General features: G+C 62.7%; 108 protein-coding genes, 2 tRNA genes and 1 pseudogene (2 of these 111 only partly in view). 56 read left to right on the top strand and 55 right to left on the bottom strand.

Translation table 11 applies throughout. From position 1 onward, the window contains the following. Positions 1–688: the 5' portion of a hypothetical protein gene (locus ACN9MO_RS14490; protein WP_057254713.1), read on the bottom strand. Its footprint begins 482 nt before the window's first position; the window shows 688 of its 1,170 coding nt (coding positions 1–688); it begins with the start codon at positions 686–688; its stop codon lies beyond the left edge, outside the window. Between the two features lie 264 nt (positions 689–952). Next, positions 953–1,543, bottom strand: a complete 591-nt coding sequence (locus ACN9MO_RS14485; protein ID WP_057254714.1) for a DUF1134 domain-containing protein — start codon at positions 1,541–1,543, stop codon at positions 953–955. 276 nt (positions 1,544–1,819) lie between these two features. Between ACN9MO_RS14485 and chpT the strand changes: the two genes are divergently transcribed. Further along, the gene (chpT, locus tag ACN9MO_RS14480; protein WP_057254715.1) at positions 1,820–2,464 is read left to right on the top strand and encodes a histidine phosphotransferase ChpT; all 645 of its coding nucleotides are present in this window, start codon (positions 1,820–1,822) and stop codon (positions 2,462–2,464) included. A gap of 259 nt (positions 2,465–2,723) precedes the next feature. After that, positions 2,724–3,086: a response regulator gene (locus tag ACN9MO_RS14475; protein ID WP_057254716.1), complete on the top strand. Its 363-nt coding sequence runs from the start codon at positions 2,724–2,726 to the stop codon at positions 3,084–3,086. Positions 3,087–3,409: 323 nt separating this feature from the next. On the opposite strand, the gene ctrA is transcribed toward ACN9MO_RS14475, so the two are convergent. Further along, a complete protein-coding gene (ctrA, locus tag ACN9MO_RS14470) occupies positions 3,410–4,111 on the bottom strand; it encodes a response regulator transcription factor CtrA (protein WP_025424706.1) in 702 nt (233 codons plus the stop codon). A gap of 441 nt (positions 4,112–4,552) precedes the next feature. On the opposite strand from ctrA, the gene ACN9MO_RS14465 reads away from it, so the two are divergent. Continuing rightward, a complete protein-coding gene (locus ACN9MO_RS14465) occupies positions 4,553–4,903 on the top strand; it encodes a flagellar export protein FliJ (protein ID WP_057254717.1) in 351 nt (116 codons plus the stop codon). Positions 4,904–5,204: 301 nt separating this feature from the next. Here the strand turns inward: ACN9MO_RS14465 and ACN9MO_RS14460 are convergent, their stop codons facing one another. Together ACN9MO_RS14460 and ACN9MO_RS14455 are read right to left on the bottom strand one after the other, a co-directional pair. Then, on the bottom strand, positions 5,205–5,486 hold the full coding sequence (locus ACN9MO_RS14460; RefSeq protein WP_057254718.1) for a GNAT family N-acetyltransferase: 282 nt from the start codon (positions 5,484–5,486) through the stop codon (positions 5,205–5,207). 204 nt (positions 5,487–5,690) lie between these two features. Next, positions 5,691–5,966 carry a DUF1153 domain-containing protein gene (locus tag ACN9MO_RS14455; RefSeq protein ID WP_003527546.1) on the bottom strand — a complete coding sequence of 92 codons (276 nt, stop codon included), beginning with the start codon at positions 5,964–5,966 and terminating at the stop codon, positions 5,691–5,693. Positions 5,967–6,446: 480 nt separating this feature from the next. On the opposite strand from ACN9MO_RS14455, the gene ACN9MO_RS14450 reads away from it, so the two are divergent. The 3 genes from ACN9MO_RS14450 to ACN9MO_RS14440 all read left to right on the top strand — a co-directional run bounded on the left by ACN9MO_RS14450 (position 6,447) and on the right by ACN9MO_RS14440 (position 8,957). After that, positions 6,447–7,196 carry a helix-turn-helix transcriptional regulator gene (locus ACN9MO_RS14450; RefSeq protein WP_057254719.1) on the top strand — a complete coding sequence of 250 codons (750 nt, stop codon included), beginning with the start codon at positions 6,447–6,449 and terminating at the stop codon, positions 7,194–7,196. Positions 7,197–7,515: 319 nt separating this feature from the next. Continuing rightward, entirely contained in the window at positions 7,516–8,745 is a 1,230-nt protein-coding gene (gene mnmA / locus ACN9MO_RS14445; protein ID WP_057254720.1) for a tRNA 2-thiouridine(34) synthase MnmA, read from the top strand. A 135-nt stretch (positions 8,746–8,880) separates the two neighbouring features. Continuing rightward, positions 8,881–8,957: transfer RNA gene (locus ACN9MO_RS14440), tRNA-Met, on the top strand. Positions 8,958–9,167: 210 nt separating this feature from the next. Here the strand turns inward: ACN9MO_RS14440 and ACN9MO_RS14435 are convergent. Then, positions 9,168–9,533 (bottom strand): hypothetical protein, encoded by a 366-nt coding sequence (locus ACN9MO_RS14435; protein ID WP_112997132.1) that lies wholly within the window; start codon positions 9,531–9,533, stop codon positions 9,168–9,170. 233 nt (positions 9,534–9,766) lie between these two features. Next, the gene (locus tag ACN9MO_RS14430; RefSeq protein ID WP_156414732.1) at positions 9,767–9,925 is read right to left on the bottom strand and encodes a hypothetical protein; all 159 of its coding nucleotides are present in this window, start codon (positions 9,923–9,925) and stop codon (positions 9,767–9,769) included. A 315-nt stretch (positions 9,926–10,240) separates the two neighbouring features. On the opposite strand from ACN9MO_RS14430, the gene ACN9MO_RS14425 reads away from it, so the two are divergent. Continuing rightward, the gene (locus ACN9MO_RS14425; RefSeq protein WP_057254722.1) at positions 10,241–10,681 is read left to right on the top strand and encodes an acetyltransferase; all 441 of its coding nucleotides are present in this window, start codon (positions 10,241–10,243) and stop codon (positions 10,679–10,681) included. Between the two features lie 21 nt (positions 10,682–10,702). On the opposite strand, the gene ACN9MO_RS14420 is transcribed toward ACN9MO_RS14425, so the two are convergent. From ACN9MO_RS14420 to hutF, 6 genes are all read right to left on the bottom strand, one after another. After that, complete coding sequence (locus tag ACN9MO_RS14420) at positions 10,703–11,284, bottom strand: HutD/Ves family protein (protein ID WP_057254723.1); 582 nt, start codon at positions 11,282–11,284, stop codon at positions 10,703–10,705. Continuing rightward, positions 11,281–12,762 (bottom strand): HAL/PAL/TAL family ammonia-lyase, encoded by a 1,482-nt coding sequence (locus ACN9MO_RS14415; protein WP_057254724.1) that lies wholly within the window; start codon positions 12,760–12,762, stop codon positions 11,281–11,283. The genes ACN9MO_RS14420 and ACN9MO_RS14415 overlap by 4 nt, the downstream gene beginning before the upstream one ends. Continuing rightward, a complete protein-coding gene (locus ACN9MO_RS14410) occupies positions 12,755–13,582 on the bottom strand; it encodes a quaternary amine ABC transporter ATP-binding protein (protein WP_093233927.1) in 828 nt (275 codons plus the stop codon). The genes ACN9MO_RS14415 and ACN9MO_RS14410 overlap by 8 nt, the downstream gene beginning before the upstream one ends. Beyond that, positions 13,575–14,432, bottom strand: coding sequence for an ABC transporter permease (locus ACN9MO_RS14405; RefSeq protein ID WP_057254726.1), 858 nt, complete (start codon positions 14,430–14,432; stop codon positions 13,575–13,577). Before ACN9MO_RS14405 ends, ACN9MO_RS14410 begins: the two co-directional genes overlap by 8 nt. A 141-nt stretch (positions 14,433–14,573) precedes the next feature. Next, positions 14,574–15,608, bottom strand: a complete 1,035-nt coding sequence (locus tag ACN9MO_RS14400; RefSeq protein ID WP_057254727.1) for an ABC transporter substrate-binding protein — start codon at positions 15,606–15,608, stop codon at positions 14,574–14,576. A 35-nt stretch (positions 15,609–15,643) separates the two neighbouring features. Further along, positions 15,644–17,020 (bottom strand): formimidoylglutamate deiminase, encoded by a 1,377-nt coding sequence (gene hutF / locus ACN9MO_RS14395; RefSeq protein WP_057254728.1) that lies wholly within the window; start codon positions 17,018–17,020, stop codon positions 15,644–15,646. A 138-nt stretch (positions 17,021–17,158) separates the two neighbouring features. On the opposite strand from hutF, the gene hutC reads away from it, so the two are divergent. Together hutC and ACN9MO_RS14385 are read left to right on the top strand one after the other, a co-directional pair. Further along, a complete protein-coding gene (gene hutC / locus ACN9MO_RS14390) occupies positions 17,159–17,902 on the top strand; it encodes a histidine utilization repressor (protein WP_057254729.1) in 744 nt (247 codons plus the stop codon). Between the two features lie 115 nt (positions 17,903–18,017). After that, the gene (locus ACN9MO_RS14385) at positions 18,018–20,942 is read left to right on the top strand and encodes an aminotransferase (protein ID WP_057254730.1); all 2,925 of its coding nucleotides are present in this window, start codon (positions 18,018–18,020) and stop codon (positions 20,940–20,942) included. A gap of 118 nt (positions 20,943–21,060) precedes the next feature. On the opposite strand, the gene ACN9MO_RS14380 is transcribed toward ACN9MO_RS14385, so the two are convergent. Next, positions 21,061–22,071: an amino acid ABC transporter substrate-binding protein gene (locus tag ACN9MO_RS14380; RefSeq protein WP_057254731.1), complete on the bottom strand. Its 1,011-nt coding sequence runs from the start codon at positions 22,069–22,071 to the stop codon at positions 21,061–21,063. Positions 22,072–22,178: 107 nt separating this feature from the next. After that, positions 22,179–25,235, bottom strand: a complete 3,057-nt coding sequence (locus ACN9MO_RS14375; protein WP_113132293.1) for an aminotransferase class III-fold pyridoxal phosphate-dependent enzyme — start codon at positions 25,233–25,235, stop codon at positions 22,179–22,181. A gap of 78 nt (positions 25,236–25,313) precedes the next feature. On the opposite strand from ACN9MO_RS14375, the gene ACN9MO_RS14370 reads away from it, so the two are divergent. Continuing rightward, positions 25,314–25,796 carry an Lrp/AsnC family transcriptional regulator gene (locus ACN9MO_RS14370; protein WP_057254733.1) on the top strand — a complete coding sequence of 161 codons (483 nt, stop codon included), beginning with the start codon at positions 25,314–25,316 and terminating at the stop codon, positions 25,794–25,796. A 10-nt stretch (positions 25,797–25,806) separates the two neighbouring features. Here the strand turns inward: ACN9MO_RS14370 and ACN9MO_RS14365 are convergent, their stop codons facing one another. Next, positions 25,807–26,745, bottom strand: coding sequence for an AraC family transcriptional regulator (locus ACN9MO_RS14365; protein WP_057254734.1), 939 nt, complete (start codon positions 26,743–26,745; stop codon positions 25,807–25,809). A 218-nt stretch (positions 26,746–26,963) separates the two neighbouring features. Here ACN9MO_RS14365 and ACN9MO_RS14360 point away from each other — a divergent pair, with 218 nt between their 5' ends. Then, positions 26,964–28,016, top strand: coding sequence for an NAD(P)-dependent alcohol dehydrogenase (locus ACN9MO_RS14360; RefSeq protein ID WP_057254735.1), 1,053 nt, complete (start codon positions 26,964–26,966; stop codon positions 28,014–28,016). Positions 28,017–28,075: 59 nt separating this feature from the next. Here the strand turns inward: ACN9MO_RS14360 and ACN9MO_RS14355 are convergent, their stop codons facing one another. Both ACN9MO_RS14355 and ACN9MO_RS14350 read right to left on the bottom strand, forming a co-directional pair. Further along, on the bottom strand, positions 28,076–28,540 hold the full coding sequence (locus ACN9MO_RS14355) for an Lrp/AsnC ligand binding domain-containing protein (protein ID WP_057254736.1): 465 nt from the start codon (positions 28,538–28,540) through the stop codon (positions 28,076–28,078). A gap of 19 nt (positions 28,541–28,559) precedes the next feature. After that, the gene (locus ACN9MO_RS14350; RefSeq protein WP_057254737.1) at positions 28,560–29,723 is read right to left on the bottom strand and encodes a M20 aminoacylase family protein; all 1,164 of its coding nucleotides are present in this window, start codon (positions 29,721–29,723) and stop codon (positions 28,560–28,562) included. 177 nt (positions 29,724–29,900) lie between these two features. Here ACN9MO_RS14350 and ACN9MO_RS14345 point away from each other — a divergent pair, with 177 nt between their 5' ends. Further along, entirely contained in the window at positions 29,901–30,986 is a 1,086-nt protein-coding gene (locus tag ACN9MO_RS14345) for a D-alanyl-D-alanine carboxypeptidase family protein (RefSeq protein WP_057254738.1), read from the top strand. Positions 30,987–30,998: 12 nt separating this feature from the next. Continuing rightward, complete coding sequence (locus tag ACN9MO_RS14340; protein ID WP_057254739.1) at positions 30,999–32,150, top strand: CobW family GTP-binding protein; 1,152 nt, start codon at positions 30,999–31,001, stop codon at positions 32,148–32,150. A gap of 45 nt (positions 32,151–32,195) precedes the next feature. Here ACN9MO_RS14340 and ACN9MO_RS14335 read toward each other — a convergent pair whose 3' ends face one another. The 5 genes from ACN9MO_RS14335 to ACN9MO_RS14315 form a co-directional block, all read right to left on the bottom strand. Continuing rightward, positions 32,196–32,432 carry a sulfurtransferase TusA family protein gene (locus ACN9MO_RS14335; RefSeq protein WP_057254740.1) on the bottom strand — a complete coding sequence of 79 codons (237 nt, stop codon included), beginning with the start codon at positions 32,430–32,432 and terminating at the stop codon, positions 32,196–32,198. Next, positions 32,432–33,871 carry a L,D-transpeptidase family protein gene (locus ACN9MO_RS14330; protein ID WP_057254741.1) on the bottom strand — a complete coding sequence of 480 codons (1,440 nt, stop codon included), beginning with the start codon at positions 33,869–33,871 and terminating at the stop codon, positions 32,432–32,434. The genes ACN9MO_RS14335 and ACN9MO_RS14330 overlap by 1 nt, the downstream gene beginning before the upstream one ends. A gap of 267 nt (positions 33,872–34,138) precedes the next feature. Continuing rightward, positions 34,139–35,092, bottom strand: coding sequence for an acetyl-CoA carboxylase carboxyltransferase subunit alpha (locus ACN9MO_RS14325; protein ID WP_057254742.1), 954 nt, complete (start codon positions 35,090–35,092; stop codon positions 34,139–34,141). 64 nt (positions 35,093–35,156) lie between these two features. Further along, positions 35,157–36,113 carry a site-specific tyrosine recombinase XerD gene (gene xerD, locus ACN9MO_RS14320; RefSeq protein ID WP_057254743.1) on the bottom strand — a complete coding sequence of 319 codons (957 nt, stop codon included), beginning with the start codon at positions 36,111–36,113 and terminating at the stop codon, positions 35,157–35,159. Next, a complete protein-coding gene (locus ACN9MO_RS14315) occupies positions 36,110–36,259 on the bottom strand; it encodes a hypothetical protein (protein WP_093233937.1) in 150 nt (49 codons plus the stop codon). Before ACN9MO_RS14315 ends, xerD begins: the two co-directional genes overlap by 4 nt. Positions 36,260–36,494: 235 nt before the next feature. Between ACN9MO_RS14315 and ACN9MO_RS14310 the strand changes: the two genes are divergently transcribed. The 3 genes from ACN9MO_RS14310 to ACN9MO_RS14300 are packed head-to-tail and all read left to right on the top strand — an operon-like array spanning position 36,495 to position 39,518. Further along, complete coding sequence (locus ACN9MO_RS14310; protein ID WP_057254744.1) at positions 36,495–37,085, top strand: shikimate kinase; 591 nt, start codon at positions 36,495–36,497, stop codon at positions 37,083–37,085. Next, entirely contained in the window at positions 37,078–38,211 is a 1,134-nt protein-coding gene (aroB, locus tag ACN9MO_RS14305) for a 3-dehydroquinate synthase (protein ID WP_057254745.1), read from the top strand. Before ACN9MO_RS14310 ends, aroB begins: the two co-directional genes overlap by 8 nt. Further along, a complete protein-coding gene (locus ACN9MO_RS14300; protein ID WP_057254746.1) occupies positions 38,208–39,518 on the top strand; it encodes an HlyC/CorC family transporter in 1,311 nt (436 codons plus the stop codon). Before aroB ends, ACN9MO_RS14300 begins: the two co-directional genes overlap by 4 nt. Positions 39,519–39,521: 3 nt before the next feature. Here ACN9MO_RS14300 and ACN9MO_RS14295 read toward each other — a convergent pair whose 3' ends face one another. After that, on the bottom strand, positions 39,522–39,803 hold the full coding sequence (locus tag ACN9MO_RS14295) for a BolA family protein (protein ID WP_057254747.1): 282 nt from the start codon (positions 39,801–39,803) through the stop codon (positions 39,522–39,524). 148 nt (positions 39,804–39,951) lie between these two features. Between ACN9MO_RS14295 and ACN9MO_RS14290 the strand changes: the two genes are divergently transcribed. From ACN9MO_RS14290 to ACN9MO_RS14270, 5 genes are all read left to right on the top strand, one after another. Beyond that, the gene (locus ACN9MO_RS14290; RefSeq protein WP_057254748.1) at positions 39,952–40,581 is read left to right on the top strand and encodes a J domain-containing protein; all 630 of its coding nucleotides are present in this window, start codon (positions 39,952–39,954) and stop codon (positions 40,579–40,581) included. A gap of 74 nt (positions 40,582–40,655) precedes the next feature. Then, positions 40,656–41,651, top strand: a complete 996-nt coding sequence (gene cobS, locus ACN9MO_RS14285) for a cobaltochelatase subunit CobS (protein WP_057254839.1) — start codon at positions 40,656–40,658, stop codon at positions 41,649–41,651. 3 nt (positions 41,652–41,654) lie between these two features. Further along, the gene (locus ACN9MO_RS14280; RefSeq protein WP_057254749.1) at positions 41,655–42,095 is read left to right on the top strand and encodes a GNAT family N-acetyltransferase; all 441 of its coding nucleotides are present in this window, start codon (positions 41,655–41,657) and stop codon (positions 42,093–42,095) included. Beyond that, entirely contained in the window at positions 42,092–43,987 is a 1,896-nt protein-coding gene (gene cobT, locus ACN9MO_RS14275; protein WP_057254750.1) for a cobaltochelatase subunit CobT, read from the top strand. Before ACN9MO_RS14280 ends, cobT begins: the two co-directional genes overlap by 4 nt. 202 nt (positions 43,988–44,189) lie before the next feature. Then, positions 44,190–45,194, top strand: coding sequence for an esterase-like activity of phytase family protein (locus ACN9MO_RS14270; protein WP_113132294.1), 1,005 nt, complete (start codon positions 44,190–44,192; stop codon positions 45,192–45,194). Between the two features lie 214 nt (positions 45,195–45,408). Here ACN9MO_RS14270 and ACN9MO_RS14265 read toward each other — a convergent pair whose 3' ends face one another. Both ACN9MO_RS14265 and rpmB read right to left on the bottom strand, forming a co-directional pair. After that, positions 45,409–46,053 carry a queuosine precursor transporter gene (locus tag ACN9MO_RS14265; protein ID WP_057254752.1) on the bottom strand — a complete coding sequence of 215 codons (645 nt, stop codon included), beginning with the start codon at positions 46,051–46,053 and terminating at the stop codon, positions 45,409–45,411. A 153-nt stretch (positions 46,054–46,206) separates the two neighbouring features. Beyond that, the gene (rpmB, locus tag ACN9MO_RS14260; protein WP_034806568.1) at positions 46,207–46,497 is read right to left on the bottom strand and encodes a 50S ribosomal protein L28; all 291 of its coding nucleotides are present in this window, start codon (positions 46,495–46,497) and stop codon (positions 46,207–46,209) included. A 379-nt stretch (positions 46,498–46,876) separates the two neighbouring features. On the opposite strand from rpmB, the gene ACN9MO_RS14255 reads away from it, so the two are divergent. Further along, positions 46,877–47,653, top strand: coding sequence for a DUF3108 domain-containing protein (locus ACN9MO_RS14255; RefSeq protein ID WP_065375323.1), 777 nt, complete (start codon positions 46,877–46,879; stop codon positions 47,651–47,653). Positions 47,654–47,749: 96 nt separating this feature from the next. Next, entirely contained in the window at positions 47,750–48,640 is an 891-nt protein-coding gene (locus ACN9MO_RS14250; RefSeq protein WP_112997130.1) for an aromatic amino acid exporter YddG, read from the top strand. Positions 48,641–48,649: 9 nt separating this feature from the next. Here ACN9MO_RS14250 and ACN9MO_RS14245 read toward each other — a convergent pair whose 3' ends face one another. Beyond that, positions 48,650–49,087: a cupin domain-containing protein gene (locus ACN9MO_RS14245; protein WP_058321081.1), complete on the bottom strand. Its 438-nt coding sequence runs from the start codon at positions 49,085–49,087 to the stop codon at positions 48,650–48,652. Next, the gene (gene gloB / locus ACN9MO_RS14240) at positions 49,087–49,857 is read right to left on the bottom strand and encodes a hydroxyacylglutathione hydrolase (RefSeq protein WP_057254755.1); all 771 of its coding nucleotides are present in this window, start codon (positions 49,855–49,857) and stop codon (positions 49,087–49,089) included. Before gloB ends, ACN9MO_RS14245 begins: the two co-directional genes overlap by 1 nt. 81 nt (positions 49,858–49,938) lie before the next feature. Between gloB and ACN9MO_RS14235 the strand changes: the two genes are divergently transcribed. The 3 genes from ACN9MO_RS14235 to ACN9MO_RS14225 all read left to right on the top strand — a co-directional run bounded on the left by ACN9MO_RS14235 (position 49,939) and on the right by ACN9MO_RS14225 (position 52,878). Beyond that, the gene (locus tag ACN9MO_RS14235) at positions 49,939–50,703 is read left to right on the top strand and encodes a class I SAM-dependent methyltransferase (RefSeq protein ID WP_093233941.1); all 765 of its coding nucleotides are present in this window, start codon (positions 49,939–49,941) and stop codon (positions 50,701–50,703) included. Between the two features lie 145 nt (positions 50,704–50,848). Continuing rightward, positions 50,849–51,955, top strand: coding sequence for a histidinol-phosphate transaminase (hisC, locus tag ACN9MO_RS14230; protein WP_057254757.1), 1,107 nt, complete (start codon positions 50,849–50,851; stop codon positions 51,953–51,955). Next, on the top strand, positions 51,955–52,878 hold the full coding sequence (locus ACN9MO_RS14225; RefSeq protein WP_057254758.1) for a prephenate/arogenate dehydrogenase family protein: 924 nt from the start codon (positions 51,955–51,957) through the stop codon (positions 52,876–52,878). Before hisC ends, ACN9MO_RS14225 begins: the two co-directional genes overlap by 1 nt. Before the next feature lie 61 nt (positions 52,879–52,939). On the opposite strand, the gene ACN9MO_RS14220 is transcribed toward ACN9MO_RS14225, so the two are convergent. Beyond that, complete coding sequence (locus ACN9MO_RS14220; RefSeq protein ID WP_057254759.1) at positions 52,940–53,950, bottom strand: DUF2125 domain-containing protein; 1,011 nt, start codon at positions 53,948–53,950, stop codon at positions 52,940–52,942. Between the two features lie 202 nt (positions 53,951–54,152). On the opposite strand from ACN9MO_RS14220, the gene ACN9MO_RS14215 reads away from it, so the two are divergent. Beyond that, the gene (locus ACN9MO_RS14215) at positions 54,153–54,704 is read left to right on the top strand and encodes a gamma-glutamylcyclotransferase (RefSeq protein ID WP_057254760.1); all 552 of its coding nucleotides are present in this window, start codon (positions 54,153–54,155) and stop codon (positions 54,702–54,704) included. A gap of 4 nt (positions 54,705–54,708) precedes the next feature. On the opposite strand, the gene ACN9MO_RS14210 is transcribed toward ACN9MO_RS14215, so the two are convergent. The 4 genes from ACN9MO_RS14210 to ftsE form a co-directional block, all read right to left on the bottom strand. After that, a complete protein-coding gene (locus tag ACN9MO_RS14210) occupies positions 54,709–55,500 on the bottom strand; it encodes a lysophospholipid acyltransferase family protein (RefSeq protein WP_057254761.1) in 792 nt (263 codons plus the stop codon). Between the two features lie 128 nt (positions 55,501–55,628). Continuing rightward, positions 55,629–56,327: a YdcF family protein gene (locus ACN9MO_RS14205; protein ID WP_057254762.1), complete on the bottom strand. Its 699-nt coding sequence runs from the start codon at positions 56,325–56,327 to the stop codon at positions 55,629–55,631. 97 nt (positions 56,328–56,424) lie between these two features. Next, positions 56,425–57,447: a cell division protein FtsX gene (locus tag ACN9MO_RS14200; RefSeq protein WP_057254763.1), complete on the bottom strand. Its 1,023-nt coding sequence runs from the start codon at positions 57,445–57,447 to the stop codon at positions 56,425–56,427. Continuing rightward, positions 57,440–58,099 carry a cell division ATP-binding protein FtsE gene (gene ftsE / locus ACN9MO_RS14195; RefSeq protein WP_057254764.1) on the bottom strand — a complete coding sequence of 220 codons (660 nt, stop codon included), beginning with the start codon at positions 58,097–58,099 and terminating at the stop codon, positions 57,440–57,442. Before ftsE ends, ACN9MO_RS14200 begins: the two co-directional genes overlap by 8 nt. 313 nt (positions 58,100–58,412) lie before the next feature. Between ftsE and ACN9MO_RS14190 the strand changes: the two genes are divergently transcribed. The 3 genes from ACN9MO_RS14190 to ACN9MO_RS14180 all read left to right on the top strand — a co-directional run bounded on the left by ACN9MO_RS14190 (position 58,413) and on the right by ACN9MO_RS14180 (position 60,266). Further along, on the top strand, positions 58,413–59,075 hold the full coding sequence (locus ACN9MO_RS14190) for a hypothetical protein (RefSeq protein ID WP_057254765.1): 663 nt from the start codon (positions 58,413–58,415) through the stop codon (positions 59,073–59,075). Between the two features lie 63 nt (positions 59,076–59,138). Further along, positions 59,139–59,684, top strand: coding sequence for a hypoxanthine phosphoribosyltransferase (hpt, locus tag ACN9MO_RS14185; RefSeq protein WP_057254766.1), 546 nt, complete (start codon positions 59,139–59,141; stop codon positions 59,682–59,684). A gap of 222 nt (positions 59,685–59,906) precedes the next feature. Then, positions 59,907–60,266, top strand: coding sequence for a response regulator (locus ACN9MO_RS14180; protein WP_057254840.1), 360 nt, complete (start codon positions 59,907–59,909; stop codon positions 60,264–60,266). Positions 60,267–60,486: 220 nt separating this feature from the next. On the opposite strand, the gene ACN9MO_RS14175 is transcribed toward ACN9MO_RS14180, so the two are convergent. From ACN9MO_RS14175 to argH, 4 genes are all read right to left on the bottom strand, one after another. Continuing rightward, entirely contained in the window at positions 60,487–63,141 is a 2,655-nt protein-coding gene (locus tag ACN9MO_RS14175) for a TIGR02302 family protein (RefSeq protein ID WP_112997127.1), read from the bottom strand. A 203-nt stretch (positions 63,142–63,344) separates the two neighbouring features. Next, positions 63,345–64,613 carry a diaminopimelate decarboxylase gene (lysA, locus tag ACN9MO_RS14170; RefSeq protein WP_057254768.1) on the bottom strand — a complete coding sequence of 423 codons (1,269 nt, stop codon included), beginning with the start codon at positions 64,611–64,613 and terminating at the stop codon, positions 63,345–63,347. 118 nt (positions 64,614–64,731) lie between these two features. Continuing rightward, positions 64,732–64,926, bottom strand: a complete 195-nt coding sequence (gene lptM / locus ACN9MO_RS14165) for an LPS translocon maturation chaperone LptM (RefSeq protein ID WP_057254769.1) — start codon at positions 64,924–64,926, stop codon at positions 64,732–64,734. Between the two features lie 109 nt (positions 64,927–65,035). Continuing rightward, positions 65,036–66,439 carry an argininosuccinate lyase gene (argH, locus tag ACN9MO_RS14160; RefSeq protein WP_057254770.1) on the bottom strand — a complete coding sequence of 468 codons (1,404 nt, stop codon included), beginning with the start codon at positions 66,437–66,439 and terminating at the stop codon, positions 65,036–65,038. A gap of 26 nt (positions 66,440–66,465) precedes the next feature. Between argH and tlpA the strand changes: the two genes are divergently transcribed. After that, entirely contained in the window at positions 66,466–67,137 is a 672-nt protein-coding gene (gene tlpA, locus ACN9MO_RS14155) for a thiol:disulfide interchange protein TlpA (RefSeq protein ID WP_113132296.1), read from the top strand. Between the two features lie 71 nt (positions 67,138–67,208). Here tlpA and ACN9MO_RS14150 read toward each other — a convergent pair whose 3' ends face one another. From ACN9MO_RS14150 to ACN9MO_RS14120, 7 genes are all read right to left on the bottom strand, one after another. Continuing rightward, a complete protein-coding gene (locus tag ACN9MO_RS14150) occupies positions 67,209–68,081 on the bottom strand; it encodes a 3-hydroxybutyryl-CoA dehydrogenase (RefSeq protein ID WP_057254841.1) in 873 nt (290 codons plus the stop codon). Positions 68,082–68,233: 152 nt separating this feature from the next. Further along, a complete protein-coding gene (locus ACN9MO_RS14145; protein ID WP_057254772.1) occupies positions 68,234–69,163 on the bottom strand; it encodes an electron transfer flavoprotein subunit alpha/FixB family protein in 930 nt (309 codons plus the stop codon). 22 nt (positions 69,164–69,185) lie between these two features. After that, the gene (locus ACN9MO_RS14140) at positions 69,186–69,935 is read right to left on the bottom strand and encodes an electron transfer flavoprotein subunit beta/FixA family protein (protein ID WP_112997124.1); all 750 of its coding nucleotides are present in this window, start codon (positions 69,933–69,935) and stop codon (positions 69,186–69,188) included. Positions 69,936–70,226: 291 nt separating this feature from the next. Further along, positions 70,227–71,018: a rhomboid family intramembrane serine protease gene (locus ACN9MO_RS14135; RefSeq protein ID WP_057254774.1), complete on the bottom strand. Its 792-nt coding sequence runs from the start codon at positions 71,016–71,018 to the stop codon at positions 70,227–70,229. 76 nt (positions 71,019–71,094) lie between these two features. After that, positions 71,095–71,673: a cob(I)yrinic acid a,c-diamide adenosyltransferase gene (locus ACN9MO_RS14130; protein ID WP_058323911.1), complete on the bottom strand. Its 579-nt coding sequence runs from the start codon at positions 71,671–71,673 to the stop codon at positions 71,095–71,097. A gap of 186 nt (positions 71,674–71,859) precedes the next feature. Continuing rightward, positions 71,860–72,063, bottom strand: a complete 204-nt coding sequence (locus tag ACN9MO_RS14125; protein WP_057254776.1) for a twin transmembrane helix small protein — start codon at positions 72,061–72,063, stop codon at positions 71,860–71,862. A gap of 23 nt (positions 72,064–72,086) precedes the next feature. Beyond that, entirely contained in the window at positions 72,087–72,920 is an 834-nt protein-coding gene (locus ACN9MO_RS14120; protein ID WP_112997122.1) for an SDR family oxidoreductase, read from the bottom strand. Positions 72,921–73,102: 182 nt separating this feature from the next. On the opposite strand from ACN9MO_RS14120, the gene ACN9MO_RS14115 reads away from it, so the two are divergent. After that, on the top strand, positions 73,103–74,011 hold the full coding sequence (locus ACN9MO_RS14115) for a YihY/virulence factor BrkB family protein (protein WP_057254778.1): 909 nt from the start codon (positions 73,103–73,105) through the stop codon (positions 74,009–74,011). On the opposite strand, the gene gluQRS is transcribed toward ACN9MO_RS14115, so the two are convergent. Continuing rightward, the gene (gene gluQRS, locus ACN9MO_RS14110) at positions 74,000–74,881 is read right to left on the bottom strand and encodes a tRNA glutamyl-Q(34) synthetase GluQRS (protein ID WP_425985340.1); all 882 of its coding nucleotides are present in this window, start codon (positions 74,879–74,881) and stop codon (positions 74,000–74,002) included. The two genes, ACN9MO_RS14115 and gluQRS, sit on opposite strands and share 12 nt — an antisense overlap. Positions 74,882–74,935: 54 nt before the next feature. Here gluQRS and ACN9MO_RS14105 point away from each other — a divergent pair, with 54 nt between their 5' ends. Further along, on the top strand, positions 74,936–75,583 hold the full coding sequence (locus ACN9MO_RS14105) for a DNA-3-methyladenine glycosylase family protein (RefSeq protein WP_065377258.1): 648 nt from the start codon (positions 74,936–74,938) through the stop codon (positions 75,581–75,583). A gap of 107 nt (positions 75,584–75,690) precedes the next feature. Further along, positions 75,691–76,248 carry an HNH endonuclease gene (locus tag ACN9MO_RS14100; protein ID WP_034797858.1) on the top strand — a complete coding sequence of 186 codons (558 nt, stop codon included), beginning with the start codon at positions 75,691–75,693 and terminating at the stop codon, positions 76,246–76,248. Between the two features lie 126 nt (positions 76,249–76,374). On the opposite strand, the gene ACN9MO_RS14095 is transcribed toward ACN9MO_RS14100, so the two are convergent. After that, complete coding sequence (locus ACN9MO_RS14095; protein WP_058323913.1) at positions 76,375–76,887, bottom strand: disulfide bond formation protein B; 513 nt, start codon at positions 76,885–76,887, stop codon at positions 76,375–76,377. 212 nt (positions 76,888–77,099) lie between these two features. Here ACN9MO_RS14095 and ACN9MO_RS14090 point away from each other — a divergent pair. Both ACN9MO_RS14090 and ACN9MO_RS14085 read left to right on the top strand, forming a co-directional pair. Then, a tRNA-Leu gene (locus ACN9MO_RS14090) sits at positions 77,100–77,184 on the top strand. A gap of 146 nt (positions 77,185–77,330) precedes the next feature. Continuing rightward, positions 77,331–78,971: an AMP-binding protein gene (locus tag ACN9MO_RS14085; protein WP_112997120.1), complete on the top strand. Its 1,641-nt coding sequence runs from the start codon at positions 77,331–77,333 to the stop codon at positions 78,969–78,971. A 36-nt stretch (positions 78,972–79,007) separates the two neighbouring features. Here ACN9MO_RS14085 and ACN9MO_RS14080 read toward each other — a convergent pair whose 3' ends face one another. Both ACN9MO_RS14080 and ACN9MO_RS14075 read right to left on the bottom strand, forming a co-directional pair. After that, positions 79,008–80,282: a GNAT family N-acetyltransferase gene (locus tag ACN9MO_RS14080; protein WP_057254783.1), complete on the bottom strand. Its 1,275-nt coding sequence runs from the start codon at positions 80,280–80,282 to the stop codon at positions 79,008–79,010. Beyond that, positions 80,279–81,670, bottom strand: a complete 1,392-nt coding sequence (locus ACN9MO_RS14075; protein WP_057254784.1) for an oligosaccharide flippase family protein — start codon at positions 81,668–81,670, stop codon at positions 80,279–80,281. The genes ACN9MO_RS14080 and ACN9MO_RS14075 overlap by 4 nt, the downstream gene beginning before the upstream one ends. A gap of 127 nt (positions 81,671–81,797) precedes the next feature. On the opposite strand from ACN9MO_RS14075, the gene ACN9MO_RS14070 reads away from it, so the two are divergent. Further along, positions 81,798–82,031 carry a hypothetical protein gene (locus ACN9MO_RS14070; protein ID WP_112997119.1) on the top strand — a complete coding sequence of 78 codons (234 nt, stop codon included), beginning with the start codon at positions 81,798–81,800 and terminating at the stop codon, positions 82,029–82,031. Positions 82,032–82,145: 114 nt separating this feature from the next. Here ACN9MO_RS14070 and secA read toward each other — a convergent pair whose 3' ends face one another. After that, complete coding sequence (gene secA / locus ACN9MO_RS14065; protein WP_058323917.1) at positions 82,146–84,860, bottom strand: preprotein translocase subunit SecA; 2,715 nt, start codon at positions 84,858–84,860, stop codon at positions 82,146–82,148. A gap of 243 nt (positions 84,861–85,103) precedes the next feature. On the opposite strand from secA, the gene ACN9MO_RS14060 reads away from it, so the two are divergent. The 6 genes from ACN9MO_RS14060 to ACN9MO_RS14035 all read left to right on the top strand — a co-directional run bounded on the left by ACN9MO_RS14060 (position 85,104) and on the right by ACN9MO_RS14035 (position 89,450). Continuing rightward, complete coding sequence (locus tag ACN9MO_RS14060) at positions 85,104–85,961, top strand: peptidylprolyl isomerase (RefSeq protein WP_112997118.1); 858 nt, start codon at positions 85,104–85,106, stop codon at positions 85,959–85,961. A gap of 219 nt (positions 85,962–86,180) precedes the next feature. Continuing rightward, on the top strand, positions 86,181–87,422 hold the full coding sequence (gene argJ, locus ACN9MO_RS14055) for a bifunctional glutamate N-acetyltransferase/amino-acid acetyltransferase ArgJ (RefSeq protein WP_058323919.1): 1,242 nt from the start codon (positions 86,181–86,183) through the stop codon (positions 87,420–87,422). Between the two features lie 58 nt (positions 87,423–87,480). Beyond that, a complete protein-coding gene (locus ACN9MO_RS14050; RefSeq protein ID WP_057254789.1) occupies positions 87,481–88,296 on the top strand; it encodes a GNAT family N-acetyltransferase in 816 nt (271 codons plus the stop codon). 4 nt (positions 88,297–88,300) lie between these two features. Continuing rightward, complete coding sequence (mutT, locus tag ACN9MO_RS14045; protein ID WP_057254790.1) at positions 88,301–88,714, top strand: 8-oxo-dGTP diphosphatase MutT; 414 nt, start codon at positions 88,301–88,303, stop codon at positions 88,712–88,714. A 179-nt stretch (positions 88,715–88,893) separates the two neighbouring features. Further along, positions 88,894–89,214, top strand: coding sequence for a hypothetical protein (locus tag ACN9MO_RS14040; RefSeq protein ID WP_057254791.1), 321 nt, complete (start codon positions 88,894–88,896; stop codon positions 89,212–89,214). A gap of 68 nt (positions 89,215–89,282) precedes the next feature. Beyond that, entirely contained in the window at positions 89,283–89,450 is a 168-nt protein-coding gene (locus ACN9MO_RS14035) for a Flp family type IVb pilin (RefSeq protein ID WP_082616149.1), read from the top strand. A gap of 26 nt (positions 89,451–89,476) precedes the next feature. Here ACN9MO_RS14035 and ACN9MO_RS14030 read toward each other — a convergent pair whose 3' ends face one another. Then, positions 89,477–90,355: a methyltransferase domain-containing protein gene (locus ACN9MO_RS14030; RefSeq protein ID WP_112997116.1), complete on the bottom strand. Its 879-nt coding sequence runs from the start codon at positions 90,353–90,355 to the stop codon at positions 89,477–89,479. 143 nt (positions 90,356–90,498) lie between these two features. Between ACN9MO_RS14030 and ACN9MO_RS14025 the strand changes: the two are divergent. The 5 genes and pseudogenes from ACN9MO_RS14025 to ACN9MO_RS14005 all read left to right on the top strand — a co-directional run. After that, a pseudogene (locus ACN9MO_RS14025) lies at positions 90,499–90,846 on the top strand (ComF family protein); the annotation flags it as partial. A 47-nt stretch (positions 90,847–90,893) separates the two neighbouring features. Continuing rightward, complete coding sequence (grxC, locus tag ACN9MO_RS14020; RefSeq protein WP_057254794.1) at positions 90,894–91,151, top strand: glutaredoxin 3; 258 nt, start codon at positions 90,894–90,896, stop codon at positions 91,149–91,151. A 71-nt stretch (positions 91,152–91,222) separates the two neighbouring features. Then, positions 91,223–92,080, top strand: coding sequence for a carbon-nitrogen hydrolase family protein (locus tag ACN9MO_RS14015; RefSeq protein ID WP_058325821.1), 858 nt, complete (start codon positions 91,223–91,225; stop codon positions 92,078–92,080). Then, a complete protein-coding gene (locus ACN9MO_RS14010; protein ID WP_058325820.1) occupies positions 92,077–92,505 on the top strand; it encodes a DUF1178 family protein in 429 nt (142 codons plus the stop codon). Before ACN9MO_RS14015 ends, ACN9MO_RS14010 begins: the two co-directional genes overlap by 4 nt. 106 nt (positions 92,506–92,611) lie before the next feature. Beyond that, positions 92,612–93,178 carry a GNAT family N-acetyltransferase gene (locus tag ACN9MO_RS14005; protein ID WP_113133764.1) on the top strand — a complete coding sequence of 189 codons (567 nt, stop codon included), beginning with the start codon at positions 92,612–92,614 and terminating at the stop codon, positions 93,176–93,178. A 26-nt stretch (positions 93,179–93,204) separates the two neighbouring features. Here ACN9MO_RS14005 and ubiG read toward each other — a convergent pair whose 3' ends face one another. Next, positions 93,205–93,951, bottom strand: a complete 747-nt coding sequence (gene ubiG / locus ACN9MO_RS14000; protein ID WP_093236124.1) for a bifunctional 2-polyprenyl-6-hydroxyphenol methylase/3-demethylubiquinol 3-O-methyltransferase UbiG — start codon at positions 93,949–93,951, stop codon at positions 93,205–93,207. Positions 93,952–94,064: 113 nt separating this feature from the next. Then, positions 94,065–94,616, bottom strand: a complete 552-nt coding sequence (locus ACN9MO_RS13995) for a dihydrofolate reductase family protein (protein ID WP_112996730.1) — start codon at positions 94,614–94,616, stop codon at positions 94,065–94,067. Positions 94,617–94,757: 141 nt separating this feature from the next. Here ACN9MO_RS13995 and ACN9MO_RS13990 point away from each other — a divergent pair, with 141 nt between their 5' ends. After that, the gene (locus ACN9MO_RS13990; protein ID WP_112996731.1) at positions 94,758–95,285 is read left to right on the top strand and encodes a class I SAM-dependent methyltransferase; all 528 of its coding nucleotides are present in this window, start codon (positions 94,758–94,760) and stop codon (positions 95,283–95,285) included. 70 nt (positions 95,286–95,355) lie between these two features. On the opposite strand, the gene ACN9MO_RS13985 is transcribed toward ACN9MO_RS13990, so the two are convergent. Further along, the gene (locus ACN9MO_RS13985; RefSeq protein WP_113133763.1) at positions 95,356–96,888 is read right to left on the bottom strand and encodes an ABC-F family ATP-binding cassette domain-containing protein; all 1,533 of its coding nucleotides are present in this window, start codon (positions 96,886–96,888) and stop codon (positions 95,356–95,358) included. 644 nt (positions 96,889–97,532) lie between these two features. On the opposite strand from ACN9MO_RS13985, the gene ACN9MO_RS13980 reads away from it, so the two are divergent. The 5 genes from ACN9MO_RS13980 (at position 97,533) to ACN9MO_RS13960 (ending at position 104,185) form a co-directional block, all read left to right on the top strand. Further along, complete coding sequence (locus ACN9MO_RS13980; protein WP_057254802.1) at positions 97,533–98,807, top strand: aspartate kinase; 1,275 nt, start codon at positions 97,533–97,535, stop codon at positions 98,805–98,807. A gap of 87 nt (positions 98,808–98,894) precedes the next feature. Next, entirely contained in the window at positions 98,895–101,162 is a 2,268-nt protein-coding gene (ptsP, locus tag ACN9MO_RS13975) for a phosphoenolpyruvate--protein phosphotransferase (RefSeq protein WP_057254803.1), read from the top strand. Between the two features lie 71 nt (positions 101,163–101,233). Continuing rightward, on the top strand, positions 101,234–102,316 hold the full coding sequence (gene prfA, locus ACN9MO_RS13970; protein ID WP_057254804.1) for a peptide chain release factor 1: 1,083 nt from the start codon (positions 101,234–101,236) through the stop codon (positions 102,314–102,316). Positions 102,317–102,319: 3 nt separating this feature from the next. Continuing rightward, complete coding sequence (gene prmC, locus ACN9MO_RS13965; protein WP_058323928.1) at positions 102,320–103,189, top strand: peptide chain release factor N(5)-glutamine methyltransferase; 870 nt, start codon at positions 102,320–102,322, stop codon at positions 103,187–103,189. Between the two features lie 333 nt (positions 103,190–103,522). Continuing rightward, positions 103,523–104,185, top strand: a complete 663-nt coding sequence (locus tag ACN9MO_RS13960) for a DUF4167 domain-containing protein (RefSeq protein ID WP_112997155.1) — start codon at positions 103,523–103,525, stop codon at positions 104,183–104,185. Between the two features lie 89 nt (positions 104,186–104,274). On the opposite strand, the gene ACN9MO_RS13955 is transcribed toward ACN9MO_RS13960, so the two are convergent. After that, a complete protein-coding gene (locus tag ACN9MO_RS13955) occupies positions 104,275–104,859 on the bottom strand; it encodes a TetR/AcrR family transcriptional regulator (RefSeq protein ID WP_112997154.1) in 585 nt (194 codons plus the stop codon). Positions 104,860–104,988: 129 nt separating this feature from the next. Here ACN9MO_RS13955 and ACN9MO_RS13950 point away from each other — a divergent pair, with 129 nt between their 5' ends. Further along, on the top strand, positions 104,989–106,011 hold the full coding sequence (locus ACN9MO_RS13950) for a hypothetical protein (protein ID WP_057254808.1): 1,023 nt from the start codon (positions 104,989–104,991) through the stop codon (positions 106,009–106,011). 270 nt (positions 106,012–106,281) lie between these two features. Beyond that, on the top strand, positions 106,282–108,888 hold the full coding sequence (gene clpB / locus ACN9MO_RS13945; RefSeq protein ID WP_057254809.1) for an ATP-dependent chaperone ClpB: 2,607 nt from the start codon (positions 106,282–106,284) through the stop codon (positions 108,886–108,888). Between the two features lie 77 nt (positions 108,889–108,965). On the opposite strand, the gene ACN9MO_RS13940 is transcribed toward clpB, so the two are convergent. Continuing rightward, a protein-coding gene (locus tag ACN9MO_RS13940) for a M23 family metallopeptidase (protein ID WP_057254810.1) crosses the window boundary here: on the bottom strand, positions 108,966–110,679 show its 3' portion. 248 nt of this gene lie beyond the right edge of the window; only the last 1,714 of its 1,962 coding nucleotides appear in the window; its start codon lies off the right edge, out of view — the gene reads right to left on this strand; its stop codon occupies positions 108,966–108,968.

Here is a 110,679-nt window from a genome sequence, read left to right as displayed (position 1 = left end):
CCATCTCGCGCGCCAGCTTGTCTTCCAGCCGGTGTAGCCGCGTTTCGTCGCGAGAGAGGCGAATCTCCATTTCCTTGGCATGGGTCGTCTCGGCCTTGAGATCGCCACGCAGGGCTTCGCGCTCGTCGCGCAGCGTGGCTATCCGGCTCTTCAGATGCTCGACCTCGGTCTCGCGCGCCACCAGGGTGATCCTGAGATTGTCGATTTCGGCGGCATGCTGGGCGAGGTGGACGCCGAGCTTCTGTATCTCGTCGGATTTTCCGGCATTGTCGCGCTCGACGCTGTCGAGCGTTGCCTTCATCCGTTCCAGGCGCTGCTCGAATTGCCGGATGGCAGAGCGCATGTCCGCCGCTTCGACGTTCATGTCGGCAAGCTGCGCATGCAGGTCGGCATTCTCGCCGCCAAGGCGCCGCGCCTCGTGCAAACTCTTCTCGTTGGCAAGCATCAGCGACACGCCCTTGTCGCGTTCGCGCTTCAGGGCTTGCTGCGTGCGGGCGTTTTCAGCGGCGTAAGCGGCCCGGGCAGCGTCCTTCTGTGCGCGCACCTCCTGCGGGCTGAGCGGCATGGTCGCCTTCAGTCGGTCTTCGGCAAAGCGCACGATGCGGCGGTGGATCGCCGGTGCGACCAGCAGACCGATGATGATCGCCGTCAGAAAGCCCAGGGCAAAGAGAAGCGCGAATTGGATCACGAGCTGGCCGTTTCAAAACTGTACCGGAACCGGAGTGGCTGCCGGACCTCGCGGTGCGGCAGGCACTCCTTAATTCCGCATTCTTGCACTAAACATGACGTTTCGTGCGCTGCAAGTCTCCGGCGCGGGATTTTGCCGGCGCCGACCCGACTACAGCGACCTTCGCGCGCTCTTTAGACGCGCGAAGGTCGCTGTAGCATTTTAGATCTGCTGCATAATTTTGCCCTTATATCGATGCCGATTTAAGGAATAATGCAGCTGACCTCAGAAGGGGTTCCAGGTGGGTGTTTGGGTCATCTTGAGGTAGCCGACATTGACGCCGAGCCGCGCGCCGATGCCGGTGCGGATCGGAACGACGACGATCTGTTCGTCGGTCAGCACCGTCATGCCGACGCCAGCGACGACGTAGGCCGAACCGGAGACGCCGCCGAAGCGCTTGTAGAGTGCCGGCACGCTCGGCAGATTGTAGACGAGCATCATGGCGCGGCTGCCCTGGCCGCCCCAGTCGATGCCGAGTGACGGACCCTGCCAGAAGACGCTGTGCTGGCCGGCGTTCTTGGTGTTGAGTTCGCCTTCGCCATAGGTGAGACCGGCGATGAATGCGCCGGAGCCTTCCTGGCCGAGAATGTAGCCGTTCGGCAGGCCGTAGCGCTCGAAGGCGCGTTCGACGACCTTCGCCAAGCCGCCCGAAGTTTCGCCGAAGAAACCGTGACCGGCATCGACGATTTCCTGCATCGTGTATTGGCTGTTGTTCGCAGACTGGGCATGCGCCGTCGTTTGGGCAGCAGCGACCAGGAACAGCGTGGCCAGGACAACACGGCAGGCCTGTGTGGCTGCCTTCATGATCTGATGCATCGTTTCCTCCGTCAGGCGCGAAAATTGCTCGCTTGCGGGTTTGCAGCGGCCGCCAGTCAGACCACTGTGCGACCAGTGAGGGGGCTGGACCATTTCCATGCAATTTGAACCGATGGTCTTAACAATCGGTTTACCAAATGTGGTGTCATTATGATCCACTGATGAACGGCTGCGCCGGGCAGCCCATGACTTGCGTCTTTTCGCGTGAGGCTTTACCGGCGTCACGATGGCGCGTGCCCCCAAGCGGCGGGCCGGCGGAACCAACAAGGATACACGATGGCAACGAATCCGAACCTGACACTGACGGGACCCGATCTGGCCGCGCTTCTGTGCAGCCGGGTTTGCCACGACATCATCTCGCCGGTCGGTGCCATCAACAACGGCCTGGAACTGCTGGATGAGGGCGGCGCCGACGCCGATGCGATGGACCTGATCCGGACGAGCGCGCTCAACGCCTCGGTCCGCCTGAAATTCGCCCGCCTCGCATTCGGCGCATCCGGCTCGGTCGGTGCCTCGATCGACACCGGTGAAGCGGAGAAGGCGGCCAAGGATTTCGCGGCTGCCGAAAAGAAGACCGAGGTCAACTGGCACGGCCCGCGCGCGATCATCGCCAAGAACCGGGTCAAGCTGCTCCTGAACCTCTTCCTCATCGCCTATGGGGCGATCCCGCGCGGCGGTTCGATCGACGTCACGCTGGAGAACCCGGAATTCGACGCCGTCTTCACCCTGGTCGCGAAGGGCCGCATGATGCGCGTACCGCCGAGGCTGACGGAATTGCTGTCCGGTACGCCGGAGGAAGCGGTCGACGCGCATTCGATCCAGCCTTACTACACTGTGCTGCTCGGCGAGGAAGCCGGCATGACGATCGAGGTTGCATCGACCGGTGAAGAGATCATCTTCACCACCCGCGTTGCAGCCTGAGGTTTCATTTCCCGCCTGCAATCATTCTATTCAAAGTCCTTAAAACGTGCGGTCCCGCGCTTCGGCGTGGGGCCGCACATGTGCGTCATGTTTCTTTCTGCTTGCGTCCATTTCTGGAAAACTTAATGTTTTCAGATGGTTGATGCGGCGAAGAAAGGCGCTATTAAGCAAACTCCGTAACGAATTCTTTCCCAAATTTGTATAGAGTTGTTTCAAGCCTGCGAGTACGCGTATAGGTAAGTTGCGAAGGGAGTTGGACATGCGGCGCTTGATGATTGCCGACGGCTCGGATGTCGTCCGGAAAGTTGGGAAACGTATCCTGTCCGGCATGGGCTTCATGGTTTACGAGGCATCGAACAGCCTCGAGGCGCTTGTCCGCTGCGAAGCTGAACTCCCGAACATCCTGGTCATCGACGCCGGGCTGGAAGGCGCGCTCGAACTCATCGGCAACATCCGGCGGCTCCCGAACGGCCCTTCGGTGCGGATCTATTACTGCGTCGTCGAGGCGGATCTGAAGAAGATGATGGCCGGCAAGCGGGCCGGCGCCGACGACTTCCTGCTGAAGCCTTTCGACCGCAAGATCCTGACCAGTGTTTTCGCAAGCCAGTCGATGGCGGCCTGAGCACTCACGCGCACATATTCCGGATGAGATGAAAGCCGTGGCCACTGCCGCGGCTTTTGCGTGTTTGCCGCCGGCCGTTGGTTCTTCATGCGCGCGAAGGGGCTGCGCCTTTTGAGGGGGAGCGGCGTGAGATATGGCTACTTGCATCTTTCCTTTAATCGTAGCCGATTAAAGGAAAGATGCAGTGAATTAAATTGCTACAGCGACCTTTGCGCGCCTGATAAGACGCGCGGCGCTGTAGAAGCGACAAAACCCGCTCGTGGCGGGTTTTGTGAACACTCTGGGCCCGCATCATGCGGGGGGCATGCAGGCCCTTGCGGGTATCAGGCGGTTTCGGCGTACTCGGCGCCATCCGGCTCGCGCAGCACGTAGCCGCGGCCCCAGACGGTCTCGATGTAGTTGGCGCCGCCGGCAGCGTTTGCAAGCTTCTTGCGCAGCTTGCAGATGAAGACGTCGATGATCTTCAGTTCCGGCTCGTCCATGCCGCCATAAAGGTGGTTCAGGAACATTTCCTTGGTCAGCGTCGTGCCCTTGCGCAGCGAAAGCAGCTCGAGCATCTGGTATTCCTTGCCGGTCAGGTGGACGCGCTGTCCGCCGACTTCGACCGTCTTGGCATCCAGGTTGACGATCAGCTCGCCGGTGGAGATGACCGACTGGGCATGACCCTTGGAACGACGGACGATGGCGTGAATACGGGCGACCAGCTCATCCTTGTGGAAGGGCTTGGTCATGTAGTCGTCGGCGCCGAAGCCCAGGCCGCGGACCTTGTCTTCGATGCCGGCCATGCCCGAGAGAATCAGGATCGGGGTCTTCACCTTGGAAAGGCGCAGCGTTCTCAAGACTTCATAGCCGGACATATCCGGCAGGTTGAGGTCGAGAAGGATGATGTCATAGTCATAAAGTTTGCCGAGATCGACGCCTTCTTCACCGAGGTCGGTGGTGTAGACATTGAAACTCTCGGACTTGAGCATCAGCTCAATGCTCTGAGCCGTTGCACTATCGTCTTCGATTAATAGAACCCGCATATTCTTCCCCTTTTCCGCCGCCCAAGGTCGTCGTGGCACCCTTACGCGATACGGATCCAGTCGTTGCCTGATTTGGAGGCTGCCACCAAATGGTTAACAAATTCTGATTCCCTCTGGCAAGGTGTATCGAGTTTGTTAAATATTTTTACCAGTCTCCTGATTTCCAACGTGAATCCAGAACGGCTAATCTCATGTGAAACATGAGGAAATGCCACTATCTGACTCTTCCGACTCGTTAATGCCAGGGCGGTCACATTTCGTGCCTCAGCATTTACGGAGCCTTAAATCATCACGCCTATGATTAACGATGCCCGTAAACGAAAGGTTACCAGCGGTAGGCTTTTGTTAATATCGCTGAAGATTTTTCGTTTCCGGCCCCGTTCGGGCCGGCTCGCGGGCAAATCAGTAACCGGGGTCTCGTTATCCACGGGAGTATTGCGTATGAAAGCACGTGAGAGCCTTGTCCGCCTGAAGGAATTTCAGGTCCGCGAGAAGCAGCGTCAACTGAACCAGCTTCAGATGATGATGGCTGAGTTCGAACGGATGACCAAGGATCTGGAAAATCAGATTATTTTCGAGGAAAAGAAGTCGGGCATCTCCGATCCCCAGCACTTCGCCTATCCCACCTTCGCCAAGGCCGCACGTCAGAGAGCCGACAATCTTCAGGTTTCCATTCGCGAACTGAAGGCGCAGCAGGATGCTGCCGAGCTCGCGCTCGAAGAAGTGCAGGCTGAATACGCGAAGGCGGCGGCCCTCGAAGAGCGGGACACATCGACCCGCCTGCGGGCATAAGCTGCGGCTCTTGCGCCCCGATCGGGCGCAGCCGAACCGCAAGCCTTTGATCTAGCGGACGATTTGATCTCCAGGTCGATTCCGGTCCGGGGAATTTGTGCGCTGGTCAGGCGGGTAGCCCGTTTCGGGGCAGATATTTCCAGCCTTGTCGGGGCATGCGTCTGGCATGACCCGATCCGGCACGATCGTGACAAGACGAAGAGACCCGCCCGATGCCTTGGCGTTCGGGCGGGTCTTCTCATTTTGAGATCAGCGCAAGTCTGTTGAGATCAGGAGAGGCTTGCCGGCGCGCAGCCGTGTCTCATGCCTGGATGACATCCTGCCATTCGGGGTGCCGCATCGTCTGCGCCTTCATGAAAGGGCAGAGCGGAATGATCTTCCAGCCGCCTTTGCGGGCTTCCTCGATAGCGTGTTTGGCGAGCGCCTGGCCGACGCCCTTGCCGCGCAAGGCATCCGGAACAAGGGTGTGATCGACGATGATCAATTGCGGCGACGTGCGCGAATAGGTCATTTCCCCGGTATGCCCCTCGACAACGGTCGAGTAGCGGCCGTGCGATCCAGTTTCCTCGTGTAAGATTTCCATGACAGCCTTCCTTGGCGAACCGGGTTTCCTTGTCCGAAAGCTAGCGCAGAAATCCGGAAATCGAAATCCACCAAACCCGTGCCGCGGTACACAGACTGTTCCCGAAACAGCACCAATCCGCCTTTCACCGCGAGGCTGAAACGACGGCGGCGGCTCCGGGGAACCCGAAGCCGCCGCTCGACCTATGGCCCTGTAATGGGCGAACTAGTGGCGATACTGCTGGATGCGAGTGGTGCGCAGGCCGGCAAGACCATGATCGTTGATCGAGGACTGCCAGGACAGGAATTCTTCGACCGTGAGGGTATAGCGTTCGCACGCCTCCTCAAGGCTCAAAAGGCCACCGCGCACGGCGGCAACAACCTCTGCCTTGCGGCGTATCACCCAGCGCCGGGTATTCGCCGGCGGCAGATCCGCAATCGTCAGAGGGCTGCCATCGGGGCCGATGACATATTTTACACGTGGTCGCATCATTTCGGTCATGGGACTCTCTACACAAACTCAAGACCATATGACCGTGACCTTAGCCTGCCACATTTAACATTTGCCTAAGCAGGAAGTAACAATTTACTCATAATTTGAGACACTTCGGCGGGGCGCCATTTCGACCGCCCGCCCCACTCAATTCATGGGGCTGCGCGCCCTATGCTTGTGAATTGCTTTGAGAAGAGCCTGGATTATCCCGGAATTGTCATGGGAGCCATGCAATTACCACATTTCACTTTAACTAAAATTCTTGGTAACGAGGCGCCGAAATAAGGATGAGCGTCGTATGCGCGCTCCCGCAATCATTCTTGGTGCATCGTCATAGTTTTCACAACCGGACGCGTTTCTTGCGCGGACAGGCCGGTAGCGGCGGCTGTATTTGTTCGCCGGGGTGAACTTCATGCCTCAGGTGATCTGAGGCGTTTTTTGTATTCTCTCGACCGGGCGCGGTGGCGCCTGGGGATGTGGTGATCGCAGATGAAGGAATCGAATGAACCGGCCTTGCTGCGCGAGGCTGAAGCGGCGGATATTTTTTCGGACGTCGATACGGCTGCCGTCCGCACCGAATACGAACTTCTGCATCTCATGCGGCGACTGATCGCCCGCTATGGTTTTGGCCATTTCATGATCGCGCGCATGCCGCTCGCCGAACAGCAGCGCTTCTCCGAGCGGCTGGTGCTCAGCAACTGGCCGTCGGAGCTCGTCCGCCAATACGACGCCTGCGAAAGCTTCCAGTCGAGCACATTGGTCGAGCGGCTGCGGTTTACGAAGCTGCCGGTAACCGGCGGACCCGAGCTCCTCGATATCGCCGCAAAGCCGGTGGACGAGGCCATGGTGCACCGGCTGCTCGCTCACCCGGAGATGGCCCGCCATTTCGCCGTGCTCCTTCACACGAGCAATGGTGATCCCTTCATCGCCATGCTGTCCGGCCGCCGCGAGGCACCGGTCGGCGTCGAATGCGCGACACTCTATCTGACGCTGGTCCAGCTTTTCGAATGCCTCGAGCGTACCTTCGACACCGGCAATTCGGCGCGCGAGAAGCTCTCGAGCCGCGAGGTGGAATGCCTGCGCTGGGCGGCTGCGGGCAAAAGCAGCGACGAGATCGCCATCATCTTGGGCATCTCGACCTACACCGTCAGCAGCTACTTCAAGAGCGCGACCCGCAAGCTCGACGCCGTCAACCGCATGCAGGCGATCGCCCGCGCCATGCGGCTGAAGCTGATCTGAGCTGGCATGACGCGTCCCAATGGACGCGCGGTGCTGTCGGGTATGGCGGCCGGCCTTGCCGCCGGACGGACAAGTTTCTATATGTCGCGGAAATGAAAGTGCTGCGGCGACCTTTGCGCGTCTCATTGGACGCGCGGCGCCTACCGCATGTTTCCTTTAATCGTAGCCGATTAAAGGACAAAAACATGCAGCAACAAAGTGCTACAGCGACCCTTGCGCGTCTGATCAGACGCGCAAGGGTCGCTGTAGAAGCCGAGCATACCGTGAGCCGAGAGTTCCTCGGCCAAGCATCGCATGAAGCGTGAAACAGGGCCGGCGCATGGATTGCCGCCCGAAGGCCGGATTGGATCCCGTGAACAGTCTCGATTTTGACCGCAAGCCCGAAGATACGCGTGTCGTCGTCGCCATGTCCGGCGGCGTCGACAGTTCCGTCGTTGCTGGCCTGCTCAAACGCGAGGGCTACGACGTTCTCGGCATCACGCTGCAGCTTTACGATCACGGCGCTGCCGTGCACCGCGCCGGCTCTTGCTGCGCCGGCCAGGACATCGACGATGCCCGCCGCGTCTGCGAAACCCTCGGCATTCCGCACTATGTGCTCGACTACGAAGCGCGCTTCCGTGAAACGGTGATCAATCCGTTTGCCGAAAGCTATATCGCCGGCGAGACGCCGATCCCCTGCGTTGCCTGCAACCAGACGGTCAAGTTCGCCGACCTGCTTGCGACCGCCAAGGAGCTCGGCGCCGATGCGCTGGCGACCGGCCACTATATCCGCTCGCGCCCGAGCCCAAGCCCGCGCTATGCCGGCCAGCGGGCGCTTTACCGGCCGACCGATGCCGAGCGCGACCAGAGCTACTTCCTGTTTGCCACGACCCAGGAACAGATCGACTATCTGCGCTTTCCGCTCGGCGGCTATTCCAAGGCCGAAACGCGCAAGTTCGCCGAGGAGATGGGCCTCGTCGTCGCCCAGAAGGCCGACAGCCAGGACATCTGTTTCGTGCCGCAGGGCAAATACAGCGACATCGTCTCCAAGCTGAAGCCGAATGCAGCCCTTTCCGGCGAGATCGTTCATCTCGACGGCCGCGTGCTCGGCACGCACGAAGGTATCCTGCACTTCACCATCGGCCAGCGCCGCGGCATCGGCATCGCCACCGGCGAGCCGCTTTACGTGGTCTATCTCGACGCGCGCTCGCGCCGCGTCATCGTCGGCCCCAAGGAGGCGCTCGAAACCCGCCGCGTCTATCTGCGCGACGTCAACTGGCTGGGCGACGAGGACGTCGAAGTGGCGGCTGCGCGCGGCTTTGACTGTTTCGCCAAGGTGCGCTCCACCCGCCAGCCGGCGCCTGCCGTGCTGGCGACGGACGAGGAGGGCATCTATGTGGAGCTCGCCGAAGGCGAAGCCGGCATCGCGCCCGGCCAGGCCTGCGCGCTCTATTCCGGCGTCGGCGAGGATGCACGCGTCTATGGCGGCGGTTTCATTCGCAAATCGGAGCGCGAAGCGAGTGCCGAAGCGGCGTTGAAGGTGCTTCTTTCGGCGCCTGCGGCCGCCTGAAGCCCTTGATTTCCGGGCTGTTGTGAAAACTTCACATTTTCCCGGAGACTTGGCTTGACACTGCCCGGAAGCGGGCCGTATAAGCCGCCCGTCCAGTCAAGACGGCTTCTCCTTCGAAGCCCTGACGCGGTACCCGGCGGAGTAGCTCAGTAGGTTAGAGCAGAGGAATCATAATCCTTGTGTCGGGGGTTCGAATCCCTCCTCCGCTACCATTTCTCCAATTGTCCATACCTGAGACATAGGTAATCCCAGCGCGGAAAACGCACCCCCTGTGGCGGAGTTTTCGGGCTAGATTGGCGCGGCCGCCGCTTGCCGCCTTTTCTATTCTCCTTGTTGAAGCAAGGCCACGGCATTCGCCACGTGGTGCGATATACAGTGGTTTTCGTATGTAACGGAGCCCTGTCAGGGAGGGAACGCCGCCCTCAATGACGCGTTGGATTCAATGGCAACGTCAGTGCCGGCCCGCTTCTGACACCGAACTGCCTTCTGAATTGCCTCGACGCGCTGCCGTCGAAAAGCGACTGCGGCAGCGGTGAACCGATAGTCCATTTGTACTTCGCGTCCGAATCGTTGCTCAGCTTCTGGTGCATGATCGCGCTCAAGGGCAGGACATATTCCGGCTTGCGCAGGCCCTTCTCGGAGTTGCCCAGCCATGTCAGGACGACGAGGATTTCGCCGCCGAGTTCGAGTGCGTCCAATGCCAGCTGCTTCCCGCCGACGGATGCGCGGACCGCCTGTTCGTGCAGCTTGAAGGTGCTGAGCTTCAGCTCGTTTTGCGGATCTGCCATATTTGCCTCGGCCCCTTTGGGAACATTGATAGACGTCTGTTTCGAGCGTTCGATTCGCTCGATCGGCGTTGCCTATCATAATCTCTCCGGCCGTTCATGGGGCGGCTGATCGATGCAAAAAGGCGCCGCCATCATCGATGGTAGCGCCTACAGATCGTTTTGCTCGAAGGAGGTGCAGACGGAGGAAAGCCAGTTCGACACGCTGCCTGACTTTCGCGGCCGGAACGAGGGCCTTAGTAGTGGATCGACGAAGTGATGGTCGAGTAGTCAGGCAGGTTGATATCGGCGATTTCGGCCGCCCGATATTGGGACAGGGCGAAGTGCATGATGGCGATCACGGTGATCGAGAAGACCAGTACGGTGACGTTGACGCCGAAAGCGGTTTTGATCATGTCCGTGTCCTCCAAGCCCTGCGTTTGTTGACGTGTGTCGGTAGAAACCGTGACATAGAGACTATCGTGTGGCGTCAGCTGCGCTGTTCCCCGGGGAACATGAGATATGGTTACTGGAAACTTAATCGTCGTTGCCTGAAAAGCGCACCTGGCCGAACGGCTTGCGATCGGGGCGCCCTCAACTAGAGTGCGCGCGTCGTGCCGGATCGGATTCGGGACCGGACATCTTCACCATCTGGCGTCCTGTGCGCTGCTTTGGCCCGGGCCTGAGCACGGCAATCCCATCGGCGCCTCGTTTTTCAAAGTGATTGTTGCATGACCATTTCCATTCGCCCCTCCCGTCCTGACGATTATCCGCGCACCTTCGAGATCTGGCGCGGCGCCGTGGTCGCCACGCACGACTTCCTGACGCCGGAGGACTTCGCTGCCATTGAGAGGATGGTTCGCGACCAGTATCTGCCGGCAGCCGAGTTCTGGATTGCGGCTGACGAAAACGATCAGGCGCTCGCCTTCATGGGCATGAGCGGGGCGCAGATCGACTCGCTCTTCGTTCACGCGGAGGCGCGCAGCAGTGGCGTCGGCCGGCGGCTCGTCGAGCATGCGATGACGCTGCATCCGGTGTTGACGGTAGACGTCAACGAGCAGAATGCCTCTGGGGCCGGGTTCTATCAGCGCCTGGGGTTCGAAGTGATTGGGCGTTCGCCGGTCGACGATGCCGGCCGGCCCTATCCCTTGCTGCATTTGCGCCGGGGTTGATTGGCGCAAGCCGGCGCCCGATCAGGCGGCCGGCTTGTCGATAGTGATCACGAACACAACGGCTGAGGTCGTCGGCTCGATCGTGACAGTGGCTGAGCCTTTGAGGATCGCCGTGTCGCCTGCTGCGAGGTCGGCTTGTCCCTCTGCCGCTGCCAAGCGCACGGCACCGCCATGGCAAAGGACGATGGTCGTGTCGGTTGTGCCGTCCACTGTCTGCGGATGGCCGATCGACAGGCGCTGGACCGTATGCGTAAGCTTGCCGCGCCGGGTCATGACGTTGAGGTCGACGATCGGACCGTCCACGAGCGTTGCTGATGTTGCGACATCGGCCGGGAAAGGCAGTGGTGCCGTCTCGCCGGTCATCAAAGCGGGCTCGCGCCCTTCGATCGTCAGCCGCATGCCTTTGCCCTGAAGGATCGAAAGCGTGCGGTCGATGCCGGGGAAGCTGGAGAAGGGGCCGTCGCTGGCCACAGTCGCCATGCTTACGCGCCAGTCGAAATCGGCGAGCGAGGCGTTATCCGGGAAGACGGCGATCTCCACCGTCTCGCCGCCGCCGTTCTTCCACGGCATGCGCTTGTAGTTCTCCGCGCGCAGAATCTTCATGGCGTGCTCTCTTCCATGAGTGCGCGCATGCGCGCGAAATCGCCATTCAGTGGCCGGTCGTCGGCATAGGTCGGGATCGCCGCGCGGATACGGCGGTAGAGCCCGTCGGTGCGGGCGGCACGGCCGCGCGGCTGAAGGTCGTAGGCCTGGGATGCGGCCAGCAGTTCGATCGCGAGGATCGTCTCGAGGTTGTCGGCAATCGACAGCGCCTTCCAGGCGGCCGGCGTCGCATGGGTGAGGATGTCTTCCTGCAGCGCCGAGGTGATGCCGCCATCGAGGCTGGCGGGGGCGGCGAGGCGTCGGTTTTCGGCGGCAAGAGCGGCAGCCGTATACTGCGCGATCATGAAGCCGGAGGAGACGCCGCTGTCGCCGGCGAGAAACGCCGGCAGACGGCTCACGAGCGGATTGACGAGCCGGTCGATGCGGCGCTCGGAAATGGCGGCGACTTCGGCGACCGCGACCGCCAGGCTGTCCATGGCAAGCCCGAGGGCAGCACCAACCGCATGGGCCTGCGAATGCACTTCCGGCGCCTCAGGGGTACCGGAAACGGCCGGGTTGTCGGTGAGGCTTGCAAGCTCCCGGTCGACGACTTCGGCAACCTGCTTCAGCACATCGCGGGCAGCGCCATGCACATGCGGCACGGCGCGAAGGCTCAAGGGGTCCTGCGTGCGGGTGCCTGCGGTTTCCGCAAGCATCGGGCTATCGGCAAGATAGGTGCGCAGCGACGCGCCGACCTCTTCGAGACCCTTGGAGCGGCGAAGCGCAAGCGGCACGGCGGCAAAGGCATTGGCCTGGCTGCCGAGGTTTTCATAGGTCATGGCGGCAGCCGCATCCGCCCAGTCGAACAGGCGGGCGGCACGGGAAAGCGTCAGCGCCGCGAGACCGGTGGCGCAGGGCGTGCCGTTGACGAGGCTCAGGCCCTCCTTGGCTTCCAATCGCAATGGCTTGAGGCCGACGCGGGCGAGGGCTTCTGCACCGCCGATCTTGCCCTTGCCGTCGTCGACGCTTCCGTGGCCGATCAGCGCGAGGCCGATTGCGGCTGCATGGGTGAGATAACCGACCGAACCGCGCGAGGGGATGGCGGGGATAAGGTTGGCGTTGAGCAGACCCAAAAGCGCCTCGACAGTTTCGACGCGCACGCCGGAATAGCCGTGGGCGAAGTTGGCGATCTGGGCCGCCATGACCGCGCGCGCTTCCGGGCGGGGAAGCGGGTCCCCGACGCCGCAGGCGTGGCTGAGGATGATGTTGCGCGAGAGCGCTTGCTGGTTTTCGCGGTCGATGATGACATCGCAGAGCGCGCCGACGCCGGTGTTGATGCCGTAACCGCGGATACCGCGCTCGACCAGCGCATCGACAATGCGGCGCCCATTGACGATGCGCCGCCGCGCGGCATCGGAAAGCGCGAGCGGTGCGCCATTGGCGACCGCCGCGATTTCCTGCCAGGTCAAAGGCGCGTCGAGGATTATGCTCTCACTCATGGGCTTCCGGCCGTCCCTGTCGGCGTTGCACGAACCGGGCAACATAGTCGTTGGCCGGCCGCTCCAGGATATCGTCCGGCGTGCCGACCTGCACCACCTGTCCGTCCTTGAGGATGGCGATTTCCGAACCGATGCGCAGCGCCTCGTCGAGATCGTGGGTGATGAAGACGATGGTTTTCGACAGGTTCTGCTGCAGTTGCAGCAGCTGGTCCTGCATGTCGGCGCGGATCAGCGGGTCGAGGGCCGAGAAGGCCTCGTCCATCAGGATCACGTCGGTGTCGGCGGCGAGCGCCCGGGCAAGACCAACGCGCTGTTTCATGCCGCCAGAGAGCTGATGCGGGAACTTGGCGTCGTAGCCGGCAAGGCCGACCGTCTCGATCCACTTCATGCCGATGTCGCGGGCCTCAGCCTTCGGCAGGCCGCGCACGCGCTGACCGTAGACGACGTTCTGCAGCACGGTGCGGTGCGGCATCAGCGCAAAACTCTGGAACACCATGCTGACGCGGTGCATGCGGAAGGTGCGCAGCGCCTTGGCGTCAAGCGTCAGGATATTGCTGCCGTCGAACATCACCTCGCCGCTGGTCGGTTCGATCAGCCGGTTGATGTGGCGCACCAGCGTCGACTTGCCGGAGCCCGAAAGCCCCATGATCACGAAGATCTTGCCGGCGCCGATCGTCAGGCTGACATTGTTGAGGCCGACGCTGCAGCCGGAGCGGGCGAGGATTTCGGACTTGTTGAGCCCTTCCTTGGCCATGGCGAGCGCGGCCTTGGAGTCCTGTCCGAAGATCTTGTAGACGTTGCGGATCTCGATATCAGCCATTGCGGGGATCCTCCGTCTGGCTCTTGCCGAAGCCTTGTGTGATGCGGTCGAGTACGATCGCGAGAATGACGATGCCGATGCCGGCTTCCAGGCCCTTGCCGACGTCGAGCGTCTGAATGCCGTTCAGCACCTGCTCGCCGAGGCCGCGGGCGCCGATCATCGAGGCGACGACCACCATCGACAGCGCCATCATGATTGTCTGGTTGAGGCCGGCCATGATCGTCGGGGTGGCGAGCGGCAGCTCGACGCCGAAGAGGATCTGGTTGGGGCTGCCGCCAAAGGCGGTCGCCGCTTCCACCACCTCATGGTCAACCTGGCGGATGCCGAGATCGGTAAGGCGAATGAGCGGCGGCACGGCATAGATGATGGTGGCGAGGATCGCCGGCACCTTGCCGAGGCCGAAGAGCATCAGCGCCGGGATCAGGTAGACGAAGCTCGGCATCGTCTGCATGACGTCGAGCACCGGCAGGGTGATGTTGCGCATCACCCGGCTCTTGGCGACGAGAATGCCCATGGGCACGCCGATGACGACCGAGACGATCGTTGCCATCAGCATCAGCGCCAGCGTCTGCATCGTCAGGTCCCAGAGGCCGAGCACGCCGACGAAGAAGAGCAGGATACCGACGGCCACCGTCAGGGTCCAGCGCTTGGAGCTCTGCCAGGCAAGCGCCATGAAAATCAGGATGACGACCCACCAGGGCAGGCCGCGCAGGATCCATTCGATGAACAGAACGGCTTTTAGAATGACGGCGCTGATCGCCTTGAAGACCCAGCCATAGCCGCTGACCAGCGCCTGGATGAAATCATTCACGGGTCCGCGAATGGAGAGATTGAGAGAATCCGGAAACATCGGACGCGTTCCTTGCTCGGGCTGCCAGCGGACACGGTGAGCCGCCGACGGCGCTTGCCTCGGGTATTGTGGCCAACCGCCAGCTCAAGCTCACGCGCGCATTGGATGCAGCGACAAGCCCGAGCTGGCGATGGGTCGCGATTACTTCAGGCTGGCTTCGATCTTGCCGCGGGCTTCGTCCGAAACCCACTTGCCCCAGACGTCGGCCTTGGTCTTCAGGAATTCGGCGGCGGCTGCCGTCGCGTCGACCTTGTTGTCGGCCATGTAGGCGAGGCTGCCGTTGACGGCTTCGAGCGGGAAGGTCGCCTTTTCGAGGATCGCGACGATCTCCGGCGCTTCCTGAGCGAAGGTGCTGTTGACGCCGTAGGAGACGTCGACCGACGGGAAGGCGCAGCCCTCATCGCGCTTGCCGTTGGCGCTCGAAAGCTCCTTCCAGCAGGCTTCGCTATAGGCCGGCTCTTCGAGCTGGACGAGCTTGAACTTGCCCATGATCGCGGTCGGCGACCAGTAGTAGAAGAGGATCGGCTCGCCCTGGAGATAGGCGGACGTGATGGCGGAATCGAGCGCAGTGCCGGTGCCCGGACGGAAGTTCACATAGGTCTCGCCGAGCTTGTAGGCTTCAAGCTTGGCGGAGCTCACGCCCTCGCAGGTCCAGCCCGATGGGCAATTCAGGAAGCGGCCCTTGGTCGGCTCTTCCGGATCGGCGAAGAGCTCGACGATCTTGGGGTCGGAAAGCTGCGACACGTTCTTCAGGTCCGGAGCCTTGGCTTCGAGATTGCGGGAGGCATCGCCCTTGACCACGTATTCCGGCACGAACCAGCCTTCGCTGGCGCCGACGAAGGTCTTGCCGACGGCGACGACCTTCTTTTCTTCCACGGCCTTGTTCCAGACGTCCGAACGGCCGAGCCATTCCTCGGCGAAGATCTGCACGTCGTTGTTGGCGGTCGCCTGTTCCAGCGTCACCGAGTTGCCGGGGATCGAATCCACCTGGCAGTCGTAGCCCTTGGCAAGAATGGTCTTCATCACTTCGGTGATGAAGGCGCCGCTTTCCCAGTCGATGCCGGCGAACATGACGGTCTTGCCGTCGCCGCAATAGGAGGCGCTGGCGCTGCCGGTGGAAGCCGCGAGCACGAGGCCGGTGGCGGCAAGGGTGAGTTTCAATTTGCTGATCGACATTAAGCTGTTCCCTGTTTTGATTTTGGCTTCTGTTACTATTTCAGTTTCATCAGCACCCGCGCGAAGGCGCGGTCGATATCGTCCTCCCGGTCGTGGCGTCCGTTCCGGATCTTCCACTCGCCCGCGACCATGACGTCGCGGACGCTCTCGCCGCCGAGCGCAAAGAGCCAGCGGTCGAGGATCTGGTTGTCGCTGGCGGCGGCGATGTAGGGATTGTCGCCGTCGAGCACGACGAAATCGGCGCGTGCGCCGACAGCGATGCCTGACGTCTTCTGGCCGGCCGCCTGGGCGCCGCCCTTGTGGGCAGCGTCGAAGATGGTCCGGCCGATCGAGGCGCCGGGGCCGGAGGCCAGCCGGTTGCGGCGGCGGTCGCGCAGGCGCTGGCCGTATTCGAGCAGGCGCAGTTCCTCGGCGACGCTGGTCGCCACATGGCTATCGGTGCCGACGCCGAAGATGCCGCCTTCGGCCATGAAGTCGACCGCCGGGAAGATGCCGTCGCCGAGATTGGCTTCGGTCGCGGGGCAGAGACCGGCGACCGCACCGGAGCGCGCCAGACGCTGCCGTTCGTCGTCGGTCAGATGCGTGGCGTGGATTGCGCACCAGCGCTCGTTGACGGGCATTTCGTCAAGCAGCCACTGAACCGGACGACGGCCACTCCAGGCGAGGCTGTCGTCGACTTCCTTGGTCTGCTCGGCAACATGGATATGGATCGGCCCTCTTACGGGCGCTGCATCGAGGATCGTGCGCATTTCTTCGGGCGTCGCCGCACGCAGCGAATGAATGGCGTAGCCGAGCGTATGGCCGGCCTCGCGGCAAAGAGGCTCAAGGCGCTGGAGCAGGGCCAGGAAACGATCCGGATCATGCAGGAACGGCCGCTGGCCGGGATTGGGGTCGACGCCGCCGAAATTGGCGTGCGCGTAAAAGACCGGCAGATGGGTGAGGCCGATGCCGGTCGTGCGGGCCGCGGCGAGAATACGCAGCGACATCTCGGCCGGATCGGCATAGGGCGTGCCGTCGGCCTGATGGTGCAGGTAGTGGAACTCGGCGACGTGGCCGAAGCCGCCCTTCAGCATCTCCATGTAGAGCTTGGCGGCGATCGCCTCGACATCATCAGGGTTCACCAGCCCGACGGTACGGTACATTTCTTCCCGCCAGGTCCAGAAGCTGTCGTCGCCGCTGCCGGCGACCTCGGCGAGGCCCGCCATGGCGCGCTGGAAGGCGTGGGAATGCAGGTTGGCGACGGCGGGAACCAGCGGACCAGCGACGCGTTCGTCGCCATCGGCGATCGACTGATCGATCTCGATGGAGACGATCCCGCCTGATGCGTCAAGCGCAATGGCGACATTCTGCGCCCAGCCTGTCGGCAGAAGCGCATGGTCGGCGAAGAGCCGGTTGACGGGAAAAGTTGCCATGGTGCGATTTTCCTGTACGTAGTTGTATATGGAACTATAGATATTTTACGGTGGCGCGCAAGCGCGAAATGAACGAAAAGAATCATTGTCGAATACGCATGATTTGTTCGGCATCCTGGAAAGGCGGGGTTTGAGTTGATGACAGCGCTTGGAAGAAGGAACGAAATGACCGCATTCGAAGACGGACCGGTGCCGCGCTACGAAGCGGTCAAGCAGTTCATCCGCAGCCGCATCGAGAGCGGCGAGTGGCCGGCTCACCATCGCATTCCCTCGGAAAACGAGATCGTCGCCGATCTCCGCGTCAGCCGCATGACCGCCAACCGGGCGCTTCGAGAGTTGGCAAGCGAGGGCGCGATCACCCGTGTTCAGGGCGTAGGGTCGTTCGTTGCGGCTCACAAGGGCAGTACCGCGCTGCTTGAAGTGCGCAATATCGCCGACGAAATCCGCGAGCGCGGCCACGCGCACACCTCGCGCATGACGCTGATGCAGGAAGAGGTCGCGCCGTCGGACATTGGCTATGCGCTCGGGCTCGTGACCGGTGCGCGCGTCTTCCATTCGATCATGGTGCATTCGGAAAACGGGCTGCCGATCCAGATCGAAGATCGTTTCGTCAATCCGGCGATCTGCCCACGTTATATGGAGCAGGATTTCCAGACGATGACGCCGAACGCCTATCTGACTGCGGTCGCGCCCATCACGCGCACCGAACAGATCGTCGAGGCGGTGTCGCCGCAGCCGTGGGAATGCAAGCTGCTCGGCATCGACCGCAACGAACCATGCCTGATGATCCGGCGCCGTACCTGGTCGGAGACAGCCAATGTGACGACGGCGCGCCTGCTTTATCCCGGCACGCGCTATCGCCTTGAGGGCATGTCGCAGTAGATCGGGATTGGGGCTTCCGCAGAAAACCGCACATCTTTTCCTCATCCCGCTCTAATCTCGACAATATTCCGGTCGATTCGGAGGATCGACCGCCGAGTGGGAGGATGACGAGACCATGGTTGAGGACGCGCTGAAGCTTCGCACCGAGTTGCCCAGGCCCGATGTCAGTGCCGAGGAGGCGCAGGCGTTGCTGGCGGAGCACTACGGTCTCTCAGGCACGATCAGCGAACTCGGCAGCCAGCAGGACCGCAACTATCGCATCGATACCGGCGAGCGACGCTATGTGCTGAAGATCTGCCGCGCGGAATATGGGGCGCTCGAACTGGAGGCCCAGAATGCGGCCTTGCGGCATCTTTCCGAGCGTCTGACTTTGGCGCGTGTTGCGGAAGTGGTGCCCTCGCTCAAGGGCGAGGCGATCGAGAGCGTTGCCGTCCGCGACCAGGACTACCGGATTCGCCTGCTGAATTTTCTCGATGGCGAGCCGCTGACCCGGCGCAAGCATCTCTCGCGTGAAGCCGTTTCCGCGCTCGGCGCGCTGGCCGGGCGGCTGGCCGCGGCGCTGCAGGACTTCGAACATCCCGGGCTTGAACGGGAACTGCAATGGGACCTGCGCCGCGCCGGTCCCGTCGTGCTTCATCTTCTCGCCGACATGCCGGACCAGCAGCGCAAGAAGCGGATCGCCGAGATCATGGTCGGAGCCATGCGGCGTCTGCAGCCCATCACGGCGGAACTGCGCATCCAGGCGATCCATCATGATGTCACAGACGACAATGTGGTGAGCCAGCCCGATGCATCCGGCCGGCCGATCCCTGACGGAGTCATCGATTTCGGCGATATCCTCAAGGGGTGGCTGGTCGCCGAGCTTGCCGTGACCTGCGCCTCTTTGCTGCATCATGCTGACGGCGACCCCTGGTTCATCCTGCCGGCGGTCATGGCGTTTCACGCCGCGTGCCCGCTGACCGAGGTGGAGCTGAAGGCGCTCTGGCCGCTGATCGTCGCCCGCGCCGCCGTGCTGGTCGCAAGCTCAGAGCACCAGCTTTCGCGCGAACCTGACAACACTTACGTCGAGGGCAATGCCGCGCATGAGCGGGAGATCTTCGACGTGGCGACTTCGGTCCCTTCGGCGCTGATGGAGCACGCCATCCTGGCGGCGGCGGGGCTTGCGCCGGCATCGCAGCCGGTGACCGGGGAGAGCCTGATCCAGGGGCTCGGGCCGACCGACGTGCGCCAGATCGACCTGTCGATCCTGAGCCCGCTGTTGCCGGAGGAGCGCTGGCAGCACCAGGGGCTGCCGATTTCGCTGTTGCAGCACGCGGCGCACGCGATCGGTGTCGCGACCACGCGCTACGGCGAGTACCGGATGACCGAGACGCAACTGCGTTCGCCGAAGCCCGACGCGACGCTGGCGCTGCATGTCGACATCTGCCTGGAAGCGGGCCGCGAGATCGTTGCCCCGTTTGCGGGGCGCGTCATCCGGCAGGACGGGCTGCTGGTTCTGGAGGGAGCCGAGGGGAGTCTTTTCCTTGAAGGGGTGGAAGTCAGCGGCGATCTTGAGGAGACGGCCGCCGCCGGCGCGGTGCTGGGCGTCGTCTCCGGCGAACAGCAGTCCTATGGCCTGATCCGCGTCCAGCTTTGCCGCGAGCATGGCCTCGTTCCGCCGCTCTTTGCCATGCCGCATCAGGCAGAGGCCTGGAAGCATCTGTGCCCGTCACCGGCCGGCGTCCTCGGCTTCGAATGCGATGCGCCGGAACTGCACAGCGAAGCGTTGCTAAGCCGACGACAGCAGCACTTCGCCAAGCCGCAGAAGAACTACTACAAGCACCCGCCGCAGATCGAGCGCGGCTGGAAGGAATATCTGTTCGATGTCGAGGGCCGCAGCTATCTCGACATGGTCAACAACGTGACCATCCTCGGCCACGGGCACCCCCGACTGGCGTCCGCCGTCGGGCGGCAATGGTCGCTGCTCAACACCAATTCGCGCTTCCACTATGCCTCCGTCGCCGAGTTCTCGACGCGGCTGGCGGCGCTTGCGCCTGACGGGCTCGACACGGTGTTCCTGGTCAATAGCGGCTCGGAGGCGAACGACCTGGCGCTCAGGCTCGCCTGGGCCTATTCCGGTGCGCGTAATGTCGTGACCCTGCTCGAAGCCTATCATGGCTGGACCGTCGCCAGTGACGCGATCTCCACCTCGATCGCCGACAATCCGCAGGCGCTGGAGACCCGCCCTGGCTGGGTGCATCCGGTGCCGGCGCCCAACACCTATCGCGGCGAGTTCCGTGGCGCCGATACGGCGGACAGCTATGTCCGCTCCGTCGTCAAGAAGCTTACCGAACTGGACGCCGCGGACGAGAAGCTTGCCGGATTCATTTGCGAACCAGTCTACGGCAATGCCGGCGGCATTCCCCTGCCGAAGGGCTATCTCGACGCAGTCTATGCCATGGTGCGGTCGCGCGGCGGTGTCTGCATCGCCGACGAGGTGCAGGTCGGTTATGGCCGTCTCGGCGACTATTTCTGGGGCTTCGAAGAGCAGGGTGTCGTGCCTGACATCATCACCGTCGCCAAGGGTATGGGCAACGGCCACCCGCTCGGCGCCGTCATCACGCGGCGCGAGATTGCCGACGCGCTGGAGAAGGAAGGGTATTTCTTCTCATCCGCCGGCGGCAGTCCCGTCAGCTCGGTCGTCGGCCAGACCGTGCTCGATATCCTGACGGAAGAACGATTGCCGGAGAATGCGCGTGTCGTCGGCGGTTATCTGAAGGCGCGGCTCGAAGCGCTGGGTGAACGCTTTCCGCTGATCGGCGCGGTGCACGGCATGGGGCTCTATCTCGGCGTCGAATTCGTGCGCGACCGGGAGAGCCTGTTGCCGGCGACGGAGGAGACGGTGGCGATCTGCGACCGCCTGCTCGATCTCGGCGTCATCATGCAGCCGACGGGCGATCACCTGAACGTGCTGAAGATCAAGCCGCCGCTCTGCCTGAGCCGGGAGAGCGCCGACTTTTTCGCTGACATGCTGGCGCGGGTGCTGGAGGAAGGCTGGTAGGCTGGCTGGCACCTTCTCAAAACGAAAACGCCGCGGGGAGGGCCGCGGCGTTTTCGTTGGCGCTTTTCCTTGGTCGAGCAATTCCGAACGGAGACCTTTGCCGGAATTGCTGGGGGGATCAGCGTGCCGGCGGGGCGTACATCAGGCCGCCCTGGCTCCAGAGTTTGTTGAGGCCGCGCTCGATCTTCAGCGGGCTGTCCTTGCCGAGGTGGCGCTCGAAGACCTCGCCATAGTTGCCGACGGCGGAGACCGCCTGATAGGCCCACTTCGGATCAAGGCCGAGCGACTTGCCGGCTTCGTTTTCGATGCCGAGGAAACGCTTCTGGCCGGTCGTGCCGCTTTCGAGAAGCTTGGCGGCATTGTCCTTGGTGATGCCGAGTTCTTCGGCCTCGGTCAGCGCAAACAGTGTCCAGCGCACGATCTTGAACCACTGATCGTCGCCCTGGCGGACGGCCGGGCCGAGCGGCTCCTTGGAGATCACTTCTGGCAGCACGACGAAACGATCCGGATCGTTGAGCGTCAGGCGCTGGGCGTAGAGCGCCGAGGCATCGGTCGAATAGACGTCGCAGCGTGCGGTGTTGAACGCCTGGATCGTCTGGTCGGCCTTTTCGAAGGCGACCACCTGGTACTGGATGTTGTTGGCGCCGAAATAGTCGGCCATGTTCTGCTCGGTCGTGGTGCCGGTCTCGGTGCAGACGGAGGCGCCCGAGAGTTCCTTGACGCTCTTCACGCCGAGATCGTTGCGCACCATGAAGGCCTGGCCGTCATAGTAGTTGACGCCGACGAAGCTCATGCCGAGATCGGTGTCACGCGACAGGGTCCAGGTGGTTTGGCGCGAGAGGAGATCGGCCTCGCCCGACTGCAGGGCGGTGAAGCGCTCCTTGGTCGAGAGCGGTACGTATTTCACCTTGTCGGGATTGCCGAGGGCAACGGCTGCGACTGCGCGGCAGAAATCGATGTCGAAGCCGGTCCATTCACCCTTGTCGTTGGGGGCGGAAAAGCCGAGCACGCCCTGGCTGACGCCGCAGCGAAGTTCGCCGCGCTCCTTGATAACATCGAGCATGCCGGCGTTGGCGGCGGTGCCGGCGAGAAACGCCGCGCTCGCCAGTGCTAGAACTTCAAGTTTCATTGTCCTGTTCTCCTCTTTTTCATGTTTTAGGGCATGCGTCTTCGCCGCCGGGATGCGCGTCGCATCCCGGCCGATTGGTTCTGGTTTCGGCGGTATTGCGCCCGGCCTTAGCCGAACGTTTTCGATACGTCTGCGAAAGTCTCTTCGAGCACGGCGATCAAATGATCGGCATCGCGTTTCGAGAAGATCATCGGCGGGCGCATTTTCAGGATGTTGTCATGCGGACCTTCGGTGCCCATCAGCACGCCCCGGCGGCGCGCACCGTTGGAAACGGCCCGGGCAAACTCGGTCGCCGGTGCCTTGGTCTTGCGATCGGTCACAAGCTCGATACCGAGGAACAGGCCCATGCCGCGCACGTCGCCGATCACCTCGTAGCGGGCCTGCATGGCGCGGAAGGCGTCGATCAGATAGTTGCCGATCGAAAGGGCGTTGCCGCGCAGATCCCGACCCTCGATCACGTCGAGCACCGCGAGACCGACGGCGCAGGAGACCGGGTTGCCGCCGAAGGTGTTGAAATACTCCATGCCGTTGTTGAAGCTGTCGGTGACTTCGCGGGTCGTCACGACCGCCGCCAGCGGATGACCGTCGCCGATCGGCTTGCCCATGGTGACGATATCGGGCACGACCCCTTGCATCTCGAAGGCCCACCAATGGCTGCCGACGCGGCCGAAACCGACCTGCACCTCGTCGGCAATGCAGACGCCGCCCGCCTCGCGCACGAGCCGATAGACTTCCTTCAGATAACCTTCAGGCAGGAACACCTGGCCGGCGACACTCGGGATCGATTCCGCAATGAAGAAGCCCGGGCCTTCGCCCTTGGCCTTCATCGTCGCGATGAGTTCGGCGACGCTTTCGGCAAAACGTTTGCCGTGTTCCTCGACCGGCCAGTCGGCGGGTGCATGGTAGCTGTCGGGAATGGTCGCCACATGGACATGCGGCTTCGGACCCTTGCCGCCCTTGCGGCGGGACTTGTAGGGGCTGATGTCGATCAGTTCCTGTGTCGTGCCGTGATAGGACCAGTCGAGCGTGATCGCGTTCTCGCGGCCGGTATGGGCGCGCATCAGCCGCAGGGCCAGGCTGTTCGCCTCCGAGCCGCTGTTTACGAAGCCGGCAACCGTCAACTCTTTCGGCAGCGTCGCGGTGAGCCGCTCGGCATAGGCGACGATGTTGTCGTGCAGGTAGCGCGTATTGGTGTTGAGGATCGCCGCCTGCTTCGCCATCGCCTCGACCACCGCCGGATGGGCGTGGCCGATGTGGCAGACATTGTTGAAGCAGTCGAGATAGGCGCGGCCGCTGTCGTCGATCAGCCAGACGCCTTCGCCGCGCACGAACTTGATCGGCTTGTCGTAGGAGATCGAGAGGTTCGGCAGCAGCAGTTCCTTGCGCCGCCTGACGATCTCTTCGTGCGAGCGGCCCTTCTTCTCGTAGAACTCTTCCGCGATGCCGGCAAAGGTGCGGGCATCCGGAAACAGTTCGGCCCAGACGTCGAGAAACTGCGGCTCGCCGACGCCGAGGATCTCGGTCGCGGTCAGGCTGGTGTCGGTCGAAAGCTGCAGATGCAGATGCGGCGCCCAGCCGCCGTTTTCCTTTGGAGCCCCCATTTCGCCGACGAGCGCCCCGGCCTCAAGCTGGTCGCCGGCCCTGATCCGTCCCACCGCTTCATGTGCCAGGTGACCCCAGAGTGTGACGAAGGGCGGGCAGCCGTCGGGCTCGTGGCGAAGCGCGATCAGGCAGCCATAGCCCAGCGGATCTTCTTCGATCTCGACGCTGACGACGGTGGCGGCAAGGGGGGTATAGAGTTTGGTGCCGGCGGCCATGAACAGGTCGAGGCCGAGATGGCGGGTGCGGCGGGTGTGGTCGATGAAGCGCGAGACGAACATCTCGCCGGCATAGACGGTGCGCTCCTCGCCGAAGGGACCGATGCCGAGTTCAACGCCATGCTCGCGGCAATAGACTTCCCAGATCGCCTGGGCTTCGTCCGGCTGTTCACCGGCCGATTTCACGGTCATCGGATGTAAGGGGTCGCCATAGGGCACGAGCGCCGCCGGGTAGGTCGCAGCCGGGCGCGCGAGCAAGGGCTTCAACGTCTTGCGGTTGGCGTTGATCCAGGTGGTGACGCGGCTGGCGCCGGGGCTTGCTTCGAAGCCGCAGGCCTTGCGCAGGATGGCGGTGGCGAAACGCGGGTTCATCCGGTCGAGCTTGCGCAGCAGCGTCCAGGCCGGCCGCTCGCTGATCGCGAGATAGGGGTTGTCGTCGGTGTGAGCCCGGCGCGAGGCCGAGATGGTGACTGAAGTGACGAGGCGCATGGCGATGAGATCGAACAGAAGGTCGACCTCTTCTTCCGCCAGCGGATATTCCTGATGGAAGCCGCGGACGATTGCAGCGGCGGCGCCGATCGGATCGGGATGATCGAGCCCGGCATAGGCGGCGGCGATCGCCACTTCGGCAATGACGGGCGCGTGCAGTGCATCACCGAAATCGATCAGGCCGGAGATCTGGTCGTGGTCGGCCTTGGCGACCAGCACGTTCCAGTCGTTGGCGTCGTTGTGAATGACGGCGGCGCGAAGGGTCGCGAGCCGCGGCGCGACGGATTTTTCGAAGCGGGTGAGGAACCGCTCGAGCAAAGCGCGGTCTTCAGCGGAGGCGACGTGGTGCAGCCGGTCGGCCGAGCGGCCGGCGTGACGGATGTCCCAGTCGAGATCGCGCAGCGCCCCCGGATGCATGAAGCCTTTAAGCGATGCGTCGAAGCGGCCGAGCATCTGCCCGAGCGACTGAAGTGCTGCGTCGCTGCGCCCCGTCTCGGCAAGCGGCAGGCCCTCGACCCAGCTGACGAGGCGCAGGCTGTGGGTGACGCCGCGCGCACTCGTGGTCGAACCGAGGCTCGCGCCTTTAAGCGTCGGGCGGATATGCGGCACCGGCAGATCGACGGCATGGGCTCCGACGTGGCCGAGTAGCGCCGTCTGGAAATCGCTTTCGACTGCGGGTTCGGCACCGTTGATGATCTTGAGGATGTAGGTGTCGCCACCCTTTGTCTCGACCTTGAAGTTCTGGTCGCGTTCGCTGGCAAGCAGCGAGAGCAAGCCTTCGAGGCCATAGTGCTCCTTCAGCAGCGCCGCTGCCGCATCGGTCGAAAAGTCAGGCGTCGTCGTCAGCATATCGTTCATGGGGACCCTCATCTGTCGGCGAGAGTTACATGAGCCGTGCCGTGATGCATCCGGCAATATGCCGGTTGCACCGGCACTATGTTTATAATAACCGTCATCTTGTCGGCGGACCGCGGAGGAGCAGAGATGCAGGACATAGACGCGATCGACCGCACGATCCTCAGCATCCTGTCGCAAGAGGCGCGCATCCCGATGAAGTCGCTGGCGGGCCGCATCGGCCTCTCCAGAAGTGCGACCACCGAGCGGGTCAGCCGGCTTGAAAAGGCCGGTGTCATTCGCGGCTATCGCGCCGATATCGGGCAATTGGAGGAGGGCACGATCCAGGCTTTCCTGCTGGTGACTTTGAAGCGCACGCCGTCGATCGGCGTGCTCGACCGGCTCGCCGGCTTTTCCTCGGTGCGCAAGGTGTCATCCGTCAGCGGCCAGCTCGATCTCGTCGTCGAGGTCGAGGTCGGCTCGATCAATGCGCTCAACGAGTTGCGCAACGAGGTGGCGACGATGGACAATGTCGAGGATTTGACGACGTCGATCGTGCTGCGAAGGGATATCGAGCGGAGTTGAGGCGTGCTCCTCAGCCCTCGCTCAACATCTCCGCCTGCGGAGCCAGCCGTTCGAGCAGCGAGCGGCGCACCCGGCCGATGTCGCGCATCGGTGGCTCGCCGAAGTGGCGGGCATACTCGCGGCTGAACTGCGACTGGCTTTCGTAGCCCACCTGATGGCCGGCGTCGCCGGCGTCGAGCTGCTCCTCCAGCATCAGCCGTCGCGCCTCCTGCAGCCGGAGCTGCTTCTGGTATTGCAGCGGGCTCATCGCGGTGATCGCCTTAAAATGATGGTGCAGCGACGACACGCTCATGGAGACACGGTTGGCGAGATCGTCGATCCGCAGCGGCCGCGAATAGTGCTCTTTCAGCCAGGCGACGGCGCGGCCGACCTGATGAGGCTGGCTGTCGGTCGTCGCCATCTGCCGCAGGCGGTGGCCATGCGGGCCGGTCAAAAGCCGGTAGAGGATCTCCTGTTCGATCAGTGGCAAGAGGGCGGGGATATCGTCCGGCCGTTCGAGCAGGCGCAGCAGGCGCAGGGCCGCGTCTTCGAGATCGACAGTGATCTTGCTGACGCTCATGCCGCGCGCCGAAGCGGCCGGCTGCGGCAATTGCGACAAGGACGCAAGCAGCGCCTGGATCTTGCCGGGATCGAGCGTGAAGGCCATGCTGAGATAAGGTTCTTCTGCGGAGGCCTTGCAGACCTGGGAGAGAACGGGCAGGTCGATTGACGTCAGCAGATAGTCCGACGCGCCGTAGATCAGTGTCTCGTCGCCGAGAACCACACGTTTGGCCCCTTGCACGATGATTGCCAGGCTTGGCCGATAGGCCGAGCAATTGACCGGAGCGTCGCCGCCATGGCGATGCAGGGTCAGGCCGGAAATCCCGGTCAGGTGGTCGCCGTCCCGCTCGGCAAACCGGGCAATGACATCGATCATCTGGTGGCGGGCAGTCTGTCTTGTGGCTGTCATAATCTGCGGTCTTTCCAGCGGCTTAGCATTGTGTGAGGCAACGCTCAGGTAGGGCATCGACGTGCCATCTCCAGGATCTCACTGTCAATCTTGTAGGATCGTGCAAGAATTTTGCAGGATCGCTCTAACGCTCACCGTGTCTGCGCCCCCATAGTTCGAGGTGCGTCAGGCCGGGTTCCCTCCGGACCTGCACCCTTTCCCAAAATGAGGACAGACTGATGGCCATTGCAAGAGGATATGCGGCGACCGATGCGTCGAAGCCGCTGACGCCCTTCACCTTCGAGCGCCGCGAACCGCGCGACGACGACGTGGTGATCGAGATCAAATATTGCGGCGTCTGCCACTCCGACATCCACCAGGCCCGCAACGAATGGGGCAATTCGGCCTTCCCGATGGTTCCCGGCCACGAGATCGTCGGCATCGTGACGGCGGTTGGCTCCAAGGTCACCAAGTTCAAAGTCGGTGACCGCGCCGGCGTCGGCTGCTTCGTCGATTCCTGCACCACCTGCGCCACGCGCGATGTGGATCTGGAACATTACATGCCCGGTCTGATCGTGACCTATAACGGCGTGGAAGCCGACGGTAAGACGCCGACCCAGGGCGGCTATTCCGACAGTATCGTCGTCAAGGAAGGCTATGTGCTGTCGATCCCGGAGAACCTGCCGCTCGACGCCGCAGCACCGCTGCTTTGCGCCGGCATCACGCTTTATTCGCCGCTGCGCCACTGGAAGGCCGGTCCCGGCAAGAAGGTCGCGATCGTCGGCATGGGCGGCCTCGGCCACATGGGCGTCAAGCTGGCGCACGCCATGGGCGCGGAGGTGACGGTTCTCAGCCAGACGCTTTCCAAGAAGGAAGACGGTCTGAAGCTCGGCGCCGACCACTACTATGCCACCAACGATCCGGAGACCTTCAAGGCACTGGCAGGCACATTCGACCTGATCATCTGCACCGTCGCTGCCGAGATCGACTGGAATGCCTACGTCAACCTTCTGAAGGTCGACGGCGATTTCGTGCTGGTCGGCATTCCTGAGAATGCGGTGCCGGTACACGCCTTCTCGCTGGTGCCCGCCCGCCGGAGCATTTCCGGTTCGATGATCGGCTCGATCAAGGAAACCCAGGAGATGCTCGACTTCTGCGGCGAGCACAATATAGTCTCGGAAATCGAAACGATCCGGATCCAACAGATCAACGAAGCCTATGAACGCGTCGTCAAGAGCGACGTGCGCTATCGCTTCGTCATCGACATGGCGTCGCTGCAGGACGCCGCCTAAACTGAAATGGAACGGCCCGGAATCCGATGGGGTTTCCGGGCCTTTTTTCTGACTGCGGCTCAAACGAGCGGCAGCGGTCCGTCGTTCTTGATCTCTTCCATCACTGCGTAAGTTCGGGTCTCCTTGACGCCCGGAAGCGTCCAGAGCACCTGGCCGAGGAAGTTGCGGTAGGCCGCCATGTCCTCGAACCGCGTCTTGACGAGATAGTCGAAGCCCCCCGCCACCATGTGACATTCGAGCACGGCCGGCGCCTGTTTGACGGCGGCGGCGAACTGGTCGAAGACGTCGGGCGTCGTCTTGTCGAGCATGACCTCGATGAAAACCAGCAGGCCGAAGCCGAGCTTGTGCGGGTCAAGCCGCGCGCCGAAGCCCGAGACGTAGCCTTCCTTCAACAGCCGGCGCAGCCGCTCGCTGGTCGCCGTCGGCGACAGGCCGATGCGATCGGCAAGCTCCAGATTGGTGATGCGCCCATCCGCCTGGAGAATGTTGAGAATTCTACGGTCAATCTTGTCGATCTGATGCATGGTGCCTCCCGCCGATGCCTCAGGCGGCAAGTCGCGTTTCCGCGAGCTTCACCCAGTAGGAGATGCCGTGCGGGATCGCCTCGTCATTGAAATCGTATGCCGGGTGATGCAGCCCGGCGGTCTCGCCGTTACCCATGAACACGAAGGCGCCGGGACGGGCAATCAGCATGTAGGAGAAATCCTCTCCGCCCATCATCGGGTCGAGCGACGGCTTGACGTTGCTTGTCCCGGCGATCTCGGCCGCGGCCCTCAAAGCGTAGCCGGTCTCTTCCGCATGGTTCACGGTCACCGGATAGTTGCGATTGTAGGCGACGTTGACGGTCGCGCCGTATAGGGCCGCCACTCCTTCGGCGATCGTGCGGATGCGGCCCTCGCCGATATCGCGTACCTCGGGCACGAGAGTGCGCACCGTGCCGCCGAGCACGGCTTCTTCCGGGATGACATTGTGGGCGAAGCCGGCGTTGAACTTTGTGACGGAGACGACGACCGAGGCGAGCGGATCGACCGTGCGCGAGGCGATCGTCTGCAGAGCGGTGACAATCTGGGTGCCGACGATGATCGGGTCGATCGTCTTATGCGGCTGGGCCGCATGGCCGCCGCGGCCCTTGATGGTGATGGTGAACTCGTCGGTCGAAGCCATGATGGGGCCGACACGGCTGCCGAAGTGGCCAATGGGCATGCCCGGCATGTTGTGCATGCCATAGACTTCCTCGATGGCAAAACGCTCCATCATGCCGTCCTTGACCATCTCGTTACCGCCGCCGCCGCCTTCTTCGGCCGGCTGGAAGATGACGGCGACACTGCCGGCGAAGTTGCGGGTCTCGGCGAGATATTTGGCCGCGCCGAGAAGCATGGCGGTATGGCCGTCGTGACCGCAGGCATGCATCTTGCCAGACGTTTGCGAAGCCCAGGGCTTGCCGCTCGTCTCGGTAATCGGCAGCGCATCCATGTCGGCGCGCAGGCCGATGGTGCGGCCCGAGCCGAGATTGCCGCGGATCAGGCCGACGACGCCGGTGCGGCCGAGCCCCGTCACGACTTCGTCAACGCCGAACTCCTTGAGTTTCTTTTCGACGAAGGATGCCGTATTTTCAACCGCGAACAGGAGTTCCGGGTTCCTGTGCAGATGGCGCCGCCATTCGGCGACTTCGTTCTGGAGCTCGGCGGCACGGTTGAGTATCGGCATCGGTTCGTCCTGTCGGTCTGTTCGATCACTGTGTATCTGCGGTGGATTGGCAGGGGTGCCCGTAAATGGGCTTTGCCATCTCCTCGCCATATAGGCTAAATAGCCGGACGAGACGAGGCAACAGCGGAATTTCGAGGTTCTATTGTGGTGACAGCAGGATTTTTCACGCGTGGCAAGATGAAGGCGCTGGGAGTGACGGTGGCAACCTGCGCGACGCTTCTTGCAGCGCTGCCGGCTGCGGCCAATCCGCGGCTCGTCGTCGACGTCAATTCGCTGAAGGTCTACGAGCACCAGGACATCTTCCAGAAATGGTATCCGGCTTCGCTGACCAAGCTGATGACGGCCTATACGGCCTTCCGCGCCATCAAGTCGGGGCAGCTCACGCTCGAGAGCCCGGTCATCATGACCAAGAATGCGGCCTCCGAGCCGCCGAGCAAGATGTTCTACAAGCCCGGGCAGGCGATGACGCTCGACAGCGCGCTGAAGATGATGCTGGTCAAGTCCGCGAACGACGTCGCAGTCGCGATCGCCGAGACGGTCGGCGGTTCGGAGCCCGCCTTCATCGAGCGGATGAACGCCGAGGCGCGCCGCATCGGCATGACCTCGTCCAACTTCATCAATCCCAACGGCCTGCCGGGTCCGGGCCAGTATACGACGGCGCGCGACCTTGCGGTGCTGGCGATTACGCTCAAGCGCGAGTTCCCGCAGTATGCCTCCTATTTCTCGCTGGAAGGCTTCACCACCGGCAAGAAGAACTATCCGAACTACAACATGCTGATCGGACGCTTCGAAGGCGCCGATGGCATGAAGACCGGCTTCATCTGCGCCTCCGGTTTCAACCAGGTTTCGTCTGCCACCCGTGACGGGCGTAGCGTCGTCTCTGTCGTACTCGGCGAGGATAGCCTCGGCGCGCGTGCCGACGAATCTGCGCGGCTCATGCAGATGGCGCTGACGACGAGCGGCAATGGCAAACCTTCCCTGGTGCAGATCCCGCCCTATGGCGAGACGCGCGACATGGTGGCCGATGTCAGCAAGCAGATCTGCTCGAAGGCAGCGGCCAAGGTCCGCAGCGAAGGCCGCGACGAGGGCGGCCGCCAGAAGCTGCTCTCGCCCTATATCCACGAAATCAACCGGCCGCTGAATCTCGCCTTCGCCGGTCTTATCGCCGGCAGCGGTGAGAAGGCGCCGAAAGTCGTCGCCGACCAAGCTGGCCAGGGCGATGCCGCCAATGTGCCGATCCCCGTGCCGCGGCCGACCTTCTGATCGGAGTTCATGATGGCTAGTCCCTTGCCGGCGGTGCCGGTCTCCATCCTCACCGGCTTTCTCGGTGCGGGCAAGACAACGTTGCTCAACCGGTTGCTGAAGGATCCCGATCTCTCGGACACGGCCGTCATCATCAACGAATTCGGCGACGTCTCGATCGACCACCTGCTGGTGGAGGCCTCCAGCGACGGGGTTATCGAGCTTTCCGACGGCTGCCTTTGCTGCACGGTGCGTGGCGAACTGGTCGACACGCTCGCCGATCTCATGGACCGGATGCAGACCGGCAAGATCAGGCCGCTGAAGCGCATCGTCATCGAAACGACCGGCCTTGCCGACCCCGCGCCGGTGCTGCAATCGGTGATCGGCAATCCCATCATCGCGCAGAACTTCCGGCTGGACGGCGTCGTCACCGTCGTCGATGCCGTCAACGGCCTGCAGACGATCGCCAACCACGAGGAAGCCCTGAAGCAGATCGCGGTCGCCGACCGCATCGTCGTCAGCAAGACCGGTCTAGCCGATGCTTCCACGCGCGACGCGCTGACGGTTCGTATCCGGGCGCTCAATCCGCGTGCGCCGCTCATCGATGGCGACAGCGACGAGGCGGGACGCTCAGCGCTTTTCGCCTGCGGCCTTTATGATCCATCCTCGAAGATCGCCGATGTCGGCCGCTGGCTGCAGGATGAAGCCCATCACGACCACAACCATCATCACCACGATCATGGTGACCACCATCACGATCATGATCACCACCATGACCACGATCATCATCATGATGTGAACCGGCATGGCGGCGACATCCGCTCGTTCAGCATTGTGCACGACCGGCCGATCGAGCCGATGGCACTCGATATGTTCATCGACCTCCTGCGTTCGGCTCATGGCGAGAAGCTGCTCAGGATGAAGGCAATCGTAGCGGTGGCCGACAGACCGGACCGGCCGCTGGTGTTGCATGGCGTGCAGAATGTCTTCCATACGCCGGAGCGTCTGACGGCATGGCCGGACCCGAACGACCGGCGCACCCGCATGGTGCTGATCACCAAGGGATTGACGGAAGACTTCGTCCGCGACCTGTTCGACGCCTTCACCGGCCAGCCGCGCATCGACCGGCCGGACGCGCAGGCGCTTTCCGACAACCCGCTCTCCGTTCCCGGCATGCGGTTTTAATCATCATTCAGATAGCATTGTGATGCCGCGGCCCGTCGCGGCGTCTCAGGCGCCCTTGCGGATCAGAAACCGGTGGCCGCCGTCGGCAGCAGCGGACTCTTCGAGCGTGTGGCCGTCTTCGTTGCAGAAGTGCGGGATATCGATCACTGCCAGAGGATCGGTCGTCTCGATCTCCAGCAATGCGCCCGGGGCTAGTGAGGACATGCGCTTGCGCGTCTTCAAAACGGGAAGGGGGCATTTAAGCCCCCTGAGGTCGTAGACGATCTTGGTCTCACTCGGCATCAATTGCCCCAGATTTTCCAGAAGGGGCGCTTCTTCGGCGGCTCTTCGGTGAGCACAGGCGTTTCCGCCACCGCCTCGGGGGCAGGTGCCGTTGCAACGGCGGCCGTCTGCTGCTCAGTCGCAGCTGGCGCCGTCGTGCGTGCCTGCTTGGTCGTCTTCGCCGGTTCCTGCGCCTGCGGTGCGACGGCTGCCTGCTGTTCGGGTGTCTGAACGGCCGGAGCGGGTGCTTCTGCCTCCGGCTCGCTCTTCGAGAACAGGCTCCAGAAGGATTTCTTCGCCGGCTGCTCGACGGCTGCCTGCATCACCGGCTGCGGTACGGGGTTGGCGGCTGGAACCGGGACGTGCTTGCCGCCGTCGGTCGCCTTTTCGAGTTCCTTCTTCTGGATCTCGACGGCCTGCTTGGTCTCTTCCGCTTCCTTCTGGTCGGCGAGCTTCTTCTCGAGGTCGCTGGCCTTCATCAGCTTGCCGGCGTCGAAGGAGTTGCCGGTTGGCGCATAGGCGAGTTCGCGGCCGACGCGCTGCTTGGCGACGATCGCCTTGCGCTCGGCTTCGCTCGGCTCGTACCAGACCATGCCGTCATACTTCTTCATGGCCTTGTCGTAGTCGGTCTGGTAGGTCTTCTCGAAGCCTGCCATCGCCACTTGCAGCGCCGGCGGGGTCGACATGGCCGGGCACTGGCCGCTCGGATTGAACGGGCCGGAGGCCTGCTGGTTGAAGACGTACTTCTTCTCGCAGACGTTCACTTCAGGCGGACGCTTGGTGATCTCGAACTGGTCGTAGCCGACCTTCAGCATCTTCCAGAAATCGATGTTCGGGTTGTTGCGATGGCGCGCCATGTTTTCCGCGGTCATGCGGAAGGGGAAGGCCTGGAGCTGAACACTTTCCTGGCCGCCCTTGAAGGAATCCCGGGCGAGGGCGAAGATCTCGATCATCTGCTCGTCGGTCATCGAGTAGCAGCCCGACGACGAGCAGGCGCCGTGGATCATCAGGTGCGTTCCCTGACGGCCGTTCGCCTTGTCGTAGGTGTTGGGATAGCCGGTGTTGATCGCCAGGTAATAATTCGAGTTGGGGTTCATCTGGTGCGGGAAGAGCGGATAGAAGCCCTCCGGCGCCTGACGATCGCCTTCCTTTACCTTCGGGCCCAATTTGCCGGACCAGGCGCAGATCTTATAGGTTTTCAGCAGCTGGAAGCGATTGGCCGTATTGGCCTTCCAGACCTCGAGCGTGCCTTCTTCCTTGAAGATGCGCAGCGAGATCGGGGCCTGCTTCTGCATCCCGAGTTCGGTCATCTTTTTGACCATGGGTCCGGAGACCTGGTACTCGGTTTTGTTCTTGACGGACTTGAGGTCGACCGATGTCGTCGTGTCCAGCGTTTCATTGGTGCAGCCGGCAAGCGCGGCGACGATGGCGGCGGAGGCTACAAGGTTTCTGAAACGCATCAGCAGAGGCCCGTTCAAACCCAACTCGAATAGGAAAGCCCAGGTCCGCGACGGGTGGGCTCTTCAGAGAATCACTAAGCGATTATACTTCACGAATTCTTAACCCTGCAGGGTGGCCCTGCCGATGCGCTGTTCATGACCTCATGAATATGGCCAAGATTTGGCCATACTCCGCTTTGCAGTTGCGAAATCCGCTTGCGCAATCGCGAACCACCAGGACCAGATCGGATAGAGGGCGTGGGATTTCCGCCCGCATCCCGGTCCAGCTTAGAGGTTGCGGCCGATATTGAGGTACTTCTGTCGGCGATCCGTGCGCAACTGGTCGCCATTGCGTCCGGACAATTCCTTCAACGCGTCGGCGATCACGGTTCCGGTGCGGCCGATGACCGCGTTCGGGTCGCGGTGTGCGCCGCCGACCGGCTCCTGAATGATGCCGTCGATGACGCCGAGTGCCTTCAGGTCCTCGGAGGTGATCTTCATGTTGCTGGCGGCTTCCTTGGCGCGGGTGGAATCGCGCCACAGGATCGAGGCAGCGCCTTCCGGCGAGATGACGCTGTAGATCGCATGCTCCAGCATGTAGACGCGGTTGCCGGTAGCGATCGCGATGGCGCCGCCGGAGCCGCCTTCGCCGATGACGACGGTGACGATCGGTACGCGAACATTGAGGCACATCTCAGTGGAGCGGGCGATGGCTTCCGCCTGGCCGCGTTCTTCTGCGCCGACGCCCGGATAGGCACCGGCGGTATCGACCAGCGTGATCAGGGGCAGGCCGAAGCGATCGGCCATTTCCATGACGCGGATCGCCTTGCGGTAGCCTTCAGGACGGGGGCTACCGAAGTTGTGCTTGATGCGCGACTTCGTGTCGTTGCCCTTCTCCTGGCCGAGAACGGCGACCGGCATGCCGCGGAAACGCGCAAGGCCGGCCTGGATGGCATCGTCGTTGGCATAGTTGCGGTCGCCCGCAAGCGGCGTGAACTCGGTGAAGAGCTCGGCGGCGTAATCCAGGAAGTGCGGACGCGAGGGGTGACGGGCGACCTGGGTCTTCTGCCAGGGCGTCAGCTTGGAATAGATCTCGATCATCGCGTCGCGGACGCGCGTCTCCAGGCGTTCGATCTCATCCGAAGTGTTCACGCTCTCGTCTTCGCCGGCGAGCTTCTTCAGTTCGAGAATCTTGCCTTCGAGGTCGGAGATGGGCTTTTCGAAATCGAGATAGTTGTGCATGAGATGCGTTTCCGATCATTTTGCGACAAGGACCAGCGGGCCGAAACCAGCGTGCCCGGCCGTCCTAATCCTGTTTTTTCGCCTGTTTGGCAAGAGGGTGATGGTTTTGCACGAGGTTGTGCAGCCGTTCTTCCAGCACATGTGTATAGATTTGTGTCGTTGAAATGTCCGAATGGCCGAGCAGTTCCTGCACGGCGCGAAGGTCCGCGCCATTGGCGAGCAGGTGGCTGGCGAAGGCGTGCCGCAGCACGTGCGGCGAGATCGTGGCGACCCTTATGCCAGCGCGTGCCGCGAGCGATTTCAGATCGCGCGCAAAAACCTGGCGCGGCAGGAAGCCCTGCTTGCCGGAGGAGGGGAAGAGCCACGGGCTCTCGCGGTTGCCCGCTTCCTCCCTGGCCATTTCCTCGGCGAGCGCCTCGCCATAGGCCCGCATCGCCCGGATTGCCGCTTGCGAGAGCGGCACGAGCCGGTCCTTGTTGCCCTTGCCGCGGATCACGAGGAAGCGGCCGTTCTGCGCCAGCACGCTTGCCGGCAGGGAGACCAGCTCGCTGACGCGCATGCCGGTCGCGTACAGAAGCTCAATCAGCGCATGCATGCGCAACTTCGCAAGGTGGTCCGGACCTCCTGATGCGGCCTCGCTCTCGGCCTGCCCGATCAGCCGCGAGACGTCCTCGACGCTCAGCGTCTTCGGCAGGCTGCGCCCCTTCTTCGGGGCGTCGAGAATGCCTGTCGGATCGTCGCCGCGCATACCCTCGGCGTAGAGGAATTTGTAGAACTGCCGGAGTGCGGAGAGGCGCCGTGCCTGCGAGGAGGGCTTGAAGCCCTGGCCCGAGAGATGGGCGAGGTAGGTGCGAAGATCGTCCGGGGTTGCCGCCGTCAGCCCGGTTCCGAGCGTGCGCAGGTGCGAGGAAGCATCCTCCAGGTCGCGCTCGTAAGATTGCAGCGTGTTGACCGCAGCGCCGCGCTCGGCACTCATCATTTCGAGGAAGGCCTCGACATGGGCGGCAGAGAGGTCGCTCATTGGGGCTTGTTCACCCGCTCGGACGGGATTTTCACGGTCACGTCGCGCTCAACCGGTTCGACAAAGGTGACGAGAGAGACCATCGTGCCGTAGACTAATCCGGCGGCGACGGCACAAAAGAACAGGAACCGGAACAGGGTCGGCATTTCAATCTCCTCTGCATGAAGCGTTCGGTCGAAGCGGACCAAAGGCTATGCATGCAGGCGTTCAAACGGCCATCGTCATCTCGCGTTCGGATGAATGCGCGGCACGAAGGCGGGTGCCAGACCTATATGAACGCCGCTTCGGCCGAGTTCAAGAACCGTGAGCGGACGCGCGCGACGACTTGACGCTACACCCCGATTTGTCGATACCGAAAGGGAATGGGGAATAAGAAGTCCAATGAACGACGTGATCGAACCGGTTTCCGCAACGCTTGCCGAGCGGGCGAAGCTTGTACTCGGTAAACGCAATCTCGTGTTCATCGGTCTCATGGGCGCCGGCAAGTCGGCAATCGGAAGATTGACCGCCCAGGCGCTCGGAATTCCCTTCGTCGATTCCGACCACGAGATCGAACGCGTCTCGCGCATGACGATCAGCGATCTCTTTGCCCGTTACGGCGAGGAGGAGTTCCGCGCGCTGGAAACGCGGGTGCTGAAACGGCTTCTGAGAAGTGGTCCGCGTGTGGTCTCGACTGGCGGCGGCGCCTACATCAACGAGCGCTCGCGCCGACAGATCAGGAAGGGCGGCCTGACGGTCTGGCTCAATGCCGAGCTCGACGTGCTCTGGGAGCGGGTTAACAAGCGCGATACCCGGCCGCTGCTGAAGACCGAAAATCCCAAGCAGACGCTCGAAAACCTGATGAACGCGCGCTACCCGATCTATTCGGAAGCCGACCTGACGGTGCTGTCGCGCGATGTGAAGAAAGAGACGATGGTGGAGGACGTTCTCACCGCCGTTATCGAATACCAGGACAAGAAGAACCATGAATAGCCATGTTGCGCCCGCTGCCGAACGCAAGGTCCGCGTCGACCTCGGCGACCGTTCCTACGATATCCTGATCGGTCCCGGGCTGATTGCCGCCGCCGGCCAGGAGATCGCGGCCCGCCTCAAGGGGCGCAAGATGGCCGTGATCACTGACGAGAACGTAGCGCCGCGCTACCTCGAGCCCCTGATGGCGAGCCTGAAGGAGCGTGACATCGACGCAGTGTCGCTCGTGCTTCCCGCCGGCGAGAAGACCAAGAGCTTCGAGCAACTGATCCCGGTCTGTGAAACCGTGCTTGGCGCCCGGATCGAGCGCAACGATGCGGTGATCGCGCTCGGCGGGGGCGTCATCGGCGATCTTACCGGCTTTGCCGCCGGCATCGTGCGCCGTGGCTCGCGTTTCATCCAGATCCCGACCTCGCTCTTGGCACAGGTCGATTCCTCCGTCGGCGGCAAGACCGGCATCAATTCCCCCCACGGCAAGAACCTGATCGGCGTTTTCCATCAACCGGATCTGGTGCTCGCCGATACCGACGTGCTCGACACGCTGAGCCCACGCGAGTTTCGCGCCGGCTATGCCGAGGTCGCGAAGTATGGGCTGATCGACAAGCCGGACTTCTTCGCCTGGCTCGAAAAGAACTGGCAGGCGGTCTTTGCCGGCGGCGCGGCGCGCATCGAGGCGATCGCGATCAGCTGCCAGGCCAAGGCCGACGTCGTGGCTGCGGACGAGCGCGAGAACGGCTTGCGTGCGCTGCTGAACCTCGGCCATACCTTCGGCCACGCGCTGGAGGCTGCGACCGAGTATGACAGCGCCCGGCTGGTGCATGGCGAGGGCGTTTCGATCGGCATGGTGCTGGCGCATCAGTTCTCGGCACGCATGAACCTTGCGAGCCCGGACGATGCGTCCCGTGTCGAGGCGCATCTGAAGACTGTGGGCTTGCCGACCCGCATGTCGGAAATCCCGGGCACCTTGCCTCCGGCCGAGAGGCTGATGGACGCGATCGCCCAGGACAAGAAGGTCAAGGGCGGCAAGCTCACTTTCATCCTGACGCGCGGCGTCGGACAATCCTTTGTCGCCGATGACGTTCCGGCATCGGAGGTCCTAAGCTTCCTGAGGGAAAAACATCCGCAATGACAGGCGAAGCCTTTATTGCTTTTCTGGCGGAATACTGGCTGTCGATCCTCTCGGTCCTCTGCCTGCTCGTGCTGTCGGCGTTCTTCTCGGGCTCTGAGACGGCGCTGACGGCAGCCTCGCGCTCGCGCATGCACACGCTCGAAAACAACGGCGAGGAGCGTGCCGGCATCGTCAACCGGCTGATCGAACGCCGTGACCGGCTGATCGGCACGCTGCTGATCGGCAACAATCTCGTCAACATTCTCGCGTCGTCGCTGACGACGAGCCTTTTGATCGGTCTCTTCGGCGATTCCGGCGTCGCCATCGCGACGCTCGCCATGACCGTGCTGCTCGTTATTTTCTCGGAAGTGCTGCCGAAGAGCTGGGCGATCGCTTCGCCAGACCGCTTCGCGATTGCCGTTGCGCCGCTCGTCCGCCCCTTCGTCGCGGTCGTCGGGCCGGTCTCCAGCCTCGTCAACGGCATCGTCCGGCGCCTGCTCAATCTCTTCGGCGTCAATCTTGCCGCCGATATGTCGATGCTTTCGGCGCATGAGGAACTGCGCGGCGCAGTGGACTTCTTGCACCGAGAGGGTTCGGTGATCAAGGCCGACCGCGACCGGCTGGGCGGCGTGCTCGATCTCGGCGAACTCGAAGTCTCCGACATCATGATCCACCGCACCGCCATGCGGGCGATCAATGCCGACGAGCCGCCGGAGACCTGCGTTCGTGACATCCTCGAAAGCCCGTTCACGCGACTGCCGCTCTGGCGCGGTTCGACCGACAACATCATCGGCCTCGTGCACTCCAAGGATCTGTTGCGGGCGTTAGCGGAGCCCAATGTCGAGCCGGAGAACCTCGATATCGTCAAGATCGCGCAGAAGCCCTGGTTCGTGCCGGACACCACCAACCTCAAGGACCAGCTCAACGCTTTCCTGCGCCGCAAGCTGCATCTGGCGATCGTCGTTGACGAATACGGCCAGGTTCAGGGCCTGGTGACGCTGGAAGACATCCTGGAGGAGATTGTCGGCGATATTGCCGACGAGCACGACCTCGACATTCAGGGTGTGCGCCAGGAGGCCGATGGTTCGATCGTCGTTGACGGCTCGGTACCGATCCGCGACCTCAATCGCGCGCTCGACTGGTCGCTGCCGGACGAAGAAGCGACGACGGTGGCGGGGCTCGTCATCCACGAATCCAAGAGCATCCCGGAGGAGCGCCAGGCCTTCACCTTCCACGGCAAGCGCTTCATCGTGATGAAACGGGTGAAGAACCGGATCACCAAGCTGCGCATCCGCCCGGCGGAAGACGGTGCCGCTCCGACGTCTTGATTGCTACCAGCGGGTCGCTTCGCCGGGAGCCGCGGGCTCTACGGCAAGCGCGTGCAGGCCGGCATCGAGTTCCGGTTTCAGGAGATCATTGATGGCGCGGTGACGGGCGACGCGGCTCATGCCAGTAAAGGCGCTGGAAACGATGCGCACCCGCAGGTGGGTTTCGCCGCCGCCATCGAAACCCGGCTGATGACCGGCATGCATGTGGCTCTCGTTGATGACCGCCAATCTCTCAGGATGGAAGGCCTCGATCAGCTTCTTTTCGATCGTGTCCGTGAGCGACATTCTTCCGTCCCATTTCCTTGGTTGCTTGACGCCCCCTCGCGGATCTGCAGTACCCGGTAATCGCTGGCTTGGCGGCGCAAAATGCCCGCACAAAGCCAGCAACATTCCGTTTTGTCAATTCTTGTTGTGGCCCCAGCCAAGCCCCATAATGAGCACCATGAGACTCGATTCAAAATACTTCGATCGCATTCGCACCCGGCGCAAGGTTGAGCCCCGGGCGGAGCCGGCTGCGCCCGTCTGTCAGTGGGACGGCTGCGATCAGAAGGGCGTGCATAAAGCGCCCGTCGGCCGCAATGCCGAGGGCCAGTACTTCATGTTCTGCTTCGAACATGTGAAGGAATACAACAAGGGCTACAATTACTTCTCCGGCCTTTCCGACAGCGAGGTCGCCCGCTACCAGAAGGAAGCGGTGACCGGCCACCGGCCGACCTGGACCGTCGGCGTCAACAAGAATGCCAAGAACGGTCCGACGCAGTCGCAGACGCGGTCGGGCTCGGCCGGCGCCCAGGCCCGGATGCGCGACCCCTTCGGTTTCGTCAGCGAAGCGCGCGCCCGTCGCCCGGAGCCGCGCCAGCGCAAGTTGAAGACGCTCGAGGCAAAGGCGTTCGAAACACTCGGCCTCGGGGCCTCGGCCACTGCTGCCGATATCAAGGCTGCCTACAAGGATCTCGTCAAGAAGCATCACCCCGATGCCAATGGCGGAGATAGGGGATCCGAAGAGCGTTTTCGCGCGGTTATTCAAGCCTACCAATTGTTAAAACAGGCTGGTTTCTGCTAACAACGCGGATTATTACAGAAGCACTTTTGCAGGCGAATGCGCGGGTGCCGTCCGGTGGCCGCTCTGGAGACATGATGAGCAAGATTGACCTCGACATTTCCAACCTCCCCGATACGACGATCTCGGTCCGGGAGGTTTTCGGCATTGATACGGATTTGCGCGTTCCTGCCTATTCGAAGGGCGACGCCTATGTGCCGGACCTCGACCCGGATTACCTCTTCGATCGCGAAACCACGCTCGCTATTCTCGCAGGCTTCGCCCACAACCGACGCGTGATGGTCTCGGGCTATCACGGTACCGGTAAGTCCACCCATATCGAGCAGGTCGCTGCCCGCCTCAACTGGCCGTGCGTGCGCGTCAACCTCGATAGCCATGTCAGCCGTATCGATCTCGTCGGCAAGGACGCGATCGTCGTCAAGGACGGCCTGCAGGTCACCGAGTTCAAGGACGGCATCCTGCCCTGGGCCTACCAGCACAATGTCGCGCTCGTCTTCGACGAATACGATGCCGGCCGTCCGGACGTCATGTTCGTCATCCAGCGGGTTCTCGAATCCTCCGGCCGCCTGACGCTGCTCGACCAGAGCCGCGTCATCCGTCCCCACCCGGCCTTCCGCCTGTTTGCGACCGCCAACACCATCGGCCTCGGCGACACCACCGGACTCTACCACGGCACGCAGCAGATCAACCAGGCGCAGATGGACCGTTGGTCGATCGTCACGACGCTGAACTACCTGGCGCATGACAAGGAAGTCGACATCGTCGCCGCCAAGGTGAAGGGCTTCACCGCCGACAAGGGCCGCGAGACCGTTTCCAAGATGGTGCGTGTTGCCGACCTCACGCGCGCAGCCTTCATCAACGGCGACCTGTCGACCGTCATGAGCCCGCGTACGGTCATCACCTGGGCCGAGAACGCCTATATCTTCGGCGACATCGCCTTTGCCTTCCGCGTGACCTTCCTCAACAAGTGCGACGAGCTGGAGCGGGCGCTGGTCGCCGAGCACTACCAGCGCGCCTTCGGGATCGAGCTCAAGGAAAGCGCTGCCAACATCGTGCTGGAAGCCACCGCCTGAGCCATGGCGGAGGCGGAGGGCGCACGGGCGCTTCGCTTCGTTGAGGAGAAGAGCGTCGCGAAGACCGCCAACGCGGTCTTCAAGGGCCTCAAGGCCTTCAACCTCGAAAAGGCGGGAAGCGCCAAATACAAGCGCTTCGCCATTTCGGTGCGCAACGACGGCGACGAGATCGTAGGCGGCATCGTCGCCTACACGGCGTGGAACTGGTGCTTCATCGAACTGCTCTGGGTAGACGAGGCGCTGAGAGGGTCGGGCAGCGGGCGTGAGCTCGTTGCGCGTGTCGAAGCGGTCGCCGCAAGCCGCGGCGCCCGCTACATCTATGTCGACACATTCAGTTTCCAGGGCGACGGCTTCTATCAGAAGCTGGGTTATGACGTTTATGGCAAACTCGATGATTTCCCGCCGGGATTTCACCGCATCTGGCTGAAGAAGGAACTCTCGTGAGCTCGAACTCGAAGGCAAAGCCAACCACGCGCGAGAATGCTGCCGAACCGTTCAAGCGGGCGCTTTCCGGCTGCATCCGATCGATCGCGGGCGATGCCGAGGTGGAAGTCGCCTTCGCCAATGAGCGGCCGGGCATGACCGGCGAGCGCATTCGTCTGCCCGAGCTTTCCAAGCGCCCGACGCTGCAGGAACTCAGCGTCACCCGCGGGCTGGGTGACAGCATGGCGCTGCGCAAGGCCTGTCATGACGCGCGCATCCACGCGACGATGTCGCCGCAAGGGGCCGACGCTCGCGCGATTTTCGACGCGGTGGAGCAGGCGCGTGTCGAGGCGATCGGTGCGCTCAGCATGGCGGGCGTCGCCAAGAACCTGAACGTCATGCTCGAAGAGAAATACGCCAAGGCGAATTTCGCAACGATCGAGCGGCAGGCCGACGCGCCGCTCGGCGAAGCCGTGGCGCTTCTGGTGCGCGAGAAGCTGACCGGCGAGAAGCCGCCGGCCTCCGCCGGTAAGGTACTCGACCTCTGGCGCGAGTTCATCGAAGGCAAGGCTGCGGGCGACATCCAGAACCTGTCGTCGACGATCAATGACCAGCAGGCCTTTGCCCGGGTCGTGCGCGACATGCTGACCTCGATGGAGGTCGCCGAGAAATATGGCGACGACGACGTCGAGCCGGACGAGCAGGAGAGCGAGACCGACGAAGACCAGCCGCGCAGCCAGGAGCAGGACGAAAACGCCAGCGACGAGGAAGCCGGCGACGACGCCGCCCCCGCCGATGAAAACCAGGCTGCCGAAGAGCAGATGGAAGAAGGCGAGATGGACGGCGCGGAGATTTCCGACGACGATCTTCAGGACGAGGGCGACGAGGACAGCGAGACGCCGGGCGAGGTCAAGCGCCCGAACCAGCCCTTTGCCGACTTCAACGAGAAGGTCGACTACGCCGTCTTCACCCGCGAGTTCGATGAGACGATCGCTTCGGAAGAGCTGTGCGACGAGGCCGAGCTCGACCGGTTGCGCGCCTTCCTCGACAAGCAGCTTTCCCATCTCCAGGGTGCTGTGGGTCGCCTTGCCAACCGCCTGCAGCGCCGCCTGATGGCGCAGCAGAACCGCTCCTGGGAATTCGACCTCGAAGAGGGTTACCTCGACACGGCGCGCCTGCAGCGCATCATCATCGACCCGATGCAGCCGCTTTCCTTCAAGCGAGAGAAGGACACCAACTTCCGCGACACGGTAGTGACGCTGCTGATCGACAACTCCGGCTCGATGCGTGGCCGCCCGATCACCGTTGCCGCCACTTGCGCTGACATCCTGGCGCGCACGCTGGAACGCTGCGGCGTCAAGGTCGAGATCCTCGGCTTCACCACCAAGGCGTGGAAGGGCGGACAGTCGCGCGAAAAGTGGCTTGCCGGCGGCAAGCCGCAGGCGCCGGGCCGGCTCAACGATCTGCGCCACATCATCTACAAGTCCGCCGATGCGCCCTGGCGCCGGGCGCGCCGCAATCTCGGCCTGATGATGCGCGAAGGCCTGCTGAAAGAAAACATCGACGGCGAGGCGCTGATGTGGGCGCACGAGCGACTGATGGCACGGCGCGAGCAGCGCCGCATCCTGATGATGATCTCCGACGGTGCGCCGGTCGACGATTCGACGCTGTCGGTCAATCCCGGAAACTATCTGGAACGGCATCTGCGCGCGGTCATCGAGCAGATCGAAACGCGCTCGCCTGTCGAGCTTCTGGCGATCGGTATCGGTCACGACGTGACGCGCTACTACCGTCGTGCCGTGACCATTGTCGACGCCGACGAGCTTGCCGGTGCGATGACCGAGCAGCTGGCCGCGCTCTTCGAGGATGAAAGCAAGCGCCGCGGTTCCTCGCGTCTTCGTCGCGCCGGATAATTTGTTTCGTTCGGAGGTGGTGTTTGCCGCTTCCGAACGCCAATCGGCGACAGCCCGTTCCGGCCTTGAGCCGAAGTCAATTTACGGACAAAATTTTACAGTCTACCAAGCTGCAGCGATGATCTCAGTGCGCCGTGGCAGGTGTCTCTCGTCGTCGTACTCCGTTTCATTCCTGATGTTCTTCCCCTGAAGGTACTTCCCCATGCTCGGTCGCGGACTTCTAGCCCTCCTGCTTTTCGCGTCGACCGGCTCGGCATGGGCCGCCTCGAGCGGCGAAACTCTGCCGATCCGCAGTCGTCAGATCAGCAGTTTCGCGGTTGGATCGAGCGCCACCCGGTTCGGCGCGCTGGAGTTCGTTGGCGGACTGGAAATGACCTCTGCGAATTCCCTGTTCGGCGCCGTGTCGGCAATCCGTTTTCGACCGGATGGCACTTCCTTCATCGCGATCATGGACACCGGACACTGGCTCGAAGGCGCCGTGACCCGTGATGCGGACGGCCGGCTTTCCGGTCTTACGGACCTTACCGCCACGCCGATGGCCGACCGCAACGGCGACGTCGGGCTGGCGAAGTGGAAGGTGGATTCGGAAGGATTGGCGCTGCGGTCGGGGCAGGTGGTCGTCAGCTACGAGCAGGCACACCGCATCGACATCTACCCGGACCCGGGCTTTGCTGCATCGACGCCGATCGGGAGCCTGGCGTTGCCGTTCCCGATCAAGGAATTGCGCAACAATGGCGGCATCGAGACCATCGCAGTGGCGTCAAAGGACGGCCCCCTGGCTGGCGCGACGATCGCCGTTGCGGAGCGCAGCGTCGACAGGGCGGATAACCTGCTGGCGGGCATTCTCGACGGGCCGCAGCGTGGCGCGTTTGCCGTCGTGCGCAAGGATCCCTATGCGGTAACCGACGGCGCGTTCCTGCCGAACGGCGACCTGCTGCTCCTGGAGCGGCGCTTCTCGTTCGGTTCGGGCCTCGGTATGCAGATCCGGCGTATTGCCGGCGACACGATCAAGCCCGGCGCCGTGGTCGATGGCGACGTCATCTTCGAAGCCGACATGCGCCACCAGATCGACAATATGGAAGGGCTCGACGTCGTCGTACGGCCGGACGGCGAAGTTCGTGTCATCGTCGTTTCGGATGACAACCACTCCATCCTCGAGCGCAATCTGATGCTGGAGTTCCGCCTCACGACCGCGGTGACGCAGTAGGCAATGCTTGTTTCGCCCAAGGGGCGAGTGATCCAAGCTCTGAAACGACAGAGCCGATGGTTGCGGCCGTTTGACCGCAATCATCGGCTCGATCCTTTTCGGTAGGCCATGTTTAGATCATTTCATTGTTTAATCGAAACACTGAAATGATCTAAGTCTTTGAAATTACGCAATTCCAGACGGAAAACCGTTTCACACTTTTCCTGGAACTGCTCTAGGCGGATGCCTTGGCTTCCGCTGCCGGCATCGGCTTGACGACGCTCATCAGCGCGCCATAGGGCAGCAGCATGACGAGGCCGCAGAGGATCTTGACGCTCAAGTCACCGATCGCCCAGGAGATCCAGCGCGGTGCTTCGGCCGTGAGCACGCCGAGCAGGGGCGCGGTTTCCAGCGCGAAGCTGTCGTTCGGTCCGAAGAACACGAAGAACGGGGCAAAGGCGAAGGAGAAGAACATCGCGGTGTCGAGCGCCGAGCCGATCAGGGAACCTGCGAGCGGCGCATGCCACCAGCTCTGACGGCGCAGGCGGTTGAACACCGAGATGTCGAGAAGCTGGCCAAACAGGAAGGCAGAGCCCGAGGCAATCGCGATCCGCGGCGTGGCGGCGACGAAGGAGAGCAGGATGGCGACGATGAAGCCTGCGACCACCACGCGGCGCGCGATGCGCGGCCCGAACTGTCGGTTGGTGAGATCCGTCACCAGGAAAGCGAAGGGATAGCTGAAGGCGCCCCAGGTGAGAAGATCGCCAAGCTGCATGCCGGCAATCGAGCCCGGCAGCGGGTACTGTACGAGGATGTTCGAAGCCACGACCACGAGGGTCATGAGCGCGATATAGACGAAGAAAGTGCGGTTGATCAGCATTTTTTTATCCTGGGAGATGCCACCAGCTAGAGGGATGAAAGCCGGATCGAGCATCCGGCCGATGAAGGCAGAAACACGCGCACGAGAAAAAGGCTTGCTGGATGAACCCGCAAGCCTTTTAAACGCGTGTCAAAGACAGGACGCTGGCGCCGATTAGGCGGCTTCAGCAACCTTCTTGACGATCTGGCGGCGCAGCAGGCGAGCGCGCATGCTCAGCTCGTTCTCGTCCGACTTCAGCAGGAAGGCGTCGAGGCCGCCACGGTGTTCAACCGAGCGGAGAGCTGCAGCGGAAACGCGCAGACGGTAGCGCTGGCCGAGAGCATCGGAAATCAGCGTGACGTTGCACAGGTTCGGCAGGAACCGGCGCTTGGTCTTGTTGTTGGCGTGGCTTACATTGTTGCCCGACTGGACGCCCTTGCCGGTCAATTCGCAACTACGGGACATGGTACACCTATTCTCTTTATCGCCGCCGGACAATGCGGTAGCGGGCCCAGAGCCCAGGCCGCGTTCCTAGGCCATTATTGGAAAGTCGCGGTTCTATAGTCAGAGACGGCCCGCCCGTCAAGCCAAACCTCTTGCATTCTCGGAAAACCCGCGGTTTTTCCCGTCCGTTCTTCAGATGTGAGGCGTAGTTCTCGCAAGAATAATGCCTTGCGAGACCCATTCCAAGCGGTTTTGCTATGCGTTATTTCTTGCATGAGGACGGGTGGCGGCCACGGGGCCGGCCCGACGGCCGGCTGCAGCGTACTGGGCGTAGAAAAGCCGCAAAGAGCCTGCATTTCAGGGTATTGCGGCGATATTCGAGCGATGGATTTTTAAGGGCATGAAGTTGCGAAATGGCTTTCGCGTGGCGGCGCTGCTGTCCGCGGTCTCGTTTTCCACAGCATCGTCGGCCGCCGATGTCGAACATCTGACGGATTACAGCATCTCGCTCGCCGGTTTGCCAGTTGCGCGGGCTTCGTTCCACACGGAACTGGAAAAGAATCATTATACGATCTCAGGGACGCTCAAGTCGGCCGGGCTGCTCGACATCCTGAGCCGGACCTCGGGCCAGACGCAGGTTTCGGGTGTGATCGGCAGGGATTACCTGCGCGCCTCGCACTATTCGATGTCCTATCGCAGTGGATCGAAGAGCAGGGCGATCAACGTCACCTATCGCAACGGCAATGTGGTGCAAGCCAGCATGACGCCGAAGCGGACGCCCTTGCCGAAGAACTGGGTGCCCGTCACCTCACGCGACATGCGCAACGTGCTCGACCCGCTTTCCGGTCTGATCATTCCCGCGGATGCGCGCGTGTGCCCCAACACGCTGCCGATCTTCGACGGCGAGTCGCGGCTCGACATCAAGCTCTCACCGAAGGGGACCAAGCCTTTCAAGACCAAGGGCTTTGAAGGGGAGGTGATCGTCTGCGGTATCCGTTTCGTGCCGAAGGCCGGCTACAAGAAGGGCCGCGAGGATGTCGAGTATCTGCGTCGTCTGCAGACGATGGAAATCTGGTTTGCCAAGGCGCCCAACGTGAACGTCTACGCCCCCGTCTATGTCCGCATCCCCACCAAGCTCGGACCGGTCACGGTCTCGGCGACACGATTTGGTGGTTGACGCGCGGTCGTGTGCAACTAAAAGGTTAAATACCACGAAGCACGAAGATTTTATCGGCGCAGGTTTCCGTGAGAGAAATCGCGCGAGGGGACGACTATGAAATTCAAGGCAACGCTGATCGGTTTTTCCGCCATTCTGATGTGGTCGCTGCTCGCGCTGTTCACGGCAGCATCCGGCAAGATGCCTCCGTTCCAGCTTTCGGCGATCTGCTTCCTGATCGGCAGCCTGCCCGGCCTGGGGGTGCTGGGGATGAGGCCTGAGCGCCTGGCGCTGCTCAAGCAACCCGCCAAGGTCTGGATCACGGGTATCGCCGGTTTGTTCGGCTATCATTTTCTCTATTTCACGGCCCTGCGCAACGCCCCGGCAGTGGAAGCCGGGTTGATCGCCTATCTCTGGCCGCTGCTGATCGTCGTCGGCTCGGCGCTGCTGCCGGGCGAGCGCTTGCGCTGGTATCATCTCGCCGGCGCACTCGCCGGCCTCGTCGGCACGATCCTGATCGTGGCGCGCAATGGCGTTGCCTTCGACGATGCCTATCTGCTTGGCTACGGCGCCGCCTTTCTCTGCGCCTTCACTTGGTCGGGCTATTCGCTCATCACCCGCCGCTTCGAAGCGGTCTCGACGGATGTCGTGACAGGATTTTGTCTTGCGACCTCGATCCTGTCTTTCGTCTGCCATCTGGCGCTCGAAACGACCGTCTGGCCGGCGACGACCTTCGAGTGGCTGGCGGTCGTCGGCCTCGGGCTGCTGCCGGTCGGAGCGGCGTTCTATGCCTGGGACTTTGGGGTGAAGAACGGCAATATCCAGCTTCTCGGCGTCGCGAGTTATGCGGCGCCGGTGCTTTCGACGCTGATCCTGATCCTGTTCGGTTTTGCCGAGCCGTCCTGGCGCATCGCGCTCGCCTGCCTGTTCGTGACCGGCGGCGCAGTGCTTGCTGCAAAGGACATGATCTTCCGCAATCGTGCGACGGTGGCCCAGCCGGCGGAATAACCGGGCTTGTTATCGCTTGGGCGGCTGCCAGTCGGGGGCCGCCATTTCGAAGGCGGCGAAATCAAATGCTGGCGCGACGGTGCAGCCGACCAGCGTCCATTCGCCAAGCGAGGCGGCGGACTGCCACCAATCGGCCGGGACCACGCCCTGCGGTCGTTCTCCGCTCAGAATGTCGGACCCGAGCCGCAGCGTCTCGGCGGATTTTCCATCTTCGGCGATGCTGAGTTCGAGCGGCGCACCGGCGTGATAGTGCCAAATCTCGACCGCGTCGCGGACACGGTGCCAGTGCGAGCGCTCGCCGCGCTCCAACAGATAATAGATTGCCGTCGAATGCCCGCGTGGGCCACCAGCCGTATCGCGGAAGGTCTCGAAGTACCAGCCGCCCTCCGGATGGCGCGCCAAACCGAGTGCCTTGATGATCTCCGCCGCCGATTGCGTCTCAGCCACTAGAAATTATCCTTCCGCTTGCGGATTTCGGCAAAGACCGTGGCATCGTCGGCGTTCTGCATTCCAAGATGGGCGCGGATGCCCGGGTCGGTGGCGCGCAGGAACGGGTTCGTGCGCTTCTCCAGGCCGATCGTCGTCGGTGCGGTGAAGCCGCCGTCGCAGCGCGTCTCCTCGATCTCGGCGGCGCGCGCCTTGAGCTCGGCATTCTCGGGGTCGACCGTGACCGCGAAGCGGGCGTTGGACAGCGTGTATTCGTGGCCGAAATAGACCGTCGTGTCATCCGGCAACGCCATCAGCCGGCTGAGAGACTGCCACATGGTCGCTGCCGTCCCCTCGAACAGACGACCGCAGCCCAGCGCAAACAGGGTGTCGGCGGCAAACAGCAGCCTGTCCTGCGGGAAGTGGAAGCAGATGTGACCGGCCGTGTGGCCCGGGGTCTCGATCACCTCGACGGAACGACCGGCAAAATCGAAGCGCTCACCATGGCGCACGGCCTTGTCGAGCCCCGGAATTTTCGAGGCTTCCCCGAAAGGCCCGATGATCGTGACGCCGAAGCGTTCCTTCAGGGCGTCATTTGCCGCCACGTGATCGCCGTGATGATGGGTCGTCAGGATGTGGGTAAGCCTCCAGCCGCGCCGCTCCAGCGCTTCCAGGATGGGCGCCTCTTCCGGCGCGTCGATAGAGGCGGTCAGGCCGCTTTCGGGATCGTGGATCAGCACGCCGAAATTATCGGTGCGGCAGAGGAAGAGGTCGAGTTCGAGCGCGGCCATGGCACGTCCTCCGGTCAGAAGAGAGGGAATGCTGCCGAATGTAGCGAGCCTTACCTTGAAGTCTACCGCTTCGAAGCTAACATGTTGCGAATGCACACCGATATCGTCGACCTGCGAGAATTCTATCACTCCGAGCTCGGCCGGATGGCGGAGCAATCCGTCACCATGGCGCTTTCGTCCGTCTGGGCGCGGCTCCCGGACGAGCGGCTGGTCGGCCTCGGCTATGCCGTTCCCTATCTCGAACGGTTCCGCAAGGACACGGAGCGCACCTTCGCCTTCATGCCGGCGGGGCAGGGGGCGGTGAACTGGCCGGTTGCCGAGCTCTCCTCGACGGCGCTGGTGTTCGATGAGGAGTTGCCGCTGCCCGACGCCTCGATCGACCGGGTGCTGATGGTGCATTCGCTGGAATTCGCCGAAAGCCCGCGGGAGACCATGAAGGAGATCTGGCGGGTGCTGGCGCCAGGCGGTCGCCTTATCATCGTCGTGCCCAACCGGCGCGGCGTCTGGGCGCGCATGGAACACACGCCCTTCGGTTCCGGGCGACCCTATTCGCGTGGGCAGCTGACGGCGCTGCTGCGCGAGACCAACTTCACGCCAGGTGCCACGGCGGATGCGCTCTTCTTCCCGCCGTCGAAACTCAGGGCGATCCTGCGGCTGCGTCGGGGCTTCGAGCGGCTCGGCCGTTCGCTCTGGCCGGTCTTCTCCGGCGTCATCGTCGTCGAGGCGCAGAAGCGGCTTTACCAGGGGCTGCCGGTCGCCGCACGCGCATCGCGCCGCGTCTTCGTGCCGGTGCTGGCGCCGCAGGGCGTGCCGAGCACGCGCGAGAGGCCGCGTCCCACCCGCTAACCTGCCTGGGAACCGCGGCGGACCCTCGACAAAAGCCGCTTGCGCCGCTAATGGCTTGACCTCTTTTCCTGCCTGCAGCGCCGCGCGCCTCCCATGGCACGTATCGGTTGCTGCAGCACTTTGATGGCCAAAGAAAGCTGACCCGATGAGCCTTGCTTCGAAGAGCCCTGAGCCGCGTTCCGGCATCCTGGATATTGCCGCTTATGTGCCGGGCAAGGAGCATGCGCCGGGTGTCGCCAAGGTGCATAAACTCTCGTCCAACGAGACGCCGCTTGGCGCAAGCCCGAAAGCGATCGAAGCCTTCCAGTCGGCTGCCTTCAACCTCGAACGTTATCCGGATGGCCAGGCGCGGGCGCTGCGAGAGGCGATCGGTGCCGTGCACGGCCTCAACCCGGCAAACATCATGTGCGGCAATGGGTCGGACGAACTGCTCGGGCTTCTCTGCCACACTTATCTCGGGCCCGGCGACGAAGGCATCATCACCGAGCATGGCTTCCTCGTCTACAAGATCCAGATCCTGGCGGCGGGCGCGACGCCCATTACCGTCAAGGAGAAGGATGCGCGCGTCGATGTCGATGCCATTCTCGCGGCGGTCACCGAGCGCACCAAGGTCGTCTTCCTGGCCAATCCGGCCAATCCGACCGGCACCTACATCCCCGTCGATGAAGTCCGCCGGCTGCATGCGGGGCTGCCCGAGGGTGTGCTGCTGGTGCTCGACGCGGCCTATGCCGAATATGTGCGCCGCAACGACTATGCCGCCGGGCTGGAGCTCGTCTCGGCCAGCCGCAATGTGGTGATGACCCGCACCTTCTCGAAGATCTACGGCCTTGCGGGTTTGCGCATCGGCTGGATGTATGCACCGCCGGAGGTGATCGACGCGGTCGACCGTGTCCGCGGGCCCTTCAACCTCAGTGCGCCCTCTATCGCGGCGGGTGCTGCGGCGATCCGTGATCAGGCTTTCGTGGCAACGGCGGTTGATCACAATCTCACCTGGCTTGCGCGTGTCAGCGAAGCGCTCGAAGCGATCGGGCTGCGCATCACGCCCTCGGTCACGAATTTCGTGCTGATCCACTTTCCGGAAGAAAACGGCAAGCGGGCCGAGGAAGCCGATGATTTCCTGACCAGCCGCGGCTATATCCTGCGGGCGGTCAGCAGCTACGGCTTCCCCAATGCGCTGCGCATGACCATCGGCTCGGAAGAAGCCAACGAAGGCGTCATCGCGGCGCTGATCGAATTCATGGGACGGAAATAATGGCTCAGCAGTTTGAAACGATCGCCCTCATCGGCATTGGTCTCATCGGCTCGTCGATCGCGCGCGATATCCGCGAGAAGCAGCTTGCCGGTACGCTCGTCGTCTCCACGCGCAGCGAGGCGACGCTGAAGCGTACGCAGGAGCTCGGGCTCGGCGATCGCTATACGCTGTCTGCGGCCGACGCCGTTCGCGACGCGGACCTCGTGATCGTCTCGGTCCCGGTCGGCGCGTCCGGTGCCGTGGCGGCCGAGATTGCTGCGCATCTGAAGCCCGGTGCGATCGTCACCGATGTCGGCTCGACCAAAGGCTCAGTGATTGCGCAGATGGCGCCGCATCTGCCCGAGACCGTTCATTTCGTGCCGGGGCATCCGATCGCCGGTACCGAGCACTCGGGCCCGGATGCCGGCTTCGTCGGCCTCTTCCGCGGCCGCTGGTGCATCCTGACGCCGCCGGAGGGCGCTGATGGGGAAGCGGTCGCGCGGCTCCGGCGTTTCTGGGAAACGCTCGGCTCGATGGTCGAGGAGATGGACGCCGAGCACCACGACAAGGTGCTGGCGATCGTTTCGCACTTGCCGCACATCATCGCCTACAACATCGTCGGAACCGCCGATGATCTCGAGACCGTCACCGAATCCGAAGTCATCAAGTATTCGGCCTCGGGTTTCCGCGACTTCACCCGTCTCGCGGCATCCGATCCCACCATGTGGCGTGACGTCTGCCTGCACAACAAGGACGCGATCCTGGAGATGCTGGCGCGGTTTTCGGAGGATCTCGCCTATCTGCAGCGGGCGATCCGCTGGGGCGACGGCGAGAAGCTCTTCGACCTCTTCACCCGCACCCGCGCCATCCGCCGCTCGATCATCCAGGCGGGCCAGGATACGGCGATGCCGGACTTCGGCCGGCATGCCATGGATCAGAAATAAGCTGAGCAAGTCGAGGAAGACCGAGGAACGGTCTTCCGTCCGGAAGCGGGTGTTCGACGATCTAGAGCGTCGGCAGGACGCCGATCGGGATGAAGGCGAGAAACGCCGTGCCGTCGCGCACGTTGAGCTTCACGGTCGCCTCGTCCTTGCCGTTGGCGAGCGCCTTCAGCATGTTCGCGGTGTTGTCGACGAGGTTGGCGTCGTCGGGAATCAGCTTGACCAGATTGGCCCGCCAGGCCTCGATATTCGTCATCGTCAGCGAGAACTCGCCGGAAATCAGTCCCTGATCGTTGACCGAGAAGGGGCCGGAAAGCTTGGCGTTCATGCCGGAGCCGAGATCGAGGGTGAGCTGTCGGAGTTCGCCCTTGCTGCCGCGAAACATCTCCGGTGTCGGTGTGGTTGCCATCCACCCGGCCTTGTCGGTGAAGGTCAGGTCCGCAGCCACCGTGGCCGGCGGCGCGTAGCTCGGGCCTTCCTCCGGACGAAGGTCGAGCTTGTCGACGCTCAAAGCGGCATCAAGATCCGCGCCGTTCTGGCGCAGGTGCAGTTCGCCGTGGCTGGCGCCGAAGCCAAGACCGTCGCCCGCAAGCGGCAGGCGCACCCGACCGGTGAGGTTGTCATAGGTGAGCGAGGTGCGGTCGACACCGGACAAGGTCGCACGCACGCTCGCATGCAGCAGCGTCCAGTCGGCGAAGACGTTGAGGCCGGGCGACGCCCGGATTTCGGCCGGGCCGTCGAGCTCGATCACGGCGTGGCCGGGCTGGTAGACCTGGGCGGCTGTGCGCAGCGCCCCGAAGGAGGCGGATGTGCCATGGCGGGTGTCGTCGAGGTGGACCTTGTCGCAGAAGAGGCCGATTCGGAACGGAAAGCCGCGCACGTCCATGTTCGTGCATTCGCCGCCGAGGCCGGCTGCCTGTCCATCGGCAAGACGGGCCGTGAGGCGTTTCTCGATCTGATCGGCGGCGAGGAACCAGCCGGTCGAATAGATGCCGGCGACAAGCACGATGCCTGCCGTCAGCCAGCGGAACTTCCGGCTGACCGGCGAGGGATTGGAAACTGCGGTTGCCGACATGGGCGCGGATACCTCACTCTAAACTGGACTGCGGCTGCCTTTCGGGTGGCGCCGCCGATCCGCAAAACTATTCTTGTCTTCGGGTGCACGAGGACGAGCTTGTCTCTTTCGTGCCGAGATGCTGTGCCGTAGAAACCGACATGGCTGACCATTCCTACAAGCCGATGGTGATTCGGTGGCGAGAGCAGACAGCGCGGGTTGAATGACAGTGGATATGGACGAATTTTGGGTCTTTGGCTACGGGTCGCTAATGTGGAACCCCGGCTTTGCCTTCGAGGAGAAGCTGACGGCACGCGCATTCGGCTATCGCCGGTCGCTCTGCGTGCATTCCTGGGTTCACCGCGGCACCGAACAGCGGCCGGGACTGGTGCTTGGGCTCGACCGAGGCGGCTCCTGCATCGGCACGGCTTTTCGTGTCGAGCGTGGGCAGCGGGAGAGTGTTACCGATTATCTGCGCGAGCGTGAACTGGTGACGCATGTCTACAAGGAGCGCACGATGCCGGTGCTGCTTGCCGATGGACGGCGGGTGCCGGCGCTTGCCTATGTCATCGACCGCGACCACGTCCAGTATGCCGGAACGCTCAGCACCGGTGAGGCGGCCGATATCGTCGCCGTTTCGACCGGAAAATCCGGGCCGAACAGCGAGTATGTGTTCAACACGCTTGCCCATCTCAAGGAAATGGGCATCCGCGATCACTGGCTGGAAGAGGTGGTGGGCCTGCTCGAGCAGACACGCCAGCGTGCGCGGGCCTGATCGCTCAGGCCCTGCCGGCGGCCTTCAGTTCCTTCAGCCTTTGCTCGGCGGTTGGCGGCAGCGGCAGGTGCGGATTGTTCTGCACCGTTTCGACAAGCAGTTCGTCACTGGCCTTCTCCGTGACTTCCATGAGCTTGGCAAGGAATGCATCCGGATCCATGCCCGCCTCGACCGGCGGCAGGATGCGGACCTTGAAGTGGCCGGGAAAGCGCAGGAACTTGCGGCGCGGCCAGAAGAGGCCGGGATGCATGGCGACCGGCACGACAGGCACGTTCAGGTCGCGGTAGAGGCGGGCGATGCCGTACTTGTACTCCGGCGGAGCGCCCGGCGGGCGGCGCGTGCCTTCCGGGTAGATGATGAGTTCGCGGCCGGTTGCCATTTCCTGCTTGGTGCGATCCATGACGCTGGTCATCGCCTTGCCGCGTGCGGCCCGGTTTACCGGAACCATGCGCTGCTTGAGGATGTACCAACCGAACAGCGGGATCCAGGTGAGCTCACGCTTCAGAATGTAGAAGGGATCGTCGAGCCAGGGGAGCAGCGCATAGGCATCCCAGAAGGACTGGTGCTTGGGAGCGAAGATGTAGGGGACCTTCGGGAGGTTCTCCAAGCCTTCGATCTCAAAGGTCGTCCCGACCATCTTGTCGAGCAGCCAGTGATTGCTGCGCACCCAGTTCTTGGGAACGAACCAGGCCTTCTTGCGCGGCAGCAGGAAATAGATCGGCGTCAGCACGATCATCTGCACGATCAGATTGGCGTAGAACACCATGTTGAAAAGGATCGAACGCAAGACGATCATCAGGCACGCTCTCGTAGGCGAGTTCTTAAGGGGCTCGGCGTCAGGCCGATTGATCGCTGCCTACACGAAACCGTGCCGAAGGAAAACTGCCCTCTCTCACTTTAGGCCATCGACGTTCTCGAGGGCCTCTATTCTTCCGCCGGCGTGGCGCGTGAGGAATCGGTGCGCAGGCCGCTCGTCGGCCGGGCGCCGGCGAGATCGCGAACCGATGCGATCGTATACTTCCCGAACTCCAGGAGGATCGATTTCAGTACCATCGGGTTGCGCAGCCAGTTCGTCGTCTTGAGATCCGAATTGACCACCGGGTAGGGGATGAATTCCGTCTCCGGGCGGGTACGCCGAAGCTCCAGCAGGCTGCGTGGCATATGGTAGTTGTTGGTAACGACGAGCACGCTCGTATAGCCGCGATCACGGATCCATTGTGCCGTCTCGGTGGCGTTGCCGATGGTATCGATCGCCTCATGACCGATATCGACGCAGCATTTGAAGAGATCGGCGGAGCTCTGGGTGTTGCGGCGGATCTGGCTGCCGGTGGTCGTCGGGTGGACGCCGGAGATGAGCAGGCGCTTTCCGGCGCCGCCCTTCAAGAGATCGACCGCTTGGTCGATGCGCTGGAAACCACCGGTCAGGACGACGATCGCATCCGCCTTGGGATGCACGGGTGGCTGCAGCGATGCGACGGTGTCGGCGAAATTGAGGAAGGCGCCGATCAGGAGCGCGAGCGGTAACAGGAGGACGAAGAACGTTCGCCGGAGAATTTTGCGCAAGAGGCTGCGGGGCCGCCGGCCATCGTCGGCTTTCCCCTGCCATTTGCCTCCTCCGGCCATCCCGTTCCCGCGTAATTCTCGCGCCATCATGATTCTCTTCACATAGCCACAGATTACGGCAAGGAATAGATCGAGGCACGGCGAAACATCGGGCGGTTCAGCTCTGGTAGAGATCCGTGCGGCCGGGGTCCGAACGGATGAGGTCGATCTCGTGGATCGTGCGCATGACCGTGAGGCGAGCGGTCACGGTCGTCAGGATGGCGATGACGACGATGATGGCGGCGATACCGAGATAGCCACCATAGCCAATGGTAAAGGTTCCGAAGAGGGCGGTTGCCTGATCGGTCTGCGGTGTTGCCAATGTCTGCGACTGCCAGAAGCCGGCAAGCGCAAAGGACAGCGCGGCAAGCAGGCCGCCGGTGCCGGCACCCTTGAGGCTGATTCTCAGAAAATGCTTCTGGAATTCGGAGGCGACGAAACCGGCCTCGGCACCGACGAAATGCAGCACCTCGACGATGTGACGGTTGCCGGAAAGGGCGCCGCGGGTGGCGAAAATCACCGTCAGCACCATGGCGGAGAACACGAGGGCCAGCACGCCGGTGCCGATCATCGCCGTGGTATTGGCCATGGCGACGAGCCGGTCGACCCAGGTGCGGTGATCGTCGAGGAAGGCCTGTGGGATCGTCTCGGTCAGCGCCTTGCGCATGGCGGCGAAATCGGGCGGATTGTTTTCGTCGATGGTGATGATGATCAGCCGCGGCACCGGCAATTCGTCGAGATCGAGGCCCTCGCCGAGCCAGGGTTCCAGTAGGCGCGCGGTGGCGGCGCGATCGACGATCTTGCCATCGGTCGTGCCGCTGAAGGTCAGCGCCAGATCGCGGGCATCGGCGAGCGCCTTCTCCATGTCGAGGCTATCGTCCGGCTTGATCTGGACGGTGATCTCGCGGGAGATCTGCGACTGCCAGCTCTGGGCCGTTGCCCTGACCATGCTGACGCCGCCGAGTGTCAGGCAGGCAAGGAACGACATGATGGCGATGACGCACATCAGCGCATGGCCGGAGACATTGGTCGAAGGCACGATCGGGCCGGTCGGCCGCACGCGCATTTCCGTCCGGCGTTGTTGCGGCTCCGACGCCTGCTCGGGCGCATCCTTCTGGCGTTTCGTGCGGCTGTCACTCATAGATGTCGAGCCGCCCCTGCGAAAGGATCATGCGTCGCGCCTCCACCTGATCCATCAGCGACAGATCGTGGGTGGCGATCACCACCGCGGTGCCGAGCCGGTTCAGCTCGAGGAAGAGGTTGAGGAGGCGCCTGGCCATCGGCGGATCGACGTTGCCGGTCGGTTCGTCGGCAAGCAGGATCTCTGGCCGGTCGATCAGCGCCCGCGCGATCGCCGCGCGCTGCTTTTCGCCGCCTGAAAGAACCGGCGGCAGGACATTGATGCGCTCGCCGAGGCCGACCCATTTCAACAGTTCCAGCACGTCGGCGCGATAGCTCGATTCCTCCTTGCCGCGGACGCGCAGCGGCAGGGCGACGTTCTCATAGGTGGTCAGGTGATCGAGCAGGCGAAAATCCTGGAAGACGATGCCGACGCGCCGGCGCAGCATCGGGAACTCCTCGCGCGGGATCGACGAGATGTTGCGGTCGAACATCCGGATCAGGCCGCGCGTCGGCTGCAGCGAGAGGAACAGCAGTCTCAAAAGGGTGGTCTTGCCGGCGCCCGACGGACCGGTCAGGAACTGGAACGAACGGCGCGGAATATCGAAGGTCAGGTCCCGGAGGATTTCCGGTCCCATGCCATAGCGCAGTCCGACGTTCTCAAAGTGAATCAAGCGACAGCCCAGTCTCTCTCACGGCCCTGCAACCGACGGCCGGTTCCGGTCCTCCGCGCATAGGACGACCAGCCTCGAAAGGCAAAACCGCCAGCGGAATCATGGTTAAGCAGCGGTTAATTTTTCATGAAAAGGTGCCGCTTTCGCGACGTCTTTCCGAAACATTAACCATTCCGGTTTACGTGTCGGAAAGAATTGATGCAATGCCTAGATTCTTGCATGCCAAGGGTTCGCGCATTGCCCGATGGTTTCGCAGTCGAGGCGGTAGGTCGAGTGGCCGCACCGTGCCCCTGTGGGACAGGAGGAACTGGTCATGCATGCATTCCGGACCAAAACCGCCGGCGCTTCGGCGGACTTCCTGCCGCCCGAACGGGGCGGTCGTGAGGCAGCCGCGATGCCGCGACGCGTCGACTATGTCGATGCCGAGTTCGAGGTGATTGCTCCCTCGTCGCGCCGAACGCCCTATCCGGTGTTCAACGACAACGCCAAGATGGGAAATCAGAAACGGCCGACCTTGACGGTCGTGGCCGACGAAACGTCGCTTGCCGGCCGACTGTTGAGCCTCGCCGAAGCGCGGCTGCGCGACATGCCGGCGCGCCGCTTCGCCGGCCTGGTCGCGGGTTTCGCACTCGCATCCTTTCTGGTGATCGTCGGTTTCGCGGGCGACGGGCAGGCCGATATCCAGCCGCTTGCGATATCAGGGGTCACGAGCTCTCTCGACTATTCCGGCGGCATGCGGGTGCTTTCCGTCTACGGCTCGATCGACAACCGCTCCGATGTCGAACAGCGCCTGCCGCTCGTCGTGGTGGGGGTGGCAGCCAACGGGCGCCAGGTTACGACCACGCGCGTGATGCCCGAAGGCGCGGCAATCGCGCCGGGCGAGAGCCGCCATTTCAGGACGCGGCTGCCCTATGCAGGTGGAAAAATGCCCGATGTGACGGTTTCCTTCGCTGAAAACGGTGTTTCAGCCCGCTGATTGTGCTAAGCGGCGCGGATGGGAAGGCTTTGGTCTTCCGGATGAAACGCTGGAGAAGCCTTGATGCCCGTTGTTCGCGGTAAGAATATCGAACCTCTCTACACGGCCGAAACGATTGCCGCGCGCAACAGCGAGTTGGCCGGGATGATCGTCAACGGTCCGCACAAGGATCTGCTGGTGATCGCGGTGCTCAAGGGATCGTTCATCTTTGCTGCAGACCTGATCCGCGCCATGCACAACACCGGCCTTGCACCGGAAGTCGAGTTCATCACGCTGTCGAGCTACGGGCTCGGTACGGTCTCTCAGGGCGTGAAGATCATCAAGGATATCGACAGCGACGTGCATGGGCGTGACGTGCTTTTGATCGACGACATTCTCGAATCCGGCCGGACACTGCGTTTCGCCAAGGAGCTGATGTACGAGCGCGGCGCGCGCAACGTGACGATCGCCGTGCTGCTCGACAAGCGCGTCAAGCGGAAGGTCGAGCTCGAAGCCGATTATGTCGGTTTCGAATGCCCCGATCACTTCGTTGTCGGCTATGGCATGGATGTCGCCTATGCCTTCCGCGAGCTGCCTTTTGTAGGTGTCGTCACCGGCGACGCCGAGTAAGGCGTGTCAAAACGGCACGCCGACCCTGAAATCCGGTCGCCGCGCGTTTACCGAACACAAACGAAAAACTGGTTGGTTGGGGATGTACCGCGTGGTGATTCCCTATCGGATTGGCGGTGCTGCAGCGCCGTCGTGTCCGGTCGATGACCGACGCCCGCTGTAACCTTTTGGATCAGGTGCGGGCGTCGGCGAAAGCCGCGCCTCGGAAACGCGGAGGCCATGATGGCGAAAATCCTGATTACCGAGGACGAGGATGCGTTGCGTTCCTTCGTCGCGCGGGCACTGAAGCTCGACGGCCATGAGACGGTCGAGGCGGGCGACGGTGCCGACGGCCTTGCCTGCCTCCAGAGCGAGGCTTTCGATCTCCTGCTTTCCGACATTCGCATGCCCGTCATGGACGGCATCGAGCTGACGCATCAGGCGTCGGCTGCCTTTCCGGCAATGAAGATCCTGCTGATGACCGGCTATGCCGAACAGCGCGAGCGGGCCGACGATCTGGCCGACAAGATCGTCGACGTCATCTCCAAGCCGTTTTCCCTTCCCGATATCCGCAAGGCCGTTGCGCTCGCGCTGGCTGCCTGACGAATCCCAATCCGACAACTGATTGCTGCCGAGGTCGTGGGCTTGAGGCTAGATCATTTCATTGTTTCATCGAAACACTGAAATGACCTAAGTCTTTGAAATTACGCAATTCCGCACGGAAAACCGTTTCGCACTTTTCCTGGAATTGCTCTAGGCGCCGCAACGCTGCGCCTCGCGAGGACCGGAATATCGGATCGGCTGGCCCGAACCAGCTACGGGCTCATTGCATGTCGAGCAGGCGCTCGAGATATTGCCGCTCGGCCTCCGGCGACAGGTTATCTCCAAGCCGGCGGCGGATCTCTTCGAGGATCTGGCGGGCGCGTTGCGTGTCAAATTCCTCGGGCACCTTCACGTGGTCACCAAATTCCGGACCGCGGTTGTTCTGGGGCCTGCCAAGCGGGTCGCGGCCGTTCTGGCCGAATTGCGGGACGCCCATGCCGGGGCCCTGACCCTGGCTCTGCATCTGGTTCATCATGTCCTGGGCGCCTTGGCGCAGCGCCTGTAGCGCACGGCCTTGATTGCCCACCGCCTGTTCGCCCTGGCCCTTGCCAAGCGCGCCGGAGGCTCCGTCCATTTCCCGCTGGGCTTCGCCGAAACCCTTGCCCGGCTTGATGCCCATGTTTTCGAGGCTCTTGTTGAGTTCTCCGAGCTGCTTGCCAAGCGCGTCTTGCTGCTGCTTCAACTGCTTGAGCGCATCCTTCAGCTGTTCGGCGGTCATCTCGTCAAGCGGGTTGGGCTGGCCATTCGGATCGCCGCGCTGTTCCGGATCCTGCGGCATCTCCTGACCGAAGAGCTCGTTATCCTCGCCCTGCAACGGGTCGCCGCGCTGCATCCGGTCGCGCTGCGCCTGGTCGAGCTTGAAGGTCTCGTCCATGAGCTTTTGTTGATCCTGCAGCAATTTGCCGAGCTTCTCGATCTGCTGACTCATGGCATCGTTCTGCTGGCCCATCTGCTGCTGGCCGCGGCCGGCCTGCAGATTGTTCATCATCCGCTGCAGTTCCGACAGCAGCTGGCGTGCCTGATCGCGCGCGCCGGAGCGCGCCAGGTTCTCGATCTGGTTCATCATCCTTTCGAGGTCCTGCTGGCGCAGGATGTTGTTCGGGTTCATCTTGCCGGCCATGCGCGGGTCTTTCGCCGCCTGCTGGGCGAGGGCCTGCATGTACTCCTGCATGGCCTGGCGCAGCTCCTGCATCAGCTTGGCGATTTCCTGGTCGGACGCATTGCGCTCCAGCGCGTCCGAGAGCGCCTGCTGTGCGTCGCGCAGGCGCCGCTCGGCGAGTGACAGGTCGCCATCTTCGATGCCGAGCGCGATCTCCCATAGGTATCCGGCGGCGTCACGCAGCATGTCTTCGTTGTAGGCAAGGGCCATGCGCGTGCGAGCCGATTTCAGCAGCAGGAAATGCGTGAGGTTGGGGATCCAGTCCTCGGCAAGCGAAGCAACGGCATCGTTGAGGTCGAGCGCGCGCGGCAGGTCGTTGGCATTGAGGGCGAAGACCTGGCGTTGCTCGGCGACCGCGCCGGCGAGCGGCTGGATGAACTGGCGGGCGGGCAGGATCATTTCATGCGGCGGGCTGCGGCCCTCCTGGCCTGCGGCGTCGCGGGCGACGAGTGTGACCTTCACGCGCTTGCCGGCAAGCGGATGTTCGCTGAGGTTTCGGCTGGTCGTGCCCTTGGCTTCGCGCGCGTTGCGGCGCGGCAGGTCGAGCCGGTATTCCGGCAACGGATAGAGCGGGCGGGCTCCCTCTGCGGCTTCGTCGAGCGGCTGGATCTCGGCCCAGGCCTGGGCGATGCCGTAATCGTCCGTTGCAGCGAAGGTGATTTCCAGCGCCGCATTGACGGTTGGACGAGGAATGCCGTCGAAGGAGATCTGCGGCACACCATCCGGAATGATCTTGAAAGCCCAGCGCCGATCCCCGACGACGAGCTCGCCGTCCTTGACAATCTTGTAGACATGGTTGCGCACGGCATTCGGGTTGCGGGCAGGCGAGGGCGCAGCCATTTCGGCGACCTTGGGCCCGGCCTCGCCCACCTTCGGCTTGGGCTTCGTTTCCCCGGCTTTCTCGCCGACCGCCGGAATGGCGATTGCCTTGGCCGCGCCGCTTTCCGCAAACCGGACGATCTGGTCCGGTCCGGCCCCGGTGACACGGACCGTCAGGTCGCTGAATTGCGGGATGGTAATGGCCCCGGTGTCCTCCGCAGCCGATACGGCCTCCGGCTTTCCGGTGAGGAAAATCGGGGCACGGCCGGTATAGGCGGGTGGCGTCACCCAGGCATCGATGCGGATATCGGCCGTTTCGACCGCAGCCTGCGGCAGGCGCAGCGCGTCGCTGAGCAGGCCGGCGCGGTTGGAATAGGAATAGGCGAAGGCGACACAGGCGAGAAGCACCGGTACGGCACGCAGGGCAAAAGGATCGTGTCGGGCGATATCAGGACGCGGAAGCCCCGTCTCGAGCGCGCCGATCATCCGTGCCATGCGGGCCTGGTGCTCGCGCCACAGCGCCTCGCCCAGTGGATTGTCGGTTGCCGGCCGATCGTCCTGGACGCGGATCGCCTGGTGGGGCAGGGCGTTGCGCTCTTCCAGCATGCGGTCCGCGTCGACATTTCCGGGCAAACGGATCCGCGTCAGCGGAAACAGCGATGCGAGAAAACCGATGGCGAAGGCAAAGAGGGCTGCGGCATGCAGCCAGAACGGTGCCACGCGGAAGAAGCCGAGCCAAGCGCAGGCGAGAAATAGAAGAACGATAGAACCGGGCAGGAGGGTGCGCGGCAGAAGCTGTTCGGCGACCAGCACCGAGCGCGCCAGCCATCTCTTCAGTGCCAGGGTTCTCGAAAACGGCTTCGGTTGTGGCGTTTCATCCTGCCGGAATTGCGTCATCCGCCCAAGTTTCCTTTCGGTCGCCCGTCAACGCTCGTGGCTGACCCTATATCGTAAAGCGAGATGCGGCCGGAGACGGCGCAGCTTAGCTTATTCCGCTGGCCTTCAGGATACCATCCTTTGTGGCGAAGACGAGGGCGCAAACAGAATCGTGATCGCCCGGGTGGCCGATCCACAGATTGTCGTCGTTGGTGCGGATCGCCTCAGGCGAGCCAGTCCGGAACCGAATCGAGGCCGATCAGGGCATCATAATCCTGACGCGGACGAACGACGTGGAAGCGGTCGCCCTTGACCAGAACTTCAGGGATCAGCAGACGGGAATTGTAGGTGCTGGCCTGGACGGCGCCATAGGCACCTGCCGAGCTGATGGCGAAGAGATCGCCGGGCTTCGGCATCGCCATCTCGCGATCGAGCGCCAGGTAGTCGCCGGTTTCGCAGACGGGCCCGACGACGTCGGCACGGATGCGCGGGGCGTTGGCGGCGGAGATGCGAACAGGGCGGATCTCGTGATAGGCCTCATAAAGCGTCGGGCGGATGAGGTCGTTCATCGCGCCGTCGACGATGACGAAGGTCTTGTCGCCGCCATCCTTCACGTAGATCACTTCGGTCACGAGGATGCCGGCATTTCCGACGATCAGCCGGCCCGGTTCGGTGACGATCTTGCAGCCGAGCGACTGCAGCTGGCTCTTGACGATTTCCGCATAGGCATCGGGCAGCGGCGGGGGGTTGTTGTCGTCCTTGTAGGGAATGCCCAAGCCCCCGCCGATGTCGACGTGGTCGATCGAGTGGCCATCGGAGCGCAGCGTGTCGACCAGCTCGCGCAGCAGCTTGAAGGCGTCGTCGAAGGGCTGCAGTTCGGTGATCTGGCTGCCGATATGCATGTCGATGCCGGTGACCTGGATGCCGGGCAGCGTGGCGGCATGGGCATAGACGGCGCGGGCGCGCTCCCAGGAAATGCCGAACTTGTTTTCCTTCTTGCCCGTCGAGATCTTGGCGTGGGTCTTCGCGTCGACGTCAGGGTTGATGCGGAAGGAGACATGGGCGCGCTTGCCGGCGCGCACGGCGCGCTGGTTCAAGACTTCGAGTTCCGGCTCGGACTCGACGTTGAAGCAATAGATGCCGGCGTCCAGCGCCAGGTCCATTTCCTGCGGCGTCTTGCCGACGCCGGAGAACATGATCCGGCTTGCGGGAATGCCGGCTGCAAGGGCGCGGCGCAGTTCGCCGCCCGAGACGACGTCGACGCCGGCGCCCAGGCGACCGAGCGTCTTCAGCACCGCCTGGTTCGAGTTGGCCTTCATCGCATAGCAGACCATCGCGTCCACATCGGCGAAGGCCTTGGAAAAGACCGTGTAGTGGCGCTCGAGCGTGGCGGTCGAATAGCAATAGAAAGGCGTGCCGACGGCGCGCGCGATGTCGGTGACCGGCACGTCTTCAGCGTAGAGGATTCCGTCGCGGTACTGGAAGTGGTTCACGGGCTGCAGCTCGGCTTTTGCGCAATTCCAGGAGAGTATGAAGCGGTTTTTCGTCCGGAATTGCGTAATTTCAAAGAGTTAGATCAATTCAATGGTTCGTTGGAAACGATGAGCGGATCTAGAGGAGGGGATCGAGCAGGAAAGGACGGTCGTCCGGTTTTTCCTTCTGCTCGACGGTGCCGGCGGGCGCCTTGGTGTTGATCGGCGCCGTCGAACCGGGGCGGTCGAGATCGCCCTTGCGTCCGCAACCGACAAGAACCAGCCCGGGGATCGCCAGCAGGAGCGCAAGCCGGGCCGCCTTCGTGAATGTCATCGTTATTTTCCTTCGCGGGACTGATGCTGGTGCGATGTCTTATCGATTTTTCCGGCGCTTGTGCACCCTGAATTTGCGGGCGGAGGCCGCCCACACCTTCGCTCATCCCTTAGTTTCGGGCGCGCCACCAGGCGATCTGTTTGCGAACCTCGTTGGGCGCAGTGCCACCGAAGGAGGTGCGGCTGGCAACCGAAGCCTCGACCGTCAGAACGTCGAAGACCTTCTCGGTGATGTCGGCGTGGATCGATTGCAGGTCGGCAAGCGAGAGATCCGCCAGATCGCAGGCCTTCTGTTCGGCAAGTGCTACGGCCCGGCCCGTGACGTGGTGGGCGTCGCGGAAGGGCAGGCCCGCCTCGCGCACCAGCCAATCGGCAAGATCGGTCGCGGTCGAATAGCCGGAGCCGGCGGCCGCCTTCATGCGGTCGGTGCGAACAGTCATGTCGCGCACCATGCCGGTCATGGCGGCAATCGCCAGCTCGAGGCTCTCGGCGGCATCGAAGACCTGTTCCTTGTCTTCCTGCATGTCCTTGGAATAGGCGAGCGGCAGGCCCTTCATGACCGTCAGAAGTGCTACCAGCGAACCGTTGATGCGGCCGGTCTTGGCGCGCACCAGTTCGGCGGCATCGGGGTTCTTCTTCTGCGGCATGATCGAGGAGCCGGTCGAAAACGCATCGGACAGGCGGATGAAGCCGAATTGCGGGGTCGACCAGATGACGATCTCTTCGGCGAGGCGCGACAGGTGCGTGGCCGTGATCGATGCCATCGACAGGAATTCGAGCGCGAAGTCACGGTCGGACACGGTGTCGATCGAGTTGCGGGTCGGGCCGGCGAAGCCGAGCGCCTTGGCGGTCATGTGCCGGTCGATCGGGAAGCCGGTGCCGGCGAGTGCGGCAGCACCGATCGGGCTTTCGTCCATATGCTCGATGGCGTGGCGCACGCGCGAGCGGTCGCGGCCGAACATTTCCACGTAGGCCATGCAATGGTGGCCAAAGGTGACCGGCTGCGCGGTCTGCAGGTGTGTGAAGCCCGGCATGACGGTATCGGCATGTTCCTCGGCACGGTCGAGGAAGGCGGCGATCAGCGCCGTCAGCGCCTTCTCAGTCCGCTGCAGCTCTTCCTTGACCCAGAGGCGGAAGTCGAGCGCCACCTGGTCGTTGCGCGAGCGGGCGGTGTGCAGGCGACCGGCGGAGGGACCGATCAGTGTCGCAAGCCGCGCTTCGATGTTCATGTGGATGTCTTCGAGGCGGCGCGAGAACTCGAACTGGCCGCTTTCGATCTCTGACAGGATCGTGTTGAGGCCGTGAACGATTTTGTCTTTGTCTTCAGTCGAAATGATGCCTTGATGCGCCAGCATCGTCGCATGCGCTATTGAGCCGCGGATGTCCTGGGCATAGAGCTTCTTGTCGAAGCCGATCGAGGCATTTATCTCCTCCATGATCGCGTCCGGACCCGAGGCAAAGCGACCGCCCCACATTTGGTTGGAGGATTTCGTCTCGGAATTGCCGTCAGCCATGAAGAATGCCCGCCTTGGAGAATGAAATGCCCGACCAGAAGAAATCCCCCCCGGCCGTGAAACTGTTCGCGCTCGCCGCCCTGTTTGGCGTGATCGTCGGTGCGGCAGCGGTATACGTGAAGGAGACGGGGTCTGGCAATGGTGAGGCGACTGAAACGGCCAGCACCAGCTGCCCGCTGACATCAGCCAAGGTCGCGTCGCTGACGCCGTTCATGAAGGGTCATGTCGCCGCCATGTCGCCGGCTTCGTCGCCGCGGCCGATCGCGCTCGACTTCAACGGTCCGGATGGCAAGCCGACCAATGTCTCGGCCTTTGCCGGCAAGACCCTGCTCGTCAACCTCTGGGCCACCTGGTGCGTGCCGTGCCGCGAGGAAATGCCGGCGCTCAACACACTGCAGAAGTCGCTCGGCAGCGACAAGTTCGAGGTGGTGGCGATCAACATCGACGTCGGCGACGACGAGAAGCCGAAGGCGTTCCTCGACGAGACCGCCGTGCACGACCTTGGCTACTACCGCGACGCCTCCATGGGCGTCTTCAACAACATGAAGAAGGAAGGCCTTGCCTTCGGCCTGCCGGCGACCTTGCTGCTCGATGACAAGGGCTGCCTCATCGGCTCGATGAACGGCCCGGCCGCCTGGGACAGCGATGATGCCAAGGCGCTGATCAGCGCCGCTGTCGCCCCGGCAGTCGGTAGCTGAGGCGGGATCGGTAGGTGCACAAAACAAAAACCCGGCGGATCGCCGGGTTTTTCTTTGCCTTTGACGACAAGTTAGCGGGTCGGAACCGGAATCTCGCCGCGGTAGTCGTAGAAGCCGCGGCCGGATTTGCGGCCGAGCCAGCCTGCCTCGACGTATTTCACCAGCAGCGGGCAGGGGCGATACTTCGAATCCGCCAAGCCGTCATAGAGCACCTGCATGATCGACAGGCAGGTGTCGAGGCCGATGAAGTCGGCGAGCTGCAGCGGGCCCATCGGATGGTTGGCGCCAAGCTTCATCGCCGTGTCGATGGCCTCGACGCTGCCGACGCCTTCGTAAAGCGTGTAGATCGCCTCGTTGATCATCGGCAGCAGGATGCGGTTGACGATGAAGGCCGGGAAATCTTCGGCGACCGTTACGGTCTTGTCGAGCGTCGCAACGAACTCCTTGGCGGTCTTGAAGGTCAGCTCGTCAGTGGCGATGCCACGCACGAGCTCGACCAGCTTCATGACCGGAACCGGGTTCATGAAGTGGATGCCCATGAAATGCTCGGGACGATCGGTGGCCGAGGCCAGACGGGTGATCGACAGAGAAGAGGTGTTGGTCGCCAGGATCGCTTCCGGCTTCAGGATCGGACAAACCTGGCCGTAAATCTTGCGCTTGATCGTCTCGTCTTCGGTGACGGCTTCGATGACGAGGTCGGCCTGCGACAGGTCGTTGATGTCGGATGAGCCCTTGATCAGGGCCAAGGCGGCTTTGCGGGCCTCGTCGGTCATCTTGCCGGACGATACCTGGCGGGCGAGGTTGCCGTTGATGGTGGCAAGGCCCGCTTCGATCCGTTCAGCGGCAAGATCGTAGATCTGCACCTTGTATCCGGCGATTGCCGAAACATGCGCGATGCCACAGCCCATTTGCCCGGCACCAATAATTCCGACAGTCTTGATCATCGCGGCGAACATCCATCTTCAAAGGTTTGGCGGTGAGGCCGCCATCAGACACGCAAACCGGGCCGGTTTGGCCGGCCCGGTAGATTGTTAATGCCAAGTCCACGCTTTTGCCAGCCCTTTTCATGGGTGGCGGCGGGCGGCTCTTGCCGTGGTTACAGGGCCTTCTGCAACTCAGGCAGCGCTTCGAAGAGATCGGCAACCAGGCCGTAGTCGGCGACCTGGAAAATCGGTGCCTCTTCGTCCTTGTTGATCGCGACGATGACCTTCGAGTCCTTCATGCCGGCGAGGTGCTGGATGGCACCGGAGATGCCGCAGGCGATATAGAGATCAGGTGCGACCACCTTGCCGGTCTGACCGACCTGCCAGTCGTTCGGCGCGTAGCCGGCATCGACAGCGGCGCGCGAGGCGCCGACGGCAGCACCGAGCTTGTCGGCAACCGGCAGGATGACTTCCTGGAACTTCTCCGAGGAACCGAGCGCACGACCACCGGAGATGATGATCTTGGCCGAGGTCAGCTCCGGACGGTCGGACGACGACAGGGCGTCGGCGACGAAGCTGGAGACACCCGGGTTGGCGGCAGCCGCGACACTTTCGATCGCAGCCGAACCGCCTTCAGCGGCAGAGGCGAAGGAGGCGGTGCGCACGGTGATGACGCGCTTGGCTTCCGTCGTCTGCACCGTCTGGATGGCGTTGCCGGCATAGATCGGGCGCTTGAAGGTGTCGGAAGAGACCACTTCGATGATTTCCGAGACCTGGGCGACGTCGAGCAGCGCTGCGACGCGCGGCATGACGTTCTTGCCGACCGAGGTCGCCGCTGCGACGATGGTGTCGTAGTTGCCGGCGAGCGAAACGATCAGGGCTGCCAGCGGCTCTGCGAGGTTGTTGGCAAGCGAGGCATCGTCGGCGACGAGCACCTTGGATACCCCGGCAAGCTTCGATGCCTGTTCGGCCGCTGCCTTGGCGCCGCTACCGGCGACCAGCACATGCACATCGCCGCCGATCTTGGAGGCGGCGGTCAGCGCCTTGGCGGTCTGGTCGGAAAGGTGGTTGCTGTCGTGGTCAGCCAGAAGAAGAATGGCCATGATGATATCTCCCTTCCTTAAATCAGAGCACGCCGGCTTCGACTTTAAGCTTTTCGACGAGCTCGGCGACCGACTTGACCTTGATGCCGGCCTTGCGGCCCGACGGCTCCTCGGTCTTCAGCACTTTGAGGCGGGCAGCGGTGTCGACGCCGAAGTCCGCAGGGGTCTTCTTGTCGAGCGGCTTCTTCTTCGCCTTCATGATGTTGGGCAGCGAGGCGTAGCGCGGTTCGTTGAGGCGCAGGTCGGTGGTGACAACTGCCGGCAGCTTGATGTCGATGGTCTGCAGACCGCCGTCGACTTCGCGGGTCACGGTTGCCTTGCCATCGCCGATCTCGACCTTGGAGGCAAAGGTGCCCTGGGCCCAGCCGAGCAGAGCCGACAGCATCTGGCCGGTCTGGTTCGAATCGTCGTCGATCGCCTGCTTGCCGACGATGATCAGGCCCGGCTGTTCGGCTTCGGCGACGCCCTTGACGATCTTGGCCACAGTGAGCGGCTCGACCTGGTCTTCGGTCTCAACCAGGATGGCGCGGTCGGCGCCCATGGCAAGGGCCGTGCGTAGCGTCTCTTCGGCCTTGGCCGGACCAACGGAAACGACGACGACTTCCTCCGCCTTGCCGGCTTCCTTCAGCCGCAGCGCTTCTTCGACCGAGATTTCGTCGAAGGGGTTCATCGACATCTTCACGTTCGCGAGCTCGACGCCCGAACCGTCTGCCTTCACGCGGATCTTGACGTTGTAGTCAACCACCCGCTTCACCGTCACAAGTATTTTCATGGATTCTTCCCTCCAAGAGCTTTCGCAGGAAAATGCGCCTTAACGGAGCCGCCTGATTGTCGGTTGGCGACATCGATACGCGTTTTTTCTCCAATTACAATCGCTGTGCATGGCGCTAAATCGATATAATCCCGAGAATTGGAATGACGTTTACGTACACGTAAGATAAGCGGATGGCAAGCGGGTTCCGAGGCCAGTCTTTTACAGGTCGTCAATGCGGGGCCGGGGGCAGGCAAGTCCTTGAAAAACCGCCCGATCCGCGTTCATTGGGCGGAAAAGGCCGGGCTCCGCTCAGGTCTGGCGTCCCCAGGGCATCGGCGGTTTTGTCGCATCCGGAGCCGGCTGCTGCCCGGCCGTGACCGGTTCCGCCTTGTGGCGGACGGCGCGTGGCGTAACGATGGTGCGGTCGAAAAGCGGTACGTCGCGGCGTCGCAAAATGACCACCAGGATGAGGCCGGCGACGATGCCGCCGACATGGGCGCTCCAGGAAACGCCGCTGCCAGGATCGACGACCAGCATGAAGAATTGCTGGCCAATCCAGAGGGCCAGCGGAATGGCCGCGGGAAGCGGCAGCGGGATGCGGAAGAACACCAGAACCCAGACGCGCACCTTCGGATGCAGCAGGAAGTAGGCGGCAACGACGCCGGAGATCGCGCCGGATGCGCCGATCAGCGGTGCCTCTGAGGCCGGATCGAGAAGCCCATGTGCAAGCGCCCCCGCGGCGGCGCAGAGCAGATAGAAGGCGAGGTAGCGGAAGTGCCCGAGCGCGTCTTCGACATTGTCGCCGAACACCCAGAGGAACAGCATGTTCATCGCCAGATGCATGAAGTCGCCATGCAGGAAGGAATAGGTGATGAAGGTGAAGCCGTCGGGAACGATGATCAGTGACGGATCGAGTTGGGCATAGTCGAAGATGAGCGCCGGGATATAGCCGAAGCCGAGGATTGCGGCATTGGCGAACTCTTCCGAGGCGATCGGCCCGGTGATCAGCCAGACGACGATGTTGACGACGATCAGGCTGATCGTGACGTACTGGACCTTGATGTGCTTCAGGGTGTTCGTATCGTGAAGCGGTATGAACATGCTCTCTCCCGAAGCGTCGTTCCATGCCACGGTTCCTCAATCCGAATCCGGCTTGGGAACGATGCGGAAGCGGACGTTATCTGTTTTTTCCGGGAATCCAAAGGACGTCGGCTTGACCTTTGTCATTTGCCGAACGCGCCGCGACAAACAGGAAATCGGAGAGCCGGTTGATATAGGCGATCGCCTCTTTGCTGACGATCTCTCCTTCGACATTGGCGAGCGCTACCATCTGCCGCTCGGCCCGCCGCGCGACGGTGCGGGCGACATGCAACATCGCTGAGGCAGGACTGCCGGCTGGAAGCACGAAGGAGCGCAAGGGTTCGAGCTCGGCATTCAGCCGGTCGATTTCGGTCTCCAGCCAGGTTACCTGCGCTGTGACGATCCGGAGCGGTTCGTATTGCGGCGGTTCGCCGGTGTCGGGCGTCGCGAGATCGGCGCCAAGATCGAAGAGATCGTTCTGGATCCGCATCAGCGCGTCGTCGAGCGCCGGGATGTCGGCCGTGTGCTGCCGCGCCAAGCCGACGAAGGCGTTGGATTCATCCACCGCGCCATAGGCATCGACCCGAAGGTCGCTCTTGAGGCGGCGCGGACCTGCAACAAGCCCGGTGGTGCCGTTGTCACCCGTCCGGGTGTAGATCTTGTTGAGCTTCACCATCTGTCGTCACGGTCCTCTAGAGCAATTCCAGGAAAGGTGTGAAACGGCTTTCCGTTCGGAATTGCGTCATCTAGGTCGGGCAATTCCAGGAAAGGTGTGGAACGGCTTTCCGTCCGGAATTGCGTCATCTAGGTCGGGCAATTCCAGGAAAGGTGTGAAACGGCTTTCCGTCCGGAATTGCGTCATCTAGGTCGGGCGGCCGCCGCCGGTGACCCACAGCGTTACCATGATCAGGACGATCGCGATCGCTTGCAGCAGCACGCGGGCCTGCATCAGCTTGTTGGATTTGCTGGCGCTGCCGCCCCTCATCATGTTCAAGAGGCCGCGGAGCAAAACTATGGCGACCAAGCCCATGACGAACAGGGTCAGGCCGGTGAAGAAACTAGACATCGTATTCTTCCTTGCATTTTTACTCAGCCAAGTCGGCCGATGATGCGATAAAACAACGCTGCCGGCAGGAGCTTTTTCAGAAGCGCGCCCTGCCTGGCGGGCCTTGTTACAATATAGTGCGGTTTTGGTTTCTTTGCTGTCAGCGCGTGCTTCAAAACCGCATAAACCGCATCCGGGCCGAGCTTGCCGGGCGCGGGTTTGCCTTCGCCTCTCAAACGTCGCATCTGCCGTTCATATTCGACACGGTGCACCGAATTCTTCAGGTCGATGAAACGCTCGATATAGGCAACGGCATTGGTCGTGAAGTTGGACGTGATCGGTCCGGGCTCAATGAGGCTCACCTCGATGCCGCTGCCGGCAAGCTCCATCTTGAGCGTGAGCGACAGGCCCTCGATCGCAAACTTGGAGGCATTGTAGGCGCCGCGCCAGCGATAGGGAACGATGCCGAGGATGGAGGAGCACTGCACGATGCGGCCGCTGCCACGCGCCCGCATCGACGGAATCACCCGCCGCGTCAGGTCATGCCAGCCGATGACGTTGGTCTCGAGCTGAAGCCTAAGCGCTTCGGTCGGCAGGTCTTCGACGGCACCTGCCTGGCCATAGGCGCCGTTGTTGAACAGCGCGTCGATGCGTCCGCTGGAAAGCGCCAGCACCGTGTCTGCCAGGGCGGCGATGGTTTCCGGCTTGGTATAGTCCATCAGGAAGGTCTCGATGCCCTCAGCTTCAAGGGACTGGCGGTCTTCTTCCCGGCGCACGGTGGCAAAGACACGCCAGCCGTCGGCATGGAGCGCGCGCGCACAGTAGGCGCCGATCCCGGACGAACATCCGGTGACAATGATTGTGGGGCGATCAGTCATCCGATCGATTCCTGTAGAAATCCTGCCTCCGTTTCCCATATTCATCGGCGGGATACAATTGAATTGCGCAAGCCGGAACCCGCCAGCGTTGTCGCCGTTGGGATCGTGTGAAGCCAAGGAAACGGCACCGGGACGACAGCGCGGGAGTACGCGGTCGTGGAGCCCTGTAGGATTGGAATGGAATGCCAGCATTCATACGCATCACCTGGAAAGTCGTATTCGATGCGCTCTGGCATTTCAGCCTCGATGACGGTTGGGCGATGGCGAGCCATGTGGCTCTGTCGTCGCTGCTTGCCGTCTTTCCCTTTCTAATCTTCGGCACAGCACTCGGCAGCTTTCTCGGCGCTGATCAATTTGCCGAAACGGCCGTACACCTGATCTTCGACGCCTGGCCCGAATCGATCGCCAAGCCTGTCGCCGACGAGATCGTGCGGGTGCTGACGATCCCGCGCGGCGGGCTTTTGACCATTTCCGTTCTTGCCGCGGCCTATTTTGCCTCCAACGGCGTGGAAGCGCTGCGCGTCTCGCTGAACCGCGCCTATCGCGTCAGCGAGAGCCGTTACTGGTACATGACCCGGTTAGCGAGCCTCGGCTTCGTGCTCGCCGGCGTGCTGATCCTTGCGGCGCTCAGCATCCTGCTGGTCGCGGTGCCGCTGGCGGTGCGTTACACCGGGGAATGGTGGCCGTGGCTCGGCGGTGTGCTGGCGACAGTCGACAACTGGAGCCTGCCGCTCGCCCTGATCATGTTGACCGGTGGGCTGCTCGTGTCGCATCTCTGGCTGCCGGACGGTCACCGCAAGGTGGTCGACGTGCTCCCCGGCATCGTGCTGACGCTCGTCTGCTGGACGATCGGCGCCTATGCCTTCGCCTCCTATCTCGCGACCTTCGCCACCTATGTCTCGACCTATGCGGGCCTGGCGTCGATCATGATCGTGCTCGTGTTCCTCTACATGATCGCGGCGATCTTCATCATCGGCGCCGAGATCAACGCGGCAATCCTGAAATACCGGGTCAAACGCATGGTGCGGCGCAGCTTCCAGTTCCGCAGCGGCACCGATGCGGGCCGCGAAGACGAGGACCTAAACGACTAGGGTCCGGACCTCTTCCGGGGTGCGGCCGGCGGCACGGAATGCCGCAATGCCGGTATCCTGGTTGCTCTTGGAGAGCTTGCGGCCATCCGGCCCAAGTATCAGCCGGTGGTGATGATAGAGCGGCTCCGGCAGGTCGAGAAGCCGCTGCAGCAGCCGGTGCACGGAGGTTGCGTGATAGAGATCGCGGCCGCGCACCACGTGGGTAATGCCCTGCAGCGCATCATCTGTCACGACGGACAGATGGTAGCTTGACGGTGCATCGGAGCGCGACAGGATGACGTCGCCCCAGGCGGCGGGGTTGGCAGCAATGATGCCGGTTTCGCCCGCCGGCCCGGCACCGCTCTCGCTCCAGGTGAGGCGGGCGTTGCCTAGGAGATTGATCGCTTTCTGCATGTCGAGCCGCAAGGCATAGGCTCTGCCACTCTCAAGCATGGCCGTTCGCTCACCGGTCGAATAGGTGCGCTCGCGTCCGGGATAGAGCGGGCTGCCATCCGGATCGCGCGGCCAGGTCCGGCCGCCGGCTTCGGCTTCTGCGACGGCGGCCTTGATCTCGCCGCGGGTCATGATCGAGGGGTAGACCACGCCGAGTTCATTCAACCGTTCAAGCGCCGACGCATAGGCGCCGAAATGGTCCGACTGGCGGCGCACGGGGCGCTCCCAGTCCAAGCCGAGCCAGGCGAGATCCCTGGAGATCGCTGCCTCGAATTCCGGGCGGCAACGGGTCTGGTCGATATCCTCGATGCGCAGCAGGAAACGGCCGTTCGCGGCCTTCGCCATGTCGTGGTTCAGCACCGCGGAAAGCGCATGGCCGAGGTGAAGCAGGCCGTTCGGGCTGGGGGCAAAGCGGAAAACGGGTGGCGTGTCTGGCATCCTTTCCCTTTGCCATGGAAGGCGTATAAAAATCATCCGCTTTGTGGAGGCGTCATGCGGATCATCCGGACACATGAGGATATCGAAGCCGGGCTTTCCGGTCTGGTGATGCTCGATGCGCGTCTGGAGTACGTGGTCGCCAGGGCCGGGCCCGTGCCGCTCCGCCGAACCAATCCCGGTTACCGAGGCCTCGCCAGCATCATCGTCTCGCAGATGGTCTCGAAGGCAAGCGCTGCGGCGATCTGGCGGCGGATGGAAGAGAGGCTCGGCGAGGTGACGGCATCAGGGGTGATTTCGCTCAGCGATGAGGACTGCCGCGTCATCGGCCTCTCCCGCGCCAAGGCGGATGCATTGCGTCGCGTCGCCGATGTGGTGGTGGGCGGCGAGATCGATCTCGATGCGATCTGCGACGCCGAAGCGACCGAGGCGATCCGGGACCTGACGGCGATCAAGGGCGTGGGACGCTGGACGGCGGAGGTCTATCTGCTGTTTTGCGCCGGCCACCCGGATGTCTTCCCCTCTGGCGACGTCGCCTTGCAGAACGCGATCGGCCACGGGCTGGGCCTCGAATTGCGCCCGACCGCACGCGAAATTGATTCGCTTGCCGCCTCCTGGTCGCCCTGGCGCAGTGTCGCTGCGCGGCTCTTCTGGGCCTATTATGCACAGGAAATGCGCCGAGATGCTGTTCCTGTGACACCTTGAAGGAAAAAGCGAATCCAGCGCATGCATTTTTGTTTCCGGCTTCACAATCCTGTTGCAACGGGCCTAATATAGAAGGTGCAGATGCCGAATCGATCAGGAGAATACGCTTGACGATTGCAGTCTCACCTCAGGCCTTACCAGCGCTCGTCTTGAACGCTGACTATCGGCCGCTTAGTTACTACCCCTTGTCGCTTTGGTCCTGGCAGGACGCGATCAAGGCCGTCTTCCTTGACCGTGTAAACATCCTTGCCGAGTACGAACATTCGGTGTCGTCTCCGAGTTTCTCGATGCGACTGCCGAGCGTCGTTTGCCTCAAGAGCTACGTGCAGCCCTCGCGCCACCCGGCCTTCACCCGGTTCAACGTGTTCCTGCGCGATAAATTCGAATGCCAGTATTGCGGTTCGCCCGACGATCTCACCTTCGATCACGTGGTGCCCCGCGCTCACGGCGGCCAGACGACCTGGGACAACGTCGTCGCAGCCTGCTCCCCCTGCAATCTGCGCAAGGGCAGCAAGCTGCCGAAGCAGGCCGGCATGTTCCCGCACCAGAGGCCCTTCCAGCCGACGGTACAGGACCTGCACAACAACGGTCGGCTCTTTCCGCCGAACCATCTGCATGAAAGCTGGATGGACTATCTCTACTGGGACGTCGAACTGCAGCCCTGACGCTGTTCGTGCCTTCTTGCCGGATCAAGCCCCAGAGCGGGATCAGGACAGGTGCGTGCCTTCGCCAACCCGTGTCGGGTGGTTACGGCGCGAAAGTGTCCGCATTCCTGAGTCCGCCCAGGGAGATCAGCGCGCCTTTGCAGCGCCGCGCAGGGCGATCGCTGCGAGGATGAGGCTGGCGATCACGTTCCACCCGGCGAAGGAAAGGCCGAGCACCCGCAATGCGGCCTCCGTGCAGGACGGACCGTGCTTCGAATCGAGATCTCCAAGCAGATCGCCGACATTCGACGATACGCCCTGTGCCGTCGTCGCGCAGGTGGAGGGGCCTTCCCAGAAGTGCCATTCCGCGCCCGAGTGGTAGACGCCCATGCCGGCGCCGACGAGCATCAGGATGCCGACGATGGCGAGCAGCGTGCGGGTCAGCCACACCGGCAGTTTCAGCGCGCTGGTGATGATGGCGAGAATGCCGACCGGGATGCCCCAATAGTAGGGATCGCGCTGCAACAGGCAGAGCGCGCAGGGGATATAGCCGCCAATATGCTCGAAGCCGAGCGCCCCGCCGACAGTTGCCGCCATGCCAAGTGTCACGACAATGGCGATCAGCAGGTGCTGGCGGGATTGGGTGGCGGTGTCGATCATCTATACCTCGCGGGCGGCAGCTCGGAACCGACACATGCCGCAGTGCAAACTGGATGGCGCCTTCTTAGGCAGGATCGCGCGCCCTGTAAATCGCGGTAGCCGCGACAGGCCCGCACGCTTTCGTGATTGTCATCGGGCCATCCTGAAAATGATGGTTGACCGCAGCGAAAACCTTCGTGTAAATCCGAGCCGCTGATATCGCACTTCCCTGAGCCCCATTGGCGGAATTGGTAGACGCGCTCGACTCAAAATCGAGTTCCGAAAGGAGTGCTGGTTCGACCCCGGCATGGGGCACCACCACACTACCCGAATTCACAGACATCATCCCCGACCGATGTTTCCGGCTTGGACGCGCCTTGGCCCGTGCTTGCCGCACCGGTCATTGAACTGGCGCTTGGGAAAGTGTTAGGTGCGCTGCAGCAGAAATCTGTCATGGCAGTGTCATGTTACCGAGAATCGAGACTTACGACGAACTCTATCGCGCCTTCCAATGGCAGATCCCGGAGAGGTTCAACATCGGCGTTGCCGTCAGCGATGCCTGGGCGGCGCGTGAGCCGGAGCGCGTCTGTCTCCAGCACTTCGATTCCGATGGCGCGCATCGGGTGCTGACCTATGGCGAATTTGCCCGACAATCCTCGGCCTTCGCGCAAGGACTCGTGGGCGAGGGCATTGCGCCGGGCGAACGTGTCGCAATTCTCCTGCCGCAGGGCTTCGAAACGGCGATTGCCCATGCGGCGATCTACAAGCACGGCGCGATCGCCTTGCCGCTTGCATTGCTCTTCGGCGTCGAAGCGCTCGAATACCGGCTGCGTGACGCCGGCGTCGCGGCGGTCGTTACCAACGGTTTCGGCTTCGAGCGTATCGCTGTGATCCGGGACCGGCTGCCGGAACTGCGCCTCGTCGTGCTGGCGGAAGATCAGCCGCAGCCGGGCACGATCGCCTTTTCATCGCTTGCCTCCGGGGATTCGCAAGGCTTTGTGCCGGCGGATACCGGCCCGGACGATCCGGCACTGATGATCTATACCTCGGGCACCACGGGGCCGCCGAAGGGCGCGCTGCACGGGCACCGGGTGCTGCTCGGCCATCTGCCGGGCTTCGAGTTTCATCATCACTTTCTGCCGCAGCCCGGCGACCGCATGTGGACGCCGGCCGACTGGGCCTGGGCGGGAGGGCTGCTCAACGCGCTGTTGCCGTCGTTGCTGCATGGCGTGCCCGTCGTGTCGTCGCCGGCGCAGAAGTTCGATCCGCATACCGCCTTTCGCATCCTGGAGGAGATGGACGTTCGCAACGCCTTCATTCCGCCAACGGCGCTCCGGCTGATGAAGGCGGTTGAGAAGCCGCGCGAGCGCTATCGCCTCAACCTCCGGACCATCGGTTCTGCCGGGGAATCTCTCGGTCGCGAGACCTATGAATGGGCAAAGGCGGCGCTCGGCCTCGAAGTGAGTGAGTTCTACGGCCAGACCGAGTGCAACATCGTCATCTCCTCGGCCGCCGATCTCGGCGTCGTCAAGCCTGGATCGATGGGCAAGGCGGCACCGGGCCACCGGGTGGCGATCATCGACGCCGAAGGTCATGAACTGCCGGCCGGAAGCGTCGGCCAGGTGGCGGTCAAGCGTCCGGATCCGGTGATGTTCCTCGGCTATTGGGGCAACGAGGCGGCGACGGAGAAGAAGTTCATCGGTGACTGGATGACGACGGGCGACCAGGGCGTGATGGACGAGGAGGGCTATTTCACCTTCTTCGGCCGGGACGATGACGTCATCACCTCGTCGGGTTACCGCATCGGCCCCGGCGAGATCGAGGATTGCCTTGCCGGTCATCCGGATGTGCAACTCGCCGCTGCCGTCGGCAAGCCGGATCCCGTCCGCACCGAGATCGTCAAGGCCTATGTCGTCCTGCGGCCCGGCGTGGTTGGTGACGAGCGTGTCGCCACGTCCGTTCGCGAGTGGGTGAAGACGCGGCTGTCGATGCACGAATATCCGCGCGAGATCGCCTTCGTCGATAGCCTGCCGCTGACGACTTCGGGCAAGGTTATCAGACGGTTCCTGCGCGAACAGGCAATAGCGGAGGCGCGCGGCAAGTGATGTCGCGAACGTCCCGCGGTGCCCAAGCGGACCTCTCTAGCGCCCGGCCAGCGCCTTGATCTTGTCACGCAGGATCCGCGCCATGTTGCGGGTGTTGCGGTAGAGGTGGAGCTGGGCTGCGACCTGGCGCACTTCGCGGTCGCGGGTTTGCTGCAGGCCGATCACCAGCGTGCCCATTTCCTCGCGCTCCTGCCAGAACCGGCTCATGACCGGGTGATCCGGCACGGCGCAGGAATCGGAGCGGGCGATGTTGGCATCGTCGAGGTGCCATTCCGTCAGTTCCGCCAGCAGCAGCTTGCCCGGGGAGAACTTGGCATAGCGCTCGTCGTACGCGGTCTTCCAGGTGTAGGCCTCGCCCGACATCAGGAACACCACCATGGATGCGATCGCCCTTCCGTCGAGGTCGAGCGTGTGGATGCGCACACTGTCGCCGTCGGCAAGATTGGTGATCGCCTCGCGGGCAAAGGCCGCACGGAAGCGATCGAGCACCATGGCGCTGCGGCCCTTTCCCTTCCATCCCGATGCTTCGAGCGCCAGGAATTCCTCCATGCGCAAGCGGACTTCGGCGGGTTGGCGGGCGACCGAATAGGTGAGCGCGCCTTCTTTTGCGAGGTTGTTCCACTGCCGCCGCAGCTCGCGGAAATGCGCTGGGCTGATGGCGTTGCGCAGATAGGTCGGACCGTCGAGCAGGCTTTCGAGCATGGGGCGGCTGAAGGTGTCGGTCACCGTCAGTGGCAGGTTGCGGCCGATGGCGACGGCGCGGGTGAGGCGGGCCACCTTGCCGTTGAGGCGCATGTCGGGAAGGACGAGCACTGAGGGCAGGCCGGTCGAGGGCGCGGTAAAGGCTTCGAACAGATTGTCGATGGTTTCTGCCGCGTCTTCAGCGTCAAGCAGCGGGACGCCGAGCGGACCGAAGGGGTTCGACCAGGCGCGGATGATCGGCGCACCGATTGAGAAGCCGGGCTTTTCGATCGAGAACGGCATCAGGAACCGCAAGCGGCTGCGACGCTCGTCGTTGTCGCGCATGATGGCGAGCCGGATCACCCGTTCTTCGAGGCGGGGCATCGCCGGTGCAAGGAAGCGGCCGGTGAAGAAGACGTTCGGCTCCAGTGCCCGGTTCGACAGGAAGTCGAGCTCACGCTGCAACTCGTAGCCGGCCTTCGCCGGATAGATGGCGAGATGGCGTCCAGGGCGGCCGACCTCGATCAAATGCTCCGCAGTCGGGCCTGCATCGCCAGGCTGTGCCAGCCCGCCAAGGACCCGGGCGGCCCGACTGTTTGCATCGCTCGGAAGATTGGTATTGCCGATCATGGATGGACAGCCCCGTTGTTATCATTGCCGGCCCGCACGCTCGCGAAGGCGAAGAGCGCGAAGCCGAAGGTACGCCGGACGGCGATATGCAGCAACATCGCCTCGACGAACATTGCACCTGCGGTTGCAAGAGCAGCGCCGGTCAGTCCGAGGAGAGGGATGAGGCTCAGGTTGAGTGCGATGTTGGCCACCAGCGCGCCGGCGTAGAGGATCACGCAGAGCGTCTGCTGGCCCGCCATCGTCAGAAGCGTTTCCGCCGGGCCGACGAAGGCCTTGGCGAGAATGCCGCCAAAGAGGATCATCATCAAGGGCATGCCGGTGACGAAGGCCGGCCCGAAAAGCGAAAGCAGGAAGGGGCCCGCCAGCAGCACCAGCGCGCCGACCAGGAGCGACGGCCAGAAGGCCCAACGCGCGCTTTCGATCGCGATGCCCGCGAGCTGCCTGCGGTCACGGGCCATGGCGTTCGAAACGCGTGGGCCCGTTGCCGCCTTGACGGCGAACATGACGAAGTGCACCAGCGCCATGGTCTTGGCGGCTGCGAAGTAGATCGCGACGTCCTCGGGATCGAGATAGAGGCCGACGATCACGACGTCGGAATTGGTCAGCAGGAAGCCGAAGCCATCGACCAGGAAGATGGGGATCGAAACCCGGAGCCAGCGGCCAAGCTCGATCCGCCGCGGCCCTTCCACATAGCGCGAGCGGAGACGATAGGTCAGCACGAGGAACTGCGAGACGGTTGTGACATAGGCGGCCGCCATGGCCGCGACCATGGCCGTTTGCGCCGTGTGGGGCGCGCCTGCCGTGACTGCCAGCACCATGAATGCCAGCACCAGCAGGGGGCGGATGATGAAAGTGGGGCTCAGGGCGGAGAGCGCCCAGCCATGGGCCCGCGAGGTTCCGTCCATCACGTCGCCAAGGGCGATCATCGGCAGGGTGAAGAGGCCGAGATAGAGCGGCACGAGGTAATAGGCGTCGATGTGCGCCGAAAAGAGCCAGAGGCCGAGCAGACCGACGACGGCGACCGTGGTGGCGGAGGTGAGGGCGAAAACGCGCACTGTCGTCGTTACGCCACGAATCTCGTCGAGCGCCGCAGTCGCCTGATACTCCGGCAGGAAACGGATCACGACGGAATGGAAACCGACGCAGGAGAGGCTGCCGAAGAGGATCACCAGCACCCAGACGAAGACGAAGATGCCGTATTCGAACTCGCCCATCATCCGGGCGAGGATGATCTGCGACAGAAAGGCGATGGCGGCGCTGAAAATGCGAACCGCGAAGGCGACGAGCGCCATCCGGCGGGCCGTGTTCTTCATGTCGGTGCCGGTCAGAATAGCGGCAACTGCGCCGATCAGCGCGGACAGGCGGTGTCTCAGCGCCGACGGCAGCATTCGTCCGGCCGTTTGACATACCGCCATGAACACGAGAACACCCTGAGATTACGCAATACAGGGCTTCAGTACTGCCAGAACAGCGTTAACAAACGGTTCAGCGCGGTTGTATTGGCGGGACGAGGCAATGCCGAAAAGCGACAGTGAGCGAGAACGGATGATGCGGGCGAAATCCATCGGCTGGCGCATGGTCGGCTGTCTCGAGGAGACCGGCGTTGAACGGCTCGCTGATCTGAAGGCGGCGAATGCGGAAGACATCGCCTTCCGCATCGACACCACGCTCGGCCGCCGCCACATCAACAACACGGGCATTCGCGCGCTCGAAAGCCTGATCACCTACGCCAAGTCGTTCGATCGCTAGAGCATCCCGCGCGCTCCAGGAAGCGCGCTACCGGAAACGAAAATGCCGCCCGAAGGCGGCATTTCCTGTAAGGAACCCGGGAGCGGAGAAACCCGCACTTTTATCCTGCGTCTCTTATGCCTCGTAGATGCCGTGGCAGTGCTTGTACTTCTTGCCGGAGCCGCAGGGGCAGAGTTCGTTGCGCGAGACCTTGCCCCAGCTCGACGGATCGCTCGCATCGCGCTGCACGGGGGCCGTGGCCAGAAGCGTTCCACCGTCGCCACCAAAGTCGTCTTCGCCCGTCAACGGGTCGATATGGTGGCCGTGCATGACCGGCGGTGCCGGCTGCGGCGCTTCGGCTGCTTCGCGCACCAGTTCGACGCGCATGAGTTGTGCGGTTACCGCCTGGCGCAGGTTGCCGAGCAGGGCCTGGAACAGTTCGAAAGCCTCGGACTTGTATTCCTGCAGCGGGTCACGCTGTGCGTAGCCGCGGAAGCCGATGACCGAGCGCAGGTGATCGAGGTTGACGATATGCTCGCGCCAGAGATGGTCGAGCGTCTGCAGCACGACGGAGCGCTCGACATACTGCATGATCTCCGGACCGAAACGTTCCGCGCGATCTGCGGCTTCCTTCTCGGCGGCGGTGGTGACGCGTTCGAGGATATCGGCCTCGTCGATGCCTTCTTCGGCCGCCCATTCGACGACCGGCAGATCGAGATTGAGGTATTGCTGCACGTCGGCCCTGAGGCCCTCGACGTCCCACTGCTCGGCATAGGCCTTCGCTGGAATGCGCTTGCCGACCATGTCCTCGATGACCTCGGTGCGCATGTCGGTCACGGTTTCGGTGACGCTTTCGGCATCCATCAGCTCGATACGCTGCTCGAAGATCACCTTGCGCTGGTCGTTGAGCACGTCGTCGTATTTCAGGAGGTTCTTACGGATGTCAAAGTTGCGCGCTTCGACCTTCTTCTGTGCGCGCTCGAGCGCCTTGTTGATCCAGGGATGGACGATCGCTTCGCCTTCCTTGAGACCCAGCTTCTGCAGCATGCTGTCCATGCGGTCAGAGCCGAAGATGCGCATCAGGTCGTCCTGAAGCGACAGGTAGAACTTGGAGCGGCCCGGGTCGCCCTGACGGCCGGAACGGCCGCGAAGCTGGTTGTCGATGCGGCGGCTTTCGTGACGTTCGGTCGCGAGAACGTAGAGGCCTCCGGCAGCGAGCGCCTGCTCTTTCAGCTTCTGCACTTCGGCGCGGATCGCCTCGATGCGCTGGTCGCGCTCCGGGCCGGGCTCGATTTCCGAGAGTTCCTGCTGGATGCGCATGTCGATGTTGCCGCCGAGCTGGATGTCGGTACCGCGGCCGGCCATGTTGGTGGCGATCGTGACCGCGCCCGGCACGCCGGCCTGGGCGACGATGAAGGCTTCCTGCTCGTGGTAGCGCGCGTTCAGCACCTGGAAGTTCGCAAAGCCGGACTTCTTCAGGAGGTCGGCAAGCTGTTCGGACTTTTCGATCGAGGTCGTTCCGACCAGCATCGGCTGGCCACGCTCGTGCGCCGACTTGATCTCGTCGATGATCGCCTTCAGCTTTTCGCCTTGCGTACGATAGACCTCGTCGTCCTCGTCGATACGCTTGATCGGCAGGTTGGTCGGCACTTCGATCACTTCGAGGCCGTAGATGTTGCCGAACTCTTCCGCTTCGGTGGAGGCCGTACCGGTCATGCCGCCAAGCTTGGAATACATGCGGAAGTAGTTCTGGAAGGTGATCGAGGCGAGCGTCTGGTTCTCAGGCTGGATCTGCACCTTTTCCTTGGCTTCGAGCGCCTGGTGCTGGCCTTCGGAATAGCGCCGTCCCGGCATCATGCGGCCGGTGAACTCGTCAATGATGACGATCTCGCCGTTGCGAACGATATAGTCCTTGTCGCGCTGGAACAGCTTGTGGGCCTTGAGCGCGTTGTTGACGTGGTGGACGATCGCGACGTTTTCGATGTCGTAGAGCGATTCACCCTTGAGAAGACCCGCCTCGCGCAGAAGGTTTTCGAGCTTCTCCGTGCCGTCTTCCGAAAAGTTGGCCGAGCGCTGCTTCTCGTCGATTTCGTAATCCTCGGCCGAAAGCAGCGGAATGAACTCGTTGATCGTGTTGTAGAGATCCGAGCGGTCGTCGAGCGGGCCGGAGATGATCAGCGGCGTGCGCGCTTCGTCGACGAGGATCGAGTCCACTTCGTCGACGATCGCGAAGAAGTGGCCGCGCTGGACCATCTGGCCGCGCTCGTACTTCATGTTGTCGCGCAGATAGTCGAAGCCGAGTTCGTTGTTGGTCGCGTAGGTGATGTCGCAGGCGTAGGCGTCGCGGCGCTGCTCGTCGGTGAGACCGTGGACGATGACGCCCGTCGTCATGCCGAGGAAGCTGTAGACGCGGCCCATGGTGCCGGCGTCGCGCTGGGCGAGGTAGTCGTTGACGGTAACGACATGTACGCCTTTGCTGGCGAGTGCATTCAGATAGACCGGAAGCGTCGCGACGAGGGTTTTGCCTTCACCGGTTTTCATTTCGGCGATCGCGCGCTCGTGCAGGATCATGCCGCCGATGAGCTGAACGTCGAAGGGACGCAGGCCGAGCACGCGGCGGGCGGCTTCGCGAGCAACAGCAAAAGCCGGTACCAGCAGGTCATCGAGCGTCTTGCCGTCGGCGAATTGCTGGCGGAATTCCACGGTCTTGGCGGCGAGTGCCTCATCCGACAAAGCCTTCGTTTCGGCTTCAAGTGCGTTGATGGCGTCCACCCGAGCCTTGTAGCCGCGCACGCGACGTTCATTGGCGGAACCAAACAACTTGCGGGCTAGGCCGCCGAGACTGACCATACGAATGGTCCTTTCTTTTTTGTTGCCTTAGGTCTCATGGCCGCGCCGCGAAAACCGCGCAATGCCGTGAAACGCCCGGAAACTGTTCTGGACGCGAGGTTGCGTGACAGATAAGAGGGGGGTCGAATTATGTCAACGCACTTGCACTGCCGGACGGCTACAGAACCGCCACATTCTGGTGGTGTGCAGCCGCTACAAGTCGCAGGTAATTGCGCCGAAGGCTAATGTGAAAGGTTAGTGAGCATGTCCAAGTTGAAAACCCTGGCCGCCGCGGCACTGGTTGCGGCGATGGCCGTTCATGGTGGCGCGCGCGCGGAAGACGCCGATCCGGTGATCGCCAAGGTTGGCGGCGAGGAAGTGCGCCAGTCCGAGCTCACGCTGGCGCTGGGCGGTCTCGACCCGCAGCTGCAGCAGATGCCGGAGGAGCAGAAGCGCGCCGCCGCCCTCTCGGCGATCATCGACGTCAAGCTCCTTTCGAACACTGCCGAAAAGGAAGGCCTGCAGGATGATGCGGCCTTCAAGCAGCGCGTCGCCTACCTGACCGAGCGCGAACTGCACAATGCCTACTTCAAGAAGCATGTCGTCGACGCCATCACCAAGGAAGAGGTGAAGGCGCGCTACGACAAGGAGATCGCCGCGATCCCGGTGCAGGAAGAGGTGAAGGCACGCCACATCCTGGTCAAGACCGAGGATGAGGCCAAGGAAATCATCAAGGAACTTGACGCCGGCAAGAGCTTCGTCGATCTCGCCAAGGCGAAGTCGACGGATCCGAACAAGGACGACGGCGGCGACCTCGGCTACTTCACCAAGGGCCGCATGGTGCCGGAATTCGATACAGCTGTCTTCGCACTCGACAAGGGTGCCTACACCAAGGCTCCGGTCAAGACCCAGTTCGGCTTCCACGTGATCCTCGTTGAAGACAAGCGCCCGCAGGCCCCGCCGCCGCTGGAGCAGGTCGAGCCGCAGGTTCGTCAGCTTGTCATGCGTGACAAATACGTTGAGCTGCTTGCTGCCGCCAAAAAGGACGCAGGCGTCGAGATTTCCGATCCCGCTTTGAAGAAGGCCTATGACGAGGCCAACAAGGCGCAGGAAGCCAAGTAATTTCGATTGGCAGGCCCAGCCGCTCGCGGGACCTGCCATCACCGCTTTTTGTCGATGCCCGGCGGTGAAAACCGTTCGGGCATTTGTCGCAAGATAGATCTGGAGCAGCTTCGGTTGTAAACCGCTCCAAGTCTTTGTTCTTACGCATTTCCTGACGGAAAACCGCTACGCACTTTTCCTGGAAATGCTTTGGCCCCAACACGTCACAGCAGGTTTCCCATGTCCGGCTCCGTTTCTCCGCTTGCTCCGAAAACCTTCGCCGAAATGCCTTCCGTCCGCGGTGTCCGCATGGCGACCGCTGCCGCCGGCATCAAGTACAAGAACCGTACCGACGTGCTGATGATGGTGTTCGACAAGCCGGCCGCTGCAGCCGGTGTTTTCACCCGCTCCAAGTGCCCGTCTGCTCCTGTTGATTTCTGCCGCCAGAACCTTGCCGGCGGCATCGCGCGCGCTGTCGTCGTCAACTCCGGCAACGCCAATGCCTTCACCGGCAAGAAGGGACGCGAAGCCACGGAATTGACTGCAAAGTCTGCGGCGAAGGCAGTCGGCTGTGCGGAGAGCGAAGTGTTCCTCGCTTCGACCGGCGTCATCGGCGAACCGCTGGATGCGACCAAGTTTGCGGGCGTGCTCGACGATCTGGCCGTTGCCGGCAAGGAAGATTTCTGGTTCGAAGCCGCCAAGGCGATCATGACGACGGATACCTATCCGAAGGTTGCGACCCGCATGGCCGAAATCGGTGGCGTCAAGGTCACGATCAACGGTATTGCCAAGGGCGCCGGCATGATCGCGCCCGACATGGCAACGATGCTCTCCTTCGTGGTCACCGATGCAGACATCGCGCCGGCCGCACTGCAGGCTCTGCTTTCCGCGGGCGTCGGCCCGACCTTCAATTCGGTCACGGTCGACAGCGACACGTCGACCTCCGACACGCTGATGCTTTTTGCAACGGGTGCGGCGGCAGCCGACGGGCAGCCGGCAATCTCCGACGCGGCCGATGCGCGCCTCGACGCCTTCCGCGTCGCGCTCAACGACCTGCTGCGCGATCTGGCGCTCCAGGTGGTGCGCGATGGTGAAGGCGCGCGCAAGATGGTCGAAGTCACCGTCGAAGGTGCTGAAAACGACGCAGCCGCCAAGCGCATCGCGCTCTCGATCGCCAATTCGCCGCTGGTGAAGACGGCGGTTGCTGGCGAAGACGCCAATTGGGGCCGCGTGGTCATGGCCGTCGGCAAATCAGGCGAGATGGCGGAACGCGATCGGTTGGCGATCTGGTTCGGCGATGTGCGGGTGGCCGTCGAAGGCGAGCGCGATCCGACCTATTCGGAAGCGGCTGCCACTGCCGTCATGAAGGCCGAGGACATCACCATCCGCGTCGATATCGGCCTCGGCTCCGGTCGCGCCACGGTCTATACCTGCGACCTGACGAAGGAATATGTCGAGATCAACGGCGATTACCGCAGCTGAGGCTCCGGTCGAGCGATCGTAAGCAGTCTGGTATCCCGGACTGGCGAGAGGTAGCAAAATGACATCGAGTGATGCTCGGCCGGCGGGCAACGTCGCGGCCGAAGGTGGGGAAGTGGTAATGGTGGATCTTCCGAGCGTGCGCCGTCTCGAGGCCGTGGGCTTCCGGGCCTGGCCGGCAGCATCGGTGCACTATGACGGCAGCTGGCTGATCCGGCTCAACGCGGGCCATGATTCCAAGCGTCTCAACTCCGTCAACCCGCTCGATCCATCCGACTATCGCGATATTCCAGTGCGCCTTGAAAAGGCGGCCAGGCGCTTTGCGGACTATGGCCGGCCCCTGACCGTGCGCCAGACGCCGCTGACGCCGCCGCAACTCGTTGCCCATATGGATGCCGAAGGCTGGACGGCATTCAGCCGCAGCCTGGTGATGACGGCCGATCTTGCCGAGCGTGAATTCGGCGACGGCATCGATCACCTGCCGATCAAGGACGTCGGTCGCTTCGTCGATGCCTGTATCGGCATCGCCAAGGGCGATCCGAAGAGGAAGGCGGCGCTTACCGAGATCATCAATGCGATCAAGCCGGAAAGCGGCCTCTTCCTGTTTGAAGATGCCGAGACCGGGCCGACCGCCGTGGCACTCGTCGTGCAGGACAACGACCTCGCCGGCATCATGCAGTTTGCCGTGGACGAGCGGGTTCGCGGGAAGGGTGTCGGCAAGGCGATGCTCGATGTCTGCCTGCGCTGGGCGCGGCTGCGGGGAGCAAAAAAGGCCTGGCTGCAGGTCGAGGCGGAAAACAGCGCGGCGCTGGCGCTTTATCGCGGTGCCGGTTTCTCCGAGGTCTACAGCTACATCTACAGAACGCCGGGGGCTTGAGGCCATGAACGTCAGCGGAAAGAAGATCGTCCTCGTCGCCGCCTGCGCCCTGGTCGACAGCGACGGCCGCATTCTGCTGGCGCAACGGCCGGAAGGAAAGTCGCTTGCGGGTCTTTGGGAGTTTCCGGGCGGCAAGGTCGAAGCCGGCGAGACGCCCGAGGAAACCCTGATCCGTGAGTTGGACGAGGAACTCGGCATCCGCACCAAGGTCGCGTGCCTCGCGCCACTGACCTTCGCCAGCCACACCTATGAGGACTTCCATCTGCTGATGCCGCTCTATGTCTGCCGGCGCTACGAAGGGGTGGCGACCGGACGCGAGGGCCAAGCGATCAAATGGGTCAGGCCAAAGGCCCTGCGCGACTACCCGATGCCGCCGGCTGACGAGCCGTTGATACCATTTCTTATGGATTTGCTCTGAACCTACCCGAAATCTGATTGATTATTAATCGATCGTTTATCTCCCTCGCGCAAAGATAGCTCAATTCATTTTCGGTACGCATTGTTGGTGAACGGCGTACTGATTTCAGGCAGTGCGGTGGAACCAAGCTTGGGAAGGGCGCTTGCGTTCGCCGTGCTTTGTGCGTTTGTGAGGCTGGGATGGTGGACGACGATTTCTGGAGCACGGTTCAGGAAAAGGATCTGGTGACTAATCAGTCCCGCCGGACGGGTGTGCTCAATCTGTCCCTGCTGTTTGGAACGGCAGTGATCGCGCTGACGCTGATCCTGACGCCGATGCTGTCTTCGAAGAACGACAGGCGCATCATGGCCAATACGCCCGTCGACTACGACAATATTTCCACCGGCTCCATCCCCTCGAGCGGGACCACCAAGCGCTATACGGTACGGCGTAGCGTGCTGCAGGAGATGCCCGGTGCGGTCTGCATCATCGATGCGGACGGTCGCAAGAGCGGGTGCTGACCCGAACGCCTCCGGTTTTCGGCTGCTGCCGCACGTTTCGGATTGAACACGAACCGGACTGGGGACGCATGGAAAAGCTGAAACGCCTCTTTCGCGATAGAAGCGCTGGCATTGCAATCGAGTACGCGCTTATCGCCGCCATCGTCTCCCTGAGCGTCATCCTCGGGGCCGAACAGATCGGCAACGTCCTCTCAGCCGTCTACAACTCCGTCGCGACGGCCTTTCAGGGGGCCTGAGTTCGGGGCAAGCACGACCGCCCTTGTTAAAGCGGTTGCTCCTTCGTGCCGAGCGCTGTCGACAGCCGCTGCTTCGCGGAGCCCGGTTTCAACGGCTTCTGCTGGCTTTCATGCGGCGCCCATCCGGACAGATAGATCACCGAGAATGTCGCGCGGACGCGGCCGTCCGGATCGGAGAAGCGTTCGGCATAGATTTCCGCGGCCCGCAGGAAGAAGCGACGCGAAACGGGCAGGCGGCTTCGGGCAGTGAGCGGGCTGGCCATGCCCATGGCGCGCAAGTCGCGCATCAGCGCAAACAGTGAATCGTAACGCACCGTATAGGTTTCGGTGTCCGTGACCGGCAGCGCGAAGCCGGCGCGTTGCAGCAGCGCGCCCACATCGCGGACATCGGCGAAGGGGATGACCCGCGGACTGGCTCCGCCCGTCAATTCCGCCTCGGCGGCTAGGAGCGCTTCGCGCAGTTCCTGCAGCGTACCGCTGCCCGGGATGGCGGCGAGAAAAAGCCCGTCGGGCTTCAGCGCCCGACGAACCTGGATGAAGGCGCCCGGCGTGTCGTTGGTCAGGTGTAGGGAGAGTGGCGAAACCACCAGGTTAAAGCTTTCCGGTTCGCCCGGAACCTCTTCAAGCGAGGCGATCGTTACCGGTGCTTGCGCAGAACCAAATCGCGCATCCGTTTCCACGCGCTCGACGGCACCGACCTTGCCCGTTGCCATGAGATGGTGGGCCGTTTGCCCGGTGTAGCCGTGCAACTCAAGCGCGCGATCGAAGTGACGTTCGACCACGCTGACGCGTTCGGCGAGTTCCTGGGCGACGATATCGAGAAGGAAACCGGCCTTCGGATCGGCGTTTGTGAGCGCCCTTGCCCGATGTGCCTCGACGAGGCTCTGGTCAAAGATTTTTTCCACGATACTGTCTCCGCAAGCTGGCCAGCAAAAAGACCTTCGGAGGTTCAAAGTCAACAGCATGGCATGGGAGAGACCGCTGTTTCCGGAGGAAGGGTGGGGGCGGGTGCTGCGGGGGCTCGTCTCCGGGGCGGTCGATCTCGTCTATCCATGCCTTTCGGCTCTGGAGGCGTCGGTTCAACCAATCGGCGGAACTGGCACGGGCCATCGCGCAGCTCTCCGGCAGGCCTTATCAACCCGATGTGCTCAAGCGTATCCGACGCACAAGCCGACAGGTGGGCCTTGCTAGGCAAGCACGTGAGGACAATGTGCGCGGTGCCTTCGCGGTCTCGGAAGGCGGCAAGGCGGGTCTCCGTGGGAACAGCGTGGTTCTCGTCGACGATGTATATACGACCGGTACAACCGTCTCCGCAGCGACCCGTGCGCTGAAGCGGGCGGGAGCCGGGCCGGTCACGGTTTTGACCTTTGCAAGAGCCATATCCGGTCTTATATGACAATCAGTTATCCGGCACGGTGGCCGGTGAAGGAGCGATTGAGGATCATGGCTTCAGTGGTCATTTATACGCGTCAGTTCTGCGGTTATTGTTCGGCGGCCAAGAAACTATTGGAAACCAAGGGCGTGCCCTTTCTCGAACATGACGCAACCTATGATCCGAAGGTGCGGCAGGTGATGATCGAAAAGGCGCATGGCGGCTCGACCTTCCCGCAGATCTTCATCAACGACATTCATGTCGGCGGCTGTGACGATCTGCACGCGCTGGAACGCGCCGGCAAACTCGATGCGCTGCTGGCTGCCTGAGGCGGATCCGACGTTTCGCACATCGCCAACGCGAGGCTGTGTTGGTCGCGTGCACCAGGAGTAGAACGACGATGACCTTCAAGGCTGCAGCCATTCAGATGTGCTCCGGCGTCGATCCGCTAGACAACGCGGAGACGATGGTCCGGCTGGTGCGCGAGGCGGCGGCTCAAGGGGCGATCTATGTCCAGACGCCGGAAATGACCGGCGCGCTCCAGCGGGACCGGGCGGCTCTGCGCGCGATCCTGAAAGATGAGGCGAACGACATCATTGCCGGTGCAGCGGCGAAGCTCGCCGGTGAACTCGGGATCTACCTCCATGTCGGCTCGACGCCGATCGCGCTTGCCGACGGCAAGATCGCCAATCGCGGCCTCTTGTTCGGACCAGATGGTCACAAGATCTGCGACTATGACAAGATCCACATGTTCGATGTTGACCTCGACAACGGCGAAAGCTGGCGGGAAAGTGCTGCCTATCAGCCCGGCGGCACAGCACGCATTGCCGATCTCGACGTCGGCAAGCTTGGTTTCACCATCTGCTACGACGTGCGCTTCCCGGAGCTCTTCCGGCAACAGGCGGTCGCCGGCGCCGAGATCATGTCGGTTCCCGCCGCCTTCACGCGCCAGACCGGCGAGGCGCATTGGGAAATCCTCCTTCGCGCCCGTGCGATCGAGAACGGTCTCTTCGTCATCGCCGCGGCGCAAGGCGGCACGCATGAGGACGGGCGCGAGACCTTCGGCCATTCGATGATCGTCGATCCCTGGGGCAGGGTGCTTGCTTCGGCCGGACCGAGCGGCGAGGCGATCGTGCTTGCCGAAATTGATGTCGCCGCCGTGCATGCGGCACGCGCAAAGATACCGAACTTGAAGAACGCCCGCAGTTTCGTGCTCGATGAAGTGGTGCCAACCGGGAAGGGAGGCGTTGCCGCTTGATCCGCTATACAATTTCCTGCGACAACGGCCACGCCTTCGAAGGCTGGTTTTCGTCGAGTGACGATTTTGACCGCCAGGTCGACCGCAAGCTGGTTTCCTGTCCCACCTGCAATTCAACGTCCGTTGCCAAGCAACTGATGGCGCCTTCGGTCGCGACCGCGCGCAAGAAGGAAGCGACGCGGGCGGTGATCATGGATCAGGCGCAGAAAGAAACGATCGCCAAGATCCGCGAACTGGTGAAGACCGTGCGCGAGAACGCCGAGGACGTTGGCGAGCGCTTTCCCGAGGAAGCGCGCAAGATCCATTACGGCGAAGCGGAGGAACGTGGCCTGATCGGCAAGGCGACGGCGAAAGAGGCTGTGGCGCTGCTTGAGGAAGGAATTGCGGTCGCGCCGCTGCCGATCTTGCCTGACGAGGTCAACTGACGCGCGGTCTATTGGCGCCTCGGGTTCGCGTTATTTGCTACCTGCTCTTTAAAAACAACGTCTTGCTTCCCACCTCGCGGCTTCGCAACGGGAGATTTTTCAGCCAATGACTTTGTCCGAGCTTCGCATTTCCACCGATCGCCTCGTCATCCGGCCATTTGTGCCCGACGATTTTGCAGCCTTCTTCGCCTATCACCGGCTGCCGGACGTCTATCGCTATCTCTATCAAGAACCGCTGGACGAGACGGCTGCGCGAGCGAAGTTCGCCAAGGCTTCAGCGCCGGAACTTGGTGACGACGGGGATGTCGCGGTGTTCGCGGTCGAACGCCAGGAGGATGGCGCTCTGATTGGCGAGGTGCTGCTGAAGCTCGCAAGCCGGGCGGCCGAGCAGGCGGAGACCGGCTACATCTTCAATCCGGCATTCGCCGGCAAGGGCTATGCCACCGAGGCGATGCGCGCCATTCTCGATCTCGGCTTTTCGACGCTGCACTTCCACCGGATTTTTGCCCGGCTCGATGCGCTGAACAAGGGATCGGTCGGTGTCGTCGAACGTCTCGGCATGCGCCGCGAAGCGCATCTGATCGAGAATGACCGGTTCAACTGCGCCTGGGGCGACGAACTCGTCTATGCGCTGCTGAAACGAGAATGGCAGGCCAAGTCTGAGATCGGCTGAGTCCGCAGACGAGCCGGCCAGCGGCGTTACAGCGGACGCTTGGCGACGAGCATGTAGTTGACGTCCATATCCTTGGACAGGTTCCACTGATTGGCGAGCGGATTGAAGAAGACGCCGGTGCGTTCAGTGACTTCGAGACCGCTCGCTGAGAGCGGCTTTTCCAGTTCTTCCGGGCGCACCAGCTTTTCATACTGGTGGGTGCCGCGCGGCAGCCAACGCAGCACGTTTTCGGCGGCGAAGATGGCAAGGGCTGCTGCCTTCATGGTGCGGTTGATCGTGGCGACGAACATCAGACCGCCAGGTCGAACCATATGGGCACAGGTGGTCATGAAGAAATCGACGTCGGCGACGTGCTCGACCACTTCCATATTGAGCACGATGTCAAAACTCTCGCCGGCTTCGGCGAGCGCTTCCGCGGTCACAGCGCGATAGTCGACCGCCACGCCGCTTCCGGCCGCATGCGTCTTGGCGATGCCGATGTTTTTCTCCGAGGCGTCGGCGCCGAGGACGTCTGCACCCATGCGCGCCATCGGCTCGGACAGGAGGCCGCCGCCGCAGCCGATATCGAGCAGCCGCAGACCTTTCAGCGGTTGCGGGCCCTTGGGATCGCGACCGAAATGTTCGGCCACCTTGTCGCGAATGTAGGCAAGGCGAACGGGATTGAACTTGTGCAGCGGCCGGAACTTGCCGGTCGGGTCCCACCACTCCGCAGCCATGGCGGAGAACCGGTCTACCTCGCTCTGGTCGATCGTCGTGCGTGCGGTCTCGCTCATGTCGCCGTCTCCTTGCATCGTCTCTGGTGAAGTCGGACGATCGGGCAGGGAAGTCAAGAGCCGGTGATGGGCCAGATGGGCGCAGGTCAGGCGGGCGCGTTGTTCTACCTGCTCTATTGCGCATCCGCCTGCGGCTGGTAGTGCAGGATGACCACGCCCGATTTCAGTGGGCGAGCGTGGGTCAATTTGAGTTCCGTTCGCTTCAACCCCGGCTTGAACAGGGGCACGCCGATGCCCAGAAGCACCGGATTGATGCCGAGACGATACTCATCGACGAGGCCCTTCGCGATCAGCCCTGCTGCGAAGTCCGCACTGCCGAAAACGAAGATCGTGCCGCCATCGCGTTGCTTCAGCCGTTCGACTGCCTTGGCGGCGTCGCCGGTCACGACTGTCGTCCTGTGCCAATCGGCGGATGTCAGCGTGCGCGAGAAGACGAACTTCTCGACGCCGTTCATGAAGGTGGCGATGTTACCTTCGGCGGACGGCCAATAGGCCGCCATCATTTCATAGGTCACGCGGCCGAAGAGCAAAGTGTCCGCTTCGAGTTGCGTTTCGCCGATATAGGCGGCGAGTTCGTCCTCGAAGACGAACCAACCGATGTCATGCCCCGGTGCTTCGAAGAAGCCGTCGACGCTGACCATGTCCCACATGATGACCCTGCGCATTGTCTCTCTCCCGTTGCTGCATGTCCTGGCATGGAGAAGATTGGCAAAACTGATATGGTTTTGCAAGTGGTTTATCTTTCGCACCAGATTGACTCGCGGCATGGCTCTTCGCCGTGCTAGCATTCTTAGGATCAACGGCGGATGGGGGAATTCATGGCGCTTGGCAGGATCGACTGGGCAGTCGCTGGCGTTGCGCCGAAGCCTTCTGATCAGCTGCTCGAAATCGGCTGCGGTCACGGCGTTGCAGTGACCAAGGTTTGCGAGCGGCTTGTCGACGGGGGGATTGTAGCCATCGATCGATCGGCCACCATGGTCGCGGCGGCAATGCGCCGAAATGCTGCACACCTTGCTGCCGGGCGGGCCATCGTGCAGGTCGCGGACCTTCGCTCACTCGATCTGGATCATCGCCGCTTCGACAAGGTGTTTGCGATCCGCGTCGGCGTCTTTACGCGGGGCGATCCCACGCGTGAGTTTGCTGCGCTGGTACGGCTGTTGAAGCCGGAAGGGCGCCTCTTTCTCTTTCACGACGAGCCGTCCACGGGTGCGGAAGAGGTTGGCGCGCGGATCGAAGCGGCAGTTCTTCGCCATCGGTGGAACGTCGAGGCTCGGTCGACGCACGTCTTCGACGGCGGCGAGGTCGCCTGCGTGATCGCCCGGCCGCCTTCCTAGCTACGATGCAGAAGGTGACGCCCGCTCATCGCGGGCGTCACGGGTGCCATCGGGTTCGCTTGCGCGATCGCTAGCCGAGTTCGCTCGCCGCAGCCGAGGCGAAGAAGTCTTCCGGGTCCTCGACTTCGACGAGCCGGCGCTTTTCGATCAACCAGAAGCGGTTGCCGACATTGCGCACGAAGCTGCGGTCGTGGGAGACCAGAAGGCAGCTCGTCTCGTGTTTCAGCAACTCCGCCTCGAGTGCCTCCTGGCCCTCGATGTCCAGATGGTTGGTCGGCTCGTCGAGCAGGTAGAAATTCGGCTCCTTCAGTCGCAGTACCAGCATGGCGAGGCGCGCCTTCTGGCCGCCGGAGAGTCGGCCGATTGCCTTCTCCTGCATGTCGATGCCGACACCGGTACCGACAAGGAAGGTGCGCGCCCGCTGATCGCCGAGCGAAAAGCGGCGGGAGAGGGCGGCAAGCGGCGTCTCGTCGTCCGAAAGCCCGGCAAGCGCCTGGTCGCTGTAGCCCAGCACCAGCGAAGGCGTCGCCTTCAGCGCTTCCGGCGCGCGGCCGGACTCCTCGATCGCGGCACGGATCAGGTTGACGAGCCGCGTCTTGCCGGCGCCGTTTTCGCCCAAGAGCACGATGCGATCGCCCTGGCAGATCCAGCGCTTGCCGGTGCGGAAGAGCGCCGTGCCGTCCGGCGTTTCGACCGGGACGTCGTCCAGTGTCACCAGGATCTTGGCGTGGGTGCCGCGGTTGGCGAGCCGGATCGCGCCGGCGGAGCGCTCCTGATGCGCCGGTTTCGCCGCGTCCTCCAGCCGTTCGGCTCGCTGCTTCAACTGTTTCGTCTTCACGGTCAGCAAATCGCTGCCGGAATTGATGCCGATGTTGTTGAGCTTGGCGGCCTGGCGGCGAAGCTGTTGCGCCACCTTCATGTCACGCTGATAGCGCCGCTCCTCGGAGGCGTCCACTTCATCGAGGGTAGCGCGCGCCCGCGAATAGGGGAGCGCGAAGATTGGCGATTGCTCGGGTCTGAGGAACAGCGTCCGGTTGGTGGTGGCGTCCAGGAAGGCGCGGTCGTGGCTGGCGACGAGCACCGGCACGTCGCGCGGCAGGGCGTTCAGCCAGGCTTCGAGCCGGGCGATCTTGGCGAGATCGAGGTGGTTGGTAGGCTCGTCCAGGAGCAGGGCGTCCGGATCGCTGACCCAGACGCGGGCGAGAAGCATGAGCCGCTGCCAGCCGCCGCTCAGTTCCGAGACCGCATGCTGGCGCAGCACTTCCGGCACGTCGAGCGAATCGAGCACGATGTCGACGCGCCAGCTCTCGTTTTCCGCCTGGTCGGCCGGAAGGGCCGAAAGGACGGCGTCGTGGAAGGAGAGGGGCAGCAATGCGGCCGCAACGTTCTGCTCGACATGGCCGATGGTCAGGCCGCGTGAGCGCGTGATTTCCCCGGCGGTCGGATCGAAGCTGCCTGCGATCGATTTCAACAGGGTCGTCTTTCCGCGGCCATTCGCGGCGACGATGCCGATACGGTCACCGGCGGCGACGGAGAGGTTGAGGTTGGAAAAAAGCGGTGCGCTCAGGCTGACACCGAGGTTGCGGATATTGATCAAGGCCATGGTCGTTCTCTGGACTGCGCGAGCGACGACGAGACATCCGTGGCGGCACTTCGGGCCGGGTTTCCGGATGATTGCACCCGGAACAGCACGCATGCTGTCAACGGGCCGTCGGCTCGGTATTGGAAGACGATGCAGGCGCTTAAACCGAAATGGTTCCGCACTGCATCACTCTGGGCAGACCAGGGATAGGATCGCGATTTTCGCGAAAGGATGTCTGGTCAGCCCTGCAAACGCATCTGCAGGGCTTGGACGGGGCCACGCTGGCGGTGGTGCCGGAAAAATGTCATCACGTGCAGCCCCCCTTTCTCGAATTCAAGTTGCGAGCCACCTTTAGCATCGAAGCCGGTAATTTTCAACGTGGCATTGCGGGGTCTATCGGTACGGATGTTTCCGTGAATTCCTGTCCTGGGCAATATTGTTGCGAAATGCACCGGTCGTGGTGCACGGCGCGGTCCGAATCTGTGTCCGCTTGCCATTGCGTGCCGCCCCCTGATCCGCTAAGAGACGCCGCGACTTTCCGCTCCCCGAAGCGGTGACTGCCGATGTCCGAGAAGTCTCCCAAGCTTTTTGACCGTCGGGTGCTAAGCGGGGGCTTTCCTGTCACGCGCGCCTGCGCGCGCTAAATTGGGTACCGGTAGAGGCACATGGCACGCATCGTGATGAAATTCGGCGGAACCTCCGTCGCTGATTTGGACCGCATCCACAATGTCGCCCGCCATGTGAAACGCGAGGTCGATGCCGGCCACGAAGTCGCCGTCGTCGTTTCCGCCATGTCCGGCAAGACCAATGAGCTGGTCGGCTGGGTGCAGAACATGCCGAAGGCAACCGGCGCCAACTCGCCGTTCTACGACGCGCGCGAATACGATGCGATCGTTGCTTCCGGCGAACAGGTGACGTCCGGTCTGCTTTCGATCGCGCTGCAGTCGATGGGCATCAACGCCCGCTCCTGGCAGGGTTGGCAGATCCCGATCCGCACCGACAACGCCCATGGCGCTGCCCGCATCCTCGATATCGACGGCGCCGAGATCATTCGCCGCATGGGCGAGGGCCAGGTAGCTGTCGTTGCCGGCTTCCAGGGTCTCGGTCCCGATAATCGCCTCGCCACACTCGGCCGCGGCGGTTCCGACACCTCGGCCGTTGCTATCGCCGCTGCCGTCAAGGCCGACCGTTGCGACATCTATACCGACGTCGATGGCGTCTATACGACCGACCCGCGCATCGAGCCGAAGGCGCGGCGGCTGAAGAAAATCGCGTTCGAGGAAATGCTGGAAATGGCATCGCTCGGCGCCAAGGTGCTGCAGGTGCGCTCGGTCGAGCTTGCCATGGTGCACAAGGTCCGCACCTTCGTGCGGTCGTCTTTCGAAGATCCCGATGCGCCGGGCATGGGTGACCTTCTCAATCCGCCCGGTACGCTGATTTGTGATGAGGATGAGATCGTGGAACAGGAAGTCGTAACCGGCATTGCCTATGCCAAGGATGAAGCCCAGATTTCGCTGCGCCGTCTCGCCGACCGGCCGGGCGTCTCCGCTGCGATCTTCGGCCCGCTTGCTGAAGCCCATATCAACGTCGACATGATCGTTCAGAACATCTCCGAGGACGGTTCGAAGACCGACATGACCTTCACGGTTCCGTCGGGCGATGTCGACAAGGCACTGAAGGTGCTCGGCGACAACAAGGAAAAGATCGGCTACGACGTCGTCCAGTCCGAGGCCGGCCTCGTCAAGGTATCGGTCATCGGCATCGGCATGCGCAGCCATGCCGGCGTCGCCGCGTCCGCATTCCGCGCGCTTGCCGACAAGGGCATCAACATCAAGGCGATCACCACTTCCGAGATCAAGATTTCGATCCTGATCGACGGTCCCTATGCGGAATTGGCGGTTCGCACTTTGCATTCCGCTTACGGTCTCGATAAGAGTTAATCGACAGACGACCGATTTGGGATTCGCGGCGGTTTTGCCCGCGTATCCCCTTGCCGCCGTCACCTCTATTTCGGGAGACCCCACGCGATGAGAGACCTTTCCGCAGGTCCGCGCGTTCTCCTCAAGCGGTTGCGCGAGTTGATGGCGGAACCGCTGGAGCCGCAGGAGCGCCTTGACCGTATCGTGCGCCAGATCGCGCAGAACATGGTTGCGGAAGTGTGTTCGGTCTATGTGCTACGTTCCGACGGCGTGCTCGAACTCTACGCGACGGAAGGTCTGAACAAGGCGGCCGTCCACCTGGCGCAATTGAAGATGGGGCAGGGCCTCGTCGGCACCATCGCCGCCTCGGCGCGGCCTCTCAATCTTTCCGACGCACAGTCGCATCCGGCCTTTACCTACCTGCCGGAAACCGGTGAAGAGATCTACCATTCCTTCCTCGGCGTGCCGATCCTGCGCACGGGCCGCGCACTTGGCGTTCTCGTCGTCCAGAACAAGGCGATGCGCAACTATCGCGAGGACGAGGTCGAGGCGCTCGAGACGACCGCCATGGTTCTCGCCGAGATGGTGGCGACCGGTGAACTCAAGAAGATCACCAAGCCGGGCCTCGAGCTCGACCTCTCGCGTCCCGTCTCGATCGAGGGCAACAGCTATGGCGAAGGCATCGGCCTTGGCTATGTCGTCCTGCACGAACCGAGGATCGTCGTCACCAACCTCCTCAACGAGGACACCGACCAGGAATTGCAGCGACTTGCCGAAGCGCTGGGGTCGCTGCGCATCTCGATCGACGACATGCTGTCGCGCCGCGAGGTGTCGATGGAGGGCGAGCACCGGGCGGTGCTCGAAACCTACCGCATGTTCGCCCATGATCGCGGCTGGGTGCGCAAGCTCGAAGAGGCGATCCGCAACGGCCTGACGGCGGAGGCGGCAGTCGAGCGCGTCCAGAGCGAAACCAAGGCGCGGATGATCCGGCTGACGGACCCGTACTTGCGCGAGCGCATGCATGATTTCGACGATCTGGCCAACCGCCTGCTGCGCCAGCTTTCCGGCTATGGCGCCAAGCTTTCGGCCAGCGACTTCCCGACCGATGCGGTGATCGTCGCGCGTGCCATGGGCGCTGCCGAACTGCTCGACTATCCGCGCGAAAACGTGCGCGGTCTGGTGCTCGAAGAGGGCGCCGTCACCAGCCACGTGGTGATCGTCGCCCGTGCCATGGGCATTCCGGTCATTGGCCAGGCGACGGGCGCGGTGGCGCTTGCGGAAAACCGCGATGCGATCATCATCGACGGCGACGATGCCAAGGTGCACTTGCGGCCGCTCGCCGACCTGCAGCGCGCCTACGAGGAAAAGGTTCGCTTCCGGGCACGGCGCCAGGCGCAGTTCCGGGCGCTGAAGGACGTCGAGCCGCTGACCAGAGACGGCAAGCGCATCACGCTGCAAATGAATGCAGGCCTGCTCGTGGACCTGCCGCATCTGAACGAGGCGGGGGCAGAAGGCATCGGCCTGTTCCGCACCGAACTTCAGTTCATGATCGCCTCGACCATGCCGAAGGCGGAAGAACAGGAAGCGTTTTACCGCAGTGTGCTGAAGCAGACGGGCGGCAAGCCCGTGACCTTCCGCACCCTCGACATCGGCGGCGACAAGGTCGTCCCCTATTTCCGCGCAGCGGAAGAGGAAAATCCGGCACTTGGCTGGCGTGCAATCCGGCTTTCGCTCGATCGCCCGGGTCTGCTGCGGACCCAGCTTCGCGCGATGCTGCGCGCGGCGGCCGGTGCCGAGCTCAAGCTGATGCTGCCGATGGTCACCGAAGTTTCCGAACTCAGGATTGCACGCGACCTGCTGCAGAAGGAAATCGAGCGGCAGTCGAAACTTGGCGAACAGTTGCCGCGCAAGCTGCAGTTCGGCGCCATGCTGGAGGTGCCGGCGCTCTTGTGGCAGCTCGACGAACTGATGATGGAAGTGGACTTCGTCTCGGTCGGCTCGAATGATCTCTTCCAGTTCGCGATGGCGGTCGATCGGGGTAATGCCCGCGTATCCGATCGTTTCGATGTGCTCGGGCGGCCGTTCCTCAGGATCCTGCGCGACATCGTGCGCGCCGGCGACCGGCACGAAACCCCGGTGACGCTCTGCGGCGAGATGGCGAGCAAGCCGCTCTCGGCCATGGCGTTGCTGGGCTTAGGTTTCCGTTCGGTTTCGATGTCGCCGACGGCCGTAGGGCCGATCAAGGCGATGCTGCTGGCGCTCGACGCGGGCAAGCTTGGTGCCGCGCTCAATGCGGCGCTGGACGACACACGCGACCAGACGTCCGTTCGCCAGATGCTGGTGGATTTCGCCGCGGAAAACGGCATTCCGGTTTAGATTGAATTGACGCGTCGCGACCCTCGTCCGGACCATGATCCGGGCGAGGGGAGATGCATTTGGAGTGAGACTTGGCAAAGCTTCCCGTTGAAAAGATGCGCGAACTGGAACGGCGGTTCGGTGAGATCGAGGCCCGCATGTCGGCCGGCCCGGCCGCGGACGTTTATGTCAAGCTCGCCTCGGAATATTCCGAACTGCAGCCGGTCGTGACGAAGATCCGCGCCTACGAGAAGGCGATGACCGAGCTTGCCGACATCACTGCCATGCTCGCGGACAAATCGACCGATCGGGAGATGCGCGATCTCGCCGAAATGGAAAAGCCCGAGGTCGAAGCGACGATCGAGGCACTGGAGCAGGAAATCCAGATCCTGCTTCTGCCGAAGGATGCGGCCGACGAGAAGAGTGCGATCCTCGAAATTCGCGCCGGTACCGGCGGATCGGAAGCGGCGCTTTTTGCCGGCGATCTCTTCCGCATGTACGAGCGCTACGCGGCCGGCAAGGGCTGGCGCGTCGAGGTGCTTTCGGCGAGCGACGGCGAGGCCGGCGGGTTCAAGGAAATCATCGCAACAGTTTCCGGGCGCGGGGTGTTCTCGCGGCTGAAATTCGAATCCGGCGTGCACCGGGTGCAGCGTGTACCGGAAACCGAGGCGAGCGGCCGTATTCATACATCGGCGGCAACCGTCGCCGTGCTGCCTGAGGCCGAAGACATCGACATCGAGATCCGGCCCGAGGATATCCGCATCGACACCATGCGTTCGTCGGGTGCCGGCGGTCAGCACGTCAACACGACGGACTCGGCCGTGCGCATCACCCACCTTCCGACCGGTCTCGTCGTCACCAGTTCGGAAAAGTCGCAGCACCAGAACCGGGCAAAGGCGATGCAGGTCCTGCGCTCGCGCCTCTACGATATGGAGCGCCAGCGCGCCGACAGCGAACGCTCGGCCGACCGCAAGAGCCAAGTGGGCTCGGGCGACCGCTCCGAGCGCATTCGCACCTATAATTTCCCGCAGGGCCGCCTCACCGATCACCGCATCAACCTGACGCTCTACAAGCTCGATCGGATGATGATGGGCGAGATCGACGAGGTCGTCGATGCGCTGCTTGCCGACTACCAGGCGAGCCAGCTGGCGCTGCTTGGCGAACAGCGGGGCTGAGCCATGGCGGAAACGCTCGCGAGCCTCGTTGCCGAAAGCCGCGACCGCCTGCAAGCGGGCGGCATAGAGAATGCGGCGCTCGATGTGCGGCATCTGATCTCCGGCCTGCTCGACATGTCGCTGAGCGCGGTCGTGTCTCGGGGCAGGGACCCGATTTCGGATGAGGACGCTACCCGGATCCGGGTGGCGGTGGCGCGGCGACTGGCACGCGAACCGGTCTACCGTATTCTTGGTGAACGCGAATTTTTCGGCCTGCCGCTGAAACTTTCGAAGGAAACGCTGGAGCCTCGCCCGGACACCGAGACGCTCGTCGATCGGATGATCCCTTATCTGCGTGCGGTGGTAGCGCGAAAGGGCGGTTGCGCGCTTATCGATCTCGGCACCGGTACTGGGGCGATTTGTATCGCGCTGCTGTCGCAAGTTCTTGAAGCAAGGGGCACGGCTACCGATATATCCAAGGACGCACTGGCAACGGCGACGGCGAATGCAGCTGCGCTCGGTCTTGCGGATCGGTTCCGGCCGCTTCTCAGCAACTGGTACGAAAAGGTGGATGGTCGCTACGATGTGATCGTCTCAAATCCGCCGTATATCCGGTCCAGTGTCGTCCATGAGCTTGAGCCGGAGGTGAGACTTCACGACCCGGCCGCAGCGCTTGATGGCGGAGAAGACGGGCTTGATGCCTATCGCGCCATCGCTTCTCAGGCTGGTCATCATCTTGAGACAAACGGCGTGATAGGCTTGGAAATCGGTTTCGACCAGAAAGAGGCGGTGACGGCGTTGTTTAGCGCCGAAAATTTCCGTCTGCGTGAAGAGGCGAAGGATCTCGGCGGTAATGACCGCGTCCTGATCTTCGAACGCGACACAAACCGTTGAAAAAATGCTGCACTGACGCATCTTCTTTCTTGCACAGGCAAAGAAAGGGCTTGGAATCCCAGAGGAAGCGGGCTAGTTTGCCCGCGCACTGGGCAGAAGGTCATGGACCTAAGATTCGTTCCGGTATGACCTGGCCACGGGGATTGCTCTCAAGAAAGAGTTGCTAGGGTTCAACAAGTGCCTTGTGCGGGTACCTGTTAATTTGACGCCAGTCGGCGCCGAAGCCGCCATTGTGCGAGCGCAACGGCGCGTGTTCTGTCGGGCGTGAACGGATCCGGCCGGAAGACGAAACCACATGATCATCATTATCAAGAGAATTCGGGTGAATGTACTATGAGGCCAGGACAGCAAAACAAGCGCGGCCGCGGGCGGAATAACAATAGCAACAACAATAACAATGGAAATAACAACAACCACAACCGCAAGGGCTCGAACCCGCTGACGCGGACCTATGACAGCTCCGGCCCGGATGTGAAGATTCGCGGTACTGCTCAGCACATCGCCGAGAAGTACTCAGCGCTTGCGCGCGATGCACAGAGCTCCGGCGACCGCGTCATCGCAGAAAACTACCTTCAGCACGCCGAACACTACAACCGCATCATTGCTGCCGCACAGGCGCAGATGCAGGACCGGTTCCAGCGTGACGACCGTCAGGATTTCCGCGGCCACGACGGGTCCGATCAGGACCAGGACGATCTGGATCAGGGCTACAGCGACGACATGCCGACCCCGGTTGCCGCAGTTCAGGCACCTGCTCCCGAGCCGCAGCCTGTCGTCATCGACGGCACGGGCCCGCAGCCGGTGATCGAAGGCACACCGGCGGAAGTCGCGATGGAAGAGGAAGCCCCGGCTGCCTCCGGCCGCGCCGCATCCCGCCGCCGCAACACGCCGCGTCCACGCCGTCCGCGCCGCAGCGCACAGGAAGGTGCCGCTGACGAAGCCCAGGCTTCGGGCGATGCCGCTCCGGAAGCACCGGCGCTCGCCGCTTCCGAATAAGCGGCGGTCTATCAGAGTTGCCCATTCTCAGGGCACGACAAAAACCCGGCCTGTCACGGCCGGGTTTTTCTTTGTCTGGTCATCGGCGATCAAACGTCGACGCTGTCGACGATCAGTGCGGCAAGATTGGCGCTGGCGGCCGTCTCGTTCGTCCGGCCGCGGATCAGCTCGCGGCCGATCGCCTCGGCTGCTCCTGCGATACCGGTGCAGCGCAGGCGCAAATCGTCGGCGGGGATTTTCGCGAAGGGTCCGAGCGCCGCCTGGATCGCGGCGACATAGTCGTCGGCCTGTTGCTGCTGCGTCGCGATCATGTCCGCGTTGCCGCGTAGCGCTCCGGAGATGGCCTGCCATTCCTCACCACTGTCGACGGCACAGTCGATGTAAACCGAGCTGATGATGTCGGCGACCGCATCGAGCTCTTTCGGTGCCCCCGTAAGCGCCGCCTGCAGCTTGGTTGTGTGGCGGTCTTCGATTTCCTGGGAAAGCGCGATCAAAAGCCCCTCGCGCGTGCCGAAATGCTCGTAGGCGATCGGCTTGCTGACGCCGGCGCGTTCGGCGAGGTGGCCGAGCGTCAGGGCGTCGGCGCCGCACTCGCGCAGGATCTCCTTGGCGGTCTCGATCAACTGGGCACGCCGTTCGGGCTTGGCGAGCTTTCGGCTTTTGGTCGGGGCCATCGATCGCAGTCCTTTTCGCGTCGGCTCGTGGCTCTTGAAAGCGGCGTTCGGCAACCTATCTACCAATAGTAACTTACTAATGGTAGGTTCGGCAATCAGCCGGACACCTTTCGTTTAGGAGATAGGAAGATGTCGAGCAAGTTTCAGCCTGTTTTGATCATCGGCGGTTCCGGGGTTGTCGGATCGCAGGCGGCGAAAATCATCCGCCGGCTCCACCCTACACTGCCGATCGCCATCGGTGGCCGTGATCTCGGCAAGGCCGAAGCGGTTGCGCGCGAAGTGGGCGGGGCAATCGGTGTCAGTATCGACTTGGAGCGGGCCGATCTTGGTGTCGGCGATGAGCCGCGCTTCAGCGCCGTCGTCATTTTCCTGAAGGACGAGAAGCTGAGCTCGATGCGCTTTGCCCAGCGCCATGGCGTCCCCTATATCAGCCTTTCCAGCGGCACCTTCGAAGTGGGGCCGGAAATGGCGCAATATATCCACGCGCCGGAGAAGGCGCCGATCCTGCTCGCCAGCCACTGGCTTGCCGGGGCCGCCATCTTTCCGATCCTCGAATTCGCCAAGGCATATGAGGCAATCGACATGATCCGCATCGGGGTCCTGCTTGACGAACAGGACATGGGCGGGCCGGCAGCACTTGCCGATTACAATCGCATCACCGGCCTCGCGCCGGCGGCCTTGACCGTCAAGGCCGGCAGGCTCCACTGGGCCGGCGGCGAGGATTCGAAGGCGCGCTACGTCAGCGTCGACGGTGTCGAACTCGATGCGGTCGCCTATTCGCCCTTCGATGTCATGGCGCTTGCGGCTCGGACCAATGCAGCCAACATCCGGCTGGACCTTGCCTTTAGCGAATCCGCGAGCCGGCGCCGCGGCGAGCTGTTTTCGACTGAGATCGTCATCGAGATCGCGGGGCGGGGGAAGGATGGCCAGCCTCTCGACCATCGCCATGAGATCGTGCACCCCGAAGGCCAGGCGCCGCTAACCGCCCTTGGTGTCGCGCTGGCGGTGGAACGTATGCTCGGCCTTGAAGGTGGCGAAGCGTCAGCCCCTGGCCTCTACCTCCCGGAGGTTTTGATCGACCCCGCCTACTACGTTCGGCGCATGAAAGAGTTCGGTGCTTCATTCGCCGAACGGTCGCTGATGGCGGCTTAGCGAACCAACCGGCTTCTCGCCTCCTTGAGTATAAATGCGGCCGCGCTGCAATCCGTCGGGCGGTCGCATTTTTCGGTTGCAGATTTCCGGCCGGAGACCAGCGACGGCTCTTTAATTTCCAAAATCGGTGCCCCATATTCGCTTCGGATGCGTTGATCCGGCGCAAGGCGGTGATCGCTCCACACTGACAGGCTTGCCGAATGCGGGAGCCTGATCCTGAACCACCGACGGGTGCCACGCGATGGGCCTGCCGGGTTATGGAGGTAGAGTATGAACATTGAAAAATATTCCGAGCGCGTGCGCGGTTTTCTCCAGTCGGCGCAGACCTATGCGCTGGCGCAAGGACATCAGCAGTTCACGCCCGAGCATGTGCTGAAAGTGCTGCTCGACGACGATCAAGGCATGGCCGCTTCGCTGATCGAGCGCGCCGGGGGCGACGCCCGCGAGGCGCGCGCCGGCAATGATGCAGCACTTGCCAAGCTTCCCAAAGTTTCCGGTGGCAATGGCTCCGTTTACCTGTCGCAGCCGCTCGCCCGGGTCTTTTCGAGTGCCGAAGAGGCCGCGAAGAAAGCTGGCGACAGCTTTGTCACTGTCGAACGGCTGCTGCTGGCGTTGGCGATCGAGAGCTCGGCCGCGACATCAGGCATTCTCGCCAAGGCCGGCGTGACCCCGACCAAGCTCAACCAGGTGATCAACGACATCCGCAAGGGCCGCACCGCCGATAGCGCCAATGCCGAGCAGGGCTTCGACAGCCTCAAGAAATATGCGCGCGACCTGACGGCCGATGCGCGTGAAGGCAAGCTTGACCCGGTGATCGGCCGTGACGACGAGATCCGGCGCACCATCCAGGTGCTGTCGCGCCGGACCAAGAACAACCCCGTGCTGATCGGTGAGCCCGGCGTCGGCAAGACCGCGATCGCCGAGGGCCTTGCCCTGCGTATCGTCAATGGCGACGTGCCGGAAAGCCTCAAGGACAAGCGGCTGATGGCGCTCGACATGGGCGCGCTGATTGCTGGTGCGAAATATCGCGGCGAGTTCGAGGAGCGGCTGAAGGCCGTTCTCAACGAGGTGCAGGCCGAAAACGGCGAGATCATCCTGTTCATCGACGAGATGCACACGCTGGTCGGTGCCGGCAAGGCGGAAGGGGCAATGGATGCCTCCAACCTCCTGAAGCCTGCGCTTGCACGCGGCGAGCTGCATTGCGTCGGCGCCACCACGCTTGATGAATATCGCAAGCACGTCGAGAAGGACGCGGCGCTTGCCCGCCGCTTCCAGCCTGTCATGGTCGAGGAGCCGACGGTCGAGGACACGATCTCGATCCTGCGCGGCCTGAAGGAGAAGTACGAGCAGCACCACAAGGTCCGGATCTCCGATTCGGCGCTAGTTGCCGCCGCGACGCTCTCCAACCGTTACATCACCGACCGGTTCCTGCCGGACAAAGCGATCGATCTGATGGACGAAGCGGCGTCGCGTCTGCGCATGCAGGTGGACTCCAAGCCTGAAGAGCTCGATGAGCTCGACCGGCGCATCATCCAGCTGAAGATCGAGCGCGAGGCCCTGAAGAAGGAAACCGATGCATCGTCGAAGGATCGGCTGGAGAAGCTCGAGTTCGACCTTGCTTCGCTCGAAGAGCAGGCATCGGCCCTGACGGCCCGCTGGCAGGCGGAGAAGCAGAAGCTCGGACGTGCTGCCGATCTCAAGAAGCAGCTCGACGAAGCCCGCAACGAACTAGCGATCGTCCAGCGCAAAGGCGAGTTCCAGCGCGCCGGCGAACTGACCTATGGTGTCATTCCGAAGCTCGAAAAGGAGCTTTCCGATGCCGAAAGCCAGGAAAACGCCAATGCCAACCCGATGGTGCAGGAGGTCGTGACCCCGGACAACATCGCGCATGTGGTCTCGCGCTGGACCGGGATTCCGGTTGACAAGATGCTGGAAGGCGAACGCGACAAGTTGCTCCGGATGGAAGACGAACTGGCGAAATGGGTCGTTGGCCAGGGTGACGCCGTGCAGGCGGTCTCCCGCGCCGTCCGGCGCTCGCGCGCCGGGCTTCAGGATCCGAACCGGCCGATCGGCTCGTTCATCTTCCTGGGCCCGACCGGCGTCGGCAAGACGGAGCTCACCAAGGCGCTTGCCCGCTTCCTGTTCGACGATGAGACCGCGCTGATGCGCATCGACATGTCGGAATACATGGAGAAACACTCCGTGGCCCGGCTGATCGGTGCACCTCCCGGCTATGTCGGTTACGAGGAAGGTGGCGCTCTGACAGAGTCCGTCCGTCGCCGGCCCTACCAGGTCGTACTGTTCGATGAGATCGAGAAGGCGCATCCGGATGTCTTCAACGTGCTCCTGCAGGTGCTCGATGACGGTCGCCTGACCGATGGTCAGGGCCGCACCGTCGACTTCCGCAACACGATGATCATCATGACCTCGAACCTCGGGGCTGAGTATCTGGTCGGACTTGGCGAAAACGAAGACAGCGATGTCGTTCGCGACCAGGTGATGGATGTCGTCAAGTCGGCCTTCCGGCCGGAGTTCCTCAACCGCGTCGACGAGATCATCCTGTTCCACAGGCTGCGTCGCTCGGAGATGGGTGCGATCGTCGATATCCAGCTCGAAAGGCTGCGCAAGCTGCTTACCGAGCGCAAGATCACGCTGGAGCTTGAGGATGACGCTCGAGCCTTCCTTGCCGACAAGGGATACGACCCGGCCTATGGTGCACGTCCGCTGAAGCGGGCGATCCAGAAATACCTGCAGGATCCGCTCGCCGAGAAGATCCTGCAGGGCGAGTTCCCGGATGGTTCGTCCGTCAAGGTGCTTGCCGGCTCCGACCGCCTCAACTTCAAGCGCGGAGCGACGGCGGACAAGGAAGCCGCCTGACAAGGCATCAAACACAGAGGCCGCCCTTCGGGGCGGCCTTTTTTGCTTGTGCAGACTTTGGAAGAGGGGAGGGGTGCCTAGTTGCTTGCGACTTCGGCGCCATCCTTGTTCAGCAACTCGTCGATGCGATCGCGCTCCTTCTCGAACTTCGCCAGCGCGTCGCCGGAAAGCGACTTGCCGCCGGGAAGGCGGATGCGCAGTGGATCGACCTTGTTGCCGTTGACGATCAACTCGTAATGCAGGTGCGGACCGGTCGAAAGGCCCGTTGTGCCAACCCAGCCGATCACCTGGCCCTGGACGACCTTGTTGCCGACTTTGACGTTCTTGGCGATGGCGCTCTGGTGGTTGTACGACGACACGTAGCCGTTGGCGTGGCGGATCAGAGTCTGGTTGCCATAGCCGCCGGAATCCCAGCCGGCCTTTTCCACGACGCCGCTGCCGGCAGCAATGATCGGTGTTCCGCGCGGCGCGGCCCAGTCGACGCCGGTATGCATGCGCGAGAAGCCGAGGATCGGGTGGCGGCGCATGCCGAAGCCGGAGCGGAAATGGCCGTTCGGCACGGGGTTGCGCAGCAGGAACTGGCGGATGCTTTTGCCTTCGGTATCGAAGTAGTCGATCGAATTGTCTTCCGGATCCTGGAACCGGTAGAAGGCGGTGACCGCATCGCCGAATTTGGCGCGGACATAGAGAAGCTCGGATTCTTCCGTCGCCATGCCGCGTTCGTCGGTCACGGAGAAGAAGGCTTCAAGCGAGTCCGTCGGCTTCAGCTGCGCCTGGAAATCGACGTTGCTGGCGAGCAGCTTGACGACGAGGCTGACCATGTCGGCGCTCATGCCATAGGAAAGAGCGGCGCGGTAGATGCCATCATAGACGCGCGGCAGATCGTGGCTGCTGGTCATGACCGGCGCGCCGTTGTCATCGAAGGCGGTGGCGACCGCGTCGAGCTTCGGCGGTTCCGCACCCGGAACGAAGCGGCCCTTGTCGTCGACCGCCATCGTCAGCACATGGCGGTTGCGCGAATAGATGGTGGCGCGCACGATGCGGGCCTCGTCGCCCTTCTGCGCTTCGCCGTTCTGAATGATGCCGATGCGCAGAACATCGCCCTCGCTCAGTTCGTTCGCACCGAGCGCGTCGCCGATATAGCCGGCGGCGTCGTCGGCCTGCGCCTTGGCATAACCGGCATTGACCATGACGGTCGCGATGTCGGTCTGACGCCGCACCGGAATGATGTCGTCGGCGTATTCGGTGCTTTCTTCATCGATGGTCTCGTAGGCGGCATCGCTCTTGTTCTGCTCGACGATACGGGCGGTCAGGCCCTGAAGCAGGTCAAGCCCGTCGCTCTCCGACGCGAAGCGCTGCGGATCGACGTAATAGAGTGACGCGACCTGGGTGCTGCCCTCGGTCAGGACCGAACCGTTGGTGCGGACATTTTCCTCGACCTCTTCGAGCGACATCGAGCTGTCGAAGGCAACGCCACCTTTCAGCGGGAAATCGACGGTCTTCAGCGCCACTTCGGAATCGACGTTCGAGCCATAGAGCGTACCGGTGCGGGCGACCGGGGATTCCTCGTCCGCCTTGTCCGTGGAAAAGATCGCCAGCGGATCGAAGTCCGGATAGTTTTCCGAGGGCTGATGGTTGGCGGCAAGCGCCATCTTGACGTGAACGAAAGGCTGCTTGCGCACCACTTCCTTCTCGCCGTCATGGGTCATGGTGGAAACTTCCATGACGGTCTTGTCGGCCGGCTTGGCGACGAGTTTGGGCGAAAGGATGCGACCGCCGCGCACCGCGCGT

This window comes from Ensifer sp. R-19 (assembly GCF_049905105.1).
Lineage (GTDB): Bacteria > Pseudomonadota > Alphaproteobacteria > Rhizobiales > Rhizobiaceae > Ensifer.
This window is presented reverse-complemented; position numbering and strand designations above follow the sequence as displayed.

Excerpts from the sequence above, each read along its gene's own strand:
- ACN9MO_RS14485 (WP_057254714.1), bottom strand. The coding sequence starts at position 1,543 with ATGCATCAGATCATGAAGGCAGCCACACAGGCCTGCCGTGTTGTCCTG.
- chpT (WP_057254715.1), top strand. The coding sequence starts at position 1,820 with ATGGCAACGAATCCGAACCTGACACTGACGGGACCCGATCTGGCCGCG.
- ACN9MO_RS14475 (WP_057254716.1), top strand. The coding sequence starts at position 2,724 with ATGCGGCGCTTGATGATTGCCGACGGCTCGGATGTCGTCCGGAAAGTT.
- ctrA (WP_025424706.1), bottom strand. The coding sequence starts at position 4,111 with ATGCGGGTTCTATTAATCGAAGACGATAGTGCAACGGCTCAGAGCATT.
- ACN9MO_RS14465 (WP_057254717.1), top strand. The coding sequence starts at position 4,553 with ATGAAAGCACGTGAGAGCCTTGTCCGCCTGAAGGAATTTCAGGTCCGC.
- ACN9MO_RS14460 (WP_057254718.1), bottom strand. The coding sequence starts at position 5,486 with ATGGAAATCTTACACGAGGAAACTGGATCGCACGGCCGCTACTCGACC.
- ACN9MO_RS14455 (WP_003527546.1), bottom strand. The coding sequence starts at position 5,966 with ATGACCGAAATGATGCGACCACGTGTAAAATATGTCATCGGCCCCGAT.
- ACN9MO_RS14450 (WP_057254719.1), top strand. The coding sequence starts at position 6,447 with ATGAAGGAATCGAATGAACCGGCCTTGCTGCGCGAGGCTGAAGCGGCG.
- mnmA (WP_057254720.1), top strand. The coding sequence starts at position 7,516 with ATGGATTGCCGCCCGAAGGCCGGATTGGATCCCGTGAACAGTCTCGAT.
- ACN9MO_RS14435 (WP_112997132.1), bottom strand. The coding sequence starts at position 9,533 with ATGGCAGATCCGCAAAACGAGCTGAAGCTCAGCACCTTCAAGCTGCAC.
- ACN9MO_RS14430 (WP_156414732.1), bottom strand. The coding sequence starts at position 9,925 with ATGATCAAAACCGCTTTCGGCGTCAACGTCACCGTACTGGTCTTCTCG.
- ACN9MO_RS14425 (WP_057254722.1), top strand. The coding sequence starts at position 10,241 with ATGACCATTTCCATTCGCCCCTCCCGTCCTGACGATTATCCGCGCACC.
- ACN9MO_RS14420 (WP_057254723.1), bottom strand. The coding sequence starts at position 11,284 with ATGAAGATTCTGCGCGCGGAGAACTACAAGCGCATGCCGTGGAAGAAC.
- ACN9MO_RS14415 (WP_057254724.1), bottom strand. The coding sequence starts at position 12,762 with ATGAGTGAGAGCATAATCCTCGACGCGCCTTTGACCTGGCAGGAAATC.
- ACN9MO_RS14410 (WP_093233927.1), bottom strand. The coding sequence starts at position 13,582 with ATGGCTGATATCGAGATCCGCAACGTCTACAAGATCTTCGGACAGGAC.
- ACN9MO_RS14405 (WP_057254726.1), bottom strand. The coding sequence starts at position 14,432 with ATGTTTCCGGATTCTCTCAATCTCTCCATTCGCGGACCCGTGAATGAT.
- ACN9MO_RS14400 (WP_057254727.1), bottom strand. The coding sequence starts at position 15,608 with ATGTCGATCAGCAAATTGAAACTCACCCTTGCCGCCACCGGCCTCGTG.
- hutF (WP_057254728.1), bottom strand. The coding sequence starts at position 17,020 with ATGGCAACTTTTCCCGTCAACCGGCTCTTCGCCGACCATGCGCTTCTG.
- hutC (WP_057254729.1), top strand. The coding sequence starts at position 17,159 with ATGACAGCGCTTGGAAGAAGGAACGAAATGACCGCATTCGAAGACGGA.
- ACN9MO_RS14385 (WP_057254730.1), top strand. The coding sequence starts at position 18,018 with ATGGTTGAGGACGCGCTGAAGCTTCGCACCGAGTTGCCCAGGCCCGAT.
- ACN9MO_RS14380 (WP_057254731.1), bottom strand. The coding sequence starts at position 22,071 with ATGAAACTTGAAGTTCTAGCACTGGCGAGCGCGGCGTTTCTCGCCGGC.
- ACN9MO_RS14375 (WP_113132293.1), bottom strand. The coding sequence starts at position 25,235 with ATGAACGATATGCTGACGACGACGCCTGACTTTTCGACCGATGCGGCA.
- ACN9MO_RS14370 (WP_057254733.1), top strand. The coding sequence starts at position 25,314 with ATGTTTATAATAACCGTCATCTTGTCGGCGGACCGCGGAGGAGCAGAG.
- ACN9MO_RS14365 (WP_057254734.1), bottom strand. The coding sequence starts at position 26,745 with ATGACAGCCACAAGACAGACTGCCCGCCACCAGATGATCGATGTCATT.
- ACN9MO_RS14360 (WP_057254735.1), top strand. The coding sequence starts at position 26,964 with ATGGCCATTGCAAGAGGATATGCGGCGACCGATGCGTCGAAGCCGCTG.
- ACN9MO_RS14355 (WP_057254736.1), bottom strand. The coding sequence starts at position 28,540 with ATGCATCAGATCGACAAGATTGACCGTAGAATTCTCAACATTCTCCAG.
- ACN9MO_RS14350 (WP_057254737.1), bottom strand. The coding sequence starts at position 29,723 with ATGCCGATACTCAACCGTGCCGCCGAGCTCCAGAACGAAGTCGCCGAA.
- ACN9MO_RS14345 (WP_057254738.1), top strand. The coding sequence starts at position 29,901 with ATGAAGGCGCTGGGAGTGACGGTGGCAACCTGCGCGACGCTTCTTGCA.
- ACN9MO_RS14340 (WP_057254739.1), top strand. The coding sequence starts at position 30,999 with ATGGCTAGTCCCTTGCCGGCGGTGCCGGTCTCCATCCTCACCGGCTTT.
- ACN9MO_RS14335 (WP_057254740.1), bottom strand. The coding sequence starts at position 32,432 with ATGCCGAGTGAGACCAAGATCGTCTACGACCTCAGGGGGCTTAAATGC.
- ACN9MO_RS14330 (WP_057254741.1), bottom strand. The coding sequence starts at position 33,871 with ATGCGTTTCAGAAACCTTGTAGCCTCCGCCGCCATCGTCGCCGCGCTT.
- ACN9MO_RS14325 (WP_057254742.1), bottom strand. The coding sequence starts at position 35,092 with ATGCACAACTATCTCGATTTCGAAAAGCCCATCTCCGACCTCGAAGGC.
- xerD (WP_057254743.1), bottom strand. The coding sequence starts at position 36,113 with ATGAGCGACCTCTCTGCCGCCCATGTCGAGGCCTTCCTCGAAATGATG.
- ACN9MO_RS14315 (WP_093233937.1), bottom strand. The coding sequence starts at position 36,259 with ATGCCGACCCTGTTCCGGTTCCTGTTCTTTTGTGCCGTCGCCGCCGGA.
- ACN9MO_RS14310 (WP_057254744.1), top strand. The coding sequence starts at position 36,495 with ATGAACGACGTGATCGAACCGGTTTCCGCAACGCTTGCCGAGCGGGCG.
- aroB (WP_057254745.1), top strand. The coding sequence starts at position 37,078 with ATGAATAGCCATGTTGCGCCCGCTGCCGAACGCAAGGTCCGCGTCGAC.
- ACN9MO_RS14300 (WP_057254746.1), top strand. The coding sequence starts at position 38,208 with ATGACAGGCGAAGCCTTTATTGCTTTTCTGGCGGAATACTGGCTGTCG.
- ACN9MO_RS14295 (WP_057254747.1), bottom strand. The coding sequence starts at position 39,803 with ATGTCGCTCACGGACACGATCGAAAAGAAGCTGATCGAGGCCTTCCAT.
- ACN9MO_RS14290 (WP_057254748.1), top strand. The coding sequence starts at position 39,952 with ATGAGCACCATGAGACTCGATTCAAAATACTTCGATCGCATTCGCACC.
- cobS (WP_057254839.1), top strand. The coding sequence starts at position 40,656 with ATGAGCAAGATTGACCTCGACATTTCCAACCTCCCCGATACGACGATC.
- ACN9MO_RS14280 (WP_057254749.1), top strand. The coding sequence starts at position 41,655 with ATGGCGGAGGCGGAGGGCGCACGGGCGCTTCGCTTCGTTGAGGAGAAG.
- ACN9MO_RS14270 (WP_113132294.1), top strand. The coding sequence starts at position 44,190 with ATGCTCGGTCGCGGACTTCTAGCCCTCCTGCTTTTCGCGTCGACCGGC.
- ACN9MO_RS14265 (WP_057254752.1), bottom strand. The coding sequence starts at position 46,053 with ATGCTGATCAACCGCACTTTCTTCGTCTATATCGCGCTCATGACCCTC.
- rpmB (WP_034806568.1), bottom strand. The coding sequence starts at position 46,497 with ATGTCCCGTAGTTGCGAATTGACCGGCAAGGGCGTCCAGTCGGGCAAC.
- ACN9MO_RS14255 (WP_065375323.1), top strand. The coding sequence starts at position 46,877 with ATGAAGTTGCGAAATGGCTTTCGCGTGGCGGCGCTGCTGTCCGCGGTC.
- ACN9MO_RS14250 (WP_112997130.1), top strand. The coding sequence starts at position 47,750 with ATGAAATTCAAGGCAACGCTGATCGGTTTTTCCGCCATTCTGATGTGG.
- gloB (WP_057254755.1), bottom strand. The coding sequence starts at position 49,857 with ATGGCCGCGCTCGAACTCGACCTCTTCCTCTGCCGCACCGATAATTTC.
- ACN9MO_RS14235 (WP_093233941.1), top strand. The coding sequence starts at position 49,939 with ATGTTGCGAATGCACACCGATATCGTCGACCTGCGAGAATTCTATCAC.
- hisC (WP_057254757.1), top strand. The coding sequence starts at position 50,849 with ATGAGCCTTGCTTCGAAGAGCCCTGAGCCGCGTTCCGGCATCCTGGAT.
- ACN9MO_RS14225 (WP_057254758.1), top strand. The coding sequence starts at position 51,955 with ATGGCTCAGCAGTTTGAAACGATCGCCCTCATCGGCATTGGTCTCATC.
- ACN9MO_RS14220 (WP_057254759.1), bottom strand. The coding sequence starts at position 53,950 with ATGTCGGCAACCGCAGTTTCCAATCCCTCGCCGGTCAGCCGGAAGTTC.
- ACN9MO_RS14215 (WP_057254760.1), top strand. The coding sequence starts at position 54,153 with ATGACAGTGGATATGGACGAATTTTGGGTCTTTGGCTACGGGTCGCTA.
- ACN9MO_RS14210 (WP_057254761.1), bottom strand. The coding sequence starts at position 55,500 with ATGATCGTCTTGCGTTCGATCCTTTTCAACATGGTGTTCTACGCCAAT.
- ACN9MO_RS14205 (WP_057254762.1), bottom strand. The coding sequence starts at position 56,327 with ATGGCCGGAGGAGGCAAATGGCAGGGGAAAGCCGACGATGGCCGGCGG.
- ACN9MO_RS14200 (WP_057254763.1), bottom strand. The coding sequence starts at position 57,447 with ATGAGTGACAGCCGCACGAAACGCCAGAAGGATGCGCCCGAGCAGGCG.
- ACN9MO_RS14190 (WP_057254765.1), top strand. The coding sequence starts at position 58,413 with ATGCATGCATTCCGGACCAAAACCGCCGGCGCTTCGGCGGACTTCCTG.
- hpt (WP_057254766.1), top strand. The coding sequence starts at position 59,139 with ATGCCCGTTGTTCGCGGTAAGAATATCGAACCTCTCTACACGGCCGAA.
- ACN9MO_RS14180 (WP_057254840.1), top strand. The coding sequence starts at position 59,907 with ATGGCGAAAATCCTGATTACCGAGGACGAGGATGCGTTGCGTTCCTTC.
- ACN9MO_RS14175 (WP_112997127.1), bottom strand. The coding sequence starts at position 63,141 with ATGACGCAATTCCGGCAGGATGAAACGCCACAACCGAAGCCGTTTTCG.
- lptM (WP_057254769.1), bottom strand. The coding sequence starts at position 64,926 with ATGACATTCACGAAGGCGGCCCGGCTTGCGCTCCTGCTGGCGATCCCC.
- argH (WP_057254770.1), bottom strand. The coding sequence starts at position 66,439 with ATGGCTGACGGCAATTCCGAGACGAAATCCTCCAACCAAATGTGGGGC.
- tlpA (WP_113132296.1), top strand. The coding sequence starts at position 66,466 with ATGCCCGACCAGAAGAAATCCCCCCCGGCCGTGAAACTGTTCGCGCTC.
- ACN9MO_RS14150 (WP_057254841.1), bottom strand. The coding sequence starts at position 68,081 with ATGATCAAGACTGTCGGAATTATTGGTGCCGGGCAAATGGGCTGTGGC.
- ACN9MO_RS14145 (WP_057254772.1), bottom strand. The coding sequence starts at position 69,163 with ATGGCCATTCTTCTTCTGGCTGACCACGACAGCAACCACCTTTCCGAC.
- ACN9MO_RS14140 (WP_112997124.1), bottom strand. The coding sequence starts at position 69,935 with ATGAAAATACTTGTGACGGTGAAGCGGGTGGTTGACTACAACGTCAAG.
- ACN9MO_RS14135 (WP_057254774.1), bottom strand. The coding sequence starts at position 71,018 with ATGTTCATACCGCTTCACGATACGAACACCCTGAAGCACATCAAGGTC.
- ACN9MO_RS14130 (WP_058323911.1), bottom strand. The coding sequence starts at position 71,673 with ATGGTGAAGCTCAACAAGATCTACACCCGGACGGGTGACAACGGCACC.
- ACN9MO_RS14125 (WP_057254776.1), bottom strand. The coding sequence starts at position 72,063 with ATGTCTAGTTTCTTCACCGGCCTGACCCTGTTCGTCATGGGCTTGGTC.
- ACN9MO_RS14120 (WP_112997122.1), bottom strand. The coding sequence starts at position 72,920 with ATGACTGATCGCCCCACAATCATTGTCACCGGATGTTCGTCCGGGATC.
- ACN9MO_RS14115 (WP_057254778.1), top strand. The coding sequence starts at position 73,103 with ATGCCAGCATTCATACGCATCACCTGGAAAGTCGTATTCGATGCGCTC.
- gluQRS (WP_425985340.1), bottom strand. The coding sequence starts at position 74,881 with ATGCCAGACACGCCACCCGTTTTCCGCTTTGCCCCCAGCCCGAACGGC.
- ACN9MO_RS14105 (WP_065377258.1), top strand. The coding sequence starts at position 74,936 with ATGCGGATCATCCGGACACATGAGGATATCGAAGCCGGGCTTTCCGGT.
- ACN9MO_RS14095 (WP_058323913.1), bottom strand. The coding sequence starts at position 76,887 with ATGATCGACACCGCCACCCAATCCCGCCAGCACCTGCTGATCGCCATT.
- ACN9MO_RS14085 (WP_112997120.1), top strand. The coding sequence starts at position 77,331 with ATGTTACCGAGAATCGAGACTTACGACGAACTCTATCGCGCCTTCCAA.
- ACN9MO_RS14080 (WP_057254783.1), bottom strand. The coding sequence starts at position 80,282 with ATGATCGGCAATACCAATCTTCCGAGCGATGCAAACAGTCGGGCCGCC.
- ACN9MO_RS14075 (WP_057254784.1), bottom strand. The coding sequence starts at position 81,670 with ATGCTGCCGTCGGCGCTGAGACACCGCCTGTCCGCGCTGATCGGCGCA.
- ACN9MO_RS14070 (WP_112997119.1), top strand. The coding sequence starts at position 81,798 with ATGCCGAAAAGCGACAGTGAGCGAGAACGGATGATGCGGGCGAAATCC.
- secA (WP_058323917.1), bottom strand. The coding sequence starts at position 84,860 with ATGGTCAGTCTCGGCGGCCTAGCCCGCAAGTTGTTTGGTTCCGCCAAT.
- ACN9MO_RS14060 (WP_112997118.1), top strand. The coding sequence starts at position 85,104 with ATGTCCAAGTTGAAAACCCTGGCCGCCGCGGCACTGGTTGCGGCGATG.
- argJ (WP_058323919.1), top strand. The coding sequence starts at position 86,181 with ATGTCCGGCTCCGTTTCTCCGCTTGCTCCGAAAACCTTCGCCGAAATG.
- ACN9MO_RS14050 (WP_057254789.1), top strand. The coding sequence starts at position 87,481 with ATGACATCGAGTGATGCTCGGCCGGCGGGCAACGTCGCGGCCGAAGGT.
- mutT (WP_057254790.1), top strand. The coding sequence starts at position 88,301 with ATGAACGTCAGCGGAAAGAAGATCGTCCTCGTCGCCGCCTGCGCCCTG.
- ACN9MO_RS14040 (WP_057254791.1), top strand. The coding sequence starts at position 88,894 with ATGGTGGACGACGATTTCTGGAGCACGGTTCAGGAAAAGGATCTGGTG.
- ACN9MO_RS14035 (WP_082616149.1), top strand. The coding sequence starts at position 89,283 with ATGGAAAAGCTGAAACGCCTCTTTCGCGATAGAAGCGCTGGCATTGCA.
- grxC (WP_057254794.1), top strand. The coding sequence starts at position 90,894 with ATGGCTTCAGTGGTCATTTATACGCGTCAGTTCTGCGGTTATTGTTCG.
- ACN9MO_RS14015 (WP_058325821.1), top strand. The coding sequence starts at position 91,223 with ATGACCTTCAAGGCTGCAGCCATTCAGATGTGCTCCGGCGTCGATCCG.
- ACN9MO_RS14005 (WP_113133764.1), top strand. The coding sequence starts at position 92,612 with ATGACTTTGTCCGAGCTTCGCATTTCCACCGATCGCCTCGTCATCCGG.
- ubiG (WP_093236124.1), bottom strand. The coding sequence starts at position 93,951 with ATGAGCGAGACCGCACGCACGACGATCGACCAGAGCGAGGTAGACCGG.
- ACN9MO_RS13995 (WP_112996730.1), bottom strand. The coding sequence starts at position 94,616 with ATGCGCAGGGTCATCATGTGGGACATGGTCAGCGTCGACGGCTTCTTC.
- ACN9MO_RS13990 (WP_112996731.1), top strand. The coding sequence starts at position 94,758 with ATGGGGGAATTCATGGCGCTTGGCAGGATCGACTGGGCAGTCGCTGGC.
- ACN9MO_RS13985 (WP_113133763.1), bottom strand. The coding sequence starts at position 96,888 with ATGGCCTTGATCAATATCCGCAACCTCGGTGTCAGCCTGAGCGCACCG.
- ACN9MO_RS13980 (WP_057254802.1), top strand. The coding sequence starts at position 97,533 with ATGGCACGCATCGTGATGAAATTCGGCGGAACCTCCGTCGCTGATTTG.
- ptsP (WP_057254803.1), top strand. The coding sequence starts at position 98,895 with ATGAGAGACCTTTCCGCAGGTCCGCGCGTTCTCCTCAAGCGGTTGCGC.
- prmC (WP_058323928.1), top strand. The coding sequence starts at position 102,320 with ATGGCGGAAACGCTCGCGAGCCTCGTTGCCGAAAGCCGCGACCGCCTG.
- ACN9MO_RS13960 (WP_112997155.1), top strand. The coding sequence starts at position 103,523 with ATGAGGCCAGGACAGCAAAACAAGCGCGGCCGCGGGCGGAATAACAAT.
- ACN9MO_RS13955 (WP_112997154.1), bottom strand. The coding sequence starts at position 104,859 with ATGGCCCCGACCAAAAGCCGAAAGCTCGCCAAGCCCGAACGGCGTGCC.
- ACN9MO_RS13950 (WP_057254808.1), top strand. The coding sequence starts at position 104,989 with ATGTCGAGCAAGTTTCAGCCTGTTTTGATCATCGGCGGTTCCGGGGTT.
- clpB (WP_057254809.1), top strand. The coding sequence starts at position 106,282 with ATGAACATTGAAAAATATTCCGAGCGCGTGCGCGGTTTTCTCCAGTCG.